Origin of the sequence: Jannaschia sp. 2305UL9-9 (assembly GCF_041403465.1) — a bacterium.
GTDB lineage: Bacteria > Pseudomonadota > Alphaproteobacteria > Rhodobacterales > Rhodobacteraceae > Jannaschia.
The window spans coordinates 1-110767 of the sequence record NZ_JBGEHM010000005.1 but is presented as its reverse complement, the minus strand read 5'-3'; the positions used below and the strand labels follow the sequence as shown (position 1 = coordinate 110767).

The window sequence follows — 110767 nt, the reverse complement described above, 5'->3', positions numbered from 1 at the left end:
GTCCCTCTGGCTGGGCTTTGGCGCGGCGATGGTGGCCGGGGCCGTGATGGCCCTTCTGTTCGGGTTCCTGACGCAGGTCCTGTTGTCCAACCAGGTTGCCACGGGCCTTGCGCTGACGTTGTTCGGCCTCGGCCTGTCGTCCCTGTTGGGACAGGGATACGTGGGCATCAAGGTCGACAGCCTGCAACGCATCGATCTCGGACCGCTGTCCGACATCCCGTTCTTCGGGCGTGTGCTGTTCGGCCATGACCCGATGGTCTACGTTTCCCTGGCCCTGGTGGGCGGGATATGGGCGTTCCTGCGATATTCGCGGGCCGGTCTGATCCTGCGCGCGGTGGGCGAAAGTCACGATGCCGCCCATGCGCTTGGCTACAATGTCCGGCGCGTGCGGTTGCTGGCGATCGCCTTTGGCGGCGCCTGCGCGGGGCTTGGCGGGGCGTATCTGTCCCTCGTGCGGGTGCCGCAGTGGACCGACGGCATGACGGCGGGCGCGGGGTGGATCGCGCTGGCCATCGTGGTCTTCGCGTCCTGGCGTGCGGAGCGGGTGCTGATCGGGGCCTACCTGTTCGGCGGTATCGCGGTTCTGCAGCTGAACCTGCAGACGGCCGGCGCGACGGTCCCGGTCGAGGTCCTGAGCGCGGCACCCTATCTGACGACGATCCTCGTGCTCGTTCTGATCTCGCGCCGTGGACGCAAGGGGGGCGATGCCCCGGCGGATCTGGCCAAACCGTTCCACGCCTCGGCCTGAGCGGGGCGCGGCCCCCGCGCGCTGCGCCACTGCCTTTTATTTGGGCGGTTGCGCGTCTCCTGTGCGGTGTGCCCCCCGTTTGACGCCTTGCAGGGCTTGTCACCGCCGCCCGCCTGTCAGAGTTTGCTGGCAACGATAACGATTCAACGGGAGACGAGAATGACACTCAAGGCACTTCTGGCCGGCGCGATCGCCCTTGGCCTCGGCAGCGCGGCTTTTGCCGATGGACATACACCCGTCAAGGCTGGCTTCGTCTACGTCGGCCCCATCGGCGACGGCGGCTGGACCTATCAGCACGATCAGGGCCGTCTCGCGCTGGAAGAGGAATTCGGCGATCAGGTCGAGACCGTCTACCAGGAAAACGTTCCCGAGGGCGCGGACGCGGAGCGGGTCATCACCCAGATGGTCCTTGGCGGCGCGGACATCATCTTCACCACCAGCTTCGGCTACATGGACCCGACCAACGCGGTCGCGGCCAAGTTCCCGGACGTGATGTTCGAACATGCCACCGGCTACAAGCGCGAGCACCCGAACGTCTCGACCTATGATGCGCGTTTCTACGAGGGCCGCGCGATCACCGGCACCATCGCCGGGCACATGACCGAGACGAACAAGATCGGATATATCGGGTCCTTCCCGATCCCCGAGGTCATTCAGGGCATCAACTCCAGCTATCTGCACGCCAAGAAGGTGAACCCCGACGTCGAGATGGTCGTGACCTGGGCCTATACCTGGTTCGACCCCGCCAAGGAGGCCGACGCCGCACGCGCCATGATCGACCAGGGCGTCGACGTCATCCTGCAGCACACCGATTCCACCGCGCCGCAGGCCGCAGCCCAGGAAGCCAACGCAAACGGGGGCCGCGTGTTCACCTTTGGTCAGGCATCCGACATGGCGGCGTTCAAGCCGAGCCCGCGCATCGCGTCGATCATCGACGAATGGTCGCCCTACTACATCAAGCGGGTCGGCGCCCTGATCGACGGCACCTATGAGCAGACCGCCTCCTGGGCCGGTATGCCCGAGGGCGAAGTCGTCATCGGCGAGATCACCGACGCCGTGCCCGCCGAGGTCAAGGCCGAGGCCGAGGCCATGATCGCCGCCATCACCGACGGCAGCTATCACCCGTTCACCGGCCCGATCAACAAGCAGGACGGCTCCGTCTGGCTGGCCGATGGTGAAGTCGCCTCGGACGGCGATCTGGCCAGCATGAACTTCTATGTCGAAGGCCTCACCGGCGACATCCCGAACTGATCGCGGACGACCATGCGAACGACGACGCCCGGCGGAACATCCCGCCGGGCGTTTTTCTTTGGCAAGGTGCCTCAGGCCATCGAGTTCAGGCCGAAGATATTGCCCTCCGTATCCTGGCACAGGCTGACCCAGCCGAATTCACCGATGGAGAACTTGGGCCGGATGACCACGCCGCCCGCCTGCGCGACGCGCGCCTCTTCGACGGCGGTGTCCTGCGAGGCGAAATAGATGACGGTGCCCCCCGGACCGGGGCGCCCGTGGGCGGCCTTGGTCAGGGCCCCGGCGGCGCCGTAGCTGTTCATGTCGGCGGGAAAGCTCATCATTTCGGATTCGCCCGTCGGATCCTCCATCGGTTCCAGCTTGCGGGCGAGGACGGCCTCGTAAAAGGCGGTGGCCCGCGCGATATCGTCGACGAACAGGTCGAACCAGACGATGGCGTTTGGCATGTTCATGGTCTTTTTCCTTTTGGTGCGGCGTCTTGCCCCGCAGGGGCGAAACGCGTTGGGGTATCTTCAGGCGAGGGCAGGTTGTTTCTGGGCGGGGGCAGCGGCGGCGCCTTCGACGAGGGCGAACCCTTCGTCGATCCAACCGGTGATGCCGCCGATCATCTCCTTCACCGGTAGGCCAAGGGTGGCGAGGCGCACGGCGGCCTTGTTGGCACCGTTGCAATGGGGGCCCGCGCAATAGACGACGAAAAGGGTGCCTTCGGGCCATGCGGCCATCCTGCGCGCGGTCATCTTGCCGTGCGGCAGGTGGATGGCTGTGGGCAGGTGGCCTTGGGCGTAGAGGTCCGCGGAGCGCACGTCGATCAGGACGAAGTCGTCGGCCCCGGCGCGCAGCGCGGCGTTGGTGTCCCAGCAATCCGTCTCGAACGTCAGGCGGGCGGCGAAATGGGCCAGCGCATCGGCGGGACGGGCGGCGGGGGTTGCGGCGACGGGGCTGGGGGTCGTGGCGGTCATCTTCAGGCTCCTTCAGCGATGTGATGATGCCATCTTGGCAAAACGCGCGGGATCGGCATACTGGCGGGATGGACAAAGACCGGTCAGATCCCGCCAATCACGCCGCCCCGCGCCCGCTGGCCTGCATCCTCGCCTATGACGGGCTGTGCATGTTCGAGTTCGGCATCGCGCTGGAGGTGTTCGCCCTGCCACGTCCGGAGTTCACGACATGGTATCGGCACCGCGTCGTCGCCGCCGAGGCCGGGCCGCTGCATGCCACCGGGGGGATCGCCGTTGCGGCGGATCATGACCTGGACGTGCTGCGCGAGGCCAGCCTGATCCTCGTGCCGGGGTGGCGCGGCATCGACACGCCCGTCCCGGAGGATCTGTGCGAGGTGCTGCGCGACGCCCACGCGCGCGGCGCCCGGATCGCGTCGATCTGTTCGGGCGTGTTCGTGTTGGCCGCCGCCGGCTTGCTGGACGGGGCCGAGGCGACGACCCACTGGCGCTATACCGACGCGTTGGCCGCGCGTTATCCGCAGGTCACGGTGCGGCCCGACGTCCTGTTCATCGACAACGGCGCGGTGCTGACCTCGGCGGGGTCGGCGGCGGGGATCGACCTGTGCCTGCACCTCGTGCGGCAGGATTTCGGGGCGGCCAAGGCCAACGTCGTGGCCAAGCGGCTGGTCATGGCGCCGATGCGCGAAGGCGGACAGGCACAGTTCATTCCAGCCCCCGTGCCGCCGCAGCGGGGCGGCCAGATTTCGCAATTGCTGGATATTGTGCGCGCAAACCTCGACCGGCAGTGGTCCATTGCGGAGATGGCGGACCATGCCGGACTGAGCGAGCGAACATTCCTGCGCCGCATGTCCGAGGTGACCGGCGAGACGCCGCAGAAGTGGCTGGCACGGCAACGCGTCGCCCTTGCCGCTGACCTGCTGGAGACGACGGACCTTGGACTTGACGACCTGTCGCAAACGGCCGGTTTCGCCAGTCAGGAGACATTCCGCAGGGCCTTTCGGTCGATTCGCGGCATTTCCCCGTCGCAACACCGCAAGGCATTCGGTGGGACGCTGCGACGCGCCGGATGATCCGGGCGTGGCCCGTCAATGCGATCGCTTGCGCCCGTCCTGAACGGCCAGCGCATCGGCAAAACGCGCCGCGTCCCAGCCTTCGTTCAACGCCTGTCGCATGATGTCCTGCTGACTGGGTGGGGCCATGCCGGACAGGGGCGAATCGATGTCGAGGTTTGCGGGGAACGGATAACCCTCGGCGGTGGCGGCGATGACGCTCGCGCTGTCCTGGGGGTCAAGCTGTCCCGCCTGAACCATCCGCAACAGCGTGGGATAGATCTGTCGCGACAGGCGCGACCGGTCCACGATCTCGATCGAACGCCCGTAGGCAGAGCCGATCTGCATCAGGTTGGCGAAGCGCTGCAGATCTTCGGACCGGTTGTCGCCAGCCGCGTGGAACGTGGCGGGGTTGAAGAACAGAAGATCTCCCTTTTCGAGCGGCAGCTGGACATGCGCCGCCTCGAAGTGGTCCCGAAACTCGGGTCGCAGCACCGCGAGGTATCCGGGCAGATAGCTCTGCGAATAGGGTAGCAGCTTGGTTGGCCCGGACGCGACTGGCATCGCGCTGTGCGCGACCGCGCCCTGTAATGTCAGTCGGGCAGAGACGGCATGCTGCGACGCGGGATAGCGGGCAAGATCCTCGGCCGTCTGGAACCCCATGTGATAGTCGCGATGGGCAACCTGGGCGCGGCCGCCCGGGCGCACGACATTGACCTGCGTGGTCATCTGCCATGCGGGGCCGAGCCACGCTTCGGCCAGCGCGCCGATGATCGGGTTGGCGTTGTAGCGCACGAACAGTTCCGGCGCGGCCATGGCCAGCTTTTCATGCGCGTTCCACAACCGGCTGTTGGCGCCGGCACCTGCAAAATGATCGCCCGTGCCGCCTCCGGTCGCTTCCTCCTGCGCGATGACCTGCGACAGGATGTCGGTGACCGCGTCGATCAGGCCCGTATCCGCGAAACCCCGACGCACCGCGACGATCCCCGGTCCGGTCGCGAAACAGCGGTTCCATTCCGCCATCAGCGCGCGCGGTGCGTGGGTCAGCGCCCCGCGCACCCGGTCGCCGTCGTAGACGGGGATGTTGCGGATGATCTCGTCGGCTTCGGGGTAATCGGCCGCCCGTGTCTGTCGGTCGAGATGCGCCTTGAACGCCTCCAGGTTGCAGGATTCCTCCGACAGCCAGACAGGCTCGGCCTGTTCCTCATGATCCCGCATCGTGACCTCCCAATCCCGGCGTAATCCGATCTGATCCAATTGGCGGGCGGCGCGTCAAGCGAATTGCTTGCGCGGCGCGGCCAGCGCCCGCTAGGCTGCGGGCATGACCGACATCACCAGCCTGGATGGCACCCCGCTTTCACCCCTGTGTTTCGGCACGATGCAGTTCGGCGGGACGGCTGACGCCGCGGCCAGCCACGCGATGTATGATGCGTGCCGCGCGCAGGGTGTCACCTTCTTCGATACCGCGCATGTCTACACCGACGGCGCGTCCGAAACCCTGCTGGGCGCCTGCATCGCGTCCGAGCGCGAAAAGGTCATCGTCGCCACCAAGGCTGCCTACACGGGCGGGGCCTCTCGGGATGTCATCCTGAGCAGCATGGATGACAGTCGCAGACGCATGCAGGTCGATGTCGTCGACATCCTCTACATGCACCGTTGGGATGGTGAGACCCCGTTGGAGGAAACCTTCGAGACGCTGGCCGGGTTGCGCGAGGCGGGAACGATCCGCCATGTGGCGGTGTCGAATTACGCCGCGTGGCAGGTGATGAAGGCGCAGGCCGTCGCCGCCCGGTTCGATCTGAAGATCGAGATGATGCAGCCGATGTATTCCCTCGTGAAACGCCAGGCCGAGGTGGAGATCTTGCCGATGGCAATGGATCAGGATATCGCCGTCGTGCCCTATTCCCCGCTTGGGGGCGGGTTGCTGACCGGCAAATACGCCACCGGTGGGTCCGGCCGGTTGACGACCGATGACCGGTACGCCGCAAGATACGGTCCGGAATGGATGCATGCGGCGGCGGCGGCCCTGTCCGATCTTGCGTCGGATGCGGGGATGGCACCGGCGACCCTTGCGGTGGCCTGGGCCATGCGCCACCCCGGTGTCACGGCGCCGATCATCAGCGCGCGGTCGACCGAGCAACTCGCGCCATCCCTCGCGGCGCTCGACGTCACGCTGGATGATGATCTCTATGCCCGCATTGCGGCGCTGACGCCGACACCCGCGCCCGCCACCGACAGGTTGGAGGAGGCCTGAGCGATTTTTCGCCAGCCAGGGGGTATCCCTTCGCCGCAAATGCATGTTTTCCATCATCGGTTGGGACGAATCCCTCGCGCCATGTATGAGTCGAAGCCATGGATACGGATTTTCTGGTTATTGGCGGCGGCATCGCCGGTGTTTCGACGGGCGCGGCCCTTGCGTCGCTTGGCCACGTCACCCTGTGGGAGGCAGAGGCCAACCTCGGGATGCATACATCGGGCCGGTCCGCCGCCCTGTTCGACGAAGCCTATGGCCTTGCGCCTGTCATGGCGCTCAACCGCGCCTCGAGGGCGGAGCATGAGGCCCATGGCGACCTGTCCCCGCGCGGCCTGATGCTGCTTGGCATGGCCGGGCAGGATGCGGCTTTCGACAAGGATCACCGGGCGATGTGCCTGACCGCGATGTCGCTGGACGAAGCGCGCGCCATGGTTCCACCGCTGTCGAAGGCAATCACGCGGGCGGCCTATCATCCCGGTGCCTTCGATCTGGACACCGACGCGATGCAGCAGCGTGCCGTCCGCCGCATCCGCGCCGCCGGTGGAACGGTCGATGTCGGGCGCCCCGTGACGCGGATCGTGCAGGACGGCGATGGTTGGCGGATCAGGTCGGGCGAGATCTCCGTGACCGCGCGCATGGTGTTCAACGCGGCGGGCGCCTGGGCCGATCAGGTTGCCCTGCTGGCCGGGATCGCACCGCTTGGCCTGACGCCGCTGCGCCGGTCCGTCGCCCGTATCGCGGCCCCCGCGGGACAGGACGTGCGCGACTGGCCCATGATGCTGGGCGCCGGCGAAAGCTGGTATGCCAAGCCGGACGCCGGTGCCCTGATCGTGTCACCCGCCGATGAGGAGCCCTGCGCCCCGATGGATGCCTACCCCGAGGATCTGGCGCTGGCAGAAGGGCTCGACCGCTATGCCACCGCATTGGACGTGGATTTGACGCGGCCGCTGTCGTCCTGGGCAGGGTTGCGGACATTCACGCCGGACCGCTGCCTGGCGCTCGGCCCGTCGGAGAATGCGGGCTTCTGGTGGGTGGCGGGGCAGGGGGGCTACGGGTTTCAGACGGCCCCCGCGGCATCGCGCCTCGTGGCTGATCGCGTTGCGGGGCGGGCATCGGAACTTGATACGGCGACCCTGGCGGCGACGGACCCCGCGCGGTTCCTCGCATGAGGAAGCTGTCCCTTCCCGACAGCGCGACTGCCGCGGATGACGACGGATTGATGTCTGCCCCGTCCGCGGCGCGCAACCTTGGTCCGATCCTCGATGTTCTGTTGCCGCGCCTGCCGCGTCGGGGCGATGTGCTGGAGCTGGCCTCCGGCACGGGCCAGCATATCGCGGCACTTGCCGCACACCGGCCGGACCTGACCTTCTACCCGACGGAGCCTGACCCCATGCGCCGCATCGCGATCGATGCCCGCTGCAAGGGGCTGCCCAACGTCGCCCCCGCCGGTGATCTCGATGCGTGTCAGCGCGGCTGGGCACAGGCGGAGGCAGCGGATGCCATCGTCGTCGTCAACCTGTTGCACCTGATTTCCGACGCCGAAATGTCGATCCTGCTGGACGAGGCGGCGCGCGCCCTCGGACCGGGGTGCGTCCTGTCGCTGTACGGGCCGTTCCTGCGCGATGGGGCCTACGCCAGCGACGGGGACAGAACCTTTGACGAAAGCCTGCGCGCGCAGGATCCGGGCATAGGCTACAAGGACGTCGAGGTTCTGCGCACCGTTCTGACGGTGCTCGATTTCTCGCTGGAGGTGGTGGACATGCCGGCCAACAACCTGACGATCCTTGCCCGCAAGGGGCCCGATCCGCGCGCGATCCTGTGAAAGGCGGCCGCGCCCTCAGGTCAGGCGCGGCAACAGGTCGTCCAGCACGGCGCGGGCGTCGTCTGTCCAACGCGCCTTGCGGGCCCGGAACAGGGATGCCTGACTGGCGTGGATCAACCCGTCCTCCAGAACCTTGAGGTGATTGGCGCGCAGCGTTTCCCCCGTCGAGGTGATGTCCGCGATGGCCTCGGCCGTGCCGTTCTTGACGGTGCCCTCGGTCGCGCCCTGACTGTCGATCAGCTGGTAATCCGCGATCCCGTGTTCGCGCAGGAACTCCCGCACGAGGCGGTGATACTTGGTGGCGATCCGCAGGCGGTGACCATGGGCCGCACGGAACTGTGCTGCGACCGCATCCAGATCGTCCAGCGTTTCCACGTCCACCCAGACCTTGGGCACCGCAAGGACCAGATCGGCATGGCCAAACCCCATGGGGGCCAGCGTTTCGACCTGGGTATCCCAGGCCGTCAGGGTTTCGCGCACGAGGTCGCTGCCCGTGACGCCAAGGTGGATGCGTCCGGCGGCCAGTTCGCGTGGAATCTCCGAAGCGGACAAAAGCACCAGCTGCACATCCGCGCCCTCAACCTGGCCGGCGTATTCGCGATCCGACCCGGTGCGCGACAGGGTCAGGCCGCGCTGGCCGAACCACTGGAACGTCTTGTCCATCAACCGCCCCTTTGACGGCACACCGAGGGTAATCATGACGGATCCTCCAACAGGCCCGGACGGATCACCCCGCCCACCGCCGGGATCGACCGCCCCGCGCCCAGAACCGCCGTCAGGGCATCGTACCGGCCACCGGTGGCAAGCGGGGGCTGTCCGGGGCGTCCGCGCGCCGAAAGGGTGAAGACGAAGCCATCGTAGTATTCCATCGCCGTCCGGCCGCGTGCGGGCGCGAAGGCCAGCGTTTCGGGGGCCAGACCACGCCGGGCCATCGCCTCGGCGCGGGCCTCCAACCTGTCGGCAGCCGGACCAAGGGCCGGCAGGTCGACGGCCATGTCGCGCAGGGGCGACAGGGCCTCGGTCATGGTGCCATTCAACGTCAGGATGGCGTCGATGACGTCGGCTTCGGCCTTGGAGATGTCCTGAACCTCGGTATCGTCGATCAGGGCAGACAGGCGGGCCGCGATCTCTGCCGTGTCGCGCAGGCCCACGGCGGTTCCGGCGGACGCGATGACCGCCTCCGGTCCTTCGGACGCGACGAGTTGCAGCAGCGCGCTGCGCTTGGCCGGGGGTGTTGCCGCGCCGGTGAAGCGGTTCATCAGGCGACGAAAGCGGACCGGCCGCCAGATATGACGCCGCAGGGCGGCGCGGCGGCGGGCGCTCGTGGTCAGGCCCTCGACGGCCGCGATCAGGATGCCAAGATCACCCGACGCCGCGATCGGCGCCCACGGGGCAAGGACTTCCGACATAAGGGCGAAGACCTCTGCATCCGCATCGGCGGGATTGTCGCGGGCAAAGACCTCGTAGCCGACCTGCAGGTATTCGCGCGCGCGGGTCGGATCATCTTCCTGCCTGCGGAACACCTCTCCGGCATAGCAGTAGCGGGCGGGTTCGGCACCGCCATCCATATGGGCCTGAACCACGGGCACCGTGAAATCCGGGCGCAGCATCATCTCGCCCGCGCCGGGGTCGGTCGTGGTGAATGCGCGGGCCCTGATGTCCTCGCCATAGAGGTCCAGCAAGGTGCCCGCGGGTTGCAGGATCGCCGCCTCGACGGGCTGTGCCCCCTTGGCCTGCAACTGGGCCAGAAGGTCGGTGGCGCGGGCGCGGTCGGCTGCGGTAATCACGACAGAAGGTCCCGCAGGAACGGGACGAGATCGGCCAGCGGCACCTCGGTCTGGGAGGGGTTCTCCTTCCACTCCTCGACCGTGGCGTCCTGCGCCAGTTTTGCCCCCAGCACGAGGTCCTTGACCTGTACCACGCCGCGCTGTGCCTCGTCCGTCCCCTGGATGATCGCCACCGGAGAGTTCCGCTTGTCCGCGTATTTCAGCTGATTGCCGAAATTCTTCGGATTGCCCAGATAGACCTCTGCCCGGATGCCCGCCTGTCGCAGGGTGCCGACGATGGATTGGTAATCGGCCATCCGGTCGCGGTCCATCACGGTGACGATGACGGGGCCTTGTGTATCGGTGTCGATACGGCCCTTGGCGTGCAGGGCGGCCAACAGGCGGTCCACCCCGATGGAGACGCCGGTGGCCGGCACGGCCTGACCCGTGAACCGCGTCACGAGGTCATCGTAACGCCCGCCGCCCGCGACGGATCCGAACTGCCGCGGACGGCCCTTTTCGTCCTTGATCTCGAACGTCAGCTCCGCCTCGTAGACGGGGCCGGTATAGTAGCCGAGGCCGCGCACGACCGAAGGGTCGATGACGATGCGGTCTGCGTGGTAGCCTTGGGCATCTAGAAGGTCGGCTATTTGGCCTAGTTCCCTTCGGCCCTGTTTCCCTACTTCGGACTCTCTAACAAGCTCGCCTAGATAAGATATCGTGAGGATGTTCCTCATTCGGCTTGGGGCGACGCCTTGTTTGCTAGCTTTCTCGACTACTCTATCAGCTTCGGCCTTGAACCGAGCAAGCATGTCATTGTTCGAGGTAGAAGCAGACTCAAGGGTTTCGCTAGTGGCTTCAGAAAGCTGAGCGATTCGCTTCGTGATCTCATCGTTGGCTGTCACAAACCTAATTATGACGTCAGCCTGCGCCTCGCTCAGCTCCGCCCCCTTCGTGAAATCGCCGCTCTCATCTTTGCGACCTTCACCTAGCAGCGCGCGAACACCTTCGACTCCCAGCCGGTCCAGCTTGTCGATGGCGCGCAGCACGATGCCGCGTTCGACGTCCTTGTCGTCGCCGGCCAGACCCGCGACCTCCATGACGCCGTTCAGGACCTTCCGGTTGTTCACCCGGATCACATAATCGCCCCGCTCGATGCCCACGGCCTCCAGCGTATCGGCCAGCATCGCGCAGATCTCCGCGTCCGCCGCCACGCTCGCCGAGCCGACGGTGTCCGCGTCACATTGATAGAACTGCCGGAACCGCCCCGGTCCCGGCTTTTCGTTGCGCCAGACGGGGCCCATGGCATAGCGGCGATAGGGCGTCGGCAGGGTCTGCCGGTTTTCGGCGTAGACGCGCGCAAGCGGCGCCGTCAGGTCATAGCGCAGGGCCAGCCAGTCGGCGTCCTCGTCTTCCTGCCAGGCAAAGACACCCTCGTTCGGGCGGTCCACGTCGGGCAGGAACTTGCCAAGCGCCTCGACCGTTTCCACGGCGGAGGATTCGAGCGCCTCGAACCCGTAAAGATGATAGACGCCCGCGATGGCATCCAGCATGGCCTTGCGCCGAGTTACCTCAGCGCCGAAATAGTCGCGAAAGCCCTTGGGCGGCTGTGCCTTGGGGCGGCGGGGTTTCTGGGTCTTGGCCATGGAACACTCCTGCGGTCGCGCCGTGCAATAAGCCCCGCGTCCGCGCCCCGCAACCATAGGATCGCCGAAAGGAACCGCCATGCAGGAACTCGAAGAACGTATCGCCCATCTGACCCGCACGGTCGAGGATCTGTCCGACGTCGTCGCGAGGCAGGCCACGGAGGTCGAAACCCTCAACCGCCGCGTTGCCATGCTGATGCGGCGCGCCGCCGAAGCCGAGGCAGACAGCGGCGGGTCCGTCGCCCTGGCGGATCAGCGCCCGCCCCACTGGTAAAACCGCGCGGCGGCGAACCGCCGCGCATTCGTGTCGATGATGCGGGCGTTGCCTAGGCCTCGGCGACGGGGATGCGGCCGTCCAGCTCATCCTCGATATGCGCGCGGATGATGGTGTCCATGTCCGGCTCCGCCGTAAAGCCGAGCGCCCGCGCGCGGGCCGGGTCGAAGGCCTGTGGCCATCCGTCCACGATGGCTTGCACGGTCGCGTCTTCGGTTCGGTCGATCAGCTGCGTCGCCGCCGGGCCGGCAACCCGTTCCAGCGCCGCGATCTCCTCTGCGACGGTGGCGTCGACGCCCGGCAGGTTCAGGGCACGATCCTGCCCAAGGGGTGCGAGGTCGAGTTCCGCCGCCTGCACCAGAAAGCCGACCGCCGCACGGGGCGACGCAAACCAGTGGCGCGTGGTGTCGGGAACCGGCAGGGTCGCCCGCTGTCCGATCAGGGGTTCACGCAGGATCGAGGAATAGAACCCGGAGGCCGCCGCATTGGGCTTGCCCGGCCGGATGCAGATCGTCGGCAGACGCAGGGAAATACCGTTCAGGATGCCCTTTCGCGACAGGTCGTTGATCAGAAGCTCTCCCATCAGCTTCTGGGTGCCGTAGCTGGTCAGTGGCTTGGGCTGCACCGTATCGTCGATCACATCCGGCAAGGGCGCGCCGAAGACCGCGATGGACGAGGTGAAGACGAACCGCGGGCAATAATCGGCCTGCGCCGCGACCGCATCGCAAAGCGCGATCGTGCCTTGCAGGTTGACCGCATAGCCCTTGGCGGTGTTCGCCTCCGCCTCGCCGGATACGATCGCGGCAAGATGGAAGATCACGTCCGGCCGCGCCTCGATCAGCGCCGGAGCCGCCGCCGGGTCCGACAGGTCGGCGGCCAGCGCCGCGCCGGGGATACCGTCGGGCAGGACGGGGGCGACGACGTCGACCAGCGTCAGGCTGTCGATCGGTCTGCCCTGCAGGGTGCCCTGCGCCACCAGTGCCGCCGTCAGCTTGCGCCCGATCATGCCGGCCGCGCCCGTGATAAGGATATGCATGTTCTTTCCCCCCTTTGTACGCATTCATTAGCGAAGGCAGGCCCGTCCGCCAGCCCCCGTGTCATCGGCACGTTTGCCCGTCAGAGCAGGCCTTCGGCGCGGAACATTCCGGCGATGTCGGCTTCGGGGCGGGGGCCGATATGGCCGATCACCTCGCGCGCGCAAACCACGCCCATGCGGGCCGCGACCTCCAGTTCGCGCCCCGAGGCCAGCCCGTAGAGGAAGCCTGCCGCGAACTGATCCCCGGCGCCGGTGGCATCGACCACGGGGATCGGCGTGACCGGAGCCTCGACCAGCGTGTCCCCCGACCGGACCCAGACGGAGTCGCCGGACCGGGTGCAGGCCACGACCTCGCAAACCTCGGAGGCAAGGCCGATTGCGCGCTCCAGATCGTCGGTCTCGTAGAGGGTCATCCATTCGGCGGCGTTGCCGATGGCGATGTCCATATCCTCGCGGATCAGACGCTGAAAATCGGCGCGGTGGCGGTCGGCGCAGAACGGGTCGGAAATGGTGATGGCGGACCGGCCGCCCGCGGCTTTCATCTTGCTTGCGGCTTCGGAAAAGGCGGTCTTCCCGGCGTCCTTGTCGAAAAGGTAGCCTTCGAGGAACAGAAGGCCCCCCCCGTCGAAGACGTCCGGCACATCCGCCGAGGACAGGTTGGCCGAGGTGCCGAGGTAGGTATTCATCGAGCGTTCCCCGTCCGGCGTCACGAAGATCATCGACCGCGACGTGGGCAGGTTCGTGGCACTGGGCGGATTCGGGAAATCCGTCCCGGAGGAAGTCAGCGCATCTGCGTAGAAACGGCCGAGGCCATCGTCCTTGACCCGTCCGATGAACGCGGTCGAAAGACCCAAGGCGCCGATGCCGGCCAGCGTGTTGGCGACCGATCCACCGGGGGCCTGCACCCTGTCCTGCATGGCGCCGTAGAGGATTTCCGCGCGCTCCCGCTCGATCAGCTGCATGATGCCCTTCTCGATCCCCATCTGGTCGAGGAAGCTGTCGTCCGCGTGGGAGATGACATCCACCACGGCATTGCCGATGCCGATTACGTCGTAGGTCATGGTCAGTGCTTTCTTAGCTGTCGGCCCGCCTCTGGCGGACCGATCCGCCGGGGGGCCAGCCCCCCGGACCCCCCGAGGTATCTCCGGCCAGAGGAAGGGGCGGATCGTTGCGTTGCAATCAGGTTGTTTTTTCGTCGAATTGGCAGAGGTCCGCAATCAGGCAGGCCCCGCATTTCGGTTTGCGCGCCACGCAGATGTAGCGTCCGTGCAGGATCAGCCAGTGATGGGCGTGGCGCTGATATTCGGCGGGGACGTTGTCCTCGATCGCGCGTTCGACCGCATCGACGTCCTTGCCGGGGGCGATCCCGGCGCGATTGCCGACGCGGAAGATATGGGTATCCACCGCCTGTGCGGGATGGCCCCACCACATGTTGAGGACGACGTTCGCCGTCTTGCGTCCGACGCCGGGCAACCGTTGCAGGGCCGCGCGGCTGCTGGGCACTTCTCCGCCGTAGTCGTCGACCAGCATCTGGCTGAGCTTGATGACGTTCTTCGCCTTGTTGCGATACAGCCCGATGGTGCGGATGTGTTCGGTCACCGCCTCCAACCCGAGATCCAGCATCTTTTGCGGGGTGTCCGCCACGGCGAACAGGCCGCGCGTGGCCTTGTTGACGCCCGCGTCGGTTGCCTGCGCGGACAAGGCGACGGCCACGACGAGGGTATAGGCGTTGACGTGGTCCAATTCTCCCTTCGGCTCGGGCTCGGCGGCTTCGAACCGGGCGAAAATCTCGCGCATGGCGGGGTAGGGGAGTTGCTTGGCCATGGTCTCTTGTGACCCGAGGGGCAGGGGGCGGCAAGGGGCCGATTGCCTTTCGCCAAGGGGGGGCATTGCGGCAGGCGGCTGCGGGAACCGCAAGAAGCGGGTCGCAGGGTGCGGTTGCGAAGCCTATCGTCAGGATCAGCGGTGCGGGCAGGGCCGGAGCAGGGCGCGACATGCTGGCGCCGGTCACCCGCCGACGACAGAAGGACGAGACCATGACGACCGGGCGAGGCGACCTTGCGACCACCTACCACTACGCCACCATGCGGCGGGCCATCGACCTGATCGATGCCCATGCCGGTGCGCCCCCCTCGCTGGAGGCCTTGGCAGCGGAAATGAACATGTCGCCCGCCCATTTCCAGCGCGTCTTCAGCGCTTGGGCCGGGGTCAGTCCCAAGCGGTTTCAGCAATACCTTGCGCTGGGCCATGCCAAGGCGCTGCTGAAGGCGCGGTTCAGTGTGATGGAAACCGCGGCGGGCGCCGGGTTGTCGGGGACCGGGCGTCTGCATGACCTGTTCCTGCGGTGGGAGGCGATGTCTCCGGGGGAATACGCCCGGGGAGGCGTGGGCCTGACCATCCGCTACGGGTGGGCAGACAGCCCGTTTGGAGACATCCTCGTGATGGCGACCGATCGGGGGATCTGTGGCTTGGCCTTTGCCGCGGAGACGGGGCGCGCCGCTGCAATGGCGGACATGCGGGGCCGCTGGCCATCGGCGACATACGAACAGGACGACAGCGTCGCCTTGGCCGCCGCCAACCTGTTTCGCGGCACGGGCGAGGCCCGCCTGCACCTGATCGGGGCGCCCTTCCAGATCAAGGTCTGGGAGGCGTTGATGACCATCCCGTCGGGTCATGTCACGACCTATTCGCAGATCGCCTCGCATATCGGCAATCCACGAGCCGTGCGCGCCGTGGGCACCGCCGTCGGTCGCAATCCGGTCAGCTGGCTGATCCCCTGCCACCGGGCCCTGCGCAAGTCCGGGGGGCTGGGGGGATATCACTGGGGGCTGCCGGTCAAACGCGCCATGCTGGCCTGGGAAAGCAGCCGCGCCGACGCGGGCTGATCCACGGGGTCCGAACCGACTGCTATCGCATAGCAGGTCGCCAATATTGCCTAACCATCGCCCTGCCGTCATTCGTGCCGACAGACACACCGCGCATCTTTTCGCCGTCCCGCACCGCCGGGACGGGAACCGAATGGCGTGCGGTGCATTGACCGCGTATGCCCCGGACAGGCCGATAGGAAAAAGACATGACACTGACCCTGAAACGCCCAATCCCCCCTGCTGCTGCCGTATTGCTTGCGATGGTGCTGGGTGGCTGTGTTTCGTCTACCGGCAACCGCACGGCGGACGGCGCGATCCTCGGCGGGTTGGCCGGCGCCACCGTTGGTGGTGTCGCCAGCGATGGCGACCTTGAGAAAGCCGTCATCGGCGGCGCGATCGGCGCCGGTATCGGCGCGTCGGTCGCCCAGAACACCAACTGATTTCCGGGCCGGTGACGCACGCGCCTGCCCGCCCCTTCGAACGAAAGAAAAGAACATGACCCTCAAGACACCGCTTGCCCTGGCCTCGGCCCTTGCCCTCACCCTGTCCGGCTGCGTGACCGCGACCGACGGCGGACCGAACCGCACCGCGAACGGCGCGATCATCGGCGGCCTCGCAGGCGCGGCCCTCGGCGGAATTGCCAGCGATGGTGACCTCGAAAAGGCGGTCATCGGTGGCGCGCTCGGCGCCGGTATCGGCGCGGCCGTCGGTCAGGAACTGGACCGTCAGGCCGCCGACCTGCGCAATCAGCTGGGCGACGACCGCATCACGGTGACCAACACCGGCGAGCAGCTGATCGTTTCGATGCCGCAGGACATCCTGTTCTCGACCGACAGCGCCAGCCTGCGCGCCGACCTGCAGGGCGATCTGCGGGCGCTTGGCCGCAACCTGCTGCAATACCCCGACACCACGGTGCAGGTCATCGGCCACACCGACAGCGAAGGGTCGGCCGCCTACAATCAGGACCTGTCCGAGCGTCGGGCCCGCGCCGTTTCCGGCGTGCTGCTCGAAACCGGCGTGTCGGGCGCGCGCATCCGGTCGTTCGGTCGCGGTGAATCGCAGCCGATCGCCACGAACAACACCCCCGAAGGCCGTCAGCAGAACCGCCGCGTCGATATCATCATCACGCCGAACGCCTGATCGATACCAGCGACCAGGGGCCACGGCCGGGACATGCCCGGCCGTGGCCCTTTTCTTTTGGCGGTCGTGGCGGCGGTCTCGCGCCGTGCGGGATGCAATCCCTTTGCCCTTCGTCGGTATATGTGGTCAGTTAATGTGACCAATTTCCGGGGATCCCTCATGCCCTTTCAAATGATCGAAGCCGAAAAGCTGGCGTCTGCCGTGGTTCGCCAGATCGAGAACCTGATCCTGCGCGGCATCCTGCGTCCGGGCGATCGCCTGCCATCCGAGCGGGAGTTGTCGGAACGCCTCGGCGTGTCGCGCCCGTCGCTGCGCGAGGCCGTGTCCGAACTGCAGGAACGGGGTCTTCTCGTGACGCGGGCCGGGGCGGGCGTGTTCGTGGCCGACGTCCTCGGCTCCGCGTTCTCGCCTGCGCTGATCCGGCTGTTCTCGACGCAGGAGGACGCGCTGGACGACTACATCGCGTTTCGCCGCGACCTGGAGGGGTTGGCCGCCGCCCGTGCTGCGCGCAAGGGCAGTGATACGGATCTGGCCCTCGTCGATACGATCTTTCGCAAGATGGAAGCGGCGCATTCCAAGCGCGACCCGTCCGAGGAAGCCGGCCTAGACGCCGATTTTCACATGTCCATCATCGAGGCGAGCCACAACGTCATCATGCTGCACATGATGCGGTCGATGATGGATCTGCTGCGCGAGGGCGTGTTCTACAACCGATCCGTCATGTTCAAACAGCGCACGACCCGTGACATGCTGCTGGATCAGCACCGGGCCATCAACGACGCCCTGCAAAGCCGCGATGCCGACGGGGCCAAGGCCGCCGTCGAGGCGCATCTGACCTTCGTGCGCGGGTCCTTGGCGGACCAGAGGGCGGCAGACCGGCACGAGGATGTCGCCCGTCTGCGCTTGCAGCAGGAGGTTGGGCGCTAGGCGCGCATCTGCCCCGGTGTCTGGATTGTCGATGCGCGGCGCAGACAGACATGGCTGCGGCGCGGCGGGCAGGCTATGATACCCACGGTGTTCATCGGAGGACCGGGATGGCCCGCGATTATTCCAAGTTTCTACCCGAGGCCGTGACGGCCCCGCGTCCGTCGCCCCTTGCCGCCCTCGGGTGGCAGTCGTGGTTCGCACAGCAGGTCGATGCCGACGAGATGACGCAGACGCCCCCTGTCCGGGTGACGCGGATCGACCGATCCGGTCTGACCGTGACGGGCGACGGGATCGATCAGGTGTTGCCGCCCCGCGCCGACGTGACGGTGGGCGATTGGCTGCTTCTGTCCGACGACGCGCCGGTTCTGGAACGCAAGAGCCTCGTGAAACGCCGTGCGGCGGGGCACGACCGCTCGGTTCAGTTGATTGCCGCGAACATCGACACGACCTTCATCGTGACGTCCTGCAATGCCGATTTCAACGTGGCGCGGTTGGAACGCTATCTTGCGCTGGCCTTCGATGCGGGCACCGACCCCGTGATCATCCTGACCAAGCCGGACCTTGCCGACCCCGCGCCCTATGTCGCCAAGGCCGAGGCGATCGCGCAGTCGGTTCCGGTGATCGCCGTCAATGCCAAGGCGGACGGCCCCGGCGTGGTGGCCGCCCTTGCGCCGTGGTGCAAGCCCGGTCGGACGGTCGCGTTCCTCGGGTCGTCCGGCGTGGGAAAATCGACGCTGGTCAATGCCCTGTCCGGCAGCGATGCGGTCGTCACGGGGGCCATTCGCGAAGACGACGCCCGTGGCCGGCACACGACCACACGACGCGAGCTCTATGTGGTTGCGGCCGGTTTTGCCGTGCTCGACACGCCCGGCATGCGTGAACTGCAGTTGACGGATGTATCGGCCGGGATCGAGGAAGTGTTCGCCGATCTTGCCGAATTGTCGCGCAACTGCCGGTTCAACGACTGCGCCCATGAGACGGAGCCTGGCTGTGCCGTTCAGGCCGCGCTGCGCGCCGGAACCCTGGATGCGGATCGGATGGCCCGCTGGAAAAAGCTGGCTGCGGAAGATGCCCACAACTCGGCGGATCTGGCCGAACGCAGGCGGCGGGACAAGGCCTTTACCAAGCGCGTCAACAAGGCCGTGAAAGCCAAGCCCCGGTAGGCCGCGTTGCCCGGCCGGTTTCGTGACCCATGATCAAGCGTGCGGCGTGTCGGCCGACGCGGGTCCGGTTGGCTGTTCCAGACCTTCGACGCTGACGAGACGGGCGCTGCTACAGCCGTTCCGCACATCGCGCAGGCCCTGGTAGGTCTCGCCCGTATAGAACGCGTCCCATGCCTCGGCGGATGGAAACTCCAGCAGGACGATGCGGCGCGGCTCCCACGCGCCTTCATGCACCCGGTGCGGCCCACCCCGGACAAGATAGCGTGCCCCGGCGTCCTCGATCGCCGGTTTCACGGCGTCCATGAAAACCTGGTATTGGTCCATATCTCGGATATCGACGTCGAAAATCACGTATATCGGCATGATTGGTTCCCCCTGCCGATCAGCCTGCGGGCGAATGGCCCGTCGCGCAAGGCGTTCGTCTGCCGCGCCGTGGTCAGCGGGAGCGCAGGTACTCCATCACCGCAGGGCGGACCGATTGCTCGCCCGCGTCGCGCGCCTCGGCGATGACCTGCTTGACGCGCGCCAGATCCGATCGCAGCAGGATATGCTTGACCGGCCCGATCGAGGCGGGGCGCATCGACAGGCAGCGCAGGCCCATCGCGGCAAAACACAGCGCTTCGACCGGGCGGCCCGCATCCTCGCCGCAGAAGCTGACCGGAGTATCCGTCTCGGCGCAGCGGGCGACGATCTGTTCGATCAGGGTCAGGAAGCTGACGTTCAGGGTATCGTATCGGCGGCGCACACGCTCGTTCTCGCGGTCGGCGGCAAAGAAGAACTGCTTGAGGTCGTTGCCCCCGATGGAGATGAAATCCGCCTCCTCGAAGAAACGGCGCGGCGCAAAGGCCATCGACGGCGTCTCCAGCATGGCGCCGACCTTCAGGTCGGATGGCAGGGGATGGCCAAGCGACTTTTCGCGGTGGATCTCGGCCAGCAGCAGGGCGCGCGCTTCGAGGAATTCCTCCTGCTGGGCGATGAAGGGAAACATCAGTTGCAGCGGTCCGCCGTTCGCGGCGCGCAGCAGGGCCTGCAACTGCATCCGCATCACGCCCGGCTTGTCGAGGCCGACGCGGATCGCGCGCCAGCCCAGGGCCGGGTTCGGCTCCTCCGTGCGCTTCATGTAGGGCAGCACCTTGTCGGACCCGATGTCGAGCGTCCGGAAGGTGACGGGCTTGCCGCCCGCAGCCTCGATCACCCGCGCATAGAGCGAGGCAAGCTCTCCGCGTTTGGGCACCTTGTTGCGCGTCAGGAACTGCAATTCGGTGCGGAACAGGCCCACGCCCTCGGCCCCCGACGAGGGCAGGGACGGCAGGTCGGCCATCAGGCCCGCGTTCATCATCAACTCGATCCGGTGGCCGTCGGACGACATGCAGGCGCGGTCGCGGATGCTGGCGTAGCGGGTCTGCGCCTCGGCCTGCATGGCCAGCTTTTCGCCGAAGGCGCTGCGCACCATGTCGTCGGGGCGCAGGTGGGCGACGCCCTGATCGCCGTCGACCAGAATCGGATCGCCTGACAGCGCCTCGGCCACGATGCCACGGGCCTGCAGGATCAGGGGAATGGCCCATGCTCGCGCGACGATGGCCGCATGGCTGCCGACGGCCCCTTCCTCCAGCACGACACCACGTAGGCGGCGCCCGTATTCCAGCAATTCCCCCGGCCCGATGTTGCGCGCCACCAGAACGGCATTGTCGGGCAGCTGTGCCGTATCGCGGGCCTGCCCGGTCAACATGCGCAGAAGGCGGTTCGACAGGTCATCGAGATCGGCCAGACGGTCGCGCAGATATGGGTCGGCGCCGGCCATGCGGGCGCGCGCGGCGGTCTGTTCCTTTTCGACGGCGGCCTCGGCGGTCAGGCCCGCGTCGATGTCGCCCTCCATCCGGCGCAGCCAGCTGCGGGAATAGGCGAACATGCGGAACGCCTCGATCACCTCGGTCTGCGCGCTGTCGCCGGTGGCCTGCGTCAGCATCTTGTCGACCGACAGGCGCAATTCGTCGATCGCCTCGTTGAGGCGCTGTTTCTCGTGGTCGGGATCGTCGCTGACCGGGTTGGTGATGACGACGCGCTGATCGTGCAGGTGGACGACGCCCTCGGCCGCGCCTTCCTGTCCGGTGACCCCGCGAAACAGCACCTGTTGCTTGTGACGCGGCTTCAGCGCCTCGCCCTCGTCGACGAAGGCGCCCAGTTCGGTCATCTCGGCCAGGACCATGGCGACGACTTCGAGGGCGTAGATCTCGTCGTCCGAAAACTCGCGCGCGTCCTTCGACTGAACCACGAGGACGCCAAGGCGTTCGCCCAGTCGCTGAACGGGCACGCCAAGGAACGACGAAAAGACCTCTTCCCCCGTTTCCGGCATGTAGCGGAACCCCTTGGTCGAAGGGGCATCGGGCGTGTTGACCGCGCGGCGGGCCTTGGCGACACGCCCGACCAGCCCCTCGCCCACGCGCATGCGGGTGACGTGGACGGCCTCGGCGTTCAGGCCATGCGTCGCGCACAGCTCCAGCGTTGTCTCGTCGCGGTGCAGATAGATCGAACAGACCTCCGTCCCCATGGACGTGGCGACCAGATCGACGATCCGGTTCAACCGCTCCTGCCCGGCGGCGGCCTCTGCCATGACGGCAGACAGGCGTCGCAACAGCTTGCGGCTTTCTGTGTCCTTGGTCGGCATTCTGCTCTCCCTCTCGGGGGAGGGGTATATGCGAGGGTTGTGACGAATGGGAGGGGGCGCGCCCCTTGCAGTCGTCGATAAGTTCCAAGCTTGGCCCGTTTTCGCCCCGACTGCCTAAGATGTGCCGCCAGATCGGGCAGACGCGCAAGATGCACCATCCCCGGACCATCCGCCCCCGCAACGGGCGGCAGGCGCGACGGGATGTGCAGGCGCATCACGCGACAGCCACCGATACTGGCCTTGTCGATCAGGCGACCGGCTAGAATACGATGACAGATACGACAAAGGCTCCCGGAGGGAGCCTTTGCATATCGTTTATCGCGGCTTCGAAGGCGCGGTTCTGCGAAACCTCGAACAGGAAAAGCGACGCACCCCGGGTTGCCCAGGACCCGGGGCCGAACCCTCAGGCCTTTTCCAGCTCGAACGTGTCGTGCAGGGCCTGCACCGCCAGTTCCATGTACTTGCGGTCGATCAGGACGGAAATCTTGATCTCGGAGGTCGTGATGACCTTGATGTTGATCCCCTCGGCCGAAAGCGCGTCGAACATGCGCGCCGCGACGCCCGCGTGCGACCGCATCCCGATGCCGACGACGGACACCTTGGACACGTCCTTGTCGGCGATCAGGTCGTGAAACTCGATCTCCTCGCGGGTCATCGCGTCACGCACGGCCTTTTCGGCGCGCGCGACCTGATCGACCGGCAGGCTGAAGGTCATGTCCGTGCGCCCGTCCTCGGCGATGTTCTGGACGATCATGTCCACGTTCACCCCCGCCTCGGCCAGGGGGCCGAAGATGGCCGCCGACACGCCCGGGCGGTCCGCGACCGAGATCAGCGTCATCTTGGCCTCGTCGCGCACGAAGGCGACCCCGGCGACTACGTTCGATTCCATGATGTCCTCCTCGTCGCAGACCAGCGTTCCCGCGTCGTCCGACTGTTCCTCGAAACTGCTCAGCACCCGCAGCTTGACCTTGTAGCGCATGGCCAATTCGACCGACCGTGTCTGCAACACCTTGGCACCCAGCGACGCCAGTTCCAGCATCTCCTCGAAGGCGATGCGGTCCAGCTTGCGCGCCTTGGAGCTGACGCGCGGATCGGTCGTGTAGACGCCGTCCACGTCGGTGTAGATGTCACAGCGTTCCGCCCCGAAGGCCGCGGCGAAGGCCACGGCCGTGGTGTCCGACCCGCCACGGCCCAGCGTGGTGATGCGTCCCTCGGGCGAGACGCCCTGAAAGCCCGCGACCACGGCGACCTGCATCCCCTTGGCAAAGCGGTCGTCGAAATTCTCGGTCGGGATTTCCTCGATCCGCGCGCTGCTGTGCGCGCTGGTGGTCTTCACCGGCACCTGCCAACCCTGCCAGCTGCGCGCCTCGATCCCGTTTTCCTGCAGGATCAGGGCCAGCAATCCGGCGGTGACGTTTTCACCCGACGACACGACGGCATCGTATTCGCGCGCATCGTACAGCGGCGAGGTTTCGTTCACCCATCCAACAAGCTCGTTCGTCTTGCCCGACATGGCAGAAACGACGACGATCACGTCGTAACCCTTCGCCACCTCGACGCCCACGCGTTTGGCGACGCGGCGGATACGGTCGAGGTTGGCGACGGAGGTTCCGCCGAATTTCATCACGAGTCGCGGCATGGCGGCCCCCCGGTCATGGATCGCAGGCTGACTAGGGCAGGTCGCGCCCGGGGGCAAGACGGGCGAAGGGGATCGTGGGGCCTGCAAGCGCGCACAGGCCTTTCGCGGCATCGCCGTCGCGATGCGTGTCGGTCCGGACCCGAGCCACCCGACCCGCCGCCAAGGGCACCCCGTGCACATTGTCACGGGGGCGGCATGGCAATACCTTGCGATGATGATCCAAATCAATGTGCGCGGGGCGCGTGCCCCTCATCATGGCTGAATGACACCTGCCACAGATCCCCCTCGCAATCCGGCGTCGTTGACGTTTTCCGACATCGCGGCCGTGTTGCGGGCGGGGATGGTCGATTTCATGACCGCCCCGCGGTTCGGCCTGTTTTTCGCGGCCGTCTACGTCCTGTCGGGAATGGCGCTGCTGGCGGTCGGCGCGGGTCTGTTCACCTGGACATTGACCCTCTCTCTCGGGTTCCCGCTCGTGGCGCCGTTCCTTGCCGTCGGTCTCTACGAGGTCAGCCGCCGCATCGCCGTCGATGCGCCCCTGTCCTTTGCCACGGTTCTGGGCGTCGTCTGGCAGGAACGCACGCGACAGATCCCGTGGGCCGGGGCGGTGATGCTGATCTACTTCCTGTTCTGGTCGTTTCTCGCACACATGCTGTTTGCGCTGTTCATGGGGCCGCAGGCCCTGCTTGGCCCCCCGGACGATCTGGCCAGCTACCTGACCGGGACGGGCCTTGCCATGATCGCCGTCGAACTGCTGGTCGGCGGCGCCTGCGCGTTTCTGCTGTTCGCGATGACGGCCACGGCCCTGCCGATGCTGTTGGACAGGGAGGTCGATTTCGTCACCGCCATGCGCACCAGTGTCGCGGTGGTGCGGGCAAATCCCGTCGTGATGGGGGCCTGGGCCGCGATTGTCGCCATCCTGACCCTCGCGGCCATGGTGCCCTGGTTCCTCGGGCTGTTCATCGTGCTGCCGGTGCTGGGCCATGCCAGCTGGCATCTCTACAGGCGCGCGCTGCCCGATTGATCGCGCACCGCAGCTGCCCGTTCGGGGTCGCGCTTGGCCAGATCGCGCAACCAGCCGTCCACGGCCTGCCGGATCAGGGGGCGCGCGTCCTCCGCCATCGCGGCTACCCAGCCGAGGATGTGATCGCGAACCTCACGCTCCGCCTCGGACGGATTGTTCATCTTGGCCCAGGGGCGCGTCGCCTCCAGCGCGGCACGGCGCGTCCAGATGCTGGCGGCATCGGTCCAGTCCTCCACCACTTCCAGCCGGGCGGGCAGGGCAACGAGGCGCCGCCCCGCGGCTGCGGCATGGGCGTCGGCCAACGCCCGACAATCCAGTTGATGCACCCAGCGTTCCAGCAACGCCCAGACACCATCGTCCGGCCGGATCCGCGCCTGCGTCAACAGCTTCAGCGCCAGCAGCCGCAGGTCGAACACCTCCGCCCGCCACAGCGCATCGGCGATCAACACCCGGTGGTCCACGCTCAAATCGTCCCGCAGCGCCTTGGCGGTGTCATTCAACACCCCCGCCGGGACGCCCCAGCAGTCACGATCCGTTCGGTTTGACGCCTTGTCGCGCGCCGCACGCTCCGGATCGCCCGCAGCCTGCATATCGGCAACGACACCATCCTTCTTCCTGGTCAAAATACTCCGGGGGTCGGTCATTTGCGGCGCCACCGGTTCAAGCCCGGATGGCCGTCGGGCTGGCCCCCAGCCGCATCATCCTGTGCATCGTTCATTCGACTGTCACCGATTTGGCAAGGTTGCGGGGTTGGTCCACGTCCGTGCCTTTGTGCACCGCCGTGTGATACGCCAGCAGCTGCGCCGGAATGGCATAGAGGATCGGCGCAAAGACCGGATCGACCTTTGGCATTACCAACACGTCCCACACCCCGTCCGAGGCCTGCGCCGCGCCGTCGCTGTCGGTCACGAGCAGAACCTGACCCTCGCGGGCCATGACTTCCTGCATGTTGCTGACGGTCTTGTCGAACAATGGGTCCAGTGGGGCAAAGACGACCACCGGCAGGCTACGATCGACGAGGGCTATGGGCCCGTGCTTCAGCTCGCCGCTGGCATAGGCCTCGGCGTGGATATAGCTGATCTCCTTCAGCTTCAGCGCGCCTTCATGGGCCATCGGATACATCGGTCCGCGCCCGAGGAACAGGATGTCCGAAGCCTCGGCAAGGCGGTGAGCCAACGCCTCGCACCGCTCCTCGATCCCGAGGGCGGAGGACACGAGACCGGGAAGCGCGCGCAGTTGCGCGACCAGCTCCGCCTCGCGCGGTCCATCGATCGTTCCACGCGCAACGCCTGCCTCGATGGCCAGCGCCAGGAGGACGGCAAGCTGGTTGACGAAGGCCTTGGTCGAAGCGACGCCGACCTCGACGCCCGCATGGATCGGGAAAACCACGTCCGCATCCCGCGCGATGCTGCTTTCGGCGACGTTGACCACGGCGGCGATGGCGCGGGCCTTGCCCTTGGCATAGCGCAGCGCGGCCAGCGTATCGGCCGTTTCGCCCGACTGGCTGACGAACAGGGCGGTGGTCTGCGCACCGATCGGCCCCTCGCGGTAGCGGTATTCGGAGGCGATATCGACCTCGACCGGCAGGCGGGCCAGCGCCTCGAACCAGTATTTGGCGACCGAACAGGCGATCTGCGCCGTGCCGCAGGCGATCATCTGCACCCGGTCGGTGGCCGCCCAATCGTAGGTGCTGGGCGGCACAATACGGTCGCCATCGGTATAGGCCGCGATCACGTCCGACAGGGTCTGCGGCTGTTCGTGGATCTCCTTGGCCATGAAGTGCTTGTGCCCGGCCTTCTCGATCCGTGTCGCTTCCATCCGGATGCGCCGCGCCTCGCGGTGGGTCTGGCGCCCTTCGGCATCGAAGATCTGCGCGCCCGCCCGGGTGACGACCGCCCGGTCGCCTTCCTCGAGATAGGTCAGGGTATCGGTCAGCGGGCCAAGGGCAATCGCGTCGGAGCCGACGAACATCTCGCCCTCTCCATGTCCGATGGCCAGGGGCGATCCTGCGCGCGCACAGATCAGCAGGTCGTCCTCGCCGTCGAACAGGAAGCACAGCGCATAGGCCCCTTCCAACCTGTCGATGGTCGCGAAGGCCGCGTCCTTCGGGGACATCCCGTCGTCGAGGAAGTGCTCGCACAGGCGCACGACGGTCTCGGTGTCGGTCTCGCTTTCCCATTGGCCGTTCAGTTCGGCCCTCAGGGCGCGGAAGTTCTCGATGATGCCGTTGTGCACGACGGCGACACGTCCCGCGCGGTGCGGGTGGGCGTTGGCCACCGTGGGCGCGCCGTGGGTGGCCCAGCGGGTGTGCCCGATCCCGGCAAAGCCCGTCAGCGGGTCGGTCACCAGAAGATCGGCGAGGTTGACCAGCTTGCCGACGGCCCGGCGACGGTCCAGCACCCCGTCCGACACGGTCGCGATGCCCGCGCTGTCATAGCCGCGGTATTCCAGCCGCTTGAGCGCCTCGACCATCAGGGGCGCAGCCTGGTGATTGCCGAGTATTCCGATAATGCCGCACATCAGTGAGTCTCCCGCGCTTTGGCTGCACGCAACTTGGCCATCAGCCGCGCTGCAAGGCCCGCCTTGTTGACCTGCTTGGCGCGGGACAGTGCCAGATCACCGTCCGGCACATCCATCGTGACGACGCTGCCCGAACCGGTCATCGCACCGGCGCCCACGGTCACCGGGGCGACCAGCGAGGTGTTGGAGCCGATGAACGCCGCCTCGCCGATGACCGTGCGGTGCTTGAAGACGCCATCGTAGTTGCAGGTGATCGTGCCCGCGCCGATATTGGCGCGCGCGCCCACGTCCGCGTCACCGACATAGGACAGGTGGTTCAGCTTCGCGCCTTCGGCCACCTGCGCGTTCTTGACCTCGACGAAGTTGCCGACCCGCACACCGCGGTCCAGTTCGGCGCCGGGGCGCAGGCGGGCATAGGGGCCGATGATGCAGCCATCGGAGACATGGCATCCCTCGAGGTGGCTGAAGGCGCGCAGGGTCGCGCCCGATTCAACCGTCACGCCCGGCCCGAAAACCACGTGAGGTTCGATCACCACGTCGCGGCCGATGACCGTGTCATGGGCAAGGAACACGGTTTCGGGCGCTGTCATCGTAACGCCCAGATCCATCGCCTCGGCGCGGGCACGGGCCTGGAACGAGGCTTCGGCTGCGGCAAGGTCGGCCCGCGTGTTGACGCCAAGCGTCTCGGCTTCGGCGCAGGTGACGACGCGCGCGGACATGCGCGCGGCCCGGGCAAGGCCCGGAACATCCGTCAGGTAGTATTCGCCCGCCGCGTTGTCGTTCCCGACCTGATCGAGCAGGTCGAACAGCGTATCGGCATCCGCCGCCAGCACGCCCGAATTGCACAGCGTGACCGCCAGTTCCGCCTCGGTCGCGTCCTTTGCCTCGACGATGCGGTCAAGGCGGTCGCCTTCCGCGATCAGGCGGCCGTAGCGGCCGGGAAGTGCGGCCTCGAACCCCAGGACGACGACATCGGCACCGTCACGGCGGGCCTGCAGCATGGCGTTCAGGGTCTCTGGCTGAATGAAGGGGGTGTCGCCGTACAGGACGATGGCGTCGCCCTTGAACCCGGCCAGCGCGGCGCGTGCCTGCAAGACCGCGTGCCCGGTGCCCAGTTGCTGCGTCTGTCGCACGACGACCGCGTCCGGGTCGTGGGCGCGGGCGGCGGCCTCGACGGCGTCTCCTCCATGACCGGCGACGATCACCGTCCGCTCCGGTGTCACCTCCGCGCCCGAGGTCAGCGCGTGGACAAGCAGGGGCGCATGCGCCACTTCGTGCAGGACTTTCGGCAAGTCGGATTGCATGCGGCTGCCCTGTCCGGCGGCCAGCACGATGAGCGCTGTTGGCATCTTCGGCCTTTCCCTTGTGTTGCGCCCGTTCTACCTGCCACGGGGAACGTCGCAAGGGCGGCATCGGCGAAAGGGCACCGACCTATGAAACGATCCGTCATTTTCGACCTCGATGGAACCTTGTGTGACACCTCGGGCGATCTGCTGGCCGCGGCGAACGTCGCACTGGCCGAACTGGGGCATGACATCCGGCTCGACGCCGACCGGGCCGAGGACCGGGCGACGGCGGTACGTGGGGGGCGGGCGATGTTGCGCCTTGGCCTCAACCGCCTCGGCATCGACGACGAGGCGCAGGTCGATGCGGGGTATCAGCCGCTGCTTGACGCCTACGGGGCGGCGATCTGCCACCACACGGTTTTCTATCCCGGTGCGCGCGAGGCGGTCACCCGTCTGCGCGAGGCCGGGGATGCCGTGGCGATCTGCACCAACAAGCCCGAGGCGCTGGCCTTGCAATTGATTGGCGAACTCGGGGCCGCAGACCTGTTCGATGCGCTGATCGGGGCGGATACCCTTCCGGTGCGCAAGCCCGATCCGGCGCCGTTGCTGGCCGCGATCGAACGGGTTGGCGGCACGGCCAGCCGGTCCGTGCTTGTCGGCGACACGACGACGGACCGCGAAACATCCCGGGCAGCGGGGATTCCGTCTATCCTCGTGACCTTCGCGCCTGCCGGTGCGTCGGTGGCGGACCTGCGTCCCGATGCCTTGCTGCATCATTTCGACGACCTGGAGGCGGCGCTGTCCGTCGTCGGCCTGTAGCCGGACCGATCCGGGGCAGGGGGCTCTGCCCCCCGAGGTATTATCGACCAAGGAAAGGCGTAAGGGACGCAGGGTCCTGGACGGCGCATCCAGGGTTCCGGTGGCACGGGGCGGATTGACGCGGACCGCGCGTGCGCCCTAGCTGATCCGCATGGAGCATTTCACCAAGTCCTTCACCCGGCAGGAGCCGATCCCCGAAGAGGGGATCGCGGCCGCCGTCGATGTCATGCGTGGTGGCGGTCTGCATCGCTATGGGGCCACCCCCAGTCACGTGGCCTCGTTGGAGGAGGAGTTCGCCGCCCGGACCGGTGCGGCCCATGCGCTGGCCGTTGCCTCGGGCGGATACGCGATGGGGTGCGCCTTGCGCGCGCTGGGCGTCGGGCCGGGGGACGCGGTGCTGACCAACGCCTTCACGCTTGCGCCTGTGCCCGGTGCGATCGCCGCCGTCGGGGCCCGCGCCGTCCTTGTCGAGGTGACAGAGGATCTGGTCCTCGATCTCGACGATCTGGCGGCCAAGGCAGATGGCGGCGCCAAGGTCCTGATGCTGTCGCACATGCGCGGTCACATCGTCGACATGCATGCCCTGATGGCGATCTGCGATCGGGCGGGCATCGCGGTGATCGAGGATTGCGCGCATACCATGGGCGCGGCATGGGACGGCCATCCGTCCGGCCGCTGGGGGGCGATCGGGTGCTATTCCTGTCAGACCTACAAGCATATCAATTCCGGTGAAGGCGGGTTGATCGTCACCGACGACGCGGACCTTGCCGCGCGGATGATCCTGCTGTCCGGCAGCTACATGCTCTATGCGCGCAACGGCACCGCCCCGTCCGAGGAGGTGTTCGCGCGCCACAAGGGCCTGATGCCCAATGTCTCGGGCCGGATGGATGAGCTGCGCGCCGCGATCCTGCGCCCGCAACTGCGCGATCTGTCCCGGCAGGTCGCGCGCTGGAACGCCTGCTACCGCGCCATGGAGCATGGGTTTCGCGACGCGCCGGGCCTGTCGGTGATCGACCGCCCGCAGGCCGAGGCTTTTGTCGGATCGTCGATCCAGCTGCTGGCCGATGACGCGGCGCGCCTTCCTGCTTTCGTGGCCGGGTGTGCGGCGCGGGGTGTCGAATGGAAATGGTTCGGCGCGGATCGACCGGTCGGCTTCACCTCGGCGCATCGGCACTGGGAATATGTCGACCGTCACGCCCTGCCGCGCACCGATGCGGTCCTCTCCCGCCTGATCGACCTGCGCGTGCCGCTGACCTTCGACCTGGAGGATTGCGCCCTGATCGCCCGGATCGTCGTGGACGAGGCGGAGCGTCACCTGACCACCGCCAAGGCGTGATCCCGCGGGCGGGCGTCAGGTCGCGGCGGTCAGATCCTCGTCTTCGTCCACGTCCTGCGCCCCTCTGCGCGTCGCGGTCATCCGCGACAGCACGAGCTTGTAGGTGTCCGTATGGTCGTCGATATCCCGCAACAGATCGCCGGGCGATTTGGCATGGGGCATGTTGAGACCCAGCGCATGGGCGATCAGTTCGGAGCAGAACCACCTGTCGCGGGAATGGCGTCTGAAATTGAACAGCTGGCTGAGGATCATCGACCAGAGTTCATAGGGCTGGCCCAGATGGGCGGCGGCCCGGTCCCATGCGTCGTCGGGCGCCCATGGCACGGCGTAGATATCCCATTTCGGATCTTCCAGCGTGATCGACTTGATGCGCACGCCGTTATCGCGACCCGAGGCGCTGATGCATTCGACGGTATCGCCCCGGCGGGGCGTGACGTCCGTCCGGATCAGTTCGCAATGCGAAAACGGTGACCGCGTGGCATGGCGCACGATCCGGTCGGCCATGGTGCCGCGACCCCGGTAGAAGGCGACGTAGTACCGCATGTAGGCGCGACCTCTGCTGTTGTGTTGCCCGTGCAGGCTGCGCTGTCGGGGGTGATCGGGTCAAGTAGGGCAAACCCCTACCTGCCTTCCCCGCGGGCGCGGCGGGCGCACAGGCGGCTTGCCCGTTTGCCTGCATATCACCACGCTGGACGCAGCATCATCTGCACGCTAAAGAATAGAACAAGCGTTCAATTCCGGGGAGGGAATCGATGTTCAACGCCACCATGCAGTTCGACCTTGGCGAGGACGTGAATGCCTTGCGCGACATGGTCCATCGCTGGGCGCAGGAGCGGGTCGCCCCGATGGCTGCCGACATCGACGCGAACAACACCTTCCCGTCCGAGCTGTGGACAGAGATGGGCGATCTCGGCCTTTTGGGCATCACGGTCCCCGAGGAGGATGGCGGCGCGGGCATGGGATATCTTGCCCATGTCATCGCGGTCGAGGAAATCGCACGGGCCAGCGCATCGGTCAGCCTGTCCTACGGCGCGCACAGCAACCTGTGCGTCAATCAGATCGCCCTGAACGGCACGCCGGATCAGAAGGCGCGCTACCTGCCCGGCCTGATCTCGGGCGAACACGTGGGCGCGCTGGCCATGTCCGAAGCCGGGTCTGGATCGGACGTCGTGTCGATGAAACTGCGCGCGGAAAAGCGGAACGACCGCTTCATCCTCAACGGCACGAAATACTGGATCACCAACGGCCCCGATGCCTCGACCCTCGTCGTCTATGCCAAGACCGATCCTGAGGCCGGGTCCAAGGGCATCACGGCCTTCCTGATCGAGAAGTCGATGAAGGGATTCTCGACCTCCACCCACTTCGACAAGATGGGCATGCGTGGATCGAACACCGCCGAACTGGTGTTCGAGGACGTCGAGGTGCCCTTCGACAACATCCTTGGCGAGGAAGGCCGTGGCGTGCGCGTCCTGATGTCCGGCCTCGACTACGAACGCGTGGTTCTGGCGGGCATCGGCACCGGCATCATGGCCGCCTGCCTCGACGCGATCATGCCCTACATGGCCGAGCGGCGGCAATTCGGCGAACCCATCGGGAACTTCCAACTGATGCAGGGCAAGATCGCGGACATGTATACCGCGATGAACTCCGCCCGCGCCTATGTCTACGAGGTCGCCAAGGCCTGCGACCGCGGGCAGGTCACGCGACAGGATGCGGCGGCCTGCGTCCTCTATGCCTCGGAGGAGGCGATGAAGCAGGCGCATCAGGCGGTGCAGGCCATGGGGGGCGCGGGCTTCATGTCCGACAGCCCCGTGTCCCGCCTGTTCCGGGATGCCAAGCTGATGGAGATCGGGGCCGGCACCTCGGAAATCCGCCGCATGCTGATCGGGCGGGAGCTGATGGGGGCGATGGGGTGATGACGGTCCCCCGCCCATCACGCCCGGAGGGACCGTTTCGCGGCTTGGTGCGTTGTGCGCAGGACACCCATCGCGACAGGACCACAGATGACACCAGAAACCACCGACGCCCCGACCCGATTTCTGGACTATGTGCGCGAGGACAGCATCCTGCACGGGCAGGTCGACTGGATCGTGCACGGGATGGAATGGGCCGCCACGGCGATCGACATCTTCGGCTGCATCATCCTGCTGATCGGCGCGGCGCGCTTCGTCTGGGGGTTCCTGCGGGCCGAGATCAGCCGCGAGGCACAGGCACGCGTGCGCGGCGTGAATGCCGAACGGGTGGAGCTTGGTCGCTATATCCTTGCCGGTCTGGAGCTTCTGATCGTGTCGGACATCATCCACACGGCGCTGTCGCTTGCGATGGCGGACCTCGTGTTCCTCGGGCTTCTGGTCATCATCCGTTCGCTCATCTCCTACTTCCTCGACCGGGAACTGGCAGAGGTGAAGCGAGAACTGGGCGGCTAGAAACGCCCGTCCGCCCCGAAAGGCGGGCGGCATGAACGTCTTCGGCCTGCGATCCCTTCTGTCGCTGTGCTGCGCCGTCGGTGCCCTGACCACCGGTGCCGCCGCGCAGGACCTGATCTTTTCGGCGCAGCCGACGGAAAGCTGCCTTTCGATTGCCAGCGATCCGGGGCGCTGCATCGGGGCGTCGGCCGATCAGTGCATGACGGAAACGCCGGGCGGCGAGACGACGGTCGGGATGGGCGGCTGCCTGTGGGCAGAGGCGCAATACTGGGACACCCGTCTGAACCGCGCCTACACCGGCCTGCGCGCGCTGGAACAGCAGGCGGATGCCGATGATGCGTCCTATGGCCTGACGACGGCGTCGCGCGCGGATGCCTTGCGCGACATGCAACGGGCATGGATCGCGTTTCGCGATGCGACCTGCGCCTATGAGGCGACGCAATGGGGTGGGGGCACCGGGGCTGGCCCCGCGTCCAACGCCTGCTGGATGATGCAGACAGGGCGACAGGCCTTGGTGCTGGAGGCACGATTGTCGGAGATGACACCATGAAACTGACCTCTTCGCTGATCACCGGATCCGATCAGGCCCGCGCCAACCGCGCCGCCCATGAGGCCGCGCTGGCCGAGGTTGCGCAGGCCGCCGAATGGGCAATCGCCGGTGGGGGCGAAAAGTCCCGTGCGCGTCACCTGAGCCGCGGCAAGATGCTGCCCCGTGACCGGGTGGCGGGCCTGCTCGATCCCGGATCCCCGTTTCTGGAGGTCGGGACCTTCGCTGGCCACGACATGTACGACGGCGCCGCACCGGGTGGCGGGGCCATCGCGGGCGTGGGCCGTATCATGGGGCGCGACGTCATGGTCGTGTGCAACGACGCCACCGTGAAGGGCGGCACCTACTATCCGATCACCGTCAAGAAACACCTGCGCGCGCAGGAGATCGCGGAGGAATGCCACCTGCCCTGCGTCTACCTTGTCGACAGTGGCGGCGCGAACCTGCCCAACCAGGACGAGGTGTTTCCCGACCGCGATCATTTCGGCCGCATCTTCTACAATCAGGCGCGGATGTCGGCCAAGGGCATCGCGCAGATCGCCGTCGTCATGGGGTCCTGCACGGCGGGCGGGGCCTATGTGCCCGCCATGTCGGACGTGTCGATCATCGTGCGCGAACAGGGCACGATCTTTCTGGCCGGTCCGCCCTTGGTGAAGGCCGCAACGGGCGAGGTCGTGACGGCCGAGGATCTGGGCGGTGGCGACGTGCATACCCGCCTGTCGGGTGTCGCGGATTATCTGGCCGAGGATGACGCCCATGCGTTGGCCCTCGCACGGCGGGCGGTCGGCAATCTGTCCTTCGATGCGCGCAGCACGGCGCCGGTATCGTTCGAAGAACCGGCCTATGACCCCGAGGAGATGTTCGACGTGGTGCCCGCCGATCTGCGCACCCCATACGACATCCGCGAGGTGATCATGCGGCTGGTCGACGGCAGCCGCTTCGACGAGTTCAAGGCCCGTTTCGGCGAAACCCTCGTGACCGGGTTCGCCCATGTCCACGGCATGCCCGTCGGCATCGTCGCCAACAACGGGGTGCTGTTCTCGGAGGCCGCGCAGAAGGGGGCGCATTTCATCGAGCTGTGCTCCCAGCGGAAGATCCCGCTGGTCTTCCTTCAGAATATCACCGGCTTCATGGTGGGGCGTAAATACGAGAACGAGGGGATCGCGCGGCATGGGGCCAAGATGGTCACCGCCGTCGCCTCGACCTCCGTGCCCAAGATCACCATGCTGGTCGGGGGCAGTTTCGGGGCCGGGAATTACGGCATGGCCGGGCGGGCCTATCAGCCGCGTTTTCTGTGGGCCTGGCCCAATTCGCGGATCAGCGTCATGGGTGGGCCGCAGGCCGCGGGCGTGTTGGCCACGGTCAAGCGGGACGCGATGGAGCGGGCGGGGCAGGAATGGTCCGCCGAGGAGGAAGCCGCCTTCAGGCGGCCGACCGAGGAGATGTTCGCGCGGCAGTCGCATCCCCTCTATGCGTCGGCGCGGCTTTGGGATGACGGCATCATCGACCCGCGCAAATCGCGTGACATCCTTGCCCTGTCCCTGCGCGCGGCCCTGAACGCACCCATCGAGGAGACACGCTTCGGCGTGTTCCGGATGTGACGATGCAGACCTTGCAGCAGATCATCGACGCCAACCCCGAGGCAGAGACCTTTCGCTTTGGCGAAACGCAGCAGATGTCCGACCGGATCCTTTCCCTCGTTCGGAGTGGCAGGAAGACGGCGACCTGCGAAGCCGCGCGCCACTATGGGCCCAAGGGCGATGCCTGGCCCGAGGTCGGGCGCCGCGACGTTGCCTTGGAATGGGATGGCCGCCCCGCCGTGATGATCGAGACCGTCGCCGTCGAAACCCGCCGATGGTCCGAAATGGACGAAGCGTTTGTCGCGTTGCAGGGAGAGTTCGAGAGCCTCGATGCGTGGCGCCGCGTCTATCGCCCCTATTTCGAGCGGTCGGGCGGGTGGTCCGAGGACATGAAGATCATGTGCGAGAGTTTCCGCGTGGTCGAGGATTACGCGGAGGCGATCCGATGACCTGCCACTATGTCGCAGCGCGCCGACGTCCGGGGTGCAGCCCCCGAACCCCCGAGGTATTTTCGGCCAGAGGAAGAGGGGCGGCTGCACGATCGGGTCCGTCGGGTCGGTCGGGTCCGCAGGCGTGGAGGCGCGCGGGTAAGGCGGCATCCGCGCAGATGACCAGGCCGGGTATCGATCTGTCCGTCGTTTCGGCGGCATTCGGTGGAACGGTGGGACCATGCAGCCGGGGGCGCAACTGATGTTTACGAAGATCCTGATCGCCAACCGGGGCGAGATCGCCTGTCGCGTGATCGACACCTGCCGCAGGATGGGCGTGCAGACCGTGGCCGTGCATTCCGACGTGGACGCCGACGCGCGGCATGTCGCGATGGCGGACGAGGCCGTGTCGCTGGGTGGAGCGGCCCCGGCGGACAGCTATCTGCGGGGGGGTGCGATCATCGAGGCGGCCCTGTCGACGGGGGCAGAGGCGGTGCACCCCGGCTATGGCTTCCTGTCGGAAAACCCCGAATTCGTGGATGCGGTGGACGCGGCGGGGTTGGTGTTCATCGGCCCGTCCGCGGCGGCGATCCGCGCGATGGGCCTGAAGGATGCGGCGAAGGCCCTGATGACGGAAGCCGGGGTGCCGGTCGTTCCCGGATATCAGGGGGCAGAACAGGGCGCGGAGGCCTTGGCGGCAGAGGCGGACGCCATCGGCTATCCGGTTCTGATCAAGGCGGTTGCGGGCGGTGGCGGCAAGGGCATGCGGCGTGTCGAGACGCCGGACACGTTCGCCGACGCGCTGGAGAGCGCGCGGTCCGAAGCGCGCAAGGCCTTTGGCAACGATCATGTTCTGATCGAAAAATGGGTTGCGACCCCCCGCCATATCGAAGTGCAGGTTTTTGGGGATGGTACGCAGGCCGTTCATCTGTTCGAGCGCGATTGTTCCCTGCAACGTCGCCATCAGAAGGTGATCGAGGAGGCCCCGGCCCCCGGCATGACGCCCGAAATGCGCGCCGCCATGGGGGCCGCCGCCGTCCGTGCCGCCGAGGCGATCGGTTATGCGGGTGCCGGGACCGTGGAATTCATCGTCGACGCCACGGACGGGCTGCGCGACGATCGGTTCTATTTCATGGAGATGAACACCCGCCTGCAGGTCGAACATCCGGTAACCGAGGCGATCACCGGTGTGGACCTGGTCGAGTGGCAGCTGCGCGTCGCCGCGGGCGAGGCACTGCCTGCGCAACAGGCGGATCTTTCGATCACCGGCCATGCCTTCGAGGCGCGCCTGTATGCCGAGGATGCGGCGGCGGGGTTCCTGCCTGCGACCGGCACGCTTACGCATCTGGCGTTCCCCGCCGACGTCCGGGCCGATACCGGCGTGCGGCCGGGCGACGTGATCAGCCCGTGGTACGATCCGATGATTGCAAAGCTGGTGGTGCACGGTCCCACGCGGGCGATTGCGTTGATGCAGCTGGAGCAGGCGCTGTCACGCACGCAGGTTGCGGGCACGGTGACCAACCTTGCGTTCCTGCGCGCATTGTCCCGCCACCACAGGTTCGTTTCGGGCGATGTGGATACGGGGCTGATCGATCGGGATGTCGGGGTGCTGACCCGTGCGCCCGTTCCCTGCACCCGCGCACGGTCGCTGGCCGCCTTGGCCGCGCTGGGCCTTGATCACGGGCAGGCGGGGGAGGGGGTGCACCTGTGGGCTCCGCTTGTCCGGCAGCAGTCCCTGACCTTCGGGGAGGAGGATATCGTGGCCCGCGTGACGACCACCGGTCCCGGCCGGTTTTCTGTCGCACTGGGGGATGTGACGCACGAGGTGCGGCGCGGCGACGCGTGGATCATCGATGGTGCGCGGGTTCCGGCCCGGATCGGGCATGGCCCCGGCGCGGTGCATGTCTTCTGGGGCAATGTCTATTCCTTCGGCGTTCCCGATCCGCTGGCCGTGGCGGCCGCCGGTGGGGCCGTGTCCGGCGTGGTCGAGGCGCCGATGCCCGGCCTCGTCAAGGCGGTGTTCGTCGATGCGGGTGCCGAGGTGAAGGCAGGGGACCGGATCGCCGTGCTGGAGGCGATGAAGATGGAGCATACGCTGACCGCCCCGCGTGACGGTGTGGTGGCGGAGGTGATGGTTGTCGACGGTGCCCAGGTCGAGGCCGGGGCCGCCCTCATGCGGCTGGAGGAGACGTGATGCCCTGCCGGGATGGCCTTGCAACCGCCGGCGGTGCCCCCGGCCGTGAGGCGTATCCGAACCGATCGCGGCGATGGCGGGGTTTGTCGTGACCGATATCCTGCTTCACCATGTGCCGGACAGCCGCTCGCAGCGTATCCTGTGGCTGCTGCACGAGTTGGAGGTGCCGTTCGAAACCCGTGTCTGGTCGTTCGACAAATCCCTGCGCAGCGACGCGTTCCTCGCTCTCAACCCGGCTGGACGCGTTCCGGCGCTGGAAATGGACGGACGGTCCTTCTGGGAAACCGGCGCGATCATCGAGATTCTGTGCGAAAAAGTCGGCAGGCTCGGGCGGGCACCGGGGCACGCGGAGCGGGCAGATTGGCTGATCTGGGTTCATTTCAGCGAAACCATCAGCCAGCATGCTGCCGCCTGCACCCAAGGCCATGTCGTGTTGCGTGAGGATTGGATGCGGTCGCCGACAGTCCTCAAGCTTGAGGCCGCGCGCATCGGCAAGTGTTTCGATGCGATCGAGGGACAGTTGTCCGGTGACTGGCTGTTGTCCGGATTTTCGGCGGCGGATGTGGCCGTGGGTCAGGCGGTCTCGATGGCGCGGCGGTTCCACCGCATCGGTGACCGACCGCGTCTGGCCGCATGGATGGCCCGGTGCGAGGCGCGGACCGGCTACGCGGCGGCGATGGGCGGTCCAAGCCTTTATGCGCAGGAGTTCTACGATGTCGAATAGGGTGGAGATCTTCGAGGCGGGCCCGCGTGACGGGTTGCAGAACGAAAAGCGGATGATCTCGGCGGCCGAGAAGATCGCGCTGATCGATCTTCTGAGCCAAGCCGGCTTCCGCCGGATCGAGGTCGCGTCCTTCGTCAGCCCGAAGTGGGTGCCGCAGATGGCCGACGGTGCCGAGGTTCTGGCCGGAATGACCCGGGTGCGCGGCGTGTCTTACGCCGCGCTGACGCCAAACCTGCGCGGCTACGAGGGCGCGCGCGCGGCAAAGGTCGACGAGGTTTCGGTTTTCGCCAGCGCCTCCGAAGGGTTTTCGCGCGCGAACCTGAATGCCACGATCGCCGAGAGCCTCGAACGCTTCGGTCCGGTTCTGAAGGCGGCGAAAGACGACGGGATCCCGGTGCGGGGCTATGTATCCTGCGTGACGGATTGCCCGTTCGACGGACCTGTGCCCCCCGGCGACGTGGCACGGGTGGTCGGCTGGCTGCGCGGGGCGGGATGCTATGAGGTCAGCCTTGGTGACACCATCGGGCAGGGCACGCCGGAAACCGTGGATGCCATGCTGGATGCCGCGTTGAACGAATGGGATGCCGCCCATCTTGCGGGGCATTTTCACGATACCAACGGGCGTGCACTGGAAAATGTCGATGCGGCCCTGGCGCGGGGTCTGCGGGTGTTCGATGCCTGCGTCGGGGGGCTTGGTGGATGTCCCTATGCGCCGGGCGCCGCCGGGAATGTGGCGACCGAAGCGGTGTTGGCCCATGTCGAGGGGCTGGGGTTCCAGACCGGCCTCGACGCGGGCGTGATCGCCGACGCCGCGCAGATGGCGCGGGGCATGCGCCCGCACTGAGGCATGTCATTCGCGGAAAACGGTCGCGGCAGCGGCGATATCCGAACCGAACGATTGGGGATTGAAGACAAGATGACATTCGAGACTTTGACCGTCGAGCGCGACGACCGAAGGGTCGTGACCGTGACCCTGTCGCGACCGGACGTGCACAACGCCCTGTCCGCCCGGATGATGGACGAGTTGACGACCCTCGCCGGACAACTGGCCGAGGATGACAGCAGGGTTGTCGTGCTGACCGGGGTCGGCAGATCGTTCTGTGCGGGTGGTGATCTGGGGTGGATGCGGTCGCAGTTCGATGCCACCCCCGAACGTCGTGCCGAAGAGGGGCATCGCCTTGCGGGCATGCTACAGGCGCTCAATACCCTGCCAAAGCCGCTGATCGGTCGCGTTCAGGGCAATGCCTTCGGCGGTGGCGTCGGTCTGGCCTGTGTCTGTGACGTGGCCATCGGGGTGGAGGATGCCCTGCTCGGCCTGACCGAGACACGGCTGGGGCTGATCCCGGCGACGATCGGCCCTTATGTGATTGCCCGAATGGGCGAGGGGCGCGCGCGGCGGGTCTTCATGTCCTCCCGCCGGTTCGACGCGGCGGAGGCCTGTGATCTTGGTATCTTGTCGCGGGCTGTTCCCGCCGGGGATCTGGACGCCGCCATCGAGGCCGAGGTGCGCCCCTACCTGTCCTGCGCGCCGGGGGCCGTCGCGGACGCCAAGGCCATGGCGCGGCGGTTGGGGCCGACGATCGATGCAGCAGTCATTTCCGAAACGATCGACGCTTTGGCCGCCCGGTGGGACGGTCCCGAAGCGGCAGAGGGCGTCGGAGCGTTCTTCGACAAGCGCAAACCCGATTGGGCGGTCTGACCTGCACGGATCTCCGGCGGCCTTGCTTGGGTGATCGGGGCTTCGGTGCTGCCGGGCAGGGGCGCTGTCTGTTCTGATCACGCAAGCGCCGGTTCGCCTCGGCCATCCCTTGCCGCGCGCGGTGCGTGATATCGCTGGGCCTTGTCGGTGCGCGGGCTTCGTCTACTGTACGTCCAACCCTCGACAGAAGGACCACAGGCATGATCACCCGTCGCGCATTCACCGCTCTTATCGTTGCGGCCCCTCTCTCGGCCTGCGCGGGGGCGCCACCGGCCTCCGTCCGGCCGGCGGCACGGGACGCGGACCCGGATCTGATTCCGCGGACCACGCCGGGTTGGTCCGCGTGGGTCGAGGCATTCAAGGGGCGTGCCCGTGCCGAGGGGATCCGGCAGGAAATTCTCGACAGCGCCTTTCGGGGGCAGGGCTTCGTGCCCGGTGTCGTTGCCCGTGATCGCAACCAGACGGAGTTCAGCCGCTCGTTCGAGGATTACCTCGCCATCGTCGCAAGCGAGCGCAGGGTGCAGGCCGGGCGCGCGGCTTTCGCCCAGCAGCAATCGCGCCTGCGCGCGATCGAGGCACGGTATGGCGTGCCGGCGCAGATCACCTGCGCGATCTGGGGCGTCGAAAGCAATTTCGGCGCGCGGCGCGGATCCATCCCGGTCATCTCCTCGACCTCGACACTCGCCTTCGACGGGCGACGGGGGCGCTTTTTCGAACAGCAACTGATCGCGGCGCTGAAGATCCTGCAATCGGGAGATACCACGCCACAACGTCTTGTCGGAAGCTGGGCCGGGGCGATGGGGCATACGCAGTTCATCCCGACCAGCTACGAGGCCTATGCGGTCGATTTCACGGGCGATGGGCGGCGTGACATCTGGTCGGAGGATCCCTCGGATGCATTGGCATCGACGGCGGCCTATCTGGCGCGGTCCGGGTGGCAGGCGGGGGCATCCTGGGCGATCGAGGATGCGAATGGCGATCTTGCCACCGATCCGGGTGGTCCCGTGTTCCGCACCGGGCCGAACTTCCGTGTTATCAAGCGGTACAACAATTCCGACAACTACGCGCTCGGCGTCGGATACCTCGCCGACCGCATCGCCGGTGGCGGACCTCTGCGACAGGAGTTCGGGCCGGATGAATACGGCCTGCGCCTCAGCCAGCGGCAGGATCTGCAACGTCGGTTGACGGCGGCGGGGTTCGACACGGATGGCGACGACGGTGTCATCGGCCCCAAGAGCCGTGCGGCAATCGCGGCCTATCAGCGGTCGCGCGGGCTGGCGGCTACCGGAGATCCATCGCCTGGTCTGCTTGCCGCCCTGCGATAGGCGATAGCACGGCCGCATCCCTTGCGGTGCCGCCGGCGCGACGCCAGCTTGATCCCATCCTCATGTCTCGGAGCCTGTCATGCGTACAGCCTCGTCCGTCCTTTTCTTCTGTCTCGGACTGCTGCCGGTATCGATCGCCGCGCAACCTGTCTGGAACCTGACCCCCGGGCCGGTCGCCTTGCGCGAGGGGCCCGGTGCCGGCAGGCTCGTGGTCGGGGAGCTGCCGGTCGGCGCGATGGCAGAGGTCGGAACATGCACGGCGGATCGCAGTTGGTGCCTTCTGTCGACGGATGGTGATTACGGTTGGGTCGACACACGAGTGATCCCGGTGCCACGCGCGGCACCCGTTGCGGCGGCGTCATCCGCGCCTGCTGCCAACGCGGCACCACCCCCACCGGTCACGGTCACGCCCCTGCCTGACGTCGAGGTCGGGGCGGCAGGTTTGCCGCAATCGGTGCTGGATGCCGTCGATGCCGTTTCGGAGCGGCCGCGCAGCGATCAATGGGTCGGTCCGGGACGACAGCCGACGCTGCTGTCGGTGACGGACGTGACGGTCAACGTCTCGACCGGGGACCTGAACCTCCGCTCCGGCCCGGGGACGACGTATGCGGTGATCGATCGGCTGGCGCCCGGCGAGGGCGGGCTGATCGATACCTGTTCGGCGTCCGAAGTGTGGTGCCGTATCCTGCCGATGGACGGTGGGCCGGAAGGATGGGCAAAGATGGTTTTCATGGGCGACCGGCGACTTTGACGCGCCCTGCCTATTCGCCCCGCCGTTGACGGCCCCGGCCTGTCCGCCTAGACCGGGTCAAAATCGACCCAATCGGAGCGCCGACATGTCTGAGATGCTGATTGAATACCTGCCGATCCTCATCTTCCTCGGTGTCGCAATAGGGCTCGGGCTCGTCCTGATCCTTGCTGCGGCGGTTGTCGCCGTGCGCGCGCCCGATCCGGAGAAGGTGTCGGCCTACGAATGCGGCTTCAATGCCTTCGATGATGCGCGCATGAAGTTCGACGTGCGATTCTACCTCGTCGCAATCCTGTTCATCATCTTCGACCTCGAGATTGCCTTTCTGTTTCCATGGGCCGTGTCCTTCGCCGGTCTGACCGATGCGGCCTTCTGGTCGATGATAGCCTTCTTGGGCGTTCTGACGGTCGGTTTCGCCTATGAGTGGAAGAAGGGTGCGCTCGAGTGGGAATGATCTCCGGCGCGCAGTGATCGACGTCGAAGCGGGGGATTTTGCATCCCCCGCACCCCCGGCAGAGTATTTCATCCAGGAAGAAGACGCCGGTAACCTGATGTTAAGGTTAATGGGGTCATCCTGCAGTTGCGGTACAGGCTGGAGAGCCGATGACCGCCCAGGGAGAAGCACCGCTTCCCCAGCTCGGGATATGGTTGGCATGACCTCCAGAGGCCCGAGCGCCCCCTTCTTCTTTCTGGCATAAATACTCCCGCCGGAGGCCCCGGTCCGTCGTCGGGCGCAGGTTTCTGCGGTGGCGTGGCCGCAGCAATCAGTCGCAGCTCGGCCCCGTGATCAGCCGCAGGATAAGACTATGTTCAATCTGCGGGCGCGTTGACCCTACCCGGGTCGCAGGATACACCGCTGGACGATACTGCGGACCGGGGCAGGCCCCCTACCGCCAGACACACGAGACGGAGCGATGCCATGGGCGTGCAGACCGGACTGAACACCGCAGGCGGCGACAAGGAACACGCCACGCAGCTCCTGAACCGGGAGTTGCAGGACAAGGGTTTCCTGCTGACCTCGACCGAGGACATCATCAACTGGGCGCGCACGGGATCGCTGCACTGGATGACGTTCGGTCTGGCGTGCTGCGCCGTCGAAATGATGCACACCGCCATGCCGCGTTACGACATGGAGCGGTTCGGCACTGCGCCGCGGGCCTCACCGCGTCAATCGGACCTGATGATCGTGGCCGGGACGCTGACCAACAAGATGGCCCCCGCCCTTCGAAAGGTCTATGACCAGATGCCGGAGCCGCGCTATGTCTTGTCCATGGGCAGCTGTGCCAATGGTGGCGGGTATTACCACTACAGCTATTCGGTCGTTCGCGGCTGCGACCGGATCGTTCCGGTCGACCTGTATGTGCCGGGATGCCCGCCGACGGCCGAGGCGCTGCTGTATGGTCTGCTGCAATTGCAGCGCAAGATTCGCCGCACGGGGACGATCACACGATGACCGAACAGCTTCAGGAACTGGCCGCCCATATCGAGTTGCGGCAACCGGACCTTGTGGCCGGCACGGCGATCACGCTGGACGAGCTTACGATCGAGGCGATGTCCTCGGACCTTCCGGCCCTCGTCGAATTCCTCAATACCGACGAGCAATGCCGCTTTGCATCGCTCGTGGATATCACGGCCATCGACTATCCGGGGGATGAGCGGCGGTTCTGCGTCGTCTACCACTTCCTGTCGATGTATCGGAATCAGCGGATCCGGGTGAAGACCTTTGTCCGCGAGGAGGAGATCGTTCCCTCCATTATCGACATTCACCCCTCGGCCAACTGGTTCGAGCGGGAGGTGTTCGACATGTTCGGAATCCTGTTCTCGGGCCATCCCGACTTGCGCCGCATCCTGACGGATTACGGTTTCCGCGGTTATCCACTGCGCAAGGATTTCCCGACGACGGGTTATACCGAGGTGCGGTATGACGAGGTGCAGAAGCGTGTCGTCTACGAGCCTGTCGCCCTGACGCAGGAGTATCGCCAGTTCGACTTCATGTCCCCATGGGAGGGTGCGGAATACGTGCTGCCCGGAGACGAGAAGGGGGACGGGAAATGATCACCGCATCGAGCGACCTCCGGCGCACCTTTACAGGTGCCTACTATGTCGCGCCGAACGTCCGGCGTGCGCCCCAATTGCAGGACTCGAAAGCATGATGGACGGCGACCTGAACCCCCGTGGATTCGAAGACGCCCTGACCGGCGAGCAGAAGATCCGCAACTTCAACATCAACTTCGGGCCACAGCACCCGGCGGCGCACGGCGTTCTGCGCCTTGTGCTGGAGCTGGACGGCGAGATCGTGGAGCGGTGCGATCCGCATATCGGTCTGCTGCACCGTGGCACCGAAAAGCTGATGGAATCGCGGACGTATCTGCAGAACCTGCCTTATCTGGACCGGCTCGATTACGTCGCGCCGATGAACCAGGAACACGCCTGGTGCCTCGCCATCGAACGGCTGACGGGCACCGAGGTGCCGCGTCGTGCACAACTGATCCGCGTCCTGTTCTGCGAAATCGGGCGCATCCTGTCGCACATCCTGAACGTCACGACCCAAGCCATGGACGTCGGCGCCCTGACCCCGCCGCTGTGGGGGTTCGAGGAGCGTGAGAAGCTCATGGTCTTCTACGAGAGGGCCTGCGGCGCACGCCTGCACGCGGCCTACTTCCGGCCCGGTGGTGTGCATCAGGATCTGACGCCTGATCTGATCGACGACATCGATACATGGTGCGACGAATTCCCGCGCGTGCTGGCCGATATCGACGGTCTGTTGACCGAAAACCGGATCTTCAAGCAGCGGAACGTGGATATCGCCATCGTCTCCGAGCAGGAGGTCATGGATTGGGGGTTCTCGGGCGTGATGGCGCGCGGGTCGGGTTTGGCATGGGATTTGCGCCGTGCGCAGCCCTATGAATGCTACGACGAGTTCGACTTCCTGATCCCGACCGGCAACAACGGCGACTGCTACGATCGCTATCTCGTCCGGATGGAAGAAATGCGTCAGTCGCTGCGGATCATGAAGCAGGCCATCGAAAAGCTGCGCGCGCCCGAAGGGCAGGGTGACATCCTTGCCCGTGGCAAGATGACGCCCCCCAAGCGCGGGGAGATGAAGACCTCGATGGAGAGCCTGATCCATCACTTCAAGCTCTATACCGAAGGGTTCCACGTTCCCGCCGGCGAGGTTTATGCAGCCGTCGAGGCGCCCAAGGGTGAGTTCGGCGTCTACATGGTGTCGGACGGGTCCAACAAACCCTATCGTGCCAAGCTGCGTGCGCCGGGATACCTGCACCTGCAGGCGATGGACCACATTGCCAAGGGGCACCAGTTGGCCGACGTTGCCGCGATCATCGGCACGTTGGACGTGGTGTTCGGTGAAATCGACCGTTGACCCGGTATTGCGAGGCTGCCGCAGCCTCGCGCTGGCATCCCGGATTGCCGGATCGTGCCGCGTTTCGAAACGCAAGTGAGGGGGTCGCGCCGGGCCGGGGAACAGCATGGCCATCGCGCTGAGCTGGTTTCTTCTAATCGGAACCCCCGTCTTTGCTGTCCTGTTCCTGACCTGTTTTCTGGTCAACATGGGGCAGTGGGGGGCCGAAACGGCATTCACGCGCTTTTGCCAGAAGGCCCAGTTGCCCGCCTTCGGCCTGTGCCTGATCTGCGCGGTTCTGACACTGCGCTATTTCTGAGGGGGCCATGAGGCCGCCGACCTTGTATCTGGTCCGCTCCGTTCGTTAGAGAGGGCACGACCCAAAGCTCCGCGAGGATGACATGCTCCGCCGCCTCCACAAAGAACAGCCCGCAAGTTTCGCCTTCACCCCTGCCAACCAGCAGTGGGCCGAAGCGCAGATCACCAAGTATCCCGAAGGGCGTCAGGCCTCCGCGATCATTCCTCTGCTCTGGCGTGCGCAAGAGCAGGAAGGCTGGCTGACACGCCCGGCCATCGAACATGTGGCCGAGATGCTGGGCCTTGCCTACATCCGCGCGTTGGAGGTTGCGACCTTCTACTTCATGTTCCAACTGCAGCCCGTGGGCAGCGTCGCGCACATCCAGATCTGCGGCACGACGTCCTGCATGATTTGCGGGGCCGAGGATCTGGTCGCCGTCTGCCGCGACAAGATCGCCAAGAGCGCGCATGAGATCAGTGCCGATGGCAAGCTGTCCTGGGAAGAGGTCGAATGCCTCGGCGCCTGTTCCAACGCGCCGATGGCCCAGATCGGCAAGGATTACTACGAAGACCTGACCGTCGACCGGTTCAGCGAGATGCTGGATCAATTCCGTGCAGGCGAGGTGCCGGTTCCCGGCCCGCAGAACGGGCGCTTCACGTCCGAACCCCTCGGTGGGGCAACGGCCTTGACCGATACGGCGGACAGCGGCGACCACGCCCAGAACGCGTCCGTGACCCTCGCGACGAGCATCCGGGATACGATCAAGCGGATCGACGGAACTGAGGTGCCGCTTCGCACGCCGTGGCAGCAGGCCGAACAGGCCGACGAAGATCCCGAGGTCGCGGCGCGCGATCCGATGATGCCCCCCGCAGGCCCGGACGGCAAGCAGGCCGGACGCGTGCGCGATCAGGAAGATGCGCCGCGTGATCGCGGGGACGCCAGCGACGGTGTCGCAAACGTTCGCGGCAGCGATGCGACCGCCAAGGGCAAGCCCGACGAAGGGTCCGTCGTCGATGACCCCGAAGGCACTCCGGCCAAGGGCATCGGCGCAGGCGCGGTATCGGGTGGCGATACGGCCCCGGTAGCCGAATCATCCGATGCGACAGCGGCAAGCACAACCACGACGGCCGCCCCGGCGTCTGCCTCCACGGTGGATGTCGGCACGAAACCAGCTGGTCTGGACGCCCCGCGCGAGGGGGGTGCCGACGATCTGAAGGCGATCCGGGGAATCGGTCCGAAGTTGGAGAAGCTTTGCAATTCCATGGGGTTCTACCACTTCGAACAGATCGCCAACTGGACCGACACCGAAATCGCCTGGGTCGATTCGAACCTCGAAGGCTTCAAAGGGCGCGTGACGCGTGACGAATGGGTCAAACAGGCTAAGGTGTTGTCAGATGGGGGTGAGACGGCGTTCTCTTCACGTGTGAAGAAGGGGGACGTCTATTGATGACAACGCCCCGCTGACTTTGGGGAGTTGACATGATGGACAACAAGTTCCGACCTATCGGACCGCTGGAAAGCGCCGCAATGTATTGGGGCGTTGCCGCGCTGACGGCGGTGGCGGCCTTTGCGATGCTACTGCTGCTTGCGGATTGGAGTCTGCTCCAGGCAATTTTCGGCGCAGGCGTCGTTTTCATCGTCGTCGGCCTCGTTCTGATGCTGACCGTCGGGCGTGCGGTTCCCCCGGAGCCGAGGGGGCATGCAACGCTCGACACGCCCACTGCGCCCGGGACGGGGGTCGACCGCGATCGTCTGGTGCCGCGCGACGTCAACGCGCCGTCGCCACACAGGACGACGATCGACGATCTGGCCGTTTCCGATACCGAATCCGGGACGCGGTTCGATGGTGCGAACGCCCGGCGCGCTTCCGTCGGCTTGGCAGATCCGACGGAGAGGCCCGCTACCGCACCAACCTCCGTGGAAGGTATCGACGACAGTTCCGTGGCCGGAGGCACCGAGACAGGGCCGGATGAGATGCCGGTCGCGCCTGCGCCATATGCGCCCCCGTCCGAGCCCGCCGCGGCGGATCCGGTGACCGCGACGGCCACCCCGGCGGAGCCTGTGATCACGCCGCAGTCACCGTCCGAGGAACCGGTTCCGGTCGGCGAGCCGGCCGGGGACCTTGCGCCAACCCCTGAACCGACGCTGTCGGAGGCCGCTGAACCTGTTCCGGACAAGCCGAAAACCCTCGATGCGCCGCGCGACGGCGGGGCAGATGACCTCAAGCGCATCAAGGGCATCGGCCCGAAGCTGGAACAATTGTGCAATCGCCTCGGGTTCTGGCACTTCGATCAGATCGCCAACTGGACCGACGCCGAGGTCGCGTGGGTCGACCAGAACCTCGAAGGTTTCAAGGGCCGCGTCACTCGCGACACATGGGTCGCGCAAGCCCGGCAGCTTGCGGCCGGAGAGGAGACGGACTTCTCCAAAAGGGTGGACAAGGGCGGCGTCTATTGATCGCAGCTTGCCGCGCTGCGACTTGACGGCGCCATGCCCGCGCTGTTGAAGGGGCCGCAATGACCGAGCCCACTGATCGCAACCGGCAGATCGCCAAGACGCAACGCACCATCGCGCTTGTGATTCTTGGCACGTTTGCGATCTGGATTCCCTTTCAGGGTCTCGGTGCCTGGCTTAATCTGCCGACACGGCTGATGGGGCTGCTTGATTTGGTCGCATTGGCAGCCCTCGGCTGGGCGCTGATCATGTTGCTGCGCGTTCGAAAGATGCGCCGCGAAGAGGAGTGAGAGAAATGCTGCAGGACCGTGACCGGATCTTTACGAATATCTACGGCATGGCGGACCGGTCCCTGAAGGGTGCGCAATCGCGCGGCCACTGGGACGGCACGAAGGACCTGATCGGCCTTGGCCGTGACAAGATCGTCGAGATCATGAAGGCATCCGGCCTGCGTGGTCGTGGCGGTGCGGGTTTCCCGACCGGCCTCAAATGGTCGTTCATGCCCAAGGAAAGCGACGGGCGTCCCGCCTACCTCGTGATCAATGCCGACGAGTCGGAGCCGGGCACCTGCAAGGACCGGGAGATCATGCGCCATGATCCCCACACCCTGATCGAAGGGGCGCTGATCGCATCCTTCGCGATGGGCGCCCATGCCTGCTACATCTACATTCGCGGCGAATATATCCGTGAGAAAGAGGCCCTGCAGAACGCCATCGACGAGGCCTATGATGCGGGCCTGATCGGCAAGAATGCCTGTGGCTCCGGCTGGGATTTCGACCTGTATCTTCACCACGGTGCGGGCGCTTACATCTGCGGCGAGGAAACCGCCCTTCTGGAAAGCCTCGAAGGCCGCAAGGGCATGCCCCGGATGAAGCCGCCGTTTCCGGCGGGCGCGGGCCTTTACGGGTGCCCGACGACGGTGAACAACGTCGAATCCATCGCGGTCGTCCCGACGATCCTGCGGCGCGGGGCCGAATGGTTCGCGGGTTTCGGACGCCCGAACAACGCGGGCACCAAGCTGTTCGCCATTTCGGGGCACGTCAACAAGCCCTGCGTCGTCGAAGAGGCCATGAGCATTTCGTTCGAAGAGCTGATCGAAAAGCACTGCGGCGGCATCCGTGGCGGCTGGGACAACCTAAAGGCCGTGATCCCCGGCGGGTCGTCGGTGCCGATGATCCCGGGCAAGGACATGCGCGACGCGATCATGGATTTCGATTATCTGCGCGAACAGAAATCGGGCCTGGGAACGGCTGCGGTGATCGTGATGGACAACTCCACGGACATCATCAAGGCGATCTGGCGGCTGTCGGCCTTCTACAAGCACGAATCCTGCGGCCAGTGCACGCCGTGCCGCGAAGGCACCGGCTGGATGATGCGCGTCATGGACCGCTTGGTGAAGGGTGAGGCAGAGGTCGAGGAGATCGACATGCTGCTCGACGTGACCAAACAGGTCGAAGGGCACACCATCTGCGCGCTTGGCGATGCGGCGGCTTGGCCGATCCAGGGCTTGATCCGCCACTTCCGGGACGAGATCGAGGACCGCATCAAGCACAAGCGTCGTCCGGTTTCGGCGGTTGCCGCCGAATGACGACCCGGTTTGCGATGGCCGTGGGTTTGACGACGTTGCCGGGCGCAGCGTTGGCACAATCCACGGCTGCAATCGTCGAGGGGCAAGGCATCGTGTCCGTTGCGGACTATGGTCATGCGCTGGCGGCGATGTCGGGCTGGGCGATTCTGATGCTTGTGCTCTTGTTCGCATCCGCTGCGGGCAAGGCGCGGGAACGGACCGCGTCGGGCCATCCGGTCCGCGACTATTCCGACCCTGCCTATCGTCGAAGCCGGGCGTTCCTGAACGCAATCGAGATCACGGGGCCGTTCGTTGCCGCGACCCTCGTCTGCATCCTCGTCGGGGCATCGCCGGCGTGGACCAATGCGCTGGCATCCGTCTTTCTGGTGTCCCGCATCGCGATGGCAGCGGTCCATATCGGGACGGAAGTGCAATGGCTTCGGTCGCTGTTCTGGGGCATCGGCCTGCTGTGCGTCATCGGATTGGCCATCATCGGCCTGATCGGGGCCTTCGCGGCATGAGGCTGTTGGCTGGCCTCTTCCTGATCGCGACGCCTGCCGTTTCACAGGGCGTTCCCGCGCCCGAGTATTTCGTTGCGACTGCGATGCAGACGTCGACCGCTCAGATTCTTGCGGTCAATTGCGCCACCCTGTCGATTGATCCGGGCGCGATGGCGCTGTTGACGGACAGGACGCTGCGCCAGTTGAGCGAAGACGGGTTCTCGCCTGAAACGCTGGCCGAACAGATGGAAGACCCGTCCGAGGCTATTGCGGTTCTGCAGGACGCGTTCGTTGCGCGTCACGATCTGGCCGAAGACGTGGACGAGGCGAAGATCTGCGCCGCAGGCAGGTCGGAAATTTCCGAGGCGACCCCGATCGGGGCCCTCTTGCTGGAGGTCGAGGGATGACGGCACGGGGAATCATCATGCTGACCGCCGTTGCGGGGCTTGTTGCGGGCTGCGGCTTTTCGGGCATCGGTTCGGGGGACAGCGGGCTGTTCGGCCCGAGCGGCGTCCGCGGATCGTCCGAGCAGGTTCGCGGCATCCGGTTCCGATCCCGTCTGTCCGTCACGTCCGAAGACGATCGCAGCTTTGCGGTATCCACCGCCGGGGCCGGTCGCGGTATTTCCGGCGCCATCGAAGCGGGTCGGGTCGAGGCGGTGCGCTACTGCCTGAACCGCTTTGGCGGGTCCGAGATCAGCTGGACATACGGCCCGGAGCAGGACGCGGAGACGATCCGGCTTGATGACCGGGGCGCCCTTGTCATGACGGGGCAGTGCATCGCCCGGTGATGTCCGCCGTCGTTGCCTGACGGGGCGGCGATATTGAATGACAGGCGCGGCGGACCGATATCTCCATCAGTATTTGTTGGAGACCCGTGCCATATGTCCGTTGTCCGCGCCCTTGCCGCCGCCCTTGCGATGTCTGCGACCCCCGCCCTTGCCGGGCTGGAGGACGAGCCGAGTATCACCGAAGGTCTGATCACGGTCGGAATCGCCTATGAAATCGCGGATGTCTGTCCGTCCATCGACGGACGGATGTTGCGGGGGCTGCAGTATCTGCTGGCCCTGAAGTCCGCGGCGGGCGATCTCGGCTACACCGATGCCGAGGTCGAGGCCTTCATCGATGACGATCGGGCGAAAGACCGGTTGGAGGCCGTGGCGCGCAATCGTCTGGCGGCGAAAGGTGCCGGATCGGGGGATGTCGAGGCGCATTGTCGCGTCGGACGTTCCGAAATCGACAGCGACAGTCAGATCGGGCGCCTTTTGGCGGTGGATTAACGCCGCCTGCGTCGTTCGGGTTCTGGTCATGGGCGCGCGGCGGGGTTAAACCCGGTGAAAACGCCTCAGACCCGGAGCGACCCGCCATGAGCGACCTGAAGAAAATCATCATCGACGATCGTGAAATCGAGGTTCCGGGTGCGATGACCCTGATCCAGGCCTGCGAAGAGGCCGGAATCGAGATTCCCCGTTTCTGCTATCACGAACGTCTGACAATCGCCGGCAACTGCCGCATGTGCCTGGTCGAGGTCGTCGGCGGGCCGCCGAAGCCTGCCGCAAGCTGCGCGATGCAGGTCAAGGATCTGCGCCCCGGCAAGGATGGACAGCCGCCTGCGGTCAAGACCAACTCGCCCATGGTCAAGAAGGCCCGCGAGGGCGTGATGGAGTTCCTGCTGATCAACCACCCGCTGGATTGCCCGATCTGCGATCAGGGTGGCGAATGCGACCTGCAGGATCAGGCGATGGCCTATGGCGTCGATTTCTCCCGCTTCCGCGAACCCAAGCGCGCCGCCGTCGATCTGGACCTTGGTCCGCTGGTCGAAACCCATATGACCCGTTGTATCAGCTGCACACGCTGCGTGCGCTTCACGACCGAGGTCGCCGGCATCACGCAGATGGGCCAGACGGGCCGCGGCGAGGACAGCGAAATCACCTCCTACCTCGGTGAGACGCTGAAATCGAACATGCAGGGCAATATCATCGACCTGTGTCCGGTCGGCGCGCTGGTTTCCAAGCCCTATGCGTTCACCGCCCGCCCGTGGGAGTTGACGAAGACCGAGACCGTGGACGTCATGGATGCGCTCGGTGCATCCATCCGCGTCGATACCAAGGGCCGCGAAGTGATGCGCATCCTGCCGCGCAACCACGATGGCACCAACGAGGAGTGGATCAGCGACAAGACACGCTTCGTCTGGGATGGTCTGCGCCGTCAACGTCTCGACCGTCCCTATATCCGCGTCGACGGAAAGCTGAAGCCTGCCACCTGGCCAGAAGCGCTGTCCGCGGCGGCCGAGGCCATGAAGGGCAAGTCCGTCGCCGGCCTTGTCGGCGATCTGGCCCCGACCGAAGCGGCCTTTGCCCTGCGGTCACTGATGGATGCCCTGGGTGGCGTGACCGAATGCCGGACGGACGGGGCAAAACTGCCCGCTGGTGATCGGGCCGGATACGTCGGTACGGCGGCTGTCGAGGATCTCGATGAGGCCGAGATGATCCTGCTGGTTGGCACCAACCCGCGCGAGGAGGCCCCGGTCCTGAATGCGCGCATCCGCAAGGCGTGGCTGCGTGGCGCCACCGTTGCCCGGATTGGCGCCGATGAGGATCTGACCTACGACGTTGATCACCTGGGCACCGGGCGCGATGCCCTGTCCAAGCTGGTCACCGGGGATCAGGGCGATCTGGCCGACAAGAAGAGCGTGATCATCGTGGGGCAGGGCGCCCTGATCGGTGATGACGGCGCGGATGTCCTGTCCGTCGTACGCGCCCTTGGGCAATCGACGAACTCTGACATCCTCGTGTTGCACACGGCGGCCGGTCGTGTCGGTGCAATGGATGTGGGCGCGACCTGCGAGGGGGGGATCGACGCCGCACTTGGTGCCGAGGTCGTCTATAACCTCGGGGCCGACGAGGTCGAGATTCCCGCCGGTCCCTTCGTGATCTATCAGGGGTCCCACGGGGATCGGGGCGCGCATCGTGCCGACGTGATCCTGCCCGGTGCGGCCTGGACCGAGGAGCAGGGGCTTTTCGTCAACACCGAAGGTCGCCCGCAACTCGCGCTCCGTGCCAGTTTTGCACCGGGTGAGGCGAAGGAGAACTGGGCGATCCTGCGGGCCCTGTCGGCCGAAGCGGGATGCCAGTTGCCCTTCGACAGCCTGTCGCAGCTGCGCCGCGCCATGATCGATCTGGCCCCGGAACTGGCCGAAATCGATGCCGTGCCGTTCAATGCCGCGAACCCCCTGCCGCCGACGCCGACCCTGAACGGTGGCGATTTCGACAGCGTGGTGCGCAGCTTCTACCTGACCAACCCGATTGCCCGCGCATCGGAGTTGATGGGAGAGCTTGCCGCCCTTGCCAAATCGCGTGACACGCAGCCCATCGCAGCAGAGTGACGGGTTTGCAGAACGTCGGCCTTGCCCTGAGCCTCGCACTTGCGGGGTGTCAGGCGGCCGATGTCCCCCGCGTCGATGTGTTCCGCCCCGATTACCGCGGGGTGGAGACACGTCTTCTGGAAGGGGATCTGGTAAATTTCATCGTGACCATGGCTGGGGCCCGTGACGATGAGGACGTGGACACCTATGCACGATGTGCTGCGGCGCAGTATGCGCTGATCCGAGGGTTCGGTTTTGCGCGACATGTGCGGACAACCGTGCAGGAAGAGGGTGGCCTTTGGCGCGCGGATGCGGTTTACACCGTTTCGCCGGACCTCCCCCGGGGGGTTAGAACGATCGATGCGGAAGTGGTGGTCGACAACTGCCATGACCAAGGCATCCCGACCGTATGAGGACAGACTATGGGTGAGTTTCTACTTACACCGGCGGGCATCGGCCTGACGATTCTTGCGCAATGCCTGGCGGTGCTGGGCTTCGTGATGATCTCGCTGCTGTTTCTCGTCTACGGCGACCGCAAGATCTGGGCTGCCGTGCAGATGCGTCGCGGCCCGAACGTGGTCGGGGTTTTCGGTCTCTTGCAGACCGTTGCCGATGCCCTGAAGTACGTCGTCAAGGAAATCGTCATTCCCGCCGGCGCGGATCGCACGGTCTTCATGCTCGCGCCAATGGCATCCTTCGTGCTTGCCGTGCTGGCTTGGTCGGTCATCCCGTTCAGCGACAGCTGGGTTCTGTCGGACATCAACGTCGCGATCCTGTTCGTCTTCGCCGTCTCCTCGCTGGAGGTCTACGGCGTGATCATGGGTGGCTGGGCGTCGAACTCGAAATACCCGTTCCTCGGTTCCCTCCGGTCCGCCGCGCAGATGATCTCCTACGAGGTGTCGCTTGGCCTGATCATCATCGGCGTCGTCCTGTCGACCGGATCGCTCAATTTCGGTGACATCGTGCGGGCACAGGACACGGGCTTCGGTTTCTTCGGCTGGTACTGGCTGCCGCATCTGCCGATGGTCTTCCTGTTCTTCATCTCCGCGCTGGCCGAAACGAACCGCCCGCCCTTCGACTTGCCCGAGGCTGAATCGGAACTCGTCGCGGGCTATCAGGTCGAATATTCGTCGACGCCGTTCCTGCTGTTCATGGCGGGGGAATACATCGCCATCTTCCTGATGTGCGCGTTGATCTCGCTGCTGTTCTTCGGTGGCTGGCTGTCCCCGATCCCGTTCATTCCCGACAGCCCGCTGTGGATGGTCGCCAAGATGGCGTTCTTCTTCTTCCTCTTCGCAATGGTTAAGGCCATCGTGCCCCGCTATCGCTATGACCAGTTGATGCGACTCGGCTGGAAGGTGTTCCTGCCATTCTCGCTGGCTTGGGTCGTGCTGATCGCGTTCCTTGCAAAATTCGAAATCCTCGGGTCATTCTGGGCCCGCTACGCGATGGGGGCTTGATATGACCCAGATCGACTGGAACCGGTCCGTGAAGTACGTGCTGCTTGCGGACATGTGGAACGGTATGAAGCTTGGGCTGAAGTACTTCTTCGCCCCGAAGGCCACGCTGAACTACCCGCACGAGAAAGGGCCGCAAAGCCCGCGTTTCCGCGGCGAACATGCGCTGCGCCGGTATCCCAACGGCGAGGAACGGTGCATCGCCTGCAAGCTGTGCGAAGCGGTCTGCCCCGCTCAGGCGATCACCATCGACGCCGAGCCGCGCCTCGACGGCAGTCGCCGGACGACCCGCTACGATATCGACATGACGAAGTGCATCTACTGCGGCTTCTGCCAGGAAGCCTGCCCGGTGGATGCGATCGTCGAGGGTCCGAACTTCGAATACGCCACCGAAACGCGCGAGGAGCTTTTCTACGACAAGGAAAAGCTGCTCGACAACGGAGAGCGTTGGGAAGCCGTGATCGCCAAGAACCTCGAACTGGATGCGCCCTACCGATGACCGATGCTGCGAACCCCTTCGCGGCGTGGATGTCGCAGATGCAGGACATGGCCAAGGCCATGAACCCTGCGCTTGAAAGCTTCACGCCGACCGGGTTCGAGAAGCTCTGGCCGACGATGCCGCCCGAAGTGGTGGAGCAGTTCATGGGCAAGGGTGTCAGCCCCGAGGGGCTGGACGCGAAGACCAAGATGCTGCTGACCCTTGCGGGCCTGACCGTGCTCGGTGCACAGGCAGAGGCGCAGATCCGCATGACCGTCCGGCAGGCGACGGCCCAGGGCGCCACAAAGCAGGAGATCGCCGAAACCATCGGCCTGATGGGGCTGTTCGGCGGTCTGCCTGCGATGAACAAGGCCATGGAACTGGCCAACGACGTGCTGAAGGAAACCGAATGACCGTTCTCGACTTCGCTTTCTACCTGTTCGCGATCACCACGGTCGCCGGGGGATTGCTGACCGTGGTCAGCCGCAACCCCGTCCATTCGGTCCTGTGGCTGATCCTGACGTTCCTTTCGACGGCGGGGCTGTTCGTTCTGATCGGAGCGGAGTTCGTCGCGATGCTGCTGATCATCGTCTATGTCGGTGCGGTCGCGGTTCTGTTCCTGTTCGTGGTGATGATGCTGGATATCGATTTCGCCGAACTCAAGGCCGAGATGGCGAAATACGTGCCGCTTGCCGGATTGATCGGCATCGTTCTGCTGATGCAGCTCGTGATCGCCTATGGCGTGTGGGACGTAGCCGAAGGCGTCGTGGTCGCGGATGGCCTGTCCAGCATTCCGATCCCGGCAGACCTGAATACGGCGGCGCTCGGGCTGGTGCTTTATGATCAGTATTTCCTGATGTTCCAGCTGTCGGGATTGATCCTGCTGGTTGCCATGATCGGGGCCATCGCCCTGACCCTGCGCCACCGCCGCGATGTCAAACGCCAGAATGTGCTGCACCAGATGTGGCGCGATCCGGCCAAGGCCATGAACGTGACCGACGTGAAGCCCGGCCAGGGCCTCTGAACGAAATTCGCGCTGCGGCGCGGGGGAACGACCAAGGGGCCGGCAGACGCCCCGGAGGGACGATGATGATCGGACTAGAACACTACCTTACTGTCGCGGCGGCCTTGTTCGTCATCGGCATTTTCGGGATTTTCCTGAATCGCAAGAACGTCATCATCATTCTGATGTCGATCGAACTGATGCTTCTTGCGGTGAACATCAACTTCGTCGCCTTCTCCGGCTTTCTCGGGGATCTGACGGGGCAGGTCTTCACTCTGTTCGTTCTGACCGTCGCCGCCGCCGAGGCCGCGATCGGCCTTGCCATTCTGGTCTGCTTCTTCCGCAACCGGGGCACCATCGACGTCGAAGACGTCAACGTGATGAAGGGCTGACGGCCATGGAAACGATCATTCTCTTTGCCCCGCTCGTCGGCGCGATCATCTGTGGCTTCGGCTGGAAATTCATCGGCGAGAAGGCCGCCATGGTCACGGCGACGGGCCTGCTGTTCCTGTCCGCCCTGCTGTCATGGCTGGTGTTCCTGATCCATGATGGTCAGACCGAGATCATCACACTGTTTTCCTGGATCGAGAGCGGCAGCCTCGTCACCGACTGGGCCATTCGCCTTGACCGTTTGACGGCGACGATGCTGATCGTCGTGACCACCGTGTCCGCGCTCGTGCATCTCTATTCCTTCGGCTATATGGATCACGATCCGCAGTGGAAAGAAGGCGAGATCTACAAGCCGCGCTTCTTCGCCTACCTGTCGTTCTTCACCTTCGCGATGCTGATGCTGGTGACGGCCGACAATCTGTTGCAGCTGTTTTTCGGTTGGGAAGGCGTGGGCGTTGCCTCCTACCTCCTGATCGGGTTCTACTGGCGCAAACCGTCCGCCGGTGCGGCTGCAATGAAGGCGTTCATCGCCAACCGCGTGGGCGACTTCGGCTTCCTGCTGGGGATCTTCGCGATCTTCCTGCTGACCGACAGCATCGCCTTCTCGACCATCTTCGCCGCAACGCCCGAAATCGCCGAAACGACGATTCGGTTCCTCTGGACCGATTGGAACGCCGCTGAACTGGTCGCCTTCCTTCTGTTCATCGGCGCCATGGGTAAATCGGCGCAGCTGGGCCTGCACGTCTGGCTGCCGGACGCGATGGAGGGACCGACCCCGGTGTCCGCCCTTATCCACGCGGCCACGATGGTCACGGCGGGTGTCTTCCTTGTCTGCCGCATGTCGCCGATCATGGAATTCGCGCCGAACGCCATGGGGTTTGTCGTCGTAATCGGTGCCGCGTCCGCCTTCGTCGCGGCGACGATCGGACTGGTGCAGACCGACATCAAGCGCGTGATTGCCTATTCCACCATGTCGCAGCTGGGGTACATGTTCGTGGCCGCAGGCCTTGGTGCCTATTCGGTCGCGATGTTCCACCTGCTGACGCATGCCTTCTTCAAGGCGATGCTGTTCCTTGGGGCAGGATCCGTGATCCATGCGATGCATCATGAGCAGGACATGCGGAACTATGGCGGGCTCAAGGACAAGATCCCCTATACCTTCTGGGCGATGATGATCGGCACGCTGGCCATCACCGGCGTCGGCATCCCGCTTCTCTACATCGGTTTCCCGGTCGGCTTCGCAGGCTTCGTGTCCAAGGACGCAATCATCGAGGTGGCCTATGTCGGCTCGACGGGCGCGTTCTGGGTGCTTGTTGCTGCCGCGCTCATGACCAGCTTCTATTCCTGGCGCCTGATGTTCCTGACGTTCTACGGAACGCCGCGCGGTGACAAGCACACCCATGACCACGCACACGAAAGCCCCGCGGTCATGACCATCCCCCTGGCCGTCCTGGCGGTTGGGTCGGTACTGGCCGGTATGGTCTTCTATGGCCCCTTCTTCGGCAGCCAGGACAAGGTCGACCATTTCTTCGGGATTACCGAAGACGCGCCGACCGATCACGCCGCCGTTGCGTTCGGTGCTGCTTTCGCCGCGACCGAGGGCGAGGAGGCGCACGATCGCCCGCACCAGACGCCGGGCGAAGGGGCGCTGTATTTCGGCGACGACAACCATGTCATCCACGAGGCGCACCTCGTGCCGACGTGGGTCAAGGTTTCGCCCTTCATCGCGATGCTGCTGGGCCTCGGCACGGCATGGCTCTTCTATATCCGCAGGCCGTCCTTGCCCGGACAATGGGCCACGACACTGGCGCCGCTCTACCGGTTCATCCTGAACAAGTGGTATTTCGACGAGATCTACGACGTGTTGTTCGTCCGGTCCGCGAAAACCCTGGGCAAATTCCTATGGAAGAAGGGTGACGGCACCGTAATCGACGGCGGCATCAACGGGCTTGCCATGGGGATCGTGCCTTTCGCCACCAAGTGGCTGAACAAGGCGCAATCCGGATACATCTTTACCTACGCCTTCGCGATGGTGATCGGGATCGTGATCCTGATTACCTGGACCACGATCGCGTCCGGCAACTGAGAGCAGGAAGCAAGTCATGGATAACCTCCTCTCCATCGTAACGTTCACGCCGCTGATCGCAGCGCTGATCATGGCCGTCTTCCTGCGGGGCGAAGATGCCGCGGCGCAGCGGAACGCCAAATGGCTGGCGCTTGGTGCGACAAGCTTCACGTTCCTCGTGTCGATCTTCCTCCTGACGGGGTTCGATCCGCAGAACACCGGCTTTCAGTTCGTCGAAGAGCGTGAGTGGCTGTTGGGTCTGAAGTACAAGATGGGCGTCGACGGCATCTCGGTGCTGTTCGTGATGCTGACCACCTTCCTGATGCCCCTCGTCATCGCCTCCTGTTGGGATGTGACGCATCGGGTGAAGGACTACATGGTCGCCCTGCTGATTCTCGAGACACTGATGATCGGCGTGTTCAGCGCCCTTGACCTGATCCTCTTCTACGTCTTCTTCGAGGCCGGCCTGATCCCGATGTTCCTGATCATCGGCATCTGGGGGGGCGCGAACCGCATCTACGCGTCGTTCAAGTTCTTCCTGTACACCCTGATCGGATCGGTCCTGATGCTGGTCGCCATGATCGCCATGTATCTTGATGCGGGCACCACCGACATTCCGACGCTGCTGACGCACCAGTTCAGCTATGCGCCTCTGAACGTGCTGGGCATGAACGTGGTCGGCGGGGCGCAGACCTTGATGTGGCTTGCGTTCTTCGCGTCCTTCGCGGTCAAGATGCCGATGTGGCCGGTGCACACCTGGTTGCCCGATGCGCACGTGCAGGCTCCGACCGCCGGGTCGGTCGTGCTGGCCGCGATCCTGCTGAAGATGGGCGGCTACGGTTTTCTTCGGTTCAGCCTGCCGATGTTCCCGGTCGGGTCCGAAATCCTCGGACCGCTGGTCCTCTGGCTGTCTGCCATTGCCATTGTCTACGCCTCGCTCGTGGCCTTGATGCAGGACGACATGAAAAAGCTGATCGCCTATTCGTCGGTCGCGCACATGGGTTTTGTTACCATGGGCATCTTCGCCGCCAACCAGCAGGGGGTGGATGGCGCCATCTTCCAGATGATCAGCCACGGCTTCATCTCGGGCGCGTTGTTCCTGTGTGTCGGCGTCGTCTATGATCGGATGCACACCCGCGAGATCGACGCCTATGGCGGTCTCGTGAACCGCATGCCGGCTTATGCCCTGATCTTCATGCTGTTCACGATGGCGAACGTCGGCCTGCCGGGCACCTCGGGCTTCGTCGGCGAATTCCTGACGCTGATGGGCGTGTTCCAGGTGAACACCTGGGTGGCGCTGGTGGCCTGTACCGGGGTCATCTTCTCGGCGGGATATGCGCTGTGGCTGTATCGCCGGGTCGTGTTCGGCGACCTGATCAAGGAAAGCCTGCGGTCGATCACCGACATGACGACCCGCGAGAAGGCGATCTTCGCCCCGCTGGTGTTCTTCACCATCCTGCTGGGTGTCTATCCTTCGCTTTTGACCGATATCATCGGCCCGTCCGTCGCGGCGCTGGTCGAGAATTATGACGTCGCCACTGCTGATCTCGTGCTCGGGCACGCGGTCGCAGATGCCGGCCACTGAGGGGAACGGGAATGCTTGCTTCCGACCTGACCATCATCCTGCCTGAAATCCTGCTGGCAGTATACGCGCTGGCGGCCCTGATGGGGGCGGTCTACACCTCCAAGGATGCGCTCGCCGGGCCGCTCGTCTGGCTGACGGCCGCGGTTCTGACGCTGATGGCGTTCTGGATCGGTGTCACCGATGCGCCCGGTGCAGGGTTCGACGGCATGATCGTCAAGGATGGCTTCTCCAAGTTCGCGCAGGTCACGATCCTGCTGTCGGCGGCCGTCGTGCTGGTGATGGGACAGGACTACATGGCCCGCACCGGCCTTCTGAAATTCGAGTACCCGGTCCTGATCACCCTGTCGGTCATCGGCATGATGGTGATGGTCTCGGCCGGCAATCTGCTGACCATCTACATGGGGTTGGAGTTGCAGTCGCTGTCGCTCTACGTCGTTGCCTCGATGCGCCGCGACCACCTGAAATCGACCGAGGCGGGCCTGAAATACTTCGTGCTGGGCGCCCTGTCTTCCGGTCTGCTGCTATACGGCATCTCCCTGACCTATGGTTACACGGGAACCACCGACTTCGGCGGCGTGATTGTCGCTGCATCGACGGGTGATATCCCGCTCGGGCTGCTGTTCGGCCTGGTCTTCATGATTTCGGGGCTTGCGTTCAAGGTGTCGGCGGCGCCCTTCCACATGTGGACGCCAGACGTCTACGAAGGCTCCCCGACGCCGGTCACCGCCTTCTTCGCGACGGCTCCGAAGGTTGCTGCGATGGGCATGTTTGCCCGTGTCGTTCACGATGCCTTCGGCGGCGTCGTCGGCGACTGGCAGCAGATCGTCGCCCTTCTGTCGGTCCTGTCGATGTTCGTCGGGGCCATCGCGGCGATCGGTCAGCGGGATATCAAGCGCCTGATGGCCTATTCCTCGATCGCGCACATGGGATATGCCCTAATGGGACTGGCCGCCGGGACGGCCGTCGGCGTCGAGGCGATGCTGCTCTACATGGCGATCTACGTCGTGATGAACATCGGCACGTTTGCGTTCATCCTGTCGATGTCCCGCGATGGTGTCGAGGTGACGGATATCCAGTCGCTCAACGACTTGTCCAAGTCCCATCCGGGCAAGGCCCTGTCGCTGTTGGTCTTGATGTTCAGCCTTGCAGGCATTCCGCCGATGCTCGGCTTCTTCGCGAAACTGGCCGTGCTTCAGGCGGCGGTGGATGCCGGTCTGGTCTGGCTGGCCGTTCTTGGCGTGATCGCCTCGGTCATCGGGGCCTTCTACTATCTGCGGATCGTTTACTACATGTACTTCGGCAAGACCGATGCACCTGTCGACGGGGCAATGCCAATGGTGCAGATGGCCGCCCTGACCCTGTCCGCCGCGATCATGGTATTGGGGATCATCAACCTCTTCGGCCTCGAAGGTATTGCCGCGGCGGCGGCTGTGACGCTGGTGAACTGAGTGGCAGGCTGGCCTGACGGGGTCGAAAAGGTCGTCCTGACATCCATCGACAGCACGTCAGCCGAGGCTGCACGCCGTGCGCCGGACGCCGCGACCTGGTTTTTGGGCCTCGCGCAGACGGCCGCCCGTGGCCGCCGTGGCAGGCCGTGGGCGATGCCTGCCGGTAATTTCGCGGCCTCCCTGGCCTGGCGCCCGCACGGCACGCCTGCGGATTTTGCGCTGCGCAGTTTCGTGGCATCGCTGGCCTTGCACGATGCGCTGACCGCGATCGGCGTCGCGGATGTCGCCCTGAAATGGCCGAACGATGTTCTTCTGAAGGGGGACAAGCTGGCCGGGATCCTCTTGGAGAGTCCGACGCCCGGCCTTCTGATCCTTGGCGTTGGTATCAATTTGATCGCCGCCCCCGATGTGCACGACGTCGAGGCCGGGGCCCTGCGTCCAATCTCACTGCTCGATGGTGCCGGCATCCGCGTCACACCATCCGCCATGCTGGACACCTTCGCATCGGCATTTGCCATGCGCGAGGCGCAGATGCAGCAGGATGGGTTCGCACCCATCCGGTCCGCATGGCTGGCGCAGGCCGCAGGTATCGGGCGGGCCATTACCGTCAAGCTGCCGTCGGAAACGCTGCAAGGCACGTTCGATGACGTCGATCCGCTGGGTCACCTCGTACTGGGCACGTCTTCCGGACAGCGCACCATCCCTGCGGGCGATGTCTTTTTCGGAACGGCAGCATGATGACACCCTCCCACCTGCTGACCATCGACTGCGGCAATACCAACACGGTCTTTGCGATCTGGAACGGGACGGAATTCGTCGCAAGCTGGCGTTGCGCCACGCAGCATCAGCGCACGTCAGACGAATACTACACGTGGCTGCGCACGTTGATGGACCTGCACAACATCAACGTGACGATCACGGATGTCATCATCTCGAGCACCGTGCCACGCGTCGTCTTCAACCTGCGCGTGCTTTGTGATCGGTATTTCGACACCCGGCCCCTTGTGGTCGGCAAGGCGGGGTGCCACCTGCCGGTAGAGCCGCGCGTGGACGCGGGCACGACCGTCGGGCCCGACCGTCTTGTGAATACGGCCGCGGGTTTTGATCGCCATGGGGGCGACCTGATCGTTGTGGACTTCGGAACCGCGACGACATTCGACGTTGTCGCATCGGACGGGGCCTACGTGGGCGGTGTCATTGCGCCGGGCGTGAACCTGTCACTCGAGGCGCTGCACATGGCCGCAGCCGCCTTGCCGCATGTTGACATCACGCAACCGCAGCGTGTTGTCGGAACCAACACTGTCGCCTGCATGCAGTCAGGCGTCTTCTGGGGCTATGTCGGCCTCATCAAGGAAATAACGGCCCGCATCCGGGCCGAACGGAACCGACCGATGAAGGTCATATCCACCGGCGGGCTGGCGCCGCTCTTCAGCCAGGCGGAGGCGTTGTTCGATGCCTTCGAGGACGATCTTACGATGCACGGTCTGACCGTCATCCACGCATTCAACAAGGAATAACACGAATGGCACGCGACAGACTGATCTACCTCCCCTTGGGTGGGGCGGGCGAAATCGGCATGAATGCCTATGTCTACGGCTACGGCCCCGAGGGGAAGGAACGCCTGATCCTCGTCGATCTGGGGATCGCCTTTCCCGACATGGACACGACGCCGGGCGTCGACATCATCCTTCCGGACATCGGATGGCTGATGGACAAGCTGGACCGGATCGAAGGGGTGTTCATCACCCACGGGCATGAAGATCACGTCGGTGGCGTCGGTCATCTGTTCCCACGCCTGAAGCAGACGATCCACGCACGGAAGTTCACCGCGAACCTCGCGCGTCGCAAGCTGCAGGAGAAGGGGCAGGACCCGAAGAAGGTCATCACGGCCGAACCGTATCCCGCCATGATCGATGCCGGGCCGTTCAAGGTCGGGTTTCTGCCGGTATCGCATTCCATCCCGGAATCGAACGCCCTGGTGATCGATACGCCGGCGGGCCGCATCATCCATACCGGTGACTTCAAGATCGATCGGTCGCCTGTCGTCGGCGAGGCCTTCGATGATGCGCTCTGGGCCGAGGCGGCAAAGGACGGCGTGCGCGCCCTTGTCTGCGACTCCACCAACGTGTTCAGCAAGAGCCCCGGACGGTCCGAGGCCGAGGTGAAGCCGAACCTCGTCCCCCTGGTACAGGGCGCCACGGGCATGTTCGTCGCGACGACCTTTGCGTCCAACGTTGCGCGATTGAAGTCGCTGGCCGATGCGGGTGTTGCCGCCGGACGGTCCATCTGCCTGATGGGGCGCGCAATGCGTCGCATGACCGAGGCCGCGATGGAGGAGGGGATCCTGACGGATTTCCCCAAGACCATCTCGCCCGAGGATGCGGCCAGCCTGCCGCGTGAAAACCTGATGCTGATCGTCACGGGTTCGCAGGGCGAAAGGCGCGCCGCCTCGGCACAGCTGTCGCGGGGCAAGTACTTCGGGATGGAGCTGAAGGAGGGTGACACCTTCCTGTTCTCGTCCAAGACGATTCCGGGCAACGAGAAGGACGTGGCCCGCATCATGAACAACCTGTCCGAGATGGGTGTCGATGTCGTCACCGACGATGACGGGCTCTACCACGTTTCGGGGCACGCCAACCGCCCGGATCTGGAGACCGTGCATCAGATCACCGACCCGCAGGTCGTGATCCCCATGCACGGCGAACATCGCCATCTGCGGGAACATGCGAAACTGGCCAATACCCTCGGACGAAAGGGGGTCGTCGCGCCCAACGGCACCATGCTGGAATTGTCGGGCAATGCGCCCAAGGTCGTCGATCATGTCGAGACCGGGCGCACCTATCTGGATGGCTCCGCACTCGTGGGTCAGTTCGACGGCGTCGTGCGGGATCGTATCCGGATGGCCCTGAACGGGCATGCCGTCGTCGCGGTCATGGTCGATGACGATGACGAGATCCTCGAGGATACCTGGGTCGATCTGCGCGGTCTGCCGGATGTGGCCGGAAACGGGGCGTCCCTTGCCGACATGATGGAGGATCATCTGGCCAGCCAACTGGCCCGCGTCGATACCCGCACGGCAGGTGACGATGAAAAGCTGGAGGCCCTGATCGTGAAGGGCGTTCGCAAGATCGCACAGGACGAAGTGGGCAAGCGGCCGGAGGTTACCGTCCTGATCACGCGCCTCGCGGCCGAATAGGCGACTGGTTATCGCATATCATCGGGTTCGGACACCAATGTCCGCCCGGTAACAAGTGCCGAGTCGGTCATGATTGGGAGGAGGACGCCCCCGCGTCTTCCTCTTTTTCGTTGCGGCTATTCGGCGGCGACCGTCTCGGCCGCCTCGACCTTGACGGCCGAGAACTTGAACTCAGGGATCTTGCCGAAGGGGTCCAATGCCGGATTGGTCAGAAGGTTTGCCGCCGCCTCGACGAAGGCGAACGGCAGGAAGACCATGTCCGGGGCCACGGCGCGGTCTGCACGGGCCATCAAGGTGACGCTGCCCCTGCGGGTCGACAGGCGGACCCATCCCCCGGGCGGCACGCCCAAGCGGCGCAGCGTGCCGGGGTGGAGCGAGCAATTCGCCTCCGGCTCTACCGCGTCGAGGACGGCAGACCGGCGCGTCATGGACCCCGTGTGCCAATGTTCCAGCTGACGCCCCGTGGTCAGGATCATGGGATATTCCGCATCCGGGGTCTCATCCGGGGGGATGACATTCGCGGGGGTGAACCGGGCGCGGCCCCCGTCGCGCGGAAAGCTGTCGGCAAACACGATCGGTTGACCCGGGTCGTCGGCCGACAGGGAGGGGTAGGTCACCGCGCCTTCGTCCTGCAACCGCTGCCATGTGATGTTGTCCAGCGACGGCATCACCTGCGTCATTTCCGCAAACACCTGCGAGGGGTGATCATAGGTCCATGACATCCCGCAGCGCCGGGCAAGTTCGGTCACGATCCACCAGTCCTCGCGCGCGTCGCCCGGCGGTGGCACGGCGGGGCGGCCCATCTGGACCTGTCGGTTCGTATTGGTCACGGTTCCGGTCTTTTCCGCGAAGGCCGAGGCCGGCAGGATCACATCCGCGAAATTCGCCGTTTCGGTCAGGAAGATGTCCTGCACGACAAGATGGTCCAGCTTGGCCAGGGCATCGCGCGCATGGGCCACGTCCGGGTCCGACATCGCGGGGTTCTCGCCCAGGATATACATCGCCTTGATCGTATCGGCATGAACCGCGTCGAGGATCTCGGTCACAGTCAGGCCCTTTTCATCGAGGATCTGCCCGCCGAAGCCGCCGTCATCCCCCCAGATGCCTGCATATTTCTGGCGGACATCTTCCGACAGGACACTGGCGTAGTCGGGCAGGAACATCGGGATCAGGCCCGCGTCCGACGCGCCTTGCACGTTGTTCTGGCCGCGCAGGGGGTGCAGGCCCGCACCGGGCCGCCCGATCTGTCCCGTCATCAGCGCCAGCGAGATGAGGCAGCGCGAATTGTCGGTCCCGTGGATATGCTGCGAAATGCCCATGCCCCAGAAGATCATCGCCGATTTCGCCCCGGCGAAGGTGCGCGCCACGGCGCGGACCTCATCCGCCGGAATCCCCGTCAGGTCGGCCATCTTTTCCGGCGCGAAGCCCCTGAGATGCGCCTGCTCGGCCTCCCAGTTTTCGGTCATCGCCTCGATGTACTGCCGGTCGACGAGTTCCTCGTCGGCGATGACATGCATGATGGAATTCAGCAGCGCGACATCCGCCCCCGGCCGAAATTGCAGCATGTGGGCCGCGTGCCGTTTCAAGGCCTGTCCGCGCGGGTCCATCACGATCAGTTTGCCGCCCCGTTTCGCGAACTGCTTGAAGTAGGTCGCCGCGACGGGGTGGTTTTCGACGGGGTTGGCACCGATCACGATGGCGACGTCCGCGTTCTCGATCTCGTTGAACGTGGCGGTCACGGCACCGGAGCCGACGTTCTCCAACAGGGCAGCAACCGAGGACGCATGGCACAGGCGGGTGCAGTGGTCGACGTTGTTGTGCCCGAAACCCTGTCGGATGAACTTCTGGAAAAGGTAGGCTTCCTCGTTGGAGCACTTGGCACTGCCAAAGCCCGCCACCTCGCGGCCGCGCCCCTTCAGGCCACCTGCGGCGACGTCCAGCGCCTCTTCCCACGTGGCCTCGCGAAAGACCTCGGACCAATTGGCGGGGTCGACGTTCAACCCCTTGGGGGGGGCATCCTCGCGCCGGATGAGCGGTGCCGTCAGGCGGTGGGGGTGGTGGATGTAGTCGAAGCCGAAGCGCCCCTTCACGCATAGGCGCCCTTCGTTTGCGGGACCGTTGATGCCATCGACCTTGACGACCCTGTCGCCCTTGACCTTCAGCGACACCTGACAGCCGACACCGCAGAAGGGACAGATGCTTTCGACGGCACGATCGAAATCCTTGCTGTCCCCGGTCTGATCGGCAGCGACCATCGTGGCGGGCATCAGGGCGCCGGTAGGGCAGGCCTGAACGCATTCGCCGCAGGCCACGCAGGTCGACGCGCCCATGGGGTCGTCGAAATCGAAGACAGGATAGGCATCGTGGCCCCGCCCGGCCATCCCGATGACGTCGTTGACCTGCACCTCGCGGCAGGCGCGGACGCACAGGCCGCATTGGATACAGGCATCGAGGTTGACGCGCATGGCGACATGGCTGTCATCCAGAAGGGGAATGCGCCCTGCATCCAGCGTGGGCAGACGGCTTTCCGTGACACCAACCTCGGCGGCCATGTCCCATAGATGCGATGATCGGTCATGCGCGGCGTCCTGCTCCGGCTGATCGGCCAGTAGCATTTCGATGACCATCTTGCGGGCGGACCTTGCGCGGGCGCTATCGGTCGTGACGACCATGCCTTCCGCAGGCTCCCGGATGCAGGACGCGGCAAGGCCCCGCTCTCCCTCGATCTCGACCATGCAGGCACGGCAGTTGCCGTCGGGGCGATAGCCGGGGGACGGTTTGTGACAAAGGTGCGGAATCACGAGGCCGCGCCCATTCGCAACCTCCCAGATGGTGTCGCCGGGGCGGGCCTCGACGGTTTCGCCGTCCAAGGTAAAGCGGATCGTCTCGGCCATGGTGTCCCCCTGTCTGTCCATGACAGCCTAGGGGCTTGGCCGGTTTGCGGAAAGACCGCGGGCGACACGGGGGCTCGGGGAAACGACCCTGCCTGTTTCCGATTGGCCACGAACCGGCCGTGGCGGTCGCCTACTTGCGTGCCATCAGCCCATACCAGAGACCGTCCGGCAGGAACTGTCCCCCCCGGAAAAGCCAGGAGAACAGCATCGGGAAGCTTTTCTTGAAGGTGCCGCCGTTCATCAGTTCGAACATCTCCTGCGCGGCCTCTTCGGGTTCCATCAGGAACGGCATGTCGAAATCGTTCTTGTCGGTCAGACGCGTCTTGATGAACCCGGGATTCGCGACCTGAACCTCGACCCCGGTATGGCGCAGGTCGGCGTGCATCCCCTCGGCCAGCCACATCACGCCCGCTTTCGATGCACCGTATCCGGTGGCACCGGGCAGACCGCGAAAGCCGGACAACGATCCGGTCAGGACGATGTGTCCGGCATCGCGGGCCACCATGTCCCTGATGACGGACCCGACGACCCGTGCACATCCGGTGAAGTTGACATCGCACATCGCCTCGACCTGATCGGCATCCCAGTCCTGCGCCTTCTGCGGCCAGTAGACACCGGCCAGATAGACCATGCCATCGACGGGACCGACCGTGGCGGCGGCCTTGTCCACACTTTCGCGCGAAGACACATCCACCGGAACGACGGAGGCACGTCCCGAAAGGTCGTCGGCCAATATCTTCAGCTTGTCTTCGCTGCGCGCGCTGAGGATCACTTCGGCCCCGGCGGCAGAAATCTTGCGCGCAAGGGCGGCGCCCAAACCGTCAGATGCCCCCACGATCCAATAGCGTTTTCCCGTCCAGTTGCGCATCGTCTACTCCTGCAAGTCTTGCCGTGCGCCAATCAAAAGGATCAGCGCCAATATCTTCAACCCCAATGGTAGCCCGGCATAGAGCAGGGTCAGCATGTTCAACGCGGCGGGGGCATTCTGCGTTCCGGGTACGAAGCCCGCCAGATCGAGGATCGGGAACAGCGCGATGGCGGCCATGGCAAGCGTTGCCTTGTTGACGAAGGACCACAGGCCGAACCCATCGGCCGCGCCCGGTGTGATCACCTGCAGCCGGCGCGCGAAGATCGCGGGCAACAGGGTAAGGTCCGCCCCGACCGCGGCCCCGGAGACGACGCAGATCATCGCAAAGGCCAACGTGTCCCCCGCACCAAGGGTCAGCGCCCAGCCGAAACTGACGATCGCGAGGATCATGCCCCCCATCAGGGCGGAATGTGCCCCCCAAGCCCGTGCGATACGGCCCCACACCGGGGCGGCGGCCGCCGCCGCGAGGAAAAAGACCAGCAGCAGGGGACCAGCCGCTTCGGGCGCGCCCAGACGGTCTTCGACGAAGAACAGGAAGAGGGTGGATGTCACGGCCACGGGCGTCGCATTCGCCAGCGCGATGATCAGCAGGCGACGGGCGGGGGCGTCCGACAGGACGGCGCGCAGGCCGCTGTCGCCCGGAACGGTGCCCCGACCGCTCCATTCCGGCATCATGGCCCAGAGCGCGACGCCCGTCAGAACGGTGAACAGGAGGGCATAGATCGTGAATGGCGCATGGGTTCCGGCCAGAATGGCGGGCAATGCGGCCGCAAGGCAGACCCCGCTGAGCGCACCCGTTTCGCGCCAGCTGGCAAGTCGTACGTGGCCGTCCCCCATGCTTGCCGCCTTGGCCACACCCTGTGCGTAGAAGCAGATCGTCAGGAACGAGAAGCTGCTGAACAGACCGCCAAGCGTCAGGGCAAACCACCAGACCGGGGGCAGCATCGGTTCGACCGCGAACAGGCCCACCATGGACAGGGCCATTAGCCCGCCCGCGATCCAGCACATCAGCGTTCTGTGCATGGCCGTCACGGCGGCGAGCCGACCCAGCATCGGGTCCTGTACCACGTCGATGGCGCGCAGCGCGAACAGCGCGACCGACAGTTGCGCCAGCGTGACGCCGTAACTGTCGACGTAGAACTTGGGCGCGTGGATATAGATCGGAAGGCCCGCAGCCGCCAGAACCGCCGCGAAAGCCGCGTGGCGTGGCAGGCCGCTGGTCCTACGCGCCATCGGCTGCGCGGCTGTCTGCCACGTTGGATCCGCGGGTGGCCCGCCGGGACCGGCGGCTGTTCATCGGCTGACCTCGGAGGCGGGCGGTTCCGGGCGAGACCGGAAAGTCGCACCTTTCCACCAGAGCTTGATGGCCTGCCAGTGGATCAGGGTCAGCACGCGGCGCGATCCAAAAGGCCGGCGCAGCATCGCACGCAGCAGGCCAGCGGATGTCAGCGGCATGCGCGGCCCGGTCAGTGTCGCCAGAAGGCGCCCCTTGGCGCTTTCGTAGGCAATCCAGACGCCGATGCGATCGGGCGCGATGTCGAAGCGGAAGGAATAGGTCCCCTCGACCGGCTGAAAGGGCGAGACATGGAAAATCTTCTTCGCCGTCAGCGTCATCTCGCGCGTGATGGGCGCGAAATCATCGGCGTGGCAAAGGTAGCTGTGCCGGTCGCCAAAGGTGTTCGATACCTCCGCAATGACGACGCGCAGCCTGTCGTCCATATCGTGACACAACCAGAAGCTAACCGGGTTGAACACGTGGCCAAGGATGCGGGGTTGCGCTAGCAACAAAACGCGGCCCGGCGCCGCCTTGATCTGATGGTCCCGCAGGACATCGCGGACCCAGTCGATCCCACGCCCCGCGCCCTTCGGCCCGCCGTGATCGCTGTCGTGCAGCGAGACGAGGTTTGCCGAGTTTCGCGAGAACAGCCGGGGCAGGGCCGCCTTTTCCGCAGGCGCCAGAAGAACGTAATCGATGCCATATCGAAAACCGTTCTTCACGCCCTCTCCGTCGCGGCCGTGAAACGTCCATGCCGGGACATGTTGCGGCAGCGGCATCATTCCGCGGCAACCGGAACGGTGCCACGCCTCTGCATGGCTTCGACGACGTCGAGCGCGCTGCGAAAGCCATCCTCGTGAAAGCCGTTGTGCATCCAGGCACCGCAGAACCATGTATTCCGCGCTCCGTTGATGCCACGCAATTGTTCGACGGCACCCATCATCGACAGGTCGTAGACCGGGTGACGAAAGGCGACCTGATCATAGATCGCCTCGTCGCGCGGTTGCGTCTGCGGGTTGAGAGACACGAACAGGGGGTCATCCATCGGGATCGGCTGCAACCTGTTCATCCAGTAGGTCAGGCCCAGCTTGTCGGGTGATCTGCCCTCGGGCTCGGCGTAGTTCCACGAGGCCCAGACCTTGCGGCGTCGAGGCATGAGGCGCGCGTCCGCATGGGTCACCGCGTGATTGTCCTGATACCTTATGCGGGACAGAAGACGCGCCTCATCCTGCGACGCATCCGACAACATCGCCAGACTGTCGTCAGAATGGGTCGCAAGGACGACATCGTCGAACGCTTCCCATTCGCCACCATCCAGCAGAACCTCGGGGCCTGATCCGGACCGGCGAATGCCGCGCACCGGTGCACCCAGACGGATGTCGACGCCGACGCGCGTCAGGCTGGCCTGCAACCTGCTGACATAGGCCGTCGATCCGCCCTCGACCGTGTACCACGTATGCTGACCTGAGGCGGACAACAGGTGATGGTTCGCGAAGAAGCGCACCATTGCAGCGGCCGGAAAGGCCATCACGTCCTGTGACGGTGTCGACCAGATCGCCCCCGATATCGGGCCCAGGTACCAATCGCGGAACGATTGTCCCAAGCCCATGTCATCGAGGAAATCGCCAAGCGACAGGGTCGTGTCCCGCGCGCTGTCGGCGGCCTTGGCGTTCCACTTGAGGATATCGCGCACCATCCGCAGGAAACGCGGGTTCGCGAGATTGCGCCGCTGGGCGAACACCGTGTCGATGGTCTGCGTGCTGTATTCCAGCGCGCCGCCACGGAAAGAGGCGGCAAAGGACATGTCGGACAGGGCGATCGGCACGTCGAGGTCTTCGAACAGCTGCAACAGGTTGGGATAGTTCACCTTGTTGAATACGATGAACCCGGTGTCGACGGGTTGATCCCCCCGTTTGCCGGCCAGGATGGTGCGCGCGTGCCCGCCAAGGCGCGGGGCGGCCTCGATCAGGGTGACGGCATGGGTGCGGGACAGGACATGGGCCGCGGCCATGCCGCTGATGCCGCCGCCGACCACCGCGATGCGGCGCGGGCAGGGCGTTGTCGTTTCGAATGGCAAGGATCAGGGTATCCGTATCGGGGCAGGTTCGTAGTGGTTACGGCCTGTGCCTAGCAGCAGATCACATTGCCGTCGCGTCCCATGATACTTTTCGACCTGCGACATCCTTCCTTCGGTGATCCAATGCGGAAGGCGGGCCGTAGTATCTGTCAGTTGGACATGAGCGTCCTATTTCGAGTAATACGGGTCACGTTGCCGGCGCTATTCCGCACCGCCATCGACCTCGCATCGGAGAGACGTTTGACGTTCGACACCAAAGACGAGGCGTACTGGACATCCCTGCTTGTCGCCGTGGGCACAGATCGTGACCGCGCCGCATTCGAGCAGCTGTTCCGGCAATACGGTCCTCGGGTGAAGGCTTTTTTGATCCGGACCGGGCTGACCCCCGGCACGGCGGAGGATTGCATGCAGGACGTCATGGTCACGCTTTGGCGCAAGGCCCACATGTATGACCCGACGCGCGCCACCGTGGCGACGTGGCTGTTCACGATTGCCCGGAACCGCAAGATCGACCTGATCCGCAAGATCCGGCGTCCCGAGCCGGAGGATCTGCCATGGGGCCCGCAGGCGGAACCGGAACAATCCGAGGTATTGGCCCTGCGCGACGACAGCAGGCGGCTGGCCGAAGCGGTGGCCGTTCTGCCGGAAAAGCAGCGCGATCTGATAGAGAAGGCTTTCTTCGGCGATCTGACGCACAGCGAGATCGCCGCCCAGACCGGTCTGCCGCTGGGAACGATAAAATCACGCATCCGTCTCGCGATAGATCGGCTGCGACATGCAATGGACACCGATCTGCAGGGCACGGCCCAACGGTGACGGAAATACTGAAGGTGCAGCGATGACGACCAATCATCCGATCAACGATGACCTGCTGATGGGCTACGCGGCCGGCCTGCTGCCGCAGGCCTACGACCTCATGGTCGCAACCGCCGTGTCACTGGATGACGACGCAAGGGCGCGTTTGTCCAGCTTCGAGGCGATGGGCGGATGCCTTCTGGAAGAGGTGGAGGTCGCGCCCCTGCGTGATGGGTGCTTCGACGAGATCATGGGCCGCATCGCGGGCACCGGGCGAGAGGACACCGTCCATACGGACGTAAAGACCCCCCGTGTCGATGCCGTTCTGCCGAAACCCCTGCGCGAGGTTCTCGGGGGCGATGTCGATGTGCTGCGTTGGCGCGGGGTTGGCATGGGCGTGCGACAGGTGATGATCGCCGGGGATGATGCCGACGAGGCGACGGCCCGTCTGCTGTCGATTCCCGCCGGGCAGGCGATGCCGGATCATGGCCACAGTGGCACGGAGATCACGCTCGTCCTGAAGGGGGCGTTCATCGACGGGCCTGACCGCTATGCCCGTGGCGACGTGGAGATTGCGGGTGACGACGTGGAGCACATGCCCGTCGCCGATCTGGGCGAGGATTGCATCTGCCTCGTGGTGACGGACGCGCCATTGCGCTTCAACGGCCTGATCCCGCGAATTGCGCAGAAGTTCCTGAACATCTGAGGCCACGCCGCATGAGCGTGGCCGACTGGCTGATCTTTGCATCTTTCTGGGCGCTGTTCGTGACGTCGCCCGGCCCGAACGCCGTGAACTGCATCCTGACGGCATGGTCCGTCGGGTTTCGCCCGGCGCTGTGGTGCGTGGTCGGAATCCTGTGTCAGGCGGCGCTGTTTCTCGTGCTATCGGCCAGCGGTGTCTCGGCGCTTTTGCTGGCGTCACCGGTGGCGTTCGATGCAATCCGCTTCGTCGGGGCCGCGGTGCTGATCGGCCTTGGCTTGCGAGCATGGAGGAGGGCGGGACACCCGCTGAACACGGACGCGCCGCCCGCCCGGGGCATCTGGCTGCGGGCATTCCTGATCGCCACGGTGAATGCCAAGTCGGTCGCAGGCTATCTTGCTGCCTTCACGCAGTTCGTCCGAACGGACGTGTCGATCTGGTCGCAGATGTCGGTGATCGCGCCCACGGCGCTGACCCTGACCGCGCTCAGCTATACGGGATGGTGCGCACTGGGGGCATGGCTGGGCAGGCGAGCCCTTGGACTTGTCGGCAGCATGCGGTTGCGCCGGGGTCTGGCGGTCTGTTTCATCGCCTATGGGGTGGCCTTGGCGTTCCTTTGACATCTGGTGCAAGGCCGGCATGGGGCAGGGGCACGCCCCCCACCGATCATTCCGCCAGAACGGCCCCGAACAGCGGAACGGTCGAGATCGACATCTTGGCCGAACCTTCGGTCAGCTCCTGCGCATGCACGAGGTAGATCAGCGTCTGGTTCGCCTCGTCGAAAATCCGCTTGATCCGCAGGGACTTTAGGATGATCGACCGGCTTTCCCGGAAAACCTGCTCTCCGTCTTCGGACATGTCGATATCGCCCACCTTGATCGGCCCGGTCTGACGGCAGGCAATGGAGGCGTTGGACGGATCCTCGAACCAGTTGCCCTGTGACAGCCGATCAATCAGCGAGCGGTCGAAATAGGCGATATGACAGGTGACGCCTTCGACCTTGGGATCCGCGATGGCGTCGATGATGATGTCATTGCCGACCCAGTCCACGCCCACTTCGCCAACCTGTTCGGCAGCGACGGGGGTGGCAAGGAGGGCGGCGGCGAGTGCGATGTGCTTCATCTTCTGACAATGCCCCAATTGGTATCCAAGTTCCATTTCCCTCTGCGTCAACCGCGCTAACTACGGGACAACATGCCGCAGGGCATGTCGAAACAGGAGAGTGCCGCATGACCCGCATGACTGCCAGGGACTTCGATCAGGATCTTCTCGATCTTTATGATTTCTACGCGCACGGCAAGATCACCAAGCGTGAATTCCTCGACCGTGCCGGAAAATGGGCCGTCGGTGGTGTGACCGCGCTTGCCCTTCTCAACACGCTCAGCCCGAACTACGCCCTGGCCCAGCAGATTGCCGAAGACGACGGCGACATCCTCGGCGAAGATATCACCTACGACAGTCCGAATGGTCACGGCAGAGTGAATGGCTATCTGGTCCGTCCGGTCGGGGTCGAAACGCCCGCCGCGGTTCTGGTGGTTCATGAGAACCGGGGCTTGAACCCCTATATCCGCGACGTCGCCCGCCGTGTGGCCAAGGCCGGCTTCATCGCGCTGGCGCCGGATGGCCTGACCTCGATGGGGGGCTATCCCGGCACGGATGACGAAGGCCGCGAGATGCAGCGTCAGGTCGATGGCGAAAAGCTGATGAACGACTTTTTCGCCGGGTACGAATATCTTGCTGCGATGGACGGCACGAACGGCAAGGTCGGGGCGACCGGCTTCTGCTATGGCGGTGGCGTCGTGAATGCCCTTGCGGTGGCCTATCCTGAACTGAACGCGGGCGTGCCCTTCTACGGACGGCAGGCCGCGGCCGAGGATGTGCCGCGGATCGAGACGCCGCTGTTGTTTCAGTATGCCGCGCTCGACGGCCGGATCAACGCGGGCTGGCCCGAGATGCAGAAGGCGCTGGAGGCGAACGACAAGGTCTATGAGGCCCTGATCTGGCCGGACGTGAACCACGGCTTCCACAATGACACGACGCCCCGTTACGACGCGGAAACCGCCGAGGCCGCGTGGGAGCGGACGATTGCGTGGTTCCGGGTCTATCTGGCGTGATGTTGCATGGCGGGCGCATCCTGTGCTGATCTGTCCGCCATGAAGGATTTCGGGCCCACGCGCGGCGAAACCCGCTTTTACCTGATCGCCTCTCTGGGTGGTCTGGTTCTGCTGGCCGGGGTTGTCGCGTTCCGCGGTGTCGGTGGTATCGCGGCCGTCGAGGTGGTGGGCATTGCCGGCGCGTTCTTTGGCGGCACGGCTGTCTGGGCAGCACGGCGCCTGAGAAGGATGCGTTGATGGTGGTGTTCCTCGCGGTGCAGGCGCTGGTCTTCGCGACCTGGGTGGTGATGACCCTTTCGGTTCTCTGGGCGGTGTTCCGGCGCGCGCAGGCCGGTGGGCCCTTGCCCGGGCCTGCGGCCCAGATTGCCGCCCTGCGAAGCTATCTTGCCGATCCTGCCACGCGGTCCCGTCGGCAGGTATGGCTGGGCCTGACGGTGCTGCTGCTGTGCCTGAGCTTCGTTTTCGCCATGGCGCTGACGCAGATCTAGCGTCCGCACGTTTGCCGGGGTAGGCGCAGGTCATGTCCGATGTTTCCACGCCATACGACCCGCCCGCCGGTCCGATCCCGACGATCTACCGCGATGATCACCTGCTGGTCGTGGACAAGCCGCATGGCCTTCTGTCGGTTCCGGGGCGGGGCGCGCATCTGGCCGACTGCCTGTTGTCGCGTTTGGCCGCCGACCACCCGGAGGTCCTGCTGTGCCACCGGCTTGATCGCGATACCTCCGGCATCATGATCTTCGCACTGACCAAGGAAGCGCAGCGCAAGACGGGGCGATTGTTCGAAACCAAGCGTGTCAAGAAACGCTATATCGCGCGGGTGGCGGGTTTGGTCGCAGAGCCGTCGGGCACCATCGACCTGCCACTGATCGTGGACTGGCCCAATCGCCCGCTTCAGCATGTGAACTTCGAAACCGGGAAACCGTCGGTGACCGACTGGCAGCGCATGGGCCACGAAGGGGATACGACAAGGATGCGTCTGATGCCGCGCACGGGGCGCAGTCATCAGTTGCGCGTACACATGCAATCCCTGGGGCATCCGATCCTCGGCGATCCGTTCTATTCCGTCGATCATGCCGACTGGCCCCGCATGATGTTGCACGCCGAGGGATTGAAATTCGAACATCCGATCGAAGGGCACATGATGCGGCTGGAGGCGCCCTGTCCGTTCTGATGTCGCGGCAAGGTCGGTCGTTCCGGCACGCGTCATCTGGCCATGGCCATGGTTTCGGGCACGATGAGATGCCCGCACCCTCGCGATGAACCCTTTTCCCTCGGCCTCACGCTCCTTAAGTTCCGTCACGACAGACTCAGAGCCACGGAGGCAACACATGGGCTTGCGAATCAATCAGGTCGTTCCCGACTTCACCGCGGATACCAGCGAGGGCCAGATCAGCTTTCATGACTGGATCGGCGACAGCTGGGCCATCCTGTTCAGCCATCCGAAGGATTTCACCCCCGTCTGCACGACCGAGTTCGGCGCCGTGGCGCAGCTTGCCCCCGAATGGGACAGGCGCGGCGTCAAGGTGATCGGCATTTCCGTCGACGATGCGGACAGCCACCGCAAATGGAAGGGCGACATCGCCACCTTCGCCAGTGCGGAGCCGACCTTTCCGATCATCGCGGACGAGGATCTGGCCATTTCCAAGGCCTATGACATGCTGCCGGAAGATGCCTACCTGCCCGACGGGCGGACGCCGAACGACACGGCGACGGTGCGGTCCGTCTATATCATCGGGCCCGACAAGCAGCTGAAGCTTTCGATGACCTATCCCATGAACGTCGGCCGCAACTTTGCCGAGATCCTGCGCGCGGTCGATGCCCTTCAGATGGCTGGCAAGCATGGTGTGGCCGCCCCCGCCAACTGGGAGCACGGCCGCGACGTGGTCATCCCGGCCACGGTGTCGGACGAGGATGCAAAGGCCAAGTTCGGCGCGTTCACGACCCATTTCCCCTATCTGCGCACCACGGCCGACCCGTCGTAATGCACCGCGCCCCCGAAGCCGTTCGGGGGCGCGCCCTCACCACAGATGCCGTTGTCGTGAGACGGCGGCCCGGGCCCCTGTCCCCAATGGCCATGAGCAGGCATAACGGTGCAAATCAATTCGCCGGGCCGCCATGCTGACATCCCTTTCCGGACGCTTCCTGATCCTGACCATCGTCTTCGTGATGCTGGCCGAGGTGCTGATCTTCCTGCCGTCGATTGCCCGCTATCGCGTCGAATTCCTGACCAACCGCATGGAGCGGGCGCAGATCGCCGCCCTCGCCCTGCTGGGCGCCGACGAGATGATCGACCCGCAGGTCGAGGCGGAGCTTCTGGAGAATGCCGGCGTTCTGAACGTCGTGCTGCGACGCGATACCATGCGGCAGCTTGTCCTGTCCTCGGACCTGCCCGGTCCGGTGACGCAAACGATCGATCTGCGCAATTCCGATCCATGGGTCCTGATCCGCGACGCGATGTTGCGGTTCACCAGCACGTCGCCTTCCGTCATTCGCGTCATAGCCGAGCCTGCCCGCGCCGGCGGTGTCCAGATCGAGGCGGCGATCGATACGCGTGACCTGCAGGCCGCGATGTTCGCCTACGGGATCAACATCCTCTGGCTGTCGCTGGTCATCTCGGTCATCACCTCGATCTTCCTGTTCCTTGCCGTCCGACGCCTGATGGTGGTTCCCATCAAGTCATTGGTCAGCCAGATGAACGCCTATGCCGCCGCGCCCGAAGATGCGCGCCGCGTCATAGAGCCGAAGTCCCGCATCAAGGAACTGCGCGAGGCGGAGCGGACGCTGCAATCCCTCGAAACCCAGCTGACGCAGTCGCTCCGCCAGAAGGAGCGGCTGGCCCAACTGGGCAGTGCCGTCGCCAAGATCAGTCATGACCTGCGCAACATCCTGACAACCGCGACCCTGCTGGGTGACCGGCTGGAAATGGTGGACGATCCGACGGTCAAACGTGTGGCCCCCAAACTGGTCGCATCGCTGACCCGTGCCGTGAACCTGACCGAGGGCACGATGGCCTTTGGCCGCGCCGAGGAGGCGCCGCCCGCCCTGCAACAGATCCCTGCACCCGATTTCCTGTCCGAGGTCTGCGAAGGTGAACAGCTGGCCGTCGACGCGGAGGCGGTAGCCATCCGGCACGAGGCGGACCCCCACATGATGCTGCGCGCCGACCCCGAGCAGTTGCACCGCGTCGTCGGCAACCTGATCCGCAATGCGCGCCAAGCCATCCAGGCGACCGGCCAACCCGGCGAGATCACCGTCCGCGCCTCGGAAGATGCCGACGGCTGGCATATCCGGATCTGCGACACGGGGCCGGGCCTTCCGCAACGGGCGCAGGATAACCTGTTCCAGGCCTTTCAGGGCAATGTGCGCAAAGGGGGCACGGGCCTCGGCCTCGTCATCGCGCGGGAGCTGGTGCAAGGGCATGGCGGGGATCTGACTCTCGAACGCACGGGCGAAGAGGGGTCCGTTTTCCTGATCTACCTGCCGCGTGAAGTGTCTGCGTAAGCGCAGGAAGATTTCTTTGTGTCGGCGGCAAAAAGGGCGGAAAACCCGCTTGCGCCCGCCCGCGTCGGGGTTTATCCGACCCGAGTAGTGCGCTGGTAGCTCAGTTGGATAGAGTACTTGACTACGAATCAAGGGGTCGGGGGTTCGAATCCTCCCCAGCGCGCCATATCCCTTACCTACATCGCAACGCCATCGGGCCGCCGTATATCCGTTTATGCGTGCGTTGGCTGTGCCCTTTGAGGGCGGCTTCCTGCAAGGAATGTTCGAATGAAAAAAGGCGCGGTGGATCTCTCCACCGCGCCTTTTTCATTATCCCTGATCGCAGAGGATCAGGCCGTTTCGGCACGCCGTTCGTCGAAGCTCATCTCGATGAAGCTGGGAACGTGATCGCCAAGGCCGACAACGCGCGGGCCGTTGTCATTGCGCCCGCGACCGCCACGCGACCGATCCCCACGCGTGCGCTTCTGCTCCTCGCGCGGCTCGGATGTGCGGGCTGCGGGCTTGGTCTCGGCCGGTGTCTCGGGGGCCGGGGTGGCGGCCGCCTCTTGAACAGGTTTTGCCTTGGACCGGCTCCGGGTGCGCGAAGAGGTGCGCTTTGGTTCTTCGGCGTTGTGCGCATCTTCCTTGGCGGCCTCGTCTCGCGGCGACTTGCCGGGTGGGGTCCACGGGTTTTCCCCACGCGGGATGTCCGCTTTCACGAGACTCTGGATAGCGTCGAGGTATTTTGCATCCGACGGCGTCGAAATCGTATAGGCCGTACCCAGCTTGCCCGCGCGCCCCGTGCGCCCGATCCGGTGAACATAATCTTCGGCATGGCTGGGCATGTCGAAATTGAACACATGGCTGACGTTCGGAATGTCGAGGCCACGGGCCGCCACATCCGAGGCCACCAGAAACTTGATCGACCCGTCCCGGAAACCGTCCAGCGTCCGGGTCCGGTGAGACTGTTCCAGATCGCCGTGGATCGGCTCGGCATTATAGCCATGCTTCTTCAGCGATTTGGCAACCACGTCGACCTCGGTCTTGCGGTTGCAGAAGATGATCGCGTTGCGCAGCGGGTTGTCGGATTGGGCGCTGTCACGCTCGATGATCGCGCGCAGGATCTCCCGCTTGTCCTTGGCGGCAAAGCTGCGGTTCCGCGGCTCATGCTCGATCAGAACCTGCGTGATCGTCTCGGAGGTGGAATTCTGACGCTCTACCTCGATCTTCTCGGGGTTCGACAGGAACTTGTTGGTGATACGCTCGATCTCCGGCGCCATCGTCGCGCTGAAGAACAGGGTCTGGCGCGTGAAGGGCGTCATCTCGAAGATGCGCTCGATATCGGGGATGAAGCCCATGTCCAGCATGCGGTCGGCTTCGTCCACGACCATGATCTCGACCCCGGTCAGCAACAGCTTGCCACGTTCGAAATGGTCGATCAGGCGCCCCGGCGTCGCGATCAGGACGTCGACACCGCGGTCGATCAGCTGATCCTGTTCCTTGAAGGACACGCCGCCGATCAGCAGGGCCTTCTTCAGGCGGCTGCCCTTGGCGTAATTGTCGAAATTCTCGGCAACCTGCGCGGCCAGTTCCCGGGTTGGTGCCAGAACGAGGGATCGTGGCATCCGGGCGCGTGCACGCCCCTTGGCCAGCATCGTGATCATCGGCAGCGTGAAGCTTGCCGTCTTGCCGGTGCCGGTCTGGGCAATGCCCAGAACGTCACGGCCAAGCAGGGCGGGTGGAATCGCACCGGCCTGGATGGGGGTAGGGGTTGTGTAACCGGTGGCCTCGATCGCTTTGAGAACTTTGGGATCGAGGTTGAGATCGGAAAAACTTGTCATATGCGTCCTGGTTGGAGCGGGGGGCCGAATTGCCCGTGGCTCGGGAATGTGGGACGCGGCCTTACTGTGCATCCCTCGGAAACGTCGGGCTTGAAGACTCCTGCAAGCGCGCATCGCCTAGCAAATGGGGCGTCGGCGGTCAACTTGCTGTCACCACGCCGCTGTTCTGGCAAGAAATGGCGCTTCGGTCTGCATCGGCGCCCCTTACGTCCGCGCGCTTGCGTGCAGCATCGGCGCATATCCCGCGCGCAGCACGTTCAGGGTGACCGGATTCGTCAACACGGTCACACGTCCGGTCGGACGGGGGCGAAGCGGGCCGTATCCCTCCGGCTGATAGACCCTCGCGCCGGAGCGGGTGATCAACAGGGTAAGCTGATCCGTTCGGCACATGGCGCCCGGGGGGAGGTTGCTTGCGTCGTCCTGATGGTGGCGCAGGTACCTTGCGCCGGGACAGGCGCGGGCCGAATGCAACTCGTGATCGGCATCCGAGGGGCCGGGCCACGCCCCGAATGCGTCGGTCCACGCGGCCTTGAACGCACCGTAATCGGCATGCCGGCATTGTCCGCAAGGCCGATGGCCGGCCGCCAAGGCAACCGCTTCGTCCAGGAAAAACAAGGCGGTCCAGCGGCTTGGTGGCATGATGGCCCGATGCCTGCCCCGGAAGGACAGGGCACAGCAAACCCAAGCCCGGTGTTTCCAGCGTGCGGGGCCGATGACCCCCTCACGATGCAGCACGCCGCGGTTTCCCGTCAGCGTACCACGTGCTTTTGTCGCCAGAAAATGACCGTCCGGTTGAACCCGGTTCGGATGGGGCCGATCAGAGATCGAGGAGGACAGCGTCGGTCATCACGACGGCCTGCATCGTGTCGGCATCCCGCACGAGGTGGAGCGCACCGCGCAGCGTGGCCTGCCGCGCCTCGTCCGTGGCGGGCAGCGGGTCGGCCAGCCGTACTTCGATGGCTGTGCCATGGTCGCCCGAACCGCAGAAGGGGCACTGGCCCGCATCCGATACCAGCATGAAATCACGGGTCTCCGCTTCCCAACCGACGGCGATCAGGTAGCCCGAGATCTGGAACTCATCGACGCCGCCCTCGATCTCGGCGGGGAATCGCTTGGTGACGGTCCAGCTTTCCGCGGTCTCGTGCTCCGTCACCTCGATCTGTCCCAGCAGGTGCCACGCCGGATCGACGTCGGCCATTGCGGGCGTTGCTGCCATCGGAAGGGCGGCAAAGGACAGGGCGGTTTTGCGGTGCATCGAGGCCTCCGTGAATGAAGTGAGCTTGGCGGACCATCTGAGGACGTCGCCCGTCTGTCAATCTCGTGGATCCGCCGTGGCAAGGTTTCGCCGCCTTAGCGGGTCAGTCCCCGGTATCCAGACGCGCTGCGAGGTCAGCGTCGTCTTGTGCCGCCTCTTCGATGCGCGATTTCATTCCCGGTTGCTCGCCAAGGTCGGCAAGGGCGTCGGCCAACAGGCCGTCGGAGTCCAGCGGAAGGCCCGCGCGAATCGCCGTGAACGCCAGATCGGGGTCGTTGGCGATCAGATGATCCATGACGGCGCCCGTCCATGCGTCCGGCGTATCGGTCGCCGCATCCTCCGTCCCCAAATACTGAACATAGCGCTCCATGAATCGGTCGAGGGGCAGATCGCCGGGCGGCAATGTGTCCGTGTCTGCCGGAAGCCCGAGGGCCGCGGCAACGGTGCTGCGAGGGATCATCGGGTTGAACCTTTCCATGCTGGCGATCGGCGAACGGGGCGTCAGACCATCATCTCTTTCGTGGCGCTCAGCACCACATCGGGATGATCCCGCTCGATCCTGTCGATGTCCCATTGCAAGCGGGTCAGGAACACCGGGTCGCCGTCGTTGTCATGGGCAATATGCTGCGGGTTCTTGGCAATGACACCATCGACGGCATCTTTCGCGCCGCTGATCCAGCGCGCCGACTTGAACTGTGAGGCGTCAAAGCGGACGGGCAGGCCGTATTCCAGCTCGATCCGACTGGCGAGCACCTCGAACTGCAATGCACCGACGACGCCGACGATGAAGCCGGACCCGATCGCGGGCTTGAAGACCTTGGCGGCCCCTTCTTCGGCGAATTGCATCAGCGCTTTCTCAAGGTGCTTTGCCTTCATCGGATCGCCCGCCCGCACGCCCTGCAACAGCTCCGGCGCGAAGGACGGGATGCCGGTAAAACGCAGCGCCTCGCCCTCGGTCAGGGCATCACCGATGCGCAACTGACCGTGGTTCGGGATGCCAATGATGTCGCCGGCCCAGGCTTCTTCGGCCAATTCGCGGTCGGCTGCGAGGAACAGGACGGGGTTCGAGATCGCCATCGGCTTCTTCGACCGCACGTGGGTGAGTTTCATGCCCCGTTCGAAATGGCCGGAAGCGAGGCGCACGAAGGCCACGCGGTCGCGGTGTTTGGGGTCCATGTTGGCCTGCACCTTGAACACGAAGCCGGTGACCTTCTTTTCGTCCGCGGAAACCTGGCGCGGCTCGGCACGTTGCGGCTGCGGCTCGGGCCCGAACTCGGCGATGCCGGCCATCAGTTCCTGCACGCCGAAGGAATTGATCGCGCTGCCGAACCAGATCGGAGTCAGCGAGCCTTCGAGGAAGGCCGCCGCATCCATCGGGGGCAAAAGCTCCCGTGCCATTTCAAGATCTTCGCGCAGCTTTGCCAAAAGGTCGGCGGGCACATGTTCGGCCAGTTTGGGGTCGTCCAGCCCGCTGATCTTGACGGTCTCGGCCACCTTGTTGCGGTCGGCCCGGTCCATCAGTTCCAGCCGGTCGTGCAGCACGTCGTAGCAGCCGATGAACTCCCGCCCGACGCCGATCGGCCAGGAGGCGGGGGTGACGTCGATGGCGAGATTCTCCTGAATCTCGTCGATGATCTCGAACGTATCGCGGCTTTCGCGGTCCATCTTGTTGCAGAACGTCAGAATCGGCAGATCCCGCATGCGGCAGACTTCGAACAGCTTCTGCGTCTGGCTTTCCACCCCCTTGGCCCCGTCAATCACCATCACCGCCGCGTCGACGGCCGTCAGGGTGCGATAGGTATCTTCGGAAAAATCGCTGTGGCCCGGCGTGTCCACCAGATTGAAGCGATAGTCGCGCGTTGTCGTGTGGAAGTCGAAGGACATCGCGGACGCAGAGACGGAAATGCCGCGGTCCTGCTCCATCTTCATGAAGTCGGACCGGGTTCGCCGTGCTTCGCCCTTGGCGCGCACCTGGCCGGCCATCTGAATGGCGCCACCGTACAGCAGAAACTTCTCGGTCAGGGTCGTCTTGCCCGCGTCCGGGTGGCTGATGATCGCAAATGTCCGGCGACGTCCGATTTCGGGCGGCAGGGCAGGGCGGTTCGAGGGGGGCATATCCAACATGGGGCGGATATAGGCGGCACGGGCGCGCGCCGCAATCACGCCTCTGTCGTTAACCGCTTGGTCAGGCCGATGTGTCAGCCTTGGTCTGCGATACGGTGGGGGTGCCCCATGCAGGCGTTCAGATATCAGGCCAAGGCCGTCGAGTGGACAATCGAGGCATCGGCGCGTGTCATCTGCGCCGGATATCGCAGGATCCGGGGCAACGGCGCGCGGTGACAGGTTTGCGGCGCGCAATCCGTGCCGCCGCTTTTGTCCTAGTGGGTCGGGTCGACCACCGGGTCGATCAGGGTGCGACCGCCATCGACGGTCAGGATCTGGCCAATCATGAAGCTGGACGCGTCCGAGGCAAGGTACTGTACCGTTTCGGCCAATTCGCTCGGCGCCGCGATACGGCCCATTGGCGTGGCGCGCAGGATCTGTTGGCGCAGGTCAGGCTCTTCGGCCAGACGGCTGGTAAGATTGGCGGACATGACGGATCCGACGCCCAGACCGTTCACCCGTATGCGGCGCGCGGCAAGGGACACGGCGAGCGAGCGTGTCGCCTGATCCAGCGCCGCGGCGCTGACGGAATAGGCGAGCAATTCCGGCTGTGTCCGCCGGCCCGCTATGGACCCGACGTTGACGATCGTGCCGATTGTGCCGTCTTCGCGCTTTTCGACCTCGGCCTGGTGGATCATCCGCTTCGCAACCGCCTGTGACAAGCGCAGCGGTGTCATCAGGTTCTGCTCGAGCAGGGTCGATACGCTTGTATCCTCGGGGTTCAGGGGGTCCGTGACCATCAGCTGCCGCGAGGCGTTGACCAGGATATCCACACGGTCGAAAGCGTCGATTGTCGCCGACAGCAGGTTCGCCACGGTCAGGCGTTCGCGAAGGTCGCCCGCGAAATACTGGACGTTCCCCCCCTCTTCCAGGTTGCCGGCCTCTCCGACCTCATCTGCAAGCCGTGTCTCGTCGCGGTCCGCGAACATGACGTTCGCGCCCTGCTGGACGAAATGGCGGGCAATGGCGAGGCCGACGCCATTCGCGGCGCCGGTAACGATTGCTGTCTTGCCGTCGATACTCAGCGTCATGGATCGTGCCTCATGGCTTGTGTCGCTTGGGGCGCGTGGCCTCGATCACCTTGTAGCCATTCGTATCGGCCCGGACAGTGATTTCCCCGAAAGCATCGCGCAGAGTCGCTTCATACGGCAAATGTCGGTTCGCCACCATCAACAGACGACCGCGTGGCGTCAGCAATCGGGCCGCGGACGACACGAACGCCTTCCCCAAGGCGGGATCGGCCTGCCTTGCGGTATGAAACGGCGGATTGCTGACCACGACGTCGAACGGACCGCCGGTCCAGGTCGTCGCATCGGCCCAGTGAAACTGCGCGCGCGGATCGGTGACGTTTCTGCGCGCGCAATCCAGTGCGGCGGCCTCGGCCTCGACCAGCGCGACCCCGGTCGCGGCCTTGGATGCCATCAACCGTGCCGAAAGGTATCCCCAGCCGGCACCAAGGTCACAGACACATCCGCTGACGCCGTCGAAATGCTCGGCCAGCAGGGCCGATCCCGGGTCGATGCCGTCAGCAGAAAACACGCCAGCCGTCGTCGCGAACCCGTCAACCTGCCCCATCGTGGCAGTCCAGCCATCAGGCACCGGGTCGGGGGCGGTGATGGCAAAACACTTGCCGTGCGCCTTGGAATAGACCTCACCCACGTCAGTGACCTTGCGCAAGCCACGCAATAGGCTGTCGATGCCGTCGCTTTTCGCGCCGTCGACGATGATCCGGCCGCCGGGCCCTATTGCGGCGCAGGCCCGTGCCAGCAGATCGTGGGTCAGCGCCTTTGCGCGGGCCGCGAAAACGATGGCACCGGAAAATGGCCCATCGGCGGTCGTGGATACGTTCAGGCCGCGGGCCGTCAGGGCATCGAAGTCGGGGCGGAACCCGTGCAGGACGGCAAGACGATCGACCGGCAATCCGTCCAGAGACACATCGGCCGACGGACGCAGCAAAAGGATCTGCCCCGTTTCCGGAAGGCTGACGGCGCCGTTGGACACGGCAAGGGACAGGCGGGGGCTCATGGCCGCAGAAGGCTTAGGCAGGGGACCAGGACCGGAGGATCACTCTTCCTTCTCCATCGTGCACTGCAGCGGATGCTGATTGCGCCGGGCGAAGTCCATGACCTGTGCGACCTTGGTTTCCGCGATCTCGTGACTGAAGACACCGACCACGGCCAAGCCCTTCTTGTGCACGGTCAGCATGATCTCGACCGCATGGGAATGACCGATCGAAAAGAACCGTTCCAACACCATCACGACGAATTCCATGGGGGTATAGTCGTCGTTCAGCAGCATCACCTTGTAGAGAGGCGGCTTTGCGGTCTTCGGCTTGACCTTGGTCGCGATCCCGAGGTCGTTGTCCCCGTCGTCGGGGGTGCTGGCCATCGACAGGATGGCGAAAGGGGCTGAATCCGTGCGGTGCATGACGATGCTCCGGGCAATGGCAAATGGCTTGATCAGGCGTCACCATATAGGCGAATGGCGGCGCAGGAAAAGAGGGTCTGTTACGTGACGCGTGGCACACCCCAAAAGAAAGGAACATGCGACGTGCCAACCGGACCGACGATCATAGGCTTCGACGCCGACGACACGCTTTGGCACAACGAGCCGTTCTTCCGAATGACGCAGGAGCGTTTCGCAGAGCTTCTGCGCGATCATGCGGATCCGGACCACCTGATGGAACGCCTGCTGGAGGCAGAGCGCAGGAACCTTGGGCACTACGGGTTCGGCATCAAGGGATTCGTCCTCACGATGATCGAGACGGCGATCGAGGTGACCGACGGCCGCGTGCCCGCCAGCACGATTTCGCATCTTCTGAACGAAGGGCGCGAAATGTTGCGGCACCCTGTCGATCTTCTGCCGGGGGCAGAGGACACGGTGCGACAACTGTCCCAGACGCATGTCCTCATCATGATCACCAAGGGCGACCTGCTCGATCAGGAACGCAAGTTGGCCGAAAGCGGGCTTGGCGACCTGTTCGACGGGGTCGAGATTGTCAGCGACAAGAAGGCGGCAACCTATACCCGTGCCTTTGCAGACCATGGCGATGGTGCGCAGGCGGGGTTGATGGTGGGCAATTCGATGAAGTCCGATGTCATCCCGGCCATCGAGGCGGGGGCATGGGGTGTCTTCTGTCCGTCAGAGCAGGAATGGGCGCTGGAACGCGCAGACCCGCCGGTGGCGGCACCGCGCTATCATGAGATCGCGTCCCTGCACGAATTGCCGGATTTGGTAAAAACGCTCTGATGGAGCGAATGGTCGTCTGGGGTGGGGCTCCGGGCACGTGTCTTGCGGCCTCGAAAGGGCGCCAACCACGCTTAAAGAATGGTTAACGCTCCTTCCTCCGGCGAAAATACCTCGGAGGGCCGAAGGCGGGAGCAGAGCCCCCTCAGACCGTCAGATCAGGGTGCCGTCCGGTGACAGGATCGTCTTGCCCCCCAGCCATGGGGCCAGCACCTCGGGCAGGACGACGGAGCCATCCGCCCTCTGCCCATTCTCCAGAACGGCGATGAGGCAGCGGCCAACGGCAAGGCCGGATCCGTTCAGCGTATGGACGAATTCAGGCTTGCCGCGACCGGCCGGCTTGAACCGCGCATTCATGCGCCGCGCCTGAAATGCCCCCGTCGTCGAGCAGGAGGAGATTTCGCGATACATGTTCTGACCGGGCAGCCAGACCTCGATGTCATGGGTGCGACGCGCGCCGAAGCCCATGTCGCCCGTGCACAGGACGATCGTGCGGAACGGCAGGCCGAGCGCCTTGAGCAGATCTTCGGCGCAGCCTGTCATCCGATCCAGTTCCGCGCGGCTGTCGTCCGGGTGGGTGATCGACACCATTTCGACCTTTTCGAACTGATGCTGACGCAACATGCCCGATGTATCCCGACCGGCCGATCCGGCCTCGGAGCGGAAGCACAAGGTATGCGCCGTCATGCGGCGTGGCAGGTCCGATGCCTCCAGGATGTCGCCCGCCACGGAATAGGTCAGCGTCACTTCCGATGTCGGGATGAGCCAGAACCCTTCGCGTGTCAGGAAGCTGTCATCGCCGAACTTCGGCAACTTGTCTGTGCCCAACATCGCCTCGTCACGCACCAGAACGGGGGTGACATGTTCAACGAGGCCATTCTTGTCCGTGTGCGTATCCAGCATGAATTGTGCAAGCGCCCGGTGTATCCGCGCGATCGCACCGCGCAGCATCACGAAACGTGCACCGGACAGTTTGGCGGCCGTCTCGAAATCCATGCCGGGTTTCACACCCGCGATGTCGTAGTGTTCCACCGGGTTGAAATCGAAGGTCGCGGGGGTGCCCCAGCGGCGCAACTCGACGTTGTCATCCTCCGATGTGCCGTCCGGGACGTCATCGTCCGGCAGGTTCGGTATTTCCAGCAGGGCGGCGCGCAGCTTGGCATCCGTTTCGCGGGCCTCTTCCTCCAGCTTGGCGATCTCGGCCTTCTTGTCGGCAACAAGCGCACGCAGGCGTTCGAACTCGGCCTCGTCGCCTGCGGCCTTTGCCGCGCCCACCTGTTTCGAGGCAGCGTTGCGGTCCGCGAGGGCGGCCTCGGCCGCGGTGATGCAGGCCCGCCGGGCAGCATCCAGTGCCAGCAGGTCGGACGACATCGCCGCAAGACCCCTGCGGGCCAGTGCGGCGTCGAAGGCATCGGGGGCATCGCGGATCGTGCGGATATCGTGCATGGGGCCAGTCCTCGGGGCTGTCGGTCTTGCGTGTTTCCGTCCCCATACTACCCCGGGCAGCGTCGTGCCATAGGCAGACGCAGCCGTCGCAATGATCGAAAGACCCTTGGAACCCGCCCTTGCGCCCCCCATGTCGCCTCAGTAGGTTGCGCCGACTTCAAGACAGGGGTGCGATCGCACCGCACTAATCAAGGGATCAGACATGTTCGTAACCCCCGCCTACGCCCAGGATATGGGTGGCGCCGCCGCCGGTTTTGGCAGCTTCATCCCCCTCATCCTGATCTTTGCGATCATGTATTTCCTGCTGATCCGTCCGCAGCAGAAGAAGGTCAAGGAACACAAGGCCATGGTCGAGGCACTGCGCCGCGGCGACCAGGTCGTCACGCAGGGTGGCCTGATCGGCAAGGTGTCCAAGGTCAAGGAAGACGGTGAAATCGAGGTTGAGATCGCAGAGGGGGTCAAGGTTCGCGTCGTGCGCGCCACCATCGCGCAGGTCCTGTCCAAGACCGAACCGGCGGCCTGATCCATGCTTCAGATCGCGCTCTGGAAGCGTCTGGCGATTTTGCTGGTCTGCGTGACCGGCTTGATGCTTGCCGCCCCGAACCTGTTCTATGGCCCTGTCGAGCGGCACAATGATGCCCTGACGGCCTTGGAACGCGGCGCGATCTCGACGCCGGAAATCGAAGATGCCCTTGCGGAATGGCCCGACTTCCTTCCGTCCGGCCTGGTGAACCTGGGGCTGGACCTGCGCGGTGGCGCGCATCTGCTGGCCGAAGTCCAGCTGGGTGACGTCTATGCGGCGCGGCTGGATGGATACTGGCCCGAGGTGCGCGATGCCTTGCGCGAGGTGCGGGCCGAGGTCGGCACCATCCGCCGACAGGACGGCGCGCCCGACGAATTGCGCGTTCGCATCTCGAACCCCGATGGCTTGCAGACCGCAGTGACCGCGGTGCGCGCCCTCGCGCAGCCCATCGTGTCCCTGACGGGTGTCGGACAGACGGATATCTCGGTCAGCGGCGCAGGCGACGTGCTTACCGTGACCTTGTCGGACGCGGAAAAGGCCGCCACCGACGATCGCACGATGCAGCAGTCGCTGGAAATCATCCGACGCCGTGTGGACGAGGCCGGGACACGGGAGCCCACGATCCAGCGACAGGGCGCCGACCGGATCCTGATCCAGGTGCCCGGCATCGGATCTGCCCAGGAACTCAAGGAACTGATCGGCACCACCGCGCGCCTGACGTTCCACCCGGTCATCAGCCGGTCGGTCGATCCGTCGACACAGCCGACCGCGGACCAACTTCTTTACCCTGCGATGGATGAGCCTGACCGGTTCGTCCTGCTGGAACGCACGCCCGTGGTTACCGGCGACGACCTTGTCGACAGTCAGCCCGCCTTTGATCAGAACGGCATCCCGGCCGTCACCTTCCGCTTCAACCCCGCCGGCGCACGCGCCTTCGGTGTCTACACCGCCGAAAACATCGGGGCACCGTTCGCGATCGTTCTGGACGAAGAGGTCGTGACCGACCCCACCATCCGGGACGCCATCACCGGCGGTTCCGGCCAGATCACAGGCCAGTTCGGCGTGGAGGAGGCAAACCGCCTGTCCATCCTGCTGCGCGCGGGCGCCTTGCCCGCCGAGATGACGTTCCTCGAAGAACGCACGATCGGGCCGGAACTGGGTCAGGACAGCATCGACGCGGGACAGATCGCGTCCCTGATCGCGATGGCAGCCGTCGTGTTCTTCATGATCGCCAGTTACGGCCTGTTCGGTGTGTTCGCGACCGTTGCGCTGGGCATCAACGTTGCCCTCATCTTCGGAGCCCTGTCCCTTATCGGTGGCACGCTGACCTTGCCGGGGATCGCGGGTATCGTTCTGACGATCGGTATGGCCGTCGACGCCAATGTCCTTGTCTTCGAACGTATCCGCGAGGAGTTGAAGACTGCCAAGGGACCATCCCGAGCGATCGCGCTGGGCTACGAGAGGGCGCTGTCTGCCATCGTCGATGCCAACATCACGACGTTCATCATCGCCGTGATCCTGTTCACCCTCGGCTCCGGCCCCGTGCGCGGGTTCGCCGTCACGCTGGGCATTGGGATCGTCACTTCCGTATTCACGGCGATCTTCGTCACCCGCCTGCTGATCGTGTTCTGGTTCGAACGCCGTCGCCCCAAGACGATCGAGGTCTGATATGCGTCTTCGCCTAGTTCCCCAGGAAACCAACTGGGATTTCATGCGCTACCGCAACTTGACATTCGGCGGGTCCGTGGTGGCGATGATTGCGGCCATCGCCGTCTGGCTGATCGTCGGCCTGAACTTCGGTATCGATTTCCTTGGCGGCACGACGATACGTACGGAATCCACCATGGCGGTCGATGTCGGTGCCTATCGCGCGGCGCTGGAGCCGCTGGCCCTTGGCGACGTCACCATAACCGAGGTGTTCGACCCGACCTTCGCACCCGATCAGAACGTCGCACAGGTCCGCATCCAATCGCAGGACGGCGCCGAGGCCGTCACGCCCGAGACCATTACCGCGGTCGAGATGGCCTTGCAGACGGTGGATCCGTCGCTGACCTTTCCGTCCGTCGAATCCGTGGGGCCGAAGGTATCGGGTGAGCTGATCACCTCTGCCTTGCTGGCCCTTGGCGCAGCCATGGTTGCGATGCTTTTCTACATCTGGCTGCGGTTCGAATGGCAGTTCGCCGTCGGGGCCGTGGCGGCGCTTGTCCACGATATCGTGCTGACGATCGGTATCTTCAGCCTGCTGCAGATCCGTTTCGACCTTGCGACGATCGCGGCATTGCTGACGGTGCTTGGCTATTCGATCAACGACACCGTGGTCATCTTCGACCGCCTGCGGGAGAACCTGATCAAGTTCAAGAAGACGCCGCTCGTCGACATCATGAACAAGTCGGTCAACGAGACGCTGTCGCGCACCTTGATGACATCCGGCACGACCCTGCTTGCGTTGATCGCGTTGCTGGTGCTGGGCGGTGACGTGATCCGGGGGTTCGTCTTCGCGATCTTCTGGGGTGTGATCGTGGGGACGTATTCCTCGGTCTACGTAGCCAAGAACGTCGTTCTGATGCTGGGGGTCGACCGTGACCCGAAAAAGCCGTCCGATGCCGGCACGCAGTTCGCGGATATCGACGCCTAGGCCCAGGCGACACTACAACCGAAGGAGGGCAGGTTGGACTGCCCTCCGGGTCCGCAGCAAGCTACGACAAGGCCTAGTTGCCGTAGAGGTAGGCCAACAGGGCTGCCAGCCATTCGGCAAACGTCTGCCCGCCGCCGTCCGTCGAGGTGTCCGTGGGATCATCGGATGTATCGACGGATGCATTGACGATCGGTTCGTCGTCTTCCTCGGGCGCAGGCGCCTGATCCCCACCAGTCCCTGCCATGGGGTCCGGCGACGTTTCGGTCGTCAACGCATAATCCGTTCCCGGAATGGTCGACCATCCCAGTTGGCTGGCGATGCGCGCAATCTCATCCGGGTCGGTGGTGTCTGCCGTCGGGCGGGCCTCGCCCCGTTCCGAATTAGCAAGACCGGTCGCGAAGCTGATATCGTTGAGGGCGCCGTGTTCGTCGGCACCCTCGGCCGTGTCCGTTTGGTCGGCGACGAAGCTCATCAGGAAATCCGACATCGTGTCGAGGTCATCACGTGAGAGCGTGCTCAACCCCGTATGGAGGACCGTGTGGTTCGTCTCGGAATAAGGGATGTAGTCGCGCATGGCTGCGCCCCACGTATCGCCAGCACTGGCGGCGAGGCCCATCTGGACCTCGACTTCGTGGTTGGCTGTCTTGACGCCGGACGACAGTATGCCCACCGTGCCCATCGCCGTGGCTGTTGCGATCGCGGTCAGCACGACCCAATCGACGCTGATTGCGCCGTCTTCCCTCGACAGAAAGGCACAGCTCCTGCTCATCTGGTTTTCCTCCTGCGGATTGCGACGGGCTCCGCCGCGATCAGTGTCATGTAAAGATGGCGCCGACAGGGCAGGCAGGAGGCGTCGTTGCGGGGGCGTCGCAACGATTTGCATCGCTTTTGACGATTGTTTTCAAAGGTCACCCAATGTTCGCTGACTTCGCTTCCGGCTTTGGCGTAGCGATCGCAGACCTGGTTTTCCTTGTCGCGGTTGCAACTCTTGCGGGGATCGTGCGGGGCTTTTCGGGTTTCGGCTCTGCGCTGATCTATATTCCCCTCGCCGCGACCGTTCTGCCGCCGGTGTGGGTGCTGATCACCTTGACTGTGATGGACCTCGTCGGGCCCCTGCCGAACCTGCCGCGTGCCGTCCGGGAGGGGCGGCCCCGGCAGGTCGCCGCAATCGGGGCCGTTGCCGGGGTGACCTTGCTCGCCGGGCTGTGGGCCCTCGACCGGATCGGCGATGCGGGGTTTCGCTGGGTCGTGTCTGGGCTTTGCCTTGTCACTGTGGCCCTGATGGCGACCGGTTGGCGGTGGAGCGGGCGGATCACGCCGGCCATCATCCTCGGAAGTGGGGGGATGTCCGGTTTCCTTGGTGGTCTGTCGGGTCTTGCGGGCCCCCCGGTGATCCTGACGTATATGTCTGCGTCGCTGCCTGCCGCGACGATCCGGGCGAATGTTCTGATGTATCTTGTCCTGTGGGACGCGATGCTGATCAGCATGCTTGCGGTGCAGGGGCGCCTGACGGCCGCACCGCTCCTGCTTGGCGCGGTGCTCATCCTGCCCTATCTGGGAGCCAACGTGGCCGGGGCATGGGTGTTCCGGACAGGGGCGGAGCGGATGTATCGCGCTGCGGCCTATATCATTATCACCGGGGCCGCCGTGATGGCCCTTCCAGTCTGGAGCCTGTGATGAACCTGACCGAAGTGACCTTCGATGATGCCCGCCCTTTCGACGGCTATGGCCCCGGTTTCTTCCGTGTCGGAGGAGAGGTCGTGGACGGGCCGCTGATCGTTCACAGCGGGGGGATGACATCCTGGGGCGGATATTCGGATGCGGCCGGCCTGTTGGCGCTGGCCTCGCTCGTGGATGTCATTCTGGTCGGGACCGGCGCCGATATCGCCCATGCGCCGGCTGATCTGCGAATGGCCGTCGAGGAGGCGGGACTCGGGCTGGAGGTGATGAACACGCCCGCCGCCTGCCGGACCTACAACGTCCTCGTGGGTGAGGGGCGCAGGGTCGCCGCGGCCGTCTTGCCAGTCTGAGACAGGCAGGCAAGATAATGTGCCATTCGGGCAGAACCCTGCCGCTGGGGCGCCGTGACCTGAATTGATCGGTGCAATCAGCCGTCGGCTATCGAAGGCGCCTCATACCCGATGTCGCTGCTGATCCGCGTAAGCTCCTCCTCATCGAAGGCGGTTGCGGTGGTGCGGGTGGTCCCGGCGTTCGCATAGGCGATATCCACGGCCGAGCTGAGGTCTGCGACGTTGCCGACCGTATCGGCATCTGAATCCCCGTCGAGGGCTTCGTTCAAGGCATTCGAGTAGGCGGCCATCTGGTCGAGATCTGCGGTATCAAGCTGCGACACGCTACGCATCAAGGCACCGTAGGCCACGGGGTCATGCGCCGTGTGGCCGAAGCCGGCCTGCACCCGCGCAATGACCGACGGGGCGTTCAGGTTGGCATCGATGTCGCCCACCGCGTGGTCCAACCCGTCGCCCATCACGGTCACGACCGCCAGCGTCATGCCGACGGCCGCGGCGGTCAGCACGACCCAGTCGACCGAGATCGCGGCTGTTTCGTCCCTCAGAAATGTCGTCCCGTGCATCTGCATCCGCCCTCATTGCCCTTGGCTGAGGCAAGGGACCTAATCAGCGATCTGGGCAAATCTGCGACGGCGTTGCGTTCGGACTGGGGGCAATGCCCCCAATCCGACGCAACAATAGGAGGTCGACCTCGGAAGGGCCTTACCAGTGGCCGGTGTTCTCCATGCTGGCCCAAGGCTCCTGCGGTGCCTTGGCCTCACCGGCCTGCAGCAATTCGACCGAGACATTGTCGGGGCTGCGCACGAAGGCCATGTGCCCGTCGCGCGGCGGGCGGTTGATGGTCACGCCCGCATCCATCAGGGTCTGGCACGTCTCGTAGATATCATCGACGGTATAGGCGAGGTGCCCGAAATGGCGGCTGTCCGATGGCAGGGCGTCGTCGCCGTCCCAGTTGTAGGTCAGTTCGACATCGGCGTGGCCGTCCGCCTGCTCGGGAGGGCACAGGAACACCAGCGTGAAGCGCCCTTTCTCGTTATCGGTCCGGCGCCGTTCCACGAGGCCCAGCAGCTTGTAGAACGCGATGGAGGCATCGAGGTCTTTCACCCGGACCATGGTGTGCAGGTATGTGATCGGCATCTGGCTCTCCTTGGTTTGCTGCCGCGCAGGGTAGCGTCCCCGCTTGGGCCGTCCACCCCGTTCCCCGGCGATTTCGGCGCAATGGCGCAGGGGGTAACCTGCGCCTGCGCAACGGGATCCGCCGCCTGCCGTTCCTCCGCGGCGCGCGCGCCTTCGATGTGGCGCGACCGCCACCGGGCGGAAAACGCACCCCGCCCCCGTGCGCGCCCCGCCACCCTGCGATAGCCTCGGGGGCGACAGAATCGGGCAGGACAGAACATGACACCGGAACAGCAGGCACAGATCGACGCACAGCGCGCGGAAACCCATCAGACCCGCCGCGCGACCGCACCGGGGATGGAGGCGCATCTCTACACCGCCTACCCGGTCCTCGATCACGGGTTCGTCCGCGTCATCGACTACATGGGTGACGATGCGGCCATCTGCCAGGCGGCGCGCGTGTCCTACGGGCGCGGCACCAAGGCGGTCAGCAACGACGAAGGCCTGATCCGCTACCTCATGCGCCACTGGCATTCGACCCCGTTCGAGATGTGCGAGATCAAGCTGCACGTCAAACTGCCCGTCTTCGTCGCGCGGCAGTGGATCCGCCACCGCACCGCCAACGTGAACGAATACTCCGCCCGCTACTCGATCCTCGACCGGGAGTTCTACATCCCGGCACCCGAAGACCTTGCCGCGCAGAGCGTCGTCAACAACCAGGGCCGGGGCGAGGCCCTGTCGGGAGACGAGGCGCAACGCGTCCTCGACTGGCTGCGCGACGACAGCGACCGCGCCTATGACCACTACGAGGCGATGATCTCACAGGACGGCCAGCAAGGCCTCGCCCGCGAACTCGCCCGCATGAACCTGCCCGCGAACATCTACACCCAATGGTACTGGAAAGTTGACCTCCACAACCTGTTCCACTTCCTCCGCCTGCGCGCCGACGCCCACGCCCAGATGGAGATTCGGGTCTATGCGAAAAAGCTTTGCGAAATCGTTAAAGACTGGGTGCCCGCCGCCTACGGCGCCTTCGAGGACTACCGCCTGGGCGGCGCCACCCTCTCCGCGCGCGGCGTCGACTGCGTGCGGAGGATGGCCGCCGGAGAAGAGGTCACGCAGGAGACGAGCGGGATGAGCAAAGGGGAATGGCGGGAGTTTATGGGGGTTGTAGGGTGACACATGCATTGATGAGAGAAATGGTATTTCTAGTGGCGGTATATTTCGAATTTCGGAGGCCTGAGGAAGAAAGCGTTCGCGAAAGTATTGACGCGCTCTTGTAATTTTTTTGGTGCGAACTGGAGGGGTATTATGGATCGTCGAGCCTTGCAAAAAGTCGCAAGTCGAATTCGCCTTATTGATAAAGCTATCAATGACCTGTCGGGCGCACGATCTTTTCAGGAATTCTCTGATTTTTGGTATCAGTTTTTAGTAAACTGGAAAAACGTATATACTATTCTAGAGGTGGGCTCTAAATTGTCTGCGCAGTCTAGGCAATGGTACGGCGGGGTAAAGAAAGAGCGGAAGTCGGACGAGCTCTTGCAATATCTGTTCGAAGCTCGAAACGCCGCGGAACATATGCTAGACGATAGTTTGAACGCTCAAGCTCCGGTAACGGTCATTGGAGCCGCAGAACCGAACTCGAGTCAGTCTATTGTTCTAAACGGCGGGGGTATTCGAAATGTCGAAATCACGGGTCGTTTCAACATGGGTGCTATGGTCGTGGTTGGAGGTTTTCCTAAAGGCTTGGAGGTCCGTTCGTTGGATAGAAAGCCGGTCAAGATAGAATATAGCCCAGAAAAAGTGCTATTAGCGCCAATCAATGCAAGAGGAAGGGTGATAGATCCACCAACTATGCACTTGGGCGAGCGCATAGTCGATCCCTCTCCGTTACATGTGGCGATAATCGCGACTGACTATATAAAGAAATTAAGCGACACAGCGAAGAAAATAGTTTAAAAATCCAGTTTTCTGTCTAGCAGTTCCTTATGCAGGTTATTCAGAGGCCTGCTATGCTAGGGTAGTCATCGCATTATGCGTTAAGCCGATCGCGCATCGCCCCGAAAACCATCCCCGCCTGCGCCGCCAATCCCCCCAGCCAACGCCCTCCCGGCAGCGCGGGCACGGGCAACCGGCCGAGCAGGTCAAACCGCGCCCGGTCCCCCCGCATCGCCTCCACCGCGACCTTGCCGAACAGCGCGGACAGGGCCAGCCCGTGGCCCGAGTATCCTCCGGCCGAGAACACGCCCGGCGCGACCTCGGCGAGGTAGGGCAAGCGGGTGGCGGTGACGGCAAGGGTGCCGCCCCATGCGTGGTCGAAGCGCACGTCCGAAAGCTCCGGATAGACACGCGACAGGTTCGCGCGGACCCGGCCCGCGATGTCGCCGGGGAACCGCTTGCCGTAGCTTTCGCCCCCGCCATAGACCAGCCGCCCGTCCGCCGTCTGCCAGAAGTAGTTCACCACGAAGCGTGAATCCGCGACGGCGACAGGTTCCGCCATAGGGGGGGTGGCCAAGGGCTCTGTCACCGCGATGTAGTTGTTGATCGGCAGGACCCGTGCCGCCGTCTTGCGCGTCAGATGCGCGGCGTAACCGTTCGTCGCCTGCAACACGAAGCGCGCGCGCACCCGCCCGCGGGCGGTGGCGACCACGTCGGATATGCGGTGCACCTCCGTCCCCTCGTGGATGGTGACGCCCGCCCGCACGGCGGCCCGCGCAAGGCCAAGGACATAGGCCAGCGGGTTGCAGTAGCCCGCCGACATGTCCAGCACGCCACCGGCATAGGCCTGCGACCCAATCCGCGCGCGGACCTGCGCCCGGTCCAGCACAGTCAGCGTGGTTCCGTGCGTGTCGTTCATCCAGCCGGCCTTGGCACCTGCCGCGTCCAGTTCCGCATCGGACAGGCAGGCGGACAGCACCCCGGCACGGTAGTCGGCGGCAGGCGCATGGTCGGTGATCAGGCGTTTTGTCAGACGCTTGGCATCCTCGCTGAGGTTCCAGAGCGCGCGCGCATCCTTGCCCAAGCGGCGTTCGAGAGCCTGTTGGTCCCAGTTGAAACCGGAGCCGATCTGGCCGCCATTGCGTCCCGACGCACCCCAGCCGACCCTCTGCGCCTCCAGAACGATGACGGACAGGCCCGCTTCGGCCGCGTGCAGCGCCGCCGACAGCCCCGTAATGCCCGCGCCGATGATGCAGAGGTCGGCCTGTCGTTCGCCCGCGAGCGGTGGGAAGGGGGCCGGCACTTCAAGGCCCGCGCCATACCACGTTTCGGGCCAGCGGCCCCGGTCGCCGTTGGCGTGCAGCCAGCTAGACATTCAGCAGCAGATGCTCCCGCTCCCAAGGGGAGATGACCTGCAGAAACTCCCGGTATTCGAGACGTTTGACGGCGGTGTAGACACGGGCGAAATCCGGGTGCAGCACCTCGTGCATGTCCTCGGCGGCTTCGAACAGGTCCAGCGCTTCGGACAGGTCGCGGGGGATGCCGTCCGCGCTGTCGTAGGCGTCGCCCGTGAACTGCGGGGCGGGGTCGATCTTGTTGATCAGGCCCAGATACCCGCAGGCCAGCGATGCCGCGATCCCGAGGTAGGGGTTGCAGTCCATCCCGGCGATCCGGTTCTCGACCCGTTTGGCATCGGGTTCCGACACGGGCACACGCAGGCCCGTGGTCCGGTTGTCGCGCCCCCATTCGAGGTTGATCGGTGCTGCGAAGTCGCGGACATAGCGCCGATAGCTGTTCACGTAGGGCGCGATCAGGGCGATGACCGATGGCAGATGCCGCTGCATGCCGCCGATGAAATGCATGAACTCGGGCGTTTCGGTGCCGTCGCCGCCGTCGAACAGGTTTCGTCCCGTGGCCATATCGACGACCGAATGGTGGATATGCATGGCCGATCCGGGTTCGTCCTGAATCGGTTTCGCCATGAAGGTTGCATAGCAATCGTGTCGAAGCGCGGCTTCGCGGATCAACCGCTTGAAATAGAAGATCTCGTCCGCCAATCGGACCGGGTCGCCATGGCGCAGGTTCAGCTCTACCTGACCGGACCCACCCTCCTGCAGGATGCCGTCGATCTCCAGGCCCATGGCCTCGGCGTAATCGTAGATATCGTCGATGACGGGGCCATATTCGTCGACGGCCGACATGGAATAGGCCTGCCGCCCGGCGGCGCGGCGACCCGATCGGCCCATGGGCGGCTGAACGGGCTTGGACGGGTCGGTATTCCGCGCCACGAGGTAGAATTCCATCTCCGGCGCGACGACTGGCTGCCAGCCTTGGGCGGTGTAGAGGTCCAGCACCCGTTTCAGGACATTCCGGGGGGCCGTGGGGACCGGGATTCCGGCCTGATCGTGCATGTCGTGGATGACCTGCATCGTCCAGTCCGCCGTCCAGGGCGCGGCGCAGGCCGTTCCGAAATCCGGGGTCAGGATCATGTCCGGTTCCAGAAAGGCGGCATCGCCGTCTTCCGCCCAATCGCCGGTGATCGTCTGCTGAAAGATCGAGTTCGGCAGGTAGAACTTGGGCTGTTTGGCAAACTTGGCGGCGGGCATCGCCTTGCCACGGGCAATACCGGACAGGTCGGCCACGATACATTCGACCTCATCCAGGCGACGCCCCTCCAAGTATTGGCGGGCGTGCTCGGGGGTCAGATCCATCCAGTCAGACATGTGCCACCCGTGTCTTGAAGAACTGCGCGATGGAATGCGCCATGACCGTATCGTCTATGGGGCGGTCCGTTGCCGCGATCGCCGCATCCATCAGCGCGTCGGGATAGGTGCCTGTGCCACGGCGTGCGCTGACGTAATCGGCAAGCAGTGCGTTGTCGAATTCCGGGTGTGCCTGAATCGTGAATGCCGTCTGGCCGTAGGCGACGATCGCGTTTTCGCAGAACGCGTTGCGCGCAAGAACCTTGGCCGTCGCGGGCAGGGTCACGACCTGATCCTGATGCCAGGCGTTCAGGGCGATGGCGGCGCCCTCCGTCGTTTCGTAGGTATGGTTGCCCAGTCCCCAGCCACCATCGAATTTCGCCACGACGCCTCCAAGGGCCTGCGCGATGATCTGATGGCCAAAGCAGATGCCGACCATCGGTTTGTCCGCGTCCCGTGCGGCGCGCACAAAAGCCTCGAGCGGTTGGATGAAAGGATGGTCTTCATAGGCCCCGTGCCGTGATCCCGTGATCAGCCAGCCGTCGGCAGCATCGACCGAGGGGGGGAACATCATGTGCTCCACGTCCCACGCGCTGAACGTGAAGCCGTGGCCGTCAAGCAATCGCGAGAACATGACGTCGAAATCACCCCGCGTCTGGATGATGGGTTCGGGCGGGTGCCCGGCCTGCAAAATGCCGATGTGCATGGGATCCTCTGGAGTGCTGCGCAGCACGCTAGTGCGCCGCTGATCCGCCGTCCAGCGGCAACGGTTCGTCAATGGATTTCGACGCAGACTGACAGTCGGGGAGAGTCCGATGCCGTTGCTGCGCCTGCTGTTGATGATGATCGTATTGGCCGACGTTGGTCGCGCCGATCCCCTTGCGGTGGCATCGGCCGAGCGCGTCGCGCGAGGGATGGCGGTGCTTGTCCCCGATACGCGGTTGATGCAGGCGGCCCGGCAGCAGGCGGATCACATGGCCCGGTTCGGCCGCCTTGGTCACGAGGGGCCGGGTGGGACCACGGTGTTCGATCGTGTCCGCTCGACCGGCTTCGCGGCCTGTTTCGTAGCCGAGAACGTCGCCGCAGGACAGCGATCGGATAGCGCCGTCATACGCAGTTGGATGCAGTCCCCCGGTCATCGGGCGAACATTCTGGATCCAAGGGTGGATCATGGGGCGATAGCCGTCACGCGGGGACGCGACGGGCGTCTTTATTGGGCGATGGTTCTGGCCGGCCGATGTTGACCGTCAACGCGACAGCCATCTGTCAGACCGTATCGAGGTAGAGGTCCATGCGTTCATGTTCCGTCAGGGTCTCGATGTCCCGCAACTCCTGCCGCTTGGTCAGGATCATGTTCTGGATCAGGCCTTCGGGCAGAAGGCGCCGTGTCCATCCGTCCGTCTCGAACCGCGCGATCGCCTCGCCCCACGTCGCGGGGATCCGCGGCAGGTCGAGGTCATAGGCGTTGCCGGTGATCGGGGCAGGGGCGTCCGCCCCATCCTCGATGCCGCGCAGGGCAGCGGCCAGAATGACCGCAAGCAGCAGGTACGGGTTCACATCGCCACCGGAAACGCGATGCTCGATCCGGCGGGCGGCGTTCGGCCCGCTTGGAATGCGGATCGCAGAGGTGCGGTTTTCATAGGCCCAGGCCAATCCGGTCGGAGCATGGGCCCCGGGCACCAGTCGGTCGTAGGAATTGGCATGCGGCGCGAAGATCAAGGTCGAGGCGGGCGCGGCGCCCAGCAGCCCCGCAACGGCATGACGCAAAAGCGGAGAGCCTTCGGGCGTGCCGTTGTCGAAGATATTGGCGCCTGTCCGGTCCAGCACCGAGAAATGCACGTGCATTCCGTTGCCCGCATAGTCGGGATAGGGCTTGGCCATGAAGCTGGCTGCAAAGCCGTGTTTCCGCGCCAGACCGCGCAGGGCCAGTTTGAACAACCACGCATCATCGGCGGCTTTCAGGGCGTCGGGTTGGTGGGCGAGGTCGATCTCGAACTGACCGATCCCAGCCTCCGAAATGGCGGTATTGGCCGGAATGTCCATCGCTTCGCAGGCGTCATAAAGCTGCGTGAAGAAGTTGTCGAAGGCATCCAGCTGCCGCATCGACAACGTCTCGGCCCCCGGACGGCGTTTCCCGGACACGGGCGATTTTGGCACGCGCAGCTGTCGGGTGCTGTCGTCGATCAGGTAGAATTCCATCTCGGTCGCGACGACAGGTGTCAGGCCCCGGGCGGTATAATCGGCCAGAACGCGGGCCAGCGCATGACGAGGATCGCCGGCAAAGGCCGTGCCGTCCGGGTGGTACATCCACAGCGGCAGCATCGCCGTAGGCGTGTCGAGCCAGGGCATCGGAACGAAACCGCGGTCGGTCGGTTTCAGGATGCCGTCCGCATCGCCAGTATCGAACACGAGGGGGCTGTCTTCGATATCCTCGCCCCAGATGTCGAGGTTCAGAATGGAGTAGGGAAAGCGCGTGCCTTCCGTCTCCAGCTTGTGGGCGAACCGACGGGGGATGCGCTTGCCGCGTGCCTGTGCGTTCAGATCACAGGCCGCCGCGCGGACGGAATGGATGTGGGGGTTGTCGTGTAGCCAGCCGAGGGGGGCGTCGCCCCGAGGGGGCGTAGTCGCCGTGTCGTTCATCTGATGATCTGGGGCAGCAGCCGGGGGCGTCGCCCTGCGGCTTGGGGAAGGTGCCGGTTCAAGCGCCGGTTCATCGCCCCCATGATGCCGATGATCACCAGCGTCAAGAGGATGAAATACCCTGCAAGGATCGGATAGGGCACGAAGGGGTTGAACGTCTTGTCTGCGAAATACTGCGCATAGTAGAGGGCATCGCCCTTCTGCTGGCGCGCGGGGAAACCGGTGAAGAAGACGAGCGTGGTGGCATGGAACAGGAAGATGGCTTCGTTCGTATAGGCGGGCCACGCAAGGCGCAGCATCGTCGGCCAGGTGATCCGCCGGAACTTCGTCCAACCCGTGATGCCGTAAGCCTCGGCTGCTTCCAGATCACCCTTGGGCACCGTGCGCAGCGCGCCGTAGAAAATCTCGCCTGAATAGGCGGCGGTGTTCAGGAACAGAACGACGAGGGCCCCGGCCCACGCCGATGAAAAGGCCCCCATCCACGGGACGACCTGTTTCAGGGACAAGAACAGGAAGTAGGCGAAGAAGAACTGAATGAACAACGGAGAGCCGCGGAACAGGAATACGAACCATTCCGACAGTTTGCGCGCCACAATGTTGTCGGAGGCCTTGCCGACCGCGACCATCGTCGCCAGCGCGAAACCCGACACAAGGGCAAGAGCCCCGAAGTAGATGTTCCACAGCATGCCGGACCCGATCAGGGTAACCTGCTGGCACAGCGTGAAATCCGATCGGGGCAGCAAACGCTCTCCGATGCCGAGGGACCGAAGGCCGTAATCCGCGATGGTCTCCAGACAGCTCATGCCATGCCCTCGCGGCGCATCGCCTCGCCCGCGGCGGTGGCCTGACCACGGGCCAGACGGGTCGACAGGCGCGCGATGACAATTTCGGACACGCGGGTGAAGGCGAGGTAGAACACCAGCAGCGCGAGAAAATACCACATTCGCCAGTCCGGGTGCGGATAGTCGGAAAAGCGCGCCGTCTTGGCGGCGCCCAGTTCACGCGCCCAATAGACGATATCCTCGACCCCGAGCAGGAACAAAAGCGGCGTGGCCTTGATCAGAACCATCCAGAGGTTCCCGAGGCCGGGCAGGGCGTAGACCCACATCTGCGGCACGACGATCCGGCGGAACGTCTGACGGCGGGTCATGCCATAGGCCTCGGCGGTCTCGACCTGGGCACGGGGCACGGCACGCATCGCGCCGTACAGGATATTGGCAGCGAAAGCGCCGAACACGATCGCAAAGGTCAGCACTGCAATGGCGAAGCCATAGGCCTCATGCACCCATTGGGGCGACGTGCCGAGGGGCAATTTAGCGGCCGGACACACAAGGAAATCGGTGCCCTGCCGGATCGGATCCGTCCAGTCAGGGCAGAGGACCTTGTGGCGCAGGTATTCGAATCCCTGATCAAGGGCGATGACGAAGAAGAGGAAGAACGCGATGTCGGGCACGCCGCGCACGATCGCGATATAGCCTTTGCCCAGCCATCGAAGGGGGGCCACATGCGACCGGGCCGCAACGGCGCCACCGAATCCGAAGGCCAGCGCGGTCGGCGCGGTGACCGCCAGCAGGATCAGCACCGTTCCGAAGGCCCCATAGAACGCCATGTGCTTGCCCGTCGTCAGGTAGCACATCAGCCAGTTCAGGCCGCTCAGCGTGTCAGGGTCGGTACAGGCGAAGATGGCGCAACGCTCCCTCGGGGAACCGGTCCGGCATCAATGCCGGAGAAAGATGGATGAAGAGCCGGGGCAGGGGGCAGCGCGGTGCGCCGCCCCCGTTTGGCAATCAGAACGTCGTCGCGTCTTCGCCGAACCACTTGAGGATCAGCTCGTTGAGCGAGCCATCTTCCTTCATCGACGTGATGGCCGCGTCGAACTTGCCGCGCAGTTCGTCATCGCTTTCGCGCAGGCCAAGGCCGATACCGCCGCCGAGGGCGACATCTTCGCCTGCCAGCACCAGCTCACCGCCCGATTCCTCGACCGTCGGCAGCAGGGCGTCCTTGTCGGCGAACACGGCGTCGGCCTCGCCGCTGCGAACGGCGGCGACGGTCTCGTCGTAGGTTGCGAACTCCAGAAGGGTGGCGCCCGATTCGGCGACGTAGCCGGCCTGGATCGTGTTGGTCTGCGCCGCAACGACGCCACCGGTCAGGTCCGCATCGGCCGACAGGGCGACATAGGCGGAGGATGCGGGCGGGAAGTAGTTCTGCGTGAAGTCGATGACCTCCTCGCGCTCATCCGTGATGCTCATGCCGGCGATGATCGTGTCGTAGTTGCCCGAGGTCAGGTTCGGGATGATGCTGTCCCACTCGTTCGTGACCCATTCACAGGTCAGTTCGGCGCGTGCGCACAGCTCGTCGCCGACTTCGCGCTCGAACCCGTCGACTTCGCCGGCGTCGTTGAGGAAGTTGTAGGGAGGGTATTGGCCTTCGGTGCCCATGCGAACGACGCTGTGGCCGTCGGCAAGGGCCATGGTGGCCGTGGTGGCAAGCGCCGCTGCGGTCAGGATCAGTTTCATCTTCGTCTCTCCGTGTTGTGGGCCGCCCCTTGATGGGCGGTCCCGATAGGATGGGTATATCAGTGGCTGGTCGCGGACAGGAACCCGCGCAGGCGTTCGCTTTTCGGCTGGCCGAACAGGGCGTCGGGCGGGCCCTCTTCTTCGATCAGACCCTTGTGCAGAAAGATGACATGGTCGCTGACGTCATGGGCCAGCTTCATGTCATGCGTGACGATCACCATCGTGCGCCCCTCGTCGGCCAGCGCCTTGATGACGCGCACCACTTCCTGTTCCAACTCGGGGTCGAGCGCACTTGTGGGTTCGTCGAACAACAGTGCCTTGGGTTCCATCGCAAGGGCCCGCGCAATCGCCGCGCGCTGCTGCTGACCGCCCGAAAGCTGCGCCGGCCATGCATCAGCCTTGTCGGCAATTCCAACCTTGGCAAGATAGTCGCGGGCGCGGGCCTCTACCTCGGCGGGGTCGCGGCGCATGACGTGGACCGGGGCCTCCATCACGTTCTGCAGGATCGTCAGGTGCGACCACAGGTTGAACGACTGGAAGACCATGCTGAGGTTGGTGCGGATGCGTGTGATCTGCGCGGCATCGGCCGGGCGGCGGGCATGACCGGATCCACGCCAGGTTATCGGTTCCTCGCAGAACAGGATATCACCCTTCTGGCTGTCCTCCAGAAGGTTCGCACATCGCAGGAGGGTCGATTTGCCGGAGCCCGAGGATCCGATCAGGGACACCACCTGACCTTGCCGCGCCGTCAGGTCGACGCCCTTCAGGACTTCGAGCGGGCCATAGGCCTTGTGCAGGTCGCGGATCTCGATGACGGGGGGTGCGTCGGGCAAGGTCGGGCCTTTGGCTGCGATTGGTTCGCACGTTTACGCCGGAATTCGCGCTGAATTGCAATGGGGGGCGGCAGCGGTTGTCGCGTAAGCCGCAGGAGGCAGCATCGTCAGGCCCACGAGACGGGTCGCTGCCCGATCCGCAGGCGATTGTGCGGCGATGGCGGCCCGAATGGCATGCCGCAACGGATGGATCAGGTCCGCCTGCGCGGTGATGAAGGGTGTGCTGGGCGTGGGTCTGGTCGTTTCGCGGATGGCAAGGTCGGGGGCCGCAAGATGGGTCCACGTCACCACATCGATTGCCGCAAGGGCCGCACGGCCGTCCGCCACCGCACGGGCAGAGGCCGCGTGGCTGCCTGTTAGAATCACCCGGCCGGCCAATCCGGCTGCGACGAGGGTGCCGAATCCCGACTGGCTGTCCGGGTTGTTCACTGCAAGACCGTCCGTTGCGGCCTGCGCAGGGGTGCGTGGATCATCTGCCCGCATCACGACGTGAGACGCGTAATGACCCGGGGGCATGTCGGGCAGGTCCCAGTCGGGGCTGCCGACCACATGCACGTGATCCGCCAACCCCTGCTGCAGGGGCAGGGCACATGTCATCGAAAGCAGAAGGCCTTGATCGCGCCAGTGCGTTGCAAAATCCTCGGGCCAGACAAGATGCTCAGGTGACCTTGTCGGCAAATGCGCGCGGATCGATGTCCACAGACGCTCCCACGCGGGGCGGGCACCGGGATACCATGCAAGGCTTGCGATCATCCGCCGGTTTCGACGCGCCGGCGGGCAAGGTTGCTGTCGCGGTCGTTGACGCCGAGCAGATTTGCAAGCAGCCGGAGCAGGCTGTCTTCCTCCGCGTCCCGTTCCCCGTCGGCCAGCACGACGGACCAGAGCGCCTCGATCACGGCGACACGATCCTCGAGGGATACGGCGTCCTTGATGGCGCGGGTAAAGCGGACGGTATCCGGGGCCTCGGCCTCCAGACCTTCGGCCTGCAGTCGCAGGTTGGCAGCGGCGGCGGCATCGAGGCCATGGCGCCGCATCAGGATCCGGTCGATCCGGGCCACTTCGGCGGGCGCATAGTCACCGTCGCTGCGGGCGACCCGCACCATCAAGGCGGCCAGCGCAAGGCGGGCGTCGGGTTCGGGCAGGCGGTCCGGGGCGGGGGCCGCGAGGCGGCGCAGAAGATCGGCAAACATGACCGCGATATAGGACGGGGGTGTCGGGTTCGCTACCCCTCCCACCCTTCGACGATGACGAGGTCGGAAATGCTGATCCCCTCGCGCAGCTTGAGCGCGGCCTGATATCCATCCGAGGCATAGCAATCGAGGGCAGCCTGATAGCTGGGGAATTCGATCACCACGGTTCGCGGCAAGGCCGATCCTTCGACGGTTTTGCGGCTGCCACCACGCACCAGAAACCTGCCGCCATGCTCTGCAAGGGGGGCCGCATTGGCAGCGCGATAGGCTTCGTATCCTTCGACGTCATCGACGCGTCCATGCGCGATCCAGTACCCCTTGGCCATCTCTCACTCCTCCTTGAACAAATCCGCGATGCGGCCGGCTTCGTCGGCAAGGCCCCAGGGCGCGTTGATGACCGCCATGCCGGACCCGATCATGCCGTGCCCTTCGCGCGCCGGGGGGAAGGACACCTCGCTGACCAGAAGGTCGGGAACAGCGGCCTTCAGTGCCCGAAGCATCGGTGCGTGGCGCCGGTCGACCAGCAGAGGATACCACAGCATGATGATGCCGACGTTCCACTTGGCATGGATCGTCGGCACCAGTCGGGCGATGGTCTCGTAATCGGCGCGCACCTCCCATGAAGGGTCGATCAGCATGAGGCCACGGCGCGGATCGGGAGGTGTCAGTGCCTTGGCCATTTCCAGTCCGTCACGCTTGTAGATGCGCGTGTTTGGATTGCGCGGCAGGCTTTCGGTCAGGGCGGCATGTTCCTGCGGGTGCAGTTCGGCGAAATGCAGGCTGTCGAAGCGGCGCAGCAGATGGGCCGCGAACAGGGGGGATCCGGGGTAACAGGTGGGGCCGTGTTCCTTGCGTATCGCATCAAGGGTGCGGCGCCATGGATGATCCGGGGCAAATCGTTGCTCTAGCCGCGCCACACCTGCCGATGCCTCACCCGTGCGCCGGGCCATCGCATCGGACAGGTCATACAACCCCCGCCCGGCGTGTGATTCGAGATAGCTCAGCGCCTTGTCCTTGCGGGTCAGGTAGTCGAGCGCGAAGGCCAGCAGGGCGTGCTTGTGCACATCCGCGGCGTTTCCTGCGTGAAAGCTGTGCTGATAAGACAACATTGCATCCGCGTACTGCTGCTTGGCGTCGCTGTCACGCGATTTGACGGAAGTTTGAAGGTGCGGAAACTTTTTGGCGTGCTAGGTGTTTGCCAACGACTGACCAATCTTTCTCTACTCTGGTGACCCGCACATGTTTCGACCGATTGCCCTCCTCGCTTGTCTCGCTGCCGTTCCGGCCATGGCGCAGGACGGCCTGACGTCTGACCTTGGCGAGACGAATTTCTCGTCCCAGGGTAGTGGCCCGGCACTCGGGTTCACGTTGCGTGGGGGTGTGGCCTCGACACCGACCTATTTCGGATCTGACAACAACGATGCATCCCCGGACCTCGGGTTCGAGTTGAATTATCTGCGGCTCGGCGGTTTCACGATCGGCGATCCGGACCCATTGTATCGGCCGAACGGTTTCGGCGTGACGGGGTCTTTCCGCTATATCTCCGAACGCTCGGCAAGCGACGATCCCGAACTGGCGGGACTTGATGATGTGGATGCGTCGTTGGAGCTGGGCGGGGGGCTGCGCTATGCGACCGATGCCTATCAGGTGTATGGCACCGTCCGGTATGGTGTCATCGGGCACGAGGCTTTCGTGGGTGAGCTTGGCGCGGACGTGTTTTTGCGCCCATCCGATCGCCTGACCCTGCGGGCCGGCCCCCGCGCCTTCTTCGGTGACAGCGACTATGCGGCGACATATTTCGGCGTGACGGCGGCCGAAGCCGCGGCGCCGGGGTCGACGTTTGCGGCCTATGCGCCGTCCGGCGGGCTGCTGTCCGCCGGCGTTGAGCTGGGCGCCGGATACCGTATCAACGACAATTGGGGCGTGGACGCTGCCATCCGGTATGACCACCTGCAAAACGACGCCGCGAACAGCCCGATCACGCGTGACGACGATCAGCTGTCCGCACGGATTGGTCTGACCCGACGGTTCAGGTTGGGATTCTGATCCGACCCTGAGCCACGGGTACGGCGCCCCCGGAAATGCGGACGGCGGTTACCTGACCGTCCGTGACATCTGCTTCGAACCCGATGCGGGACGGTCGTCCCATTTCTTCCCCCTGCCTGATCGTGAAGGCAGTCGTTCCATCGCGAAGGGCATCGTTCGACAAGAGCTGTGCCGCGAGGATCGCACTGGCCGATCCGGTCGCGGGATCCTCGGGAATCCCCGCCGTCGGCGAAAACATCCGCGCATTGAAGTCGGGATCGTAGATCCAGGCGCTGTCTACATTTGCGGCGCCCATGAGGTCTGACCAATAAGGCTCCCGCGGGGAAGCTGTCCTGAGGGCGATCCGGTCACGAACAGGAATGTAAAGAAACGCCGGCCCGCCCGCGAAAGCACCCGGTCGATGGGGCCCGATCTGCGCAGGCGCAAGGCCAAGCGCCAGTGCGCAAAGCTCCGGGTCCGGATCGTCGACATGGCGGGACGGCAGGACAGGTGCCGTGAACTGCGCAACTCCGTCGGCAATCCTGACGCTGACCAAGCCGGCCTGCTCCTCCAACGCGATATCCATGGCCCCGCCGCGTCCTGAAAGGCAGAGCGCGGCACCGATGGTGGGATGGCCCGCAAAAGGGATCTCGGCCGTCGGAAAGAAGATGCGCGCCCGCGCAGTATGCCTCGGGTCATGTGGGGGCATGAGGAAGATCGTCTCGGACAGATTGAACTGTCGGGCGATCGTCTGCATCTGCGAGGTGCTGAGCGTCCCGTCTGTATCGACGATCGCCAGGGGATTGCCTGCAAAGGCGACATCCGTGAACACGTCCCAGATCTCGAACGCCAGATCGTCCATATCCTGTCCCCCTCGTCGAAGGCCCACCGAGTGATCCGGATTCTGGCCTTGCTGCTATGCGATGCGAGCAGGGTGCCATGCTGACAGGGCTATAGGATAGTCCCCGCGTTGCGTGTCTGCGATTGGCCGAGGATCATGTGGGGGGCAGACGTCGCCGGAAGGGGAGGCAGTCCGGAACTGCCGTACGGACTAAGAGCCAGAACACACGCGGTCCCACGCATGCTGTGTCGAATGCCTCCAGCGGGAACGCGGCGGGCATCGTCCCGACCTGCTCTGCAGGGCCTGACGATTGCAGCGACGACCGGCAGGGAAAGTCTGCGCGGGGCCGAGCGGCGCAGAGGTATCTGTCAGGCGCAAAAATGGGGGAGACTTCGTCTGCCTCTGATGCTCTCGGATCCTACTCCGACCGAAGCGGGATCTGCCCATCCTGTTTGGGTCCGAACCAAGTTCTACATGTGGTGCCCTTCTCCCCTCCCGGCACAATCCCGCGCTCGAAGTGCCTCGTTTTAAGGCGTTTGGTTGTGTGTGATTCTGGTGGTTTGTGGGAGGTTGTGGTTGGTTGAGGGGTGAGT

Annotated in this window: 119 protein-coding genes and 1 tRNA gene (1 of these 120 cut by a window edge); 73 read left to right on the top strand and 47 right to left on the bottom strand. The window is 64.8% G+C overall.

From position 1 onward, the window contains the following. Positions 1-748, top strand: the 3' portion of a protein-coding gene (locus tag V6N07_RS16635) for an ABC transporter permease (RefSeq protein WP_371157845.1). It extends 182 nt beyond the left edge of the window; 748 of the gene's 930 nt are visible here — the last part of the coding sequence; its start codon lies beyond the left edge, outside the window; its stop codon occupies positions 746-748. 159 nt (positions 749-907) lie between these two features. Continuing rightward, entirely contained in the window at positions 908-1999 is a 1092-nt protein-coding gene (locus tag V6N07_RS16630) for a BMP family ABC transporter substrate-binding protein (RefSeq protein WP_371157843.1), read from the top strand. A gap of 71 nt (positions 2000-2070) precedes the next feature. Here V6N07_RS16630 and V6N07_RS16625 read toward each other — a convergent pair whose 3' ends face one another. Both V6N07_RS16625 and V6N07_RS16620 read right to left on the bottom strand, forming a co-directional pair. After that, positions 2071-2451 carry a VOC family protein gene (locus tag V6N07_RS16625; protein ID WP_371157841.1) on the bottom strand — a complete coding sequence of 127 codons (381 nt, stop codon included), beginning with the start codon at positions 2449-2451 and terminating at the stop codon, positions 2071-2073. A gap of 60 nt (positions 2452-2511) precedes the next feature. Beyond that, positions 2512-2958: a rhodanese-like domain-containing protein gene (locus V6N07_RS16620; RefSeq protein WP_371157839.1), complete on the bottom strand. Its 447-nt coding sequence runs from the start codon at positions 2956-2958 to the stop codon at positions 2512-2514. 68 nt (positions 2959-3026) lie between these two features. Here V6N07_RS16620 and ftrA point away from each other — a divergent pair, with 68 nt between their 5' ends. After that, positions 3027-4028 carry a transcriptional regulator FtrA gene (gene ftrA, locus V6N07_RS16615; RefSeq protein ID WP_371157837.1) on the top strand — a complete coding sequence of 334 codons (1002 nt, stop codon included), beginning with the start codon at positions 3027-3029 and terminating at the stop codon, positions 4026-4028. 15 nt (positions 4029-4043) lie between these two features. On the opposite strand, the gene V6N07_RS16610 is transcribed toward ftrA, so the two are convergent. Next, complete coding sequence (locus V6N07_RS16610; protein WP_371157835.1) at positions 4044-5225, bottom strand: phytanoyl-CoA dioxygenase family protein; 1182 nt, start codon at positions 5223-5225, stop codon at positions 4044-4046. Positions 5226-5328: 103 nt separating this feature from the next. Between V6N07_RS16610 and V6N07_RS16605 the strand changes: the two genes are divergently transcribed. From V6N07_RS16605 to V6N07_RS16595, 3 genes are all read left to right on the top strand, one after another. Beyond that, a complete protein-coding gene (locus V6N07_RS16605; RefSeq protein ID WP_371157833.1) occupies positions 5329-6261 on the top strand; it encodes an aldo/keto reductase in 933 nt (310 codons plus the stop codon). A gap of 98 nt (positions 6262-6359) precedes the next feature. After that, on the top strand, positions 6360-7430 hold the full coding sequence (locus tag V6N07_RS16600; RefSeq protein ID WP_371157831.1) for an NAD(P)/FAD-dependent oxidoreductase: 1071 nt from the start codon (positions 6360-6362) through the stop codon (positions 7428-7430). 50 nt (positions 7431-7480) lie between these two features. After that, entirely contained in the window at positions 7481-8083 is a 603-nt protein-coding gene (locus V6N07_RS16595) for a DUF938 domain-containing protein (protein ID WP_371157829.1), read from the top strand. A 15-nt stretch (positions 8084-8098) separates the two neighbouring features. Here the strand turns inward: V6N07_RS16595 and hisG are convergent, their stop codons facing one another. From hisG to V6N07_RS16580, 3 genes are read right to left on the bottom strand one after another with little or no spacing between them, the layout of a single operon-like run. Next, positions 8099-8782, bottom strand: coding sequence for an ATP phosphoribosyltransferase (gene hisG / locus V6N07_RS16590; RefSeq protein WP_371157827.1), 684 nt, complete (start codon positions 8780-8782; stop codon positions 8099-8101). Next, complete coding sequence (locus tag V6N07_RS16585; RefSeq protein WP_371157821.1) at positions 8779-9870, bottom strand: ATP phosphoribosyltransferase regulatory subunit; 1092 nt, start codon at positions 9868-9870, stop codon at positions 8779-8781. The genes hisG and V6N07_RS16585 overlap by 4 nt, the downstream gene beginning before the upstream one ends. Further along, positions 9867-11495, bottom strand: coding sequence for a histidine--tRNA ligase (locus V6N07_RS16580; RefSeq protein WP_371157819.1), 1629 nt, complete (start codon positions 11493-11495; stop codon positions 9867-9869). The genes V6N07_RS16585 and V6N07_RS16580 overlap by 4 nt, the downstream gene beginning before the upstream one ends. Before the next feature lie 79 nt (positions 11496-11574). Between V6N07_RS16580 and V6N07_RS16575 the strand changes: the two genes are divergently transcribed. Beyond that, positions 11575-11769: a SlyX family protein gene (locus tag V6N07_RS16575; protein WP_371157817.1), complete on the top strand. Its 195-nt coding sequence runs from the start codon at positions 11575-11577 to the stop codon at positions 11767-11769. A 52-nt stretch (positions 11770-11821) separates the two neighbouring features. Here V6N07_RS16575 and denD read toward each other — a convergent pair whose 3' ends face one another. The 3 genes from denD to nth all read right to left on the bottom strand — a co-directional run bounded on the left by denD (position 11822) and on the right by nth (position 14629). Continuing rightward, on the bottom strand, positions 11822-12805 hold the full coding sequence (denD, locus tag V6N07_RS16570) for a D-erythronate dehydrogenase (protein WP_371157815.1): 984 nt from the start codon (positions 12803-12805) through the stop codon (positions 11822-11824). 80 nt (positions 12806-12885) lie between these two features. Then, positions 12886-13866, bottom strand: a complete 981-nt coding sequence (locus V6N07_RS16565) for an adenosine kinase (protein WP_371157813.1) — start codon at positions 13864-13866, stop codon at positions 12886-12888. A gap of 118 nt (positions 13867-13984) precedes the next feature. Next, positions 13985-14629, bottom strand: a complete 645-nt coding sequence (gene nth, locus V6N07_RS16560) for an endonuclease III (protein WP_371157811.1) — start codon at positions 14627-14629, stop codon at positions 13985-13987. A gap of 212 nt (positions 14630-14841) precedes the next feature. Here nth and V6N07_RS16555 point away from each other — a divergent pair, with 212 nt between their 5' ends. The 5 genes from V6N07_RS16555 (at position 14842) to rsgA (ending at position 18902) form a co-directional block, all read left to right on the top strand. Beyond that, on the top strand, positions 14842-15690 hold the full coding sequence (locus V6N07_RS16555) for a methylated-DNA--[protein]-cysteine S-methyltransferase (RefSeq protein ID WP_371157809.1): 849 nt from the start codon (positions 14842-14844) through the stop codon (positions 15688-15690). 188 nt (positions 15691-15878) lie between these two features. Continuing rightward, positions 15879-16112, top strand: a complete 234-nt coding sequence (locus V6N07_RS16550) for a hypothetical protein (protein ID WP_371157807.1) — start codon at positions 15879-15881, stop codon at positions 16110-16112. A gap of 55 nt (positions 16113-16167) precedes the next feature. Continuing rightward, positions 16168-16812, top strand: coding sequence for an OmpA family protein (locus tag V6N07_RS16545; RefSeq protein WP_371157805.1), 645 nt, complete (start codon positions 16168-16170; stop codon positions 16810-16812). 159 nt (positions 16813-16971) lie between these two features. Then, the gene (locus V6N07_RS16540; RefSeq protein ID WP_371157803.1) at positions 16972-17739 is read left to right on the top strand and encodes a FadR/GntR family transcriptional regulator; all 768 of its coding nucleotides are present in this window, start codon (positions 16972-16974) and stop codon (positions 17737-17739) included. Positions 17740-17846: 107 nt separating this feature from the next. Then, positions 17847-18902: a ribosome small subunit-dependent GTPase A gene (rsgA, locus tag V6N07_RS16535; RefSeq protein WP_371157801.1), complete on the top strand. Its 1056-nt coding sequence runs from the start codon at positions 17847-17849 to the stop codon at positions 18900-18902. A 33-nt stretch (positions 18903-18935) separates the two neighbouring features. Here rsgA and V6N07_RS16530 read toward each other — a convergent pair whose 3' ends face one another. Further along, positions 18936-19265, bottom strand: coding sequence for a DUF1330 domain-containing protein (locus V6N07_RS16530; protein ID WP_371157799.1), 330 nt, complete (start codon positions 19263-19265; stop codon positions 18936-18938). A gap of 73 nt (positions 19266-19338) precedes the next feature. Further along, a complete protein-coding gene (ptsP, locus tag V6N07_RS16525) occupies positions 19339-21567 on the bottom strand; it encodes a phosphoenolpyruvate--protein phosphotransferase (protein WP_371157797.1) in 2229 nt (742 codons plus the stop codon). Between the two features lie 119 nt (positions 21568-21686). On the opposite strand from ptsP, the gene V6N07_RS16520 reads away from it, so the two are divergent. Beyond that, positions 21687-21830 carry a hypothetical protein gene (locus V6N07_RS16520; RefSeq protein ID WP_371157795.1) on the top strand — a complete coding sequence of 48 codons (144 nt, stop codon included), beginning with the start codon at positions 21687-21689 and terminating at the stop codon, positions 21828-21830. A gap of 140 nt (positions 21831-21970) precedes the next feature. Here V6N07_RS16520 and V6N07_RS16515 read toward each other — a convergent pair whose 3' ends face one another. Further along, entirely contained in the window at positions 21971-23206 is a 1236-nt protein-coding gene (locus tag V6N07_RS16515) for an aspartate kinase (protein ID WP_371157793.1), read from the bottom strand. Between the two features lie 262 nt (positions 23207-23468). Here V6N07_RS16515 and V6N07_RS16510 point away from each other — a divergent pair, with 262 nt between their 5' ends. Further along, positions 23469-24230 (top strand): DUF2189 domain-containing protein, encoded by a 762-nt coding sequence (locus V6N07_RS16510; protein WP_371157791.1) that lies wholly within the window; start codon positions 23469-23471, stop codon positions 24228-24230. Here V6N07_RS16510 and V6N07_RS16505 read toward each other — a convergent pair. The 3 genes from V6N07_RS16505 to glmU form a co-directional block, all read right to left on the bottom strand. Beyond that, positions 24206-24853 carry a DNA alkylation repair protein gene (locus tag V6N07_RS16505; RefSeq protein WP_371157789.1) on the bottom strand — a complete coding sequence of 216 codons (648 nt, stop codon included), beginning with the start codon at positions 24851-24853 and terminating at the stop codon, positions 24206-24208. The two genes, V6N07_RS16510 and V6N07_RS16505, sit on opposite strands and share 25 nt — an antisense overlap. 91 nt (positions 24854-24944) lie before the next feature. After that, entirely contained in the window at positions 24945-26750 is a 1806-nt protein-coding gene (gene glmS, locus V6N07_RS16500) for a glutamine--fructose-6-phosphate transaminase (isomerizing) (RefSeq protein WP_371157787.1), read from the bottom strand. Beyond that, positions 26750-28099 (bottom strand): bifunctional UDP-N-acetylglucosamine diphosphorylase/glucosamine-1-phosphate N-acetyltransferase GlmU, encoded by a 1350-nt coding sequence (gene glmU, locus V6N07_RS16495; protein WP_371157785.1) that lies wholly within the window; start codon positions 28097-28099, stop codon positions 26750-26752. Before glmU ends, glmS begins: the two co-directional genes overlap by 1 nt. 84 nt (positions 28100-28183) lie before the next feature. Between glmU and V6N07_RS16490 the strand changes: the two genes are divergently transcribed. Together V6N07_RS16490 and V6N07_RS16485 are read left to right on the top strand one after the other, a co-directional pair. Further along, positions 28184-28855, top strand: coding sequence for an HAD-IA family hydrolase (locus V6N07_RS16490; protein WP_371157783.1), 672 nt, complete (start codon positions 28184-28186; stop codon positions 28853-28855). A gap of 151 nt (positions 28856-29006) precedes the next feature. Beyond that, positions 29007-30191, top strand: a complete 1185-nt coding sequence (locus V6N07_RS16485; protein WP_371157781.1) for a DegT/DnrJ/EryC1/StrS family aminotransferase — start codon at positions 29007-29009, stop codon at positions 30189-30191. Between the two features lie 15 nt (positions 30192-30206). On the opposite strand, the gene V6N07_RS16480 is transcribed toward V6N07_RS16485, so the two are convergent. Next, a complete protein-coding gene (locus tag V6N07_RS16480) occupies positions 30207-30734 on the bottom strand; it encodes a hypothetical protein (protein ID WP_371157780.1) in 528 nt (175 codons plus the stop codon). A 209-nt stretch (positions 30735-30943) separates the two neighbouring features. Here V6N07_RS16480 and V6N07_RS16475 point away from each other — a divergent pair, with 209 nt between their 5' ends. The 37 genes from V6N07_RS16475 (at position 30944) to V6N07_RS16295 (ending at position 65027) form a co-directional block, all read left to right on the top strand. Next, positions 30944-32107 (top strand): isovaleryl-CoA dehydrogenase, encoded by a 1164-nt coding sequence (locus V6N07_RS16475; protein WP_371157778.1) that lies wholly within the window; start codon positions 30944-30946, stop codon positions 32105-32107. An 87-nt stretch (positions 32108-32194) separates the two neighbouring features. Then, positions 32195-32617 carry a DUF1622 domain-containing protein gene (locus tag V6N07_RS16470; RefSeq protein WP_371157776.1) on the top strand — a complete coding sequence of 141 codons (423 nt, stop codon included), beginning with the start codon at positions 32195-32197 and terminating at the stop codon, positions 32615-32617. A gap of 31 nt (positions 32618-32648) precedes the next feature. Continuing rightward, positions 32649-33167 carry a lysozyme inhibitor LprI family protein gene (locus V6N07_RS16465; RefSeq protein ID WP_371157774.1) on the top strand — a complete coding sequence of 173 codons (519 nt, stop codon included), beginning with the start codon at positions 32649-32651 and terminating at the stop codon, positions 33165-33167. Beyond that, positions 33164-34765 (top strand): carboxyl transferase domain-containing protein, encoded by a 1602-nt coding sequence (locus V6N07_RS16460; RefSeq protein ID WP_371157772.1) that lies wholly within the window; start codon positions 33164-33166, stop codon positions 34763-34765. The genes V6N07_RS16465 and V6N07_RS16460 overlap by 4 nt, the downstream gene beginning before the upstream one ends. Positions 34766-34767: 2 nt before the next feature. After that, positions 34768-35193 (top strand): ASCH domain-containing protein, encoded by a 426-nt coding sequence (locus V6N07_RS16455; RefSeq protein ID WP_371157770.1) that lies wholly within the window; start codon positions 34768-34770, stop codon positions 35191-35193. Positions 35194-35434: 241 nt separating this feature from the next. After that, positions 35435-37366, top strand: coding sequence for a biotin carboxylase N-terminal domain-containing protein (locus tag V6N07_RS16450; RefSeq protein ID WP_371157768.1), 1932 nt, complete (start codon positions 35435-35437; stop codon positions 37364-37366). Between the two features lie 88 nt (positions 37367-37454). Beyond that, positions 37455-38090: a glutathione S-transferase family protein gene (locus V6N07_RS16445; protein WP_371157766.1), complete on the top strand. Its 636-nt coding sequence runs from the start codon at positions 37455-37457 to the stop codon at positions 38088-38090. Further along, a complete protein-coding gene (locus V6N07_RS16440) occupies positions 38080-38934 on the top strand; it encodes a hydroxymethylglutaryl-CoA lyase (protein ID WP_371157764.1) in 855 nt (284 codons plus the stop codon). The genes V6N07_RS16445 and V6N07_RS16440 overlap by 11 nt, the downstream gene beginning before the upstream one ends. A 72-nt stretch (positions 38935-39006) precedes the next feature. Beyond that, entirely contained in the window at positions 39007-39789 is a 783-nt protein-coding gene (locus V6N07_RS16435) for a crotonase/enoyl-CoA hydratase family protein (protein ID WP_371157762.1), read from the top strand. A gap of 200 nt (positions 39790-39989) precedes the next feature. Next, positions 39990-41114, top strand: coding sequence for a lytic murein transglycosylase (locus V6N07_RS16430; RefSeq protein ID WP_371157760.1), 1125 nt, complete (start codon positions 39990-39992; stop codon positions 41112-41114). Positions 41115-41193: 79 nt separating this feature from the next. Beyond that, positions 41194-41865, top strand: coding sequence for an SH3 domain-containing protein (locus V6N07_RS16425; RefSeq protein WP_371157758.1), 672 nt, complete (start codon positions 41194-41196; stop codon positions 41863-41865). An 85-nt stretch (positions 41866-41950) separates the two neighbouring features. Next, positions 41951-42316 (top strand): NADH-quinone oxidoreductase subunit A, encoded by a 366-nt coding sequence (locus V6N07_RS16420; protein WP_371157756.1) that lies wholly within the window; start codon positions 41951-41953, stop codon positions 42314-42316. A 465-nt stretch (positions 42317-42781) separates the two neighbouring features. Beyond that, entirely contained in the window at positions 42782-43315 is a 534-nt protein-coding gene (locus V6N07_RS16415; RefSeq protein WP_371157754.1) for an NADH-quinone oxidoreductase subunit B family protein, read from the top strand. Then, entirely contained in the window at positions 43312-43917 is a 606-nt protein-coding gene (locus tag V6N07_RS16410) for an NADH-quinone oxidoreductase subunit C (RefSeq protein WP_371157752.1), read from the top strand. The genes V6N07_RS16415 and V6N07_RS16410 overlap by 4 nt, the downstream gene beginning before the upstream one ends. Before the next feature lie 97 nt (positions 43918-44014). After that, positions 44015-45244, top strand: coding sequence for an NADH-quinone oxidoreductase subunit D (locus V6N07_RS16405; RefSeq protein WP_371157962.1), 1230 nt, complete (start codon positions 44015-44017; stop codon positions 45242-45244). A gap of 106 nt (positions 45245-45350) precedes the next feature. Next, a complete protein-coding gene (locus tag V6N07_RS16400) occupies positions 45351-45542 on the top strand; it encodes a hypothetical protein (RefSeq protein WP_371157750.1) in 192 nt (63 codons plus the stop codon). Between the two features lie 82 nt (positions 45543-45624). Continuing rightward, positions 45625-46968, top strand: a complete 1344-nt coding sequence (locus tag V6N07_RS16395) for an NADH-quinone oxidoreductase subunit E (protein WP_371157748.1) — start codon at positions 45625-45627, stop codon at positions 46966-46968. A 32-nt stretch (positions 46969-47000) separates the two neighbouring features. Beyond that, the gene (locus tag V6N07_RS16390) at positions 47001-47978 is read left to right on the top strand and encodes a hypothetical protein (protein WP_371157746.1); all 978 of its coding nucleotides are present in this window, start codon (positions 47001-47003) and stop codon (positions 47976-47978) included. A gap of 59 nt (positions 47979-48037) precedes the next feature. Then, positions 48038-48265, top strand: a complete 228-nt coding sequence (locus tag V6N07_RS16385; RefSeq protein ID WP_371157745.1) for a DUF5337 family protein — start codon at positions 48038-48040, stop codon at positions 48263-48265. A gap of 5 nt (positions 48266-48270) precedes the next feature. Then, positions 48271-49563, top strand: a complete 1293-nt coding sequence (nuoF, locus tag V6N07_RS16380) for an NADH-quinone oxidoreductase subunit NuoF (RefSeq protein WP_371157743.1) — start codon at positions 48271-48273, stop codon at positions 49561-49563. After that, a complete protein-coding gene (locus V6N07_RS16375; RefSeq protein ID WP_371157742.1) occupies positions 49560-50063 on the top strand; it encodes an MAPEG family protein in 504 nt (167 codons plus the stop codon). The genes nuoF and V6N07_RS16375 overlap by 4 nt, the downstream gene beginning before the upstream one ends. Continuing rightward, entirely contained in the window at positions 50060-50449 is a 390-nt protein-coding gene (locus V6N07_RS16370) for a DUF5333 family protein (RefSeq protein ID WP_371157740.1), read from the top strand. Before V6N07_RS16375 ends, V6N07_RS16370 begins: the two co-directional genes overlap by 4 nt. Further along, complete coding sequence (locus V6N07_RS16365) at positions 50446-50832, top strand: hypothetical protein (RefSeq protein ID WP_371157738.1); 387 nt, start codon at positions 50446-50448, stop codon at positions 50830-50832. Before V6N07_RS16370 ends, V6N07_RS16365 begins: the two co-directional genes overlap by 4 nt. 93 nt (positions 50833-50925) lie before the next feature. Then, positions 50926-51321: a DUF5333 domain-containing protein gene (locus tag V6N07_RS16360; protein WP_371157736.1), complete on the top strand. Its 396-nt coding sequence runs from the start codon at positions 50926-50928 to the stop codon at positions 51319-51321. An 86-nt stretch (positions 51322-51407) separates the two neighbouring features. Next, positions 51408-53426 (top strand): NADH-quinone oxidoreductase subunit NuoG, encoded by a 2019-nt coding sequence (nuoG, locus tag V6N07_RS16355; RefSeq protein WP_371157734.1) that lies wholly within the window; start codon positions 51408-51410, stop codon positions 53424-53426. Beyond that, on the top strand, positions 53423-53818 hold the full coding sequence (locus V6N07_RS16350; protein WP_371157732.1) for a hypothetical protein: 396 nt from the start codon (positions 53423-53425) through the stop codon (positions 53816-53818). The genes nuoG and V6N07_RS16350 overlap by 4 nt, the downstream gene beginning before the upstream one ends. 9 nt (positions 53819-53827) lie before the next feature. Beyond that, complete coding sequence (gene nuoH, locus V6N07_RS16345) at positions 53828-54865, top strand: NADH-quinone oxidoreductase subunit NuoH (protein WP_371157730.1); 1038 nt, start codon at positions 53828-53830, stop codon at positions 54863-54865. Position 54866: 1 nt separating this feature from the next. Next, positions 54867-55361: an NADH-quinone oxidoreductase subunit NuoI gene (nuoI, locus tag V6N07_RS16340; protein ID WP_371157728.1), complete on the top strand. Its 495-nt coding sequence runs from the start codon at positions 54867-54869 to the stop codon at positions 55359-55361. Continuing rightward, positions 55358-55753: a carboxymuconolactone decarboxylase family protein gene (locus V6N07_RS16335; protein WP_371157726.1), complete on the top strand. Its 396-nt coding sequence runs from the start codon at positions 55358-55360 to the stop codon at positions 55751-55753. The genes nuoI and V6N07_RS16335 overlap by 4 nt, the downstream gene beginning before the upstream one ends. Continuing rightward, complete coding sequence (locus tag V6N07_RS16330; protein ID WP_371157724.1) at positions 55750-56364, top strand: NADH-quinone oxidoreductase subunit J; 615 nt, start codon at positions 55750-55752, stop codon at positions 56362-56364. The genes V6N07_RS16335 and V6N07_RS16330 overlap by 4 nt, the downstream gene beginning before the upstream one ends. Positions 56365-56429: 65 nt before the next feature. Next, positions 56430-56735 (top strand): NADH-quinone oxidoreductase subunit NuoK, encoded by a 306-nt coding sequence (nuoK, locus tag V6N07_RS16325; protein WP_092780793.1) that lies wholly within the window; start codon positions 56430-56432, stop codon positions 56733-56735. A 5-nt stretch (positions 56736-56740) separates the two neighbouring features. Continuing rightward, positions 56741-58819: an NADH-quinone oxidoreductase subunit L gene (gene nuoL, locus V6N07_RS16320; protein ID WP_371157722.1), complete on the top strand. Its 2079-nt coding sequence runs from the start codon at positions 56741-56743 to the stop codon at positions 58817-58819. A 16-nt stretch (positions 58820-58835) separates the two neighbouring features. Further along, the gene (locus V6N07_RS16315; RefSeq protein WP_371157720.1) at positions 58836-60383 is read left to right on the top strand and encodes an NADH-quinone oxidoreductase subunit M; all 1548 of its coding nucleotides are present in this window, start codon (positions 58836-58838) and stop codon (positions 60381-60383) included. An 11-nt stretch (positions 60384-60394) separates the two neighbouring features. Continuing rightward, the gene (nuoN, locus tag V6N07_RS16310) at positions 60395-61831 is read left to right on the top strand and encodes an NADH-quinone oxidoreductase subunit NuoN (RefSeq protein ID WP_371157718.1); all 1437 of its coding nucleotides are present in this window, start codon (positions 60395-60397) and stop codon (positions 61829-61831) included. Then, positions 61832-62569, top strand: coding sequence for a biotin--[acetyl-CoA-carboxylase] ligase (locus tag V6N07_RS16305; RefSeq protein WP_371157716.1), 738 nt, complete (start codon positions 61832-61834; stop codon positions 62567-62569). Then, complete coding sequence (locus tag V6N07_RS16300) at positions 62566-63348, top strand: type III pantothenate kinase (protein ID WP_371157714.1); 783 nt, start codon at positions 62566-62568, stop codon at positions 63346-63348. Before V6N07_RS16305 ends, V6N07_RS16300 begins: the two co-directional genes overlap by 4 nt. A 5-nt stretch (positions 63349-63353) precedes the next feature. Beyond that, positions 63354-65027, top strand: coding sequence for a ribonuclease J (locus V6N07_RS16295; RefSeq protein ID WP_371157712.1), 1674 nt, complete (start codon positions 63354-63356; stop codon positions 65025-65027). Between the two features lie 116 nt (positions 65028-65143). Here V6N07_RS16295 and fdhF read toward each other — a convergent pair whose 3' ends face one another. The 5 genes from fdhF to V6N07_RS16270 all read right to left on the bottom strand — a co-directional run bounded on the left by fdhF (position 65144) and on the right by V6N07_RS16270 (position 72142). Continuing rightward, positions 65144-67921, bottom strand: coding sequence for a formate dehydrogenase subunit alpha (fdhF, locus tag V6N07_RS16290; protein ID WP_371157710.1), 2778 nt, complete (start codon positions 67919-67921; stop codon positions 65144-65146). Between the two features lie 130 nt (positions 67922-68051). Next, positions 68052-68789: an SDR family NAD(P)-dependent oxidoreductase gene (locus tag V6N07_RS16285; protein WP_371157708.1), complete on the bottom strand. Its 738-nt coding sequence runs from the start codon at positions 68787-68789 to the stop codon at positions 68052-68054. Positions 68790-68792: 3 nt separating this feature from the next. Then, complete coding sequence (locus tag V6N07_RS16280; RefSeq protein ID WP_371157706.1) at positions 68793-70022, bottom strand: MFS transporter; 1230 nt, start codon at positions 70020-70022, stop codon at positions 68793-68795. A 60-nt stretch (positions 70023-70082) separates the two neighbouring features. Beyond that, complete coding sequence (locus V6N07_RS16275) at positions 70083-70844, bottom strand: DUF1365 domain-containing protein (RefSeq protein WP_371157960.1); 762 nt, start codon at positions 70842-70844, stop codon at positions 70083-70085. Further along, complete coding sequence (locus V6N07_RS16270) at positions 70844-72142, bottom strand: NAD(P)/FAD-dependent oxidoreductase (RefSeq protein WP_371157704.1); 1299 nt, start codon at positions 72140-72142, stop codon at positions 70844-70846. The genes V6N07_RS16275 and V6N07_RS16270 overlap by 1 nt, the downstream gene beginning before the upstream one ends. A 240-nt stretch (positions 72143-72382) precedes the next feature. Between V6N07_RS16270 and V6N07_RS16265 the strand changes: the two genes are divergently transcribed. From V6N07_RS16265 to V6N07_RS16255, 3 genes are read left to right on the top strand one after another with little or no spacing between them, the layout of a single operon-like run. Then, the gene (locus V6N07_RS16265; RefSeq protein WP_371157702.1) at positions 72383-72958 is read left to right on the top strand and encodes a sigma-70 family RNA polymerase sigma factor; all 576 of its coding nucleotides are present in this window, start codon (positions 72383-72385) and stop codon (positions 72956-72958) included. Between the two features lie 22 nt (positions 72959-72980). Next, positions 72981-73643, top strand: a complete 663-nt coding sequence (locus V6N07_RS16260; RefSeq protein WP_371157700.1) for a ChrR family anti-sigma-E factor — start codon at positions 72981-72983, stop codon at positions 73641-73643. Positions 73644-73654: 11 nt separating this feature from the next. After that, positions 73655-74257 carry a LysE family translocator gene (locus V6N07_RS16255; protein ID WP_371157698.1) on the top strand — a complete coding sequence of 201 codons (603 nt, stop codon included), beginning with the start codon at positions 73655-73657 and terminating at the stop codon, positions 74255-74257. Between the two features lie 46 nt (positions 74258-74303). On the opposite strand, the gene V6N07_RS16250 is transcribed toward V6N07_RS16255, so the two are convergent. Next, on the bottom strand, positions 74304-74759 hold the full coding sequence (locus V6N07_RS16250; RefSeq protein WP_371157696.1) for a CreA family protein: 456 nt from the start codon (positions 74757-74759) through the stop codon (positions 74304-74306). A 107-nt stretch (positions 74760-74866) separates the two neighbouring features. Here V6N07_RS16250 and yghX point away from each other — a divergent pair, with 107 nt between their 5' ends. From yghX to V6N07_RS16215, 7 genes are all read left to right on the top strand, one after another. Continuing rightward, positions 74867-75751 carry a YghX family hydrolase gene (gene yghX / locus V6N07_RS16245; RefSeq protein ID WP_371157694.1) on the top strand — a complete coding sequence of 295 codons (885 nt, stop codon included), beginning with the start codon at positions 74867-74869 and terminating at the stop codon, positions 75749-75751. Positions 75752-75757: 6 nt separating this feature from the next. Next, complete coding sequence (locus V6N07_RS16240; protein ID WP_371157692.1) at positions 75758-75988, top strand: hypothetical protein; 231 nt, start codon at positions 75758-75760, stop codon at positions 75986-75988. Continuing rightward, positions 75988-76239 (top strand): hypothetical protein, encoded by a 252-nt coding sequence (locus V6N07_RS16235; RefSeq protein ID WP_371157690.1) that lies wholly within the window; start codon positions 75988-75990, stop codon positions 76237-76239. The genes V6N07_RS16240 and V6N07_RS16235 overlap by 1 nt, the downstream gene beginning before the upstream one ends. A 32-nt stretch (positions 76240-76271) precedes the next feature. After that, a complete protein-coding gene (locus tag V6N07_RS16230; RefSeq protein WP_371157688.1) occupies positions 76272-76925 on the top strand; it encodes an RluA family pseudouridine synthase in 654 nt (217 codons plus the stop codon). A 157-nt stretch (positions 76926-77082) separates the two neighbouring features. Beyond that, positions 77083-77736, top strand: coding sequence for a peroxiredoxin (locus tag V6N07_RS16225; RefSeq protein WP_371157686.1), 654 nt, complete (start codon positions 77083-77085; stop codon positions 77734-77736). 133 nt (positions 77737-77869) lie between these two features. Then, positions 77870-79255 (top strand): sensor histidine kinase, encoded by a 1386-nt coding sequence (locus V6N07_RS16220; protein WP_371157684.1) that lies wholly within the window; start codon positions 77870-77872, stop codon positions 79253-79255. Between the two features lie 89 nt (positions 79256-79344). Beyond that, a tRNA-Arg gene (locus tag V6N07_RS16215) sits at positions 79345-79421 on the top strand. 163 nt (positions 79422-79584) lie between these two features. Here V6N07_RS16215 and V6N07_RS16210 read toward each other — a convergent pair. The 8 genes from V6N07_RS16210 to clpS all read right to left on the bottom strand — a co-directional run bounded on the left by V6N07_RS16210 (position 79585) and on the right by clpS (position 86881). Further along, complete coding sequence (locus tag V6N07_RS16210) at positions 79585-81075, bottom strand: DEAD/DEAH box helicase (protein WP_371157682.1); 1491 nt, start codon at positions 81073-81075, stop codon at positions 79585-79587. A 204-nt stretch (positions 81076-81279) separates the two neighbouring features. Further along, positions 81280-81690 (bottom strand): hypothetical protein, encoded by a 411-nt coding sequence (locus V6N07_RS16205; protein WP_371157680.1) that lies wholly within the window; start codon positions 81688-81690, stop codon positions 81280-81282. Between the two features lie 202 nt (positions 81691-81892). Continuing rightward, positions 81893-82330 (bottom strand): hypothetical protein, encoded by a 438-nt coding sequence (locus V6N07_RS16200; RefSeq protein WP_371157678.1) that lies wholly within the window; start codon positions 82328-82330, stop codon positions 81893-81895. 103 nt (positions 82331-82433) lie between these two features. Then, the gene (locus V6N07_RS16195) at positions 82434-82790 is read right to left on the bottom strand and encodes a hypothetical protein (protein ID WP_371157676.1); all 357 of its coding nucleotides are present in this window, start codon (positions 82788-82790) and stop codon (positions 82434-82436) included. A gap of 41 nt (positions 82791-82831) precedes the next feature. After that, on the bottom strand, positions 82832-84454 hold the full coding sequence (locus V6N07_RS16190) for a peptide chain release factor 3 (RefSeq protein ID WP_371157674.1): 1623 nt from the start codon (positions 84452-84454) through the stop codon (positions 82832-82834). A 254-nt stretch (positions 84455-84708) separates the two neighbouring features. Further along, positions 84709-85524, bottom strand: a complete 816-nt coding sequence (locus tag V6N07_RS16185; RefSeq protein ID WP_371157672.1) for an SDR family NAD(P)-dependent oxidoreductase — start codon at positions 85522-85524, stop codon at positions 84709-84711. A gap of 10 nt (positions 85525-85534) precedes the next feature. Beyond that, positions 85535-86518 (bottom strand): methyltransferase, encoded by a 984-nt coding sequence (locus V6N07_RS16180; protein ID WP_371157670.1) that lies wholly within the window; start codon positions 86516-86518, stop codon positions 85535-85537. Between the two features lie 39 nt (positions 86519-86557). Further along, on the bottom strand, positions 86558-86881 hold the full coding sequence (clpS, locus tag V6N07_RS16175; RefSeq protein ID WP_371157958.1) for an ATP-dependent Clp protease adapter ClpS: 324 nt from the start codon (positions 86879-86881) through the stop codon (positions 86558-86560). Positions 86882-87043: 162 nt separating this feature from the next. Here clpS and V6N07_RS16170 point away from each other — a divergent pair, with 162 nt between their 5' ends. Next, entirely contained in the window at positions 87044-87742 is a 699-nt protein-coding gene (locus V6N07_RS16170) for an HAD family hydrolase (RefSeq protein ID WP_371157668.1), read from the top strand. Positions 87743-87892: 150 nt separating this feature from the next. Here the strand turns inward: V6N07_RS16170 and serS are convergent, their stop codons facing one another. After that, a complete protein-coding gene (gene serS / locus V6N07_RS16165; protein WP_371157666.1) occupies positions 87893-89185 on the bottom strand; it encodes a serine--tRNA ligase in 1293 nt (430 codons plus the stop codon). Positions 89186-89387: 202 nt separating this feature from the next. Here serS and yajC point away from each other — a divergent pair, with 202 nt between their 5' ends. The 3 genes from yajC to secF are packed head-to-tail and all read left to right on the top strand — an operon-like array spanning position 89388 to position 92343. After that, positions 89388-89708, top strand: coding sequence for a preprotein translocase subunit YajC (gene yajC, locus V6N07_RS16160; RefSeq protein WP_371157664.1), 321 nt, complete (start codon positions 89388-89390; stop codon positions 89706-89708). Between the two features lie 3 nt (positions 89709-89711). Beyond that, positions 89712-91376 carry a protein translocase subunit SecD gene (gene secD, locus V6N07_RS16155; RefSeq protein WP_371157662.1) on the top strand — a complete coding sequence of 555 codons (1665 nt, stop codon included), beginning with the start codon at positions 89712-89714 and terminating at the stop codon, positions 91374-91376. 1 nt (position 91377) lies between these two features. Then, the gene (secF, locus tag V6N07_RS16150; protein WP_371157660.1) at positions 91378-92343 is read left to right on the top strand and encodes a protein translocase subunit SecF; all 966 of its coding nucleotides are present in this window, start codon (positions 91378-91380) and stop codon (positions 92341-92343) included. 73 nt (positions 92344-92416) lie between these two features. On the opposite strand, the gene V6N07_RS16145 is transcribed toward secF, so the two are convergent. Further along, entirely contained in the window at positions 92417-93112 is a 696-nt protein-coding gene (locus V6N07_RS16145) for a hypothetical protein (RefSeq protein ID WP_371157658.1), read from the bottom strand. Between the two features lie 146 nt (positions 93113-93258). Here V6N07_RS16145 and V6N07_RS16140 point away from each other — a divergent pair, with 146 nt between their 5' ends. Next, entirely contained in the window at positions 93259-94020 is a 762-nt protein-coding gene (locus V6N07_RS16140; RefSeq protein WP_371157656.1) for a TSUP family transporter, read from the top strand. Beyond that, on the top strand, positions 94020-94373 hold the full coding sequence (locus V6N07_RS16135; RefSeq protein ID WP_371157654.1) for an Mth938-like domain-containing protein: 354 nt from the start codon (positions 94020-94022) through the stop codon (positions 94371-94373). Before V6N07_RS16140 ends, V6N07_RS16135 begins: the two co-directional genes overlap by 1 nt. 77 nt (positions 94374-94450) lie before the next feature. On the opposite strand, the gene V6N07_RS16130 is transcribed toward V6N07_RS16135, so the two are convergent. Next, positions 94451-94936, bottom strand: a complete 486-nt coding sequence (locus V6N07_RS16130; RefSeq protein WP_371157652.1) for a hypothetical protein — start codon at positions 94934-94936, stop codon at positions 94451-94453. A gap of 139 nt (positions 94937-95075) precedes the next feature. Further along, entirely contained in the window at positions 95076-95510 is a 435-nt protein-coding gene (locus tag V6N07_RS16125) for a VOC family protein (RefSeq protein WP_371157650.1), read from the bottom strand. A 258-nt stretch (positions 95511-95768) separates the two neighbouring features. Here V6N07_RS16125 and thyX point away from each other — a divergent pair, with 258 nt between their 5' ends. Together thyX and V6N07_RS16115 are read left to right on the top strand one after the other, a co-directional pair. Further along, positions 95769-96668 carry an FAD-dependent thymidylate synthase gene (gene thyX / locus V6N07_RS16120; protein ID WP_371157648.1) on the top strand — a complete coding sequence of 300 codons (900 nt, stop codon included), beginning with the start codon at positions 95769-95771 and terminating at the stop codon, positions 96666-96668. 132 nt (positions 96669-96800) lie between these two features. Next, positions 96801-97448 carry a hypothetical protein gene (locus V6N07_RS16115; RefSeq protein ID WP_371157646.1) on the top strand — a complete coding sequence of 216 codons (648 nt, stop codon included), beginning with the start codon at positions 96801-96803 and terminating at the stop codon, positions 97446-97448. A 73-nt stretch (positions 97449-97521) separates the two neighbouring features. Here the strand turns inward: V6N07_RS16115 and V6N07_RS16110 are convergent, their stop codons facing one another. From V6N07_RS16110 to V6N07_RS16100, 3 genes are read right to left on the bottom strand one after another with little or no spacing between them, the layout of a single operon-like run. After that, positions 97522-98802, bottom strand: coding sequence for an NAD(P)/FAD-dependent oxidoreductase (locus tag V6N07_RS16110; RefSeq protein ID WP_371157644.1), 1281 nt, complete (start codon positions 98800-98802; stop codon positions 97522-97524). Beyond that, on the bottom strand, positions 98795-100150 hold the full coding sequence (locus tag V6N07_RS16105) for a glutamine synthetase family protein (protein ID WP_371157642.1): 1356 nt from the start codon (positions 100148-100150) through the stop codon (positions 98795-98797). The genes V6N07_RS16110 and V6N07_RS16105 overlap by 8 nt, the downstream gene beginning before the upstream one ends. After that, positions 100143-100835: a type 1 glutamine amidotransferase gene (locus V6N07_RS16100; RefSeq protein WP_371157640.1), complete on the bottom strand. Its 693-nt coding sequence runs from the start codon at positions 100833-100835 to the stop codon at positions 100143-100145. Before V6N07_RS16100 ends, V6N07_RS16105 begins: the two co-directional genes overlap by 8 nt. A 109-nt stretch (positions 100836-100944) precedes the next feature. On the opposite strand from V6N07_RS16100, the gene V6N07_RS16095 reads away from it, so the two are divergent. After that, a complete protein-coding gene (locus V6N07_RS16095; RefSeq protein ID WP_371157638.1) occupies positions 100945-101373 on the top strand; it encodes a CAP domain-containing protein in 429 nt (142 codons plus the stop codon). A gap of 22 nt (positions 101374-101395) precedes the next feature. On the opposite strand, the gene V6N07_RS16090 is transcribed toward V6N07_RS16095, so the two are convergent. The 9 genes from V6N07_RS16090 to V6N07_RS16050 all read right to left on the bottom strand — a co-directional run bounded on the left by V6N07_RS16090 (position 101396) and on the right by V6N07_RS16050 (position 108417). Beyond that, complete coding sequence (locus V6N07_RS16090) at positions 101396-102769, bottom strand: glutamine synthetase family protein (RefSeq protein ID WP_371157636.1); 1374 nt, start codon at positions 102767-102769, stop codon at positions 101396-101398. Continuing rightward, entirely contained in the window at positions 102766-103572 is an 807-nt protein-coding gene (locus V6N07_RS16085) for an ABC transporter permease (protein WP_371157634.1), read from the bottom strand. Before V6N07_RS16085 ends, V6N07_RS16090 begins: the two co-directional genes overlap by 4 nt. Further along, positions 103569-104405, bottom strand: coding sequence for an ABC transporter permease (locus tag V6N07_RS16080; RefSeq protein WP_371157632.1), 837 nt, complete (start codon positions 104403-104405; stop codon positions 103569-103571). The genes V6N07_RS16085 and V6N07_RS16080 overlap by 4 nt, the downstream gene beginning before the upstream one ends. 151 nt (positions 104406-104556) lie before the next feature. Further along, positions 104557-105285: a transporter substrate-binding domain-containing protein gene (locus tag V6N07_RS16075; protein WP_371157630.1), complete on the bottom strand. Its 729-nt coding sequence runs from the start codon at positions 105283-105285 to the stop codon at positions 104557-104559. A gap of 59 nt (positions 105286-105344) precedes the next feature. Continuing rightward, on the bottom strand, positions 105345-106118 hold the full coding sequence (locus V6N07_RS16070) for an ABC transporter ATP-binding protein (RefSeq protein ID WP_371157628.1): 774 nt from the start codon (positions 106116-106118) through the stop codon (positions 105345-105347). Positions 106119-106151: 33 nt separating this feature from the next. Further along, the gene (locus tag V6N07_RS16065; protein WP_371157626.1) at positions 106152-106871 is read right to left on the bottom strand and encodes a hypothetical protein; all 720 of its coding nucleotides are present in this window, start codon (positions 106869-106871) and stop codon (positions 106152-106154) included. Continuing rightward, positions 106868-107308 (bottom strand): TerB family tellurite resistance protein, encoded by a 441-nt coding sequence (locus V6N07_RS16060; RefSeq protein WP_371157624.1) that lies wholly within the window; start codon positions 107306-107308, stop codon positions 106868-106870. The genes V6N07_RS16065 and V6N07_RS16060 overlap by 4 nt, the downstream gene beginning before the upstream one ends. Before the next feature lie 32 nt (positions 107309-107340). Beyond that, complete coding sequence (locus V6N07_RS16055) at positions 107341-107634, bottom strand: DUF1330 domain-containing protein (protein ID WP_371157622.1); 294 nt, start codon at positions 107632-107634, stop codon at positions 107341-107343. 3 nt (positions 107635-107637) lie between these two features. Continuing rightward, positions 107638-108417 (bottom strand): 23S rRNA (adenine(2030)-N(6))-methyltransferase RlmJ, encoded by a 780-nt coding sequence (locus tag V6N07_RS16050; RefSeq protein WP_371157620.1) that lies wholly within the window; start codon positions 108415-108417, stop codon positions 107638-107640. A 130-nt stretch (positions 108418-108547) separates the two neighbouring features. Here V6N07_RS16050 and V6N07_RS16045 point away from each other — a divergent pair, with 130 nt between their 5' ends. Next, positions 108548-109354: a MipA/OmpV family protein gene (locus V6N07_RS16045; RefSeq protein ID WP_371157618.1), complete on the top strand. Its 807-nt coding sequence runs from the start codon at positions 108548-108550 to the stop codon at positions 109352-109354. On the opposite strand, the gene V6N07_RS16040 is transcribed toward V6N07_RS16045, so the two are convergent. Then, positions 109338-110195: a PhzF family phenazine biosynthesis protein gene (locus V6N07_RS16040; RefSeq protein WP_371157616.1), complete on the bottom strand. Its 858-nt coding sequence runs from the start codon at positions 110193-110195 to the stop codon at positions 109338-109340. The two genes, V6N07_RS16045 and V6N07_RS16040, sit on opposite strands and share 17 nt — an antisense overlap. Between the last annotated feature and the right edge of the window lie 572 nt (positions 110196-110767).

Excerpts from the sequence above, each read along its gene's own strand:
- V6N07_RS16630 (WP_371157843.1), top strand. The coding sequence starts at position 908 with ATGACACTCAAGGCACTTCTGGCCGGCGCGATCGCCCTTGGCCTCGGC.
- V6N07_RS16625 (WP_371157841.1), bottom strand. The coding sequence starts at position 2,451 with ATGAACATGCCAAACGCCATCGTCTGGTTCGACCTGTTCGTCGACGAT.
- V6N07_RS16620 (WP_371157839.1), bottom strand. The coding sequence starts at position 2,958 with ATGACCGCCACGACCCCCAGCCCCGTCGCCGCAACCCCCGCCGCCCGT.
- ftrA (WP_371157837.1), top strand. The coding sequence starts at position 3,027 with ATGGACAAAGACCGGTCAGATCCCGCCAATCACGCCGCCCCGCGCCCG.
- V6N07_RS16610 (WP_371157835.1), bottom strand. The coding sequence starts at position 5,225 with ATGCGGGATCATGAGGAACAGGCCGAGCCTGTCTGGCTGTCGGAGGAA.
- V6N07_RS16605 (WP_371157833.1), top strand. The coding sequence starts at position 5,329 with ATGACCGACATCACCAGCCTGGATGGCACCCCGCTTTCACCCCTGTGT.
- V6N07_RS16600 (WP_371157831.1), top strand. The coding sequence starts at position 6,360 with ATGGATACGGATTTTCTGGTTATTGGCGGCGGCATCGCCGGTGTTTCG.
- V6N07_RS16595 (WP_371157829.1), top strand. The coding sequence starts at position 7,481 with ATGTCTGCCCCGTCCGCGGCGCGCAACCTTGGTCCGATCCTCGATGTT.
- hisG (WP_371157827.1), bottom strand. The coding sequence starts at position 8,782 with ATGATTACCCTCGGTGTGCCGTCAAAGGGGCGGTTGATGGACAAGACG.
- V6N07_RS16580 (WP_371157819.1), bottom strand. The coding sequence starts at position 11,495 with ATGGCCAAGACCCAGAAACCCCGCCGCCCCAAGGCACAGCCGCCCAAG.
- V6N07_RS16575 (WP_371157817.1), top strand. The coding sequence starts at position 11,575 with ATGCAGGAACTCGAAGAACGTATCGCCCATCTGACCCGCACGGTCGAG.
- denD (WP_371157815.1), bottom strand. The coding sequence starts at position 12,805 with ATGCATATCCTTATCACGGGCGCGGCCGGCATGATCGGGCGCAAGCTG.
- V6N07_RS16565 (WP_371157813.1), bottom strand. The coding sequence starts at position 13,866 with ATGACCTACGACGTAATCGGCATCGGCAATGCCGTGGTGGATGTCATC.
- nth (WP_371157811.1), bottom strand. The coding sequence starts at position 14,629 with ATGGCCAAGCAACTCCCCTACCCCGCCATGCGCGAGATTTTCGCCCGG.
- V6N07_RS16555 (WP_371157809.1), top strand. The coding sequence starts at position 14,842 with ATGACGACCGGGCGAGGCGACCTTGCGACCACCTACCACTACGCCACC.
- V6N07_RS16550 (WP_371157807.1), top strand. The coding sequence starts at position 15,879 with ATGACACTGACCCTGAAACGCCCAATCCCCCCTGCTGCTGCCGTATTG.
- V6N07_RS16545 (WP_371157805.1), top strand. The coding sequence starts at position 16,168 with ATGACCCTCAAGACACCGCTTGCCCTGGCCTCGGCCCTTGCCCTCACC.
- V6N07_RS16540 (WP_371157803.1), top strand. The coding sequence starts at position 16,972 with ATGCCCTTTCAAATGATCGAAGCCGAAAAGCTGGCGTCTGCCGTGGTT.
- rsgA (WP_371157801.1), top strand. The coding sequence starts at position 17,847 with ATGGCCCGCGATTATTCCAAGTTTCTACCCGAGGCCGTGACGGCCCCG.
- V6N07_RS16530 (WP_371157799.1), bottom strand. The coding sequence starts at position 19,265 with ATGCCGATATACGTGATTTTCGACGTCGATATCCGAGATATGGACCAA.
- ptsP (WP_371157797.1), bottom strand. The coding sequence starts at position 21,567 with ATGCCGACCAAGGACACAGAAAGCCGCAAGCTGTTGCGACGCCTGTCT.
- V6N07_RS16520 (WP_371157795.1), top strand. The coding sequence starts at position 21,687 with ATGTGCCGCCAGATCGGGCAGACGCGCAAGATGCACCATCCCCGGACC.
- V6N07_RS16515 (WP_371157793.1), bottom strand. The coding sequence starts at position 23,206 with ATGCCGCGACTCGTGATGAAATTCGGCGGAACCTCCGTCGCCAACCTC.
- V6N07_RS16510 (WP_371157791.1), top strand. The coding sequence starts at position 23,469 with ATGACACCTGCCACAGATCCCCCTCGCAATCCGGCGTCGTTGACGTTT.
- glmS (WP_371157787.1), bottom strand. The coding sequence starts at position 26,750 with ATGTGCGGCATTATCGGAATACTCGGCAATCACCAGGCTGCGCCCCTG.
- glmU (WP_371157785.1), bottom strand. The coding sequence starts at position 28,099 with ATGCCAACAGCGCTCATCGTGCTGGCCGCCGGACAGGGCAGCCGCATG.
- V6N07_RS16490 (WP_371157783.1), top strand. The coding sequence starts at position 28,184 with ATGAAACGATCCGTCATTTTCGACCTCGATGGAACCTTGTGTGACACC.
- V6N07_RS16485 (WP_371157781.1), top strand. The coding sequence starts at position 29,007 with ATGGAGCATTTCACCAAGTCCTTCACCCGGCAGGAGCCGATCCCCGAA.
- V6N07_RS16480 (WP_371157780.1), bottom strand. The coding sequence starts at position 30,734 with ATGCGGTACTACGTCGCCTTCTACCGGGGTCGCGGCACCATGGCCGAC.
- V6N07_RS16475 (WP_371157778.1), top strand. The coding sequence starts at position 30,944 with ATGTTCAACGCCACCATGCAGTTCGACCTTGGCGAGGACGTGAATGCC.
- V6N07_RS16470 (WP_371157776.1), top strand. The coding sequence starts at position 32,195 with ATGACACCAGAAACCACCGACGCCCCGACCCGATTTCTGGACTATGTG.
- V6N07_RS16465 (WP_371157774.1), top strand. The coding sequence starts at position 32,649 with ATGAACGTCTTCGGCCTGCGATCCCTTCTGTCGCTGTGCTGCGCCGTC.
- V6N07_RS16460 (WP_371157772.1), top strand. The coding sequence starts at position 33,164 with ATGAAACTGACCTCTTCGCTGATCACCGGATCCGATCAGGCCCGCGCC.
- V6N07_RS16455 (WP_371157770.1), top strand. The coding sequence starts at position 34,768 with ATGCAGACCTTGCAGCAGATCATCGACGCCAACCCCGAGGCAGAGACC.
- V6N07_RS16450 (WP_371157768.1), top strand. The coding sequence starts at position 35,435 with ATGTTTACGAAGATCCTGATCGCCAACCGGGGCGAGATCGCCTGTCGC.
- V6N07_RS16440 (WP_371157764.1), top strand. The coding sequence starts at position 38,080 with ATGTCGAATAGGGTGGAGATCTTCGAGGCGGGCCCGCGTGACGGGTTG.
- V6N07_RS16435 (WP_371157762.1), top strand. The coding sequence starts at position 39,007 with ATGACATTCGAGACTTTGACCGTCGAGCGCGACGACCGAAGGGTCGTG.
- V6N07_RS16430 (WP_371157760.1), top strand. The coding sequence starts at position 39,990 with ATGATCACCCGTCGCGCATTCACCGCTCTTATCGTTGCGGCCCCTCTC.
- V6N07_RS16425 (WP_371157758.1), top strand. The coding sequence starts at position 41,194 with ATGCGTACAGCCTCGTCCGTCCTTTTCTTCTGTCTCGGACTGCTGCCG.
- V6N07_RS16420 (WP_371157756.1), top strand. The coding sequence starts at position 41,951 with ATGTCTGAGATGCTGATTGAATACCTGCCGATCCTCATCTTCCTCGGT.
- V6N07_RS16415 (WP_371157754.1), top strand. The coding sequence starts at position 42,782 with ATGGGCGTGCAGACCGGACTGAACACCGCAGGCGGCGACAAGGAACAC.
- V6N07_RS16410 (WP_371157752.1), top strand. The coding sequence starts at position 43,312 with ATGACCGAACAGCTTCAGGAACTGGCCGCCCATATCGAGTTGCGGCAA.
- V6N07_RS16405 (WP_371157962.1), top strand. The coding sequence starts at position 44,015 with ATGGACGGCGACCTGAACCCCCGTGGATTCGAAGACGCCCTGACCGGC.
- V6N07_RS16400 (WP_371157750.1), top strand. The coding sequence starts at position 45,351 with ATGGCCATCGCGCTGAGCTGGTTTCTTCTAATCGGAACCCCCGTCTTT.
- V6N07_RS16395 (WP_371157748.1), top strand. The coding sequence starts at position 45,625 with ATGCTCCGCCGCCTCCACAAAGAACAGCCCGCAAGTTTCGCCTTCACC.
- V6N07_RS16390 (WP_371157746.1), top strand. The coding sequence starts at position 47,001 with ATGATGGACAACAAGTTCCGACCTATCGGACCGCTGGAAAGCGCCGCA.
- V6N07_RS16385 (WP_371157745.1), top strand. The coding sequence starts at position 48,038 with ATGACCGAGCCCACTGATCGCAACCGGCAGATCGCCAAGACGCAACGC.
- nuoF (WP_371157743.1), top strand. The coding sequence starts at position 48,271 with ATGCTGCAGGACCGTGACCGGATCTTTACGAATATCTACGGCATGGCG.
- V6N07_RS16375 (WP_371157742.1), top strand. The coding sequence starts at position 49,560 with ATGACGACCCGGTTTGCGATGGCCGTGGGTTTGACGACGTTGCCGGGC.
- V6N07_RS16370 (WP_371157740.1), top strand. The coding sequence starts at position 50,060 with ATGAGGCTGTTGGCTGGCCTCTTCCTGATCGCGACGCCTGCCGTTTCA.
- V6N07_RS16365 (WP_371157738.1), top strand. The coding sequence starts at position 50,446 with ATGACGGCACGGGGAATCATCATGCTGACCGCCGTTGCGGGGCTTGTT.
- V6N07_RS16360 (WP_371157736.1), top strand. The coding sequence starts at position 50,926 with ATGTCCGTTGTCCGCGCCCTTGCCGCCGCCCTTGCGATGTCTGCGACC.
- nuoG (WP_371157734.1), top strand. The coding sequence starts at position 51,408 with ATGAGCGACCTGAAGAAAATCATCATCGACGATCGTGAAATCGAGGTT.
- nuoH (WP_371157730.1), top strand. The coding sequence starts at position 53,828 with ATGGGTGAGTTTCTACTTACACCGGCGGGCATCGGCCTGACGATTCTT.
- nuoI (WP_371157728.1), top strand. The coding sequence starts at position 54,867 with ATGACCCAGATCGACTGGAACCGGTCCGTGAAGTACGTGCTGCTTGCG.
- V6N07_RS16335 (WP_371157726.1), top strand. The coding sequence starts at position 55,358 with ATGACCGATGCTGCGAACCCCTTCGCGGCGTGGATGTCGCAGATGCAG.
- V6N07_RS16330 (WP_371157724.1), top strand. The coding sequence starts at position 55,750 with ATGACCGTTCTCGACTTCGCTTTCTACCTGTTCGCGATCACCACGGTC.
- nuoK (WP_092780793.1), top strand. The coding sequence starts at position 56,430 with ATGATCGGACTAGAACACTACCTTACTGTCGCGGCGGCCTTGTTCGTC.
- nuoL (WP_371157722.1), top strand. The coding sequence starts at position 56,741 with ATGGAAACGATCATTCTCTTTGCCCCGCTCGTCGGCGCGATCATCTGT.
- V6N07_RS16315 (WP_371157720.1), top strand. The coding sequence starts at position 58,836 with ATGGATAACCTCCTCTCCATCGTAACGTTCACGCCGCTGATCGCAGCG.
- nuoN (WP_371157718.1), top strand. The coding sequence starts at position 60,395 with ATGCTTGCTTCCGACCTGACCATCATCCTGCCTGAAATCCTGCTGGCA.
- V6N07_RS16300 (WP_371157714.1), top strand. The coding sequence starts at position 62,566 with ATGATGACACCCTCCCACCTGCTGACCATCGACTGCGGCAATACCAAC.
- V6N07_RS16295 (WP_371157712.1), top strand. The coding sequence starts at position 63,354 with ATGGCACGCGACAGACTGATCTACCTCCCCTTGGGTGGGGCGGGCGAA.
- fdhF (WP_371157710.1), bottom strand. The coding sequence starts at position 67,921 with ATGGCCGAGACGATCCGCTTTACCTTGGACGGCGAAACCGTCGAGGCC.
- V6N07_RS16285 (WP_371157708.1), bottom strand. The coding sequence starts at position 68,789 with ATGCGCAACTGGACGGGAAAACGCTATTGGATCGTGGGGGCATCTGAC.
- V6N07_RS16280 (WP_371157706.1), bottom strand. The coding sequence starts at position 70,022 with ATGGCGCGTAGGACCAGCGGCCTGCCACGCCACGCGGCTTTCGCGGCG.
- V6N07_RS16275 (WP_371157960.1), bottom strand. The coding sequence starts at position 70,844 with ATGCCGCTGCCGCAACATGTCCCGGCATGGACGTTTCACGGCCGCGAC.
- V6N07_RS16260 (WP_371157700.1), top strand. The coding sequence starts at position 72,981 with ATGACGACCAATCATCCGATCAACGATGACCTGCTGATGGGCTACGCG.
- V6N07_RS16255 (WP_371157698.1), top strand. The coding sequence starts at position 73,655 with ATGAGCGTGGCCGACTGGCTGATCTTTGCATCTTTCTGGGCGCTGTTC.
- V6N07_RS16250 (WP_371157696.1), bottom strand. The coding sequence starts at position 74,759 with ATGAAGCACATCGCACTCGCCGCCGCCCTCCTTGCCACCCCCGTCGCT.
- yghX (WP_371157694.1), top strand. The coding sequence starts at position 74,867 with ATGACCCGCATGACTGCCAGGGACTTCGATCAGGATCTTCTCGATCTT.
- V6N07_RS16240 (WP_371157692.1), top strand. The coding sequence starts at position 75,758 with ATGGCGGGCGCATCCTGTGCTGATCTGTCCGCCATGAAGGATTTCGGG.
- V6N07_RS16235 (WP_371157690.1), top strand. The coding sequence starts at position 75,988 with ATGGTGGTGTTCCTCGCGGTGCAGGCGCTGGTCTTCGCGACCTGGGTG.
- V6N07_RS16230 (WP_371157688.1), top strand. The coding sequence starts at position 76,272 with ATGTCCGATGTTTCCACGCCATACGACCCGCCCGCCGGTCCGATCCCG.
- V6N07_RS16225 (WP_371157686.1), top strand. The coding sequence starts at position 77,083 with ATGGGCTTGCGAATCAATCAGGTCGTTCCCGACTTCACCGCGGATACC.
- V6N07_RS16220 (WP_371157684.1), top strand. The coding sequence starts at position 77,870 with ATGCTGACATCCCTTTCCGGACGCTTCCTGATCCTGACCATCGTCTTC.
- V6N07_RS16210 (WP_371157682.1), bottom strand. The coding sequence starts at position 81,075 with ATGACAAGTTTTTCCGATCTCAACCTCGATCCCAAAGTTCTCAAAGCG.
- V6N07_RS16200 (WP_371157678.1), bottom strand. The coding sequence starts at position 82,330 with ATGCACCGCAAAACCGCCCTGTCCTTTGCCGCCCTTCCGATGGCAGCA.
- V6N07_RS16195 (WP_371157676.1), bottom strand. The coding sequence starts at position 82,790 with ATGATCCCTCGCAGCACCGTTGCCGCGGCCCTCGGGCTTCCGGCAGAC.
- V6N07_RS16190 (WP_371157674.1), bottom strand. The coding sequence starts at position 84,454 with ATGTTGGATATGCCCCCCTCGAACCGCCCTGCCCTGCCGCCCGAAATC.
- V6N07_RS16185 (WP_371157672.1), bottom strand. The coding sequence starts at position 85,524 with ATGACGCTGAGTATCGACGGCAAGACAGCAATCGTTACCGGCGCCGCG.
- V6N07_RS16180 (WP_371157670.1), bottom strand. The coding sequence starts at position 86,518 with ATGAGCCCCCGCCTGTCCCTTGCCGTGTCCAACGGCGCCGTCAGCCTT.
- clpS (WP_371157958.1), bottom strand. The coding sequence starts at position 86,881 with ATGGCCAGCACCCCCGACGACGGGGACAACGACCTCGGGATCGCGACC.
- serS (WP_371157666.1), bottom strand. The coding sequence starts at position 89,185 with ATGCACGATATCCGCACGATCCGCGATGCCCCCGATGCCTTCGACGCC.
- yajC (WP_371157664.1), top strand. The coding sequence starts at position 89,388 with ATGTTCGTAACCCCCGCCTACGCCCAGGATATGGGTGGCGCCGCCGCC.
- secD (WP_371157662.1), top strand. The coding sequence starts at position 89,712 with ATGCTTCAGATCGCGCTCTGGAAGCGTCTGGCGATTTTGCTGGTCTGC.
- secF (WP_371157660.1), top strand. The coding sequence starts at position 91,378 with ATGCGTCTTCGCCTAGTTCCCCAGGAAACCAACTGGGATTTCATGCGC.
- V6N07_RS16145 (WP_371157658.1), bottom strand. The coding sequence starts at position 93,112 with ATGAGCAGGAGCTGTGCCTTTCTGTCGAGGGAAGACGGCGCAATCAGC.
- V6N07_RS16140 (WP_371157656.1), top strand. The coding sequence starts at position 93,259 with ATGTTCGCTGACTTCGCTTCCGGCTTTGGCGTAGCGATCGCAGACCTG.
- V6N07_RS16135 (WP_371157654.1), top strand. The coding sequence starts at position 94,020 with ATGAACCTGACCGAAGTGACCTTCGATGATGCCCGCCCTTTCGACGGC.
- V6N07_RS16130 (WP_371157652.1), bottom strand. The coding sequence starts at position 94,936 with ATGCACGGGACGACATTTCTGAGGGACGAAACAGCCGCGATCTCGGTC.
- V6N07_RS16125 (WP_371157650.1), bottom strand. The coding sequence starts at position 95,510 with ATGCCGATCACATACCTGCACACCATGGTCCGGGTGAAAGACCTCGAT.
- thyX (WP_371157648.1), top strand. The coding sequence starts at position 95,769 with ATGACACCGGAACAGCAGGCACAGATCGACGCACAGCGCGCGGAAACC.
- V6N07_RS16115 (WP_371157646.1), top strand. The coding sequence starts at position 96,801 with ATGGATCGTCGAGCCTTGCAAAAAGTCGCAAGTCGAATTCGCCTTATT.
- V6N07_RS16110 (WP_371157644.1), bottom strand. The coding sequence starts at position 98,802 with ATGTCTAGCTGGCTGCACGCCAACGGCGACCGGGGCCGCTGGCCCGAA.
- V6N07_RS16105 (WP_371157642.1), bottom strand. The coding sequence starts at position 100,150 with ATGTCTGACTGGATGGATCTGACCCCCGAGCACGCCCGCCAATACTTG.
- V6N07_RS16100 (WP_371157640.1), bottom strand. The coding sequence starts at position 100,835 with ATGCACATCGGCATTTTGCAGGCCGGGCACCCGCCCGAACCCATCATC.
- V6N07_RS16095 (WP_371157638.1), top strand. The coding sequence starts at position 100,945 with ATGCCGTTGCTGCGCCTGCTGTTGATGATGATCGTATTGGCCGACGTT.
- V6N07_RS16090 (WP_371157636.1), bottom strand. The coding sequence starts at position 102,769 with ATGAACGACACGGCGACTACGCCCCCTCGGGGCGACGCCCCCCTCGGC.
- V6N07_RS16085 (WP_371157634.1), bottom strand. The coding sequence starts at position 103,572 with ATGAGCTGTCTGGAGACCATCGCGGATTACGGCCTTCGGTCCCTCGGC.
- V6N07_RS16080 (WP_371157632.1), bottom strand. The coding sequence starts at position 104,405 with ATGTGCTACCTGACGACGGGCAAGCACATGGCGTTCTATGGGGCCTTC.
- V6N07_RS16075 (WP_371157630.1), bottom strand. The coding sequence starts at position 105,285 with ATGAAACTGATCCTGACCGCAGCGGCGCTTGCCACCACGGCCACCATG.
- V6N07_RS16065 (WP_371157626.1), bottom strand. The coding sequence starts at position 106,871 with ATGATCGCAAGCCTTGCATGGTATCCCGGTGCCCGCCCCGCGTGGGAG.
- V6N07_RS16060 (WP_371157624.1), bottom strand. The coding sequence starts at position 107,308 with ATGTTTGCCGATCTTCTGCGCCGCCTCGCGGCCCCCGCCCCGGACCGC.
- V6N07_RS16055 (WP_371157622.1), bottom strand. The coding sequence starts at position 107,634 with ATGGCCAAGGGGTACTGGATCGCGCATGGACGCGTCGATGACGTCGAA.
- V6N07_RS16050 (WP_371157620.1), bottom strand. The coding sequence starts at position 108,417 with ATGTTGTCTTATCAGCACAGCTTTCACGCAGGAAACGCCGCGGATGTG.
- V6N07_RS16045 (WP_371157618.1), top strand. The coding sequence starts at position 108,548 with ATGTTTCGACCGATTGCCCTCCTCGCTTGTCTCGCTGCCGTTCCGGCC.
- V6N07_RS16040 (WP_371157616.1), bottom strand. The coding sequence starts at position 110,195 with ATGGACGATCTGGCGTTCGAGATCTGGGACGTGTTCACGGATGTCGCC.